Source organism: Trichocoleus sp. DQ-A2 (assembly GCF_039961915.1).
Taxonomy (GTDB): Bacteria; Cyanobacteriota; Cyanobacteriia; order Cyanobacteriales; family FACHB-T130; genus FACHB-T130.
This window is the reverse complement of sequence record NZ_JAMPKD010000007.1, coordinates 115,344-230,686: the sequence shown is the minus strand read 5'-3', so window position 1 is coordinate 230,686 and position 115,343 is coordinate 115,344. Positions and strand designations below refer to the sequence as shown.

106 protein-coding genes, 1 tRNA gene and 1 pseudogene (2 of these 108 cut by a window edge) are annotated in these 115,343 nt (G+C 47.3%); 56 read left to right on the top strand and 52 right to left on the bottom strand.

From position 1 onward, the window contains the following. From NC997_RS09265 to mnmA, 6 genes are all read right to left on the bottom strand, one after another. On the bottom strand, positions 1–328 hold the beginning of the coding sequence (locus NC997_RS09265; protein WP_190527509.1) for a phytanoyl-CoA dioxygenase family protein. 476 nt of this gene lie to the left of the window's left edge; the window shows 328 of its 804 coding nt (coding positions 1–328); the start codon lies at positions 326–328; its stop codon lies off the left edge, out of view. 171 nt (positions 329–499) lie between these two features. Further along, positions 500–1,522 (bottom strand): hypothetical protein, encoded by a 1,023-nt coding sequence (locus NC997_RS09260; RefSeq protein WP_190412960.1) that lies wholly within the window; start codon positions 1,520–1,522, stop codon positions 500–502. Positions 1,523–1,822: 300 nt separating this feature from the next. Then, complete coding sequence (locus NC997_RS09255) at positions 1,823–4,300, bottom strand: caspase family protein (RefSeq protein WP_199306186.1); 2,478 nt, start codon at positions 4,298–4,300, stop codon at positions 1,823–1,825. Positions 4,301–4,402: 102 nt separating this feature from the next. Next, a complete protein-coding gene (gene sat / locus NC997_RS09250) occupies positions 4,403–5,617 on the bottom strand; it encodes a sulfate adenylyltransferase (protein WP_190527506.1) in 1,215 nt (404 codons plus the stop codon). A gap of 133 nt (positions 5,618–5,750) precedes the next feature. Continuing rightward, complete coding sequence (locus NC997_RS09245) at positions 5,751–6,326, bottom strand: hypothetical protein (RefSeq protein ID WP_190527504.1); 576 nt, start codon at positions 6,324–6,326, stop codon at positions 5,751–5,753. A 412-nt stretch (positions 6,327–6,738) separates the two neighbouring features. Beyond that, on the bottom strand, positions 6,739–7,794 hold the full coding sequence (gene mnmA, locus NC997_RS09240) for a tRNA 2-thiouridine(34) synthase MnmA (RefSeq protein WP_190428671.1): 1,056 nt from the start codon (positions 7,792–7,794) through the stop codon (positions 6,739–6,741). 246 nt (positions 7,795–8,040) lie between these two features. Here mnmA and NC997_RS09235 point away from each other — a divergent pair, with 246 nt between their 5' ends. Beyond that, complete coding sequence (locus NC997_RS09235) at positions 8,041–8,877, top strand: hypothetical protein (protein ID WP_190527502.1); 837 nt, start codon at positions 8,041–8,043, stop codon at positions 8,875–8,877. Positions 8,878–8,974: 97 nt separating this feature from the next. Further along, positions 8,975–10,582, top strand: coding sequence for an NAD(P)H-hydrate dehydratase (locus NC997_RS09230; protein WP_190527500.1), 1,608 nt, complete (start codon positions 8,975–8,977; stop codon positions 10,580–10,582). 211 nt (positions 10,583–10,793) lie between these two features. On the opposite strand, the gene NC997_RS09225 is transcribed toward NC997_RS09230, so the two are convergent. Both NC997_RS09225 and NC997_RS09220 read right to left on the bottom strand, forming a co-directional pair. After that, on the bottom strand, positions 10,794–11,162 hold the full coding sequence (locus NC997_RS09225) for an aspartyl protease (protein WP_190527498.1): 369 nt from the start codon (positions 11,160–11,162) through the stop codon (positions 10,794–10,796). After that, positions 11,159–11,479, bottom strand: coding sequence for a hypothetical protein (locus tag NC997_RS09220; RefSeq protein WP_190527496.1), 321 nt, complete (start codon positions 11,477–11,479; stop codon positions 11,159–11,161). Before NC997_RS09220 ends, NC997_RS09225 begins: the two co-directional genes overlap by 4 nt. A gap of 158 nt (positions 11,480–11,637) precedes the next feature. Between NC997_RS09220 and NC997_RS09215 the strand changes: the two genes are divergently transcribed. Then, positions 11,638–12,123, top strand: a complete 486-nt coding sequence (locus NC997_RS09215) for a gluconokinase, GntK/IdnK-type (RefSeq protein WP_190527495.1) — start codon at positions 11,638–11,640, stop codon at positions 12,121–12,123. 51 nt (positions 12,124–12,174) lie between these two features. Here NC997_RS09215 and NC997_RS09210 read toward each other — a convergent pair whose 3' ends face one another. Both NC997_RS09210 and NC997_RS09205 read right to left on the bottom strand, forming a co-directional pair. After that, complete coding sequence (locus tag NC997_RS09210) at positions 12,175–12,777, bottom strand: hypothetical protein (RefSeq protein WP_242028977.1); 603 nt, start codon at positions 12,775–12,777, stop codon at positions 12,175–12,177. 189 nt (positions 12,778–12,966) lie between these two features. Next, positions 12,967–13,794 carry a fasciclin domain-containing protein gene (locus tag NC997_RS09205; protein WP_190527492.1) on the bottom strand — a complete coding sequence of 276 codons (828 nt, stop codon included), beginning with the start codon at positions 13,792–13,794 and terminating at the stop codon, positions 12,967–12,969. Between the two features lie 698 nt (positions 13,795–14,492). On the opposite strand from NC997_RS09205, the gene NC997_RS09200 reads away from it, so the two are divergent. The 5 genes from NC997_RS09200 to NC997_RS09180 all read left to right on the top strand — a co-directional run bounded on the left by NC997_RS09200 (position 14,493) and on the right by NC997_RS09180 (position 20,440). Beyond that, entirely contained in the window at positions 14,493–14,762 is a 270-nt protein-coding gene (locus tag NC997_RS09200) for a GlsB/YeaQ/YmgE family stress response membrane protein (protein WP_190412970.1), read from the top strand. A gap of 351 nt (positions 14,763–15,113) precedes the next feature. Next, positions 15,114–15,914 (top strand): glutathione S-transferase family protein, encoded by an 801-nt coding sequence (locus NC997_RS09195; protein WP_190527490.1) that lies wholly within the window; start codon positions 15,114–15,116, stop codon positions 15,912–15,914. 144 nt (positions 15,915–16,058) lie between these two features. Further along, positions 16,059–17,798 (top strand): ATP-binding protein, encoded by a 1,740-nt coding sequence (locus tag NC997_RS09190; protein WP_190527488.1) that lies wholly within the window; start codon positions 16,059–16,061, stop codon positions 17,796–17,798. A 563-nt stretch (positions 17,799–18,361) separates the two neighbouring features. Next, positions 18,362–19,351 (top strand): RNA polymerase sigma factor, RpoD/SigA family, encoded by a 990-nt coding sequence (locus NC997_RS09185; RefSeq protein WP_190412973.1) that lies wholly within the window; start codon positions 18,362–18,364, stop codon positions 19,349–19,351. 618 nt (positions 19,352–19,969) lie between these two features. Further along, on the top strand, positions 19,970–20,440 hold the full coding sequence (locus NC997_RS09180; protein ID WP_190428678.1) for a hypothetical protein: 471 nt from the start codon (positions 19,970–19,972) through the stop codon (positions 20,438–20,440). Positions 20,441–20,583: 143 nt separating this feature from the next. On the opposite strand, the gene cobO is transcribed toward NC997_RS09180, so the two are convergent. Further along, a complete protein-coding gene (gene cobO, locus NC997_RS09175; protein WP_190412975.1) occupies positions 20,584–21,258 on the bottom strand; it encodes a cob(I)yrinic acid a,c-diamide adenosyltransferase in 675 nt (224 codons plus the stop codon). Between the two features lie 207 nt (positions 21,259–21,465). Between cobO and NC997_RS09170 the strand changes: the two genes are divergently transcribed. Continuing rightward, positions 21,466–23,070 carry an ATP-binding protein gene (locus NC997_RS09170; protein WP_190412976.1) on the top strand — a complete coding sequence of 535 codons (1,605 nt, stop codon included), beginning with the start codon at positions 21,466–21,468 and terminating at the stop codon, positions 23,068–23,070. Positions 23,071–23,282: 212 nt separating this feature from the next. Next, positions 23,283–24,374 (top strand): response regulator, encoded by a 1,092-nt coding sequence (locus NC997_RS09165; RefSeq protein WP_190527486.1) that lies wholly within the window; start codon positions 23,283–23,285, stop codon positions 24,372–24,374. Positions 24,375–24,574: 200 nt separating this feature from the next. On the opposite strand, the gene NC997_RS09160 is transcribed toward NC997_RS09165, so the two are convergent. Further along, a complete protein-coding gene (locus tag NC997_RS09160; protein ID WP_348257781.1) occupies positions 24,575–25,015 on the bottom strand; it encodes a hypothetical protein in 441 nt (146 codons plus the stop codon). 68 nt (positions 25,016–25,083) lie between these two features. Here NC997_RS09160 and NC997_RS09155 point away from each other — a divergent pair, with 68 nt between their 5' ends. Next, positions 25,084–25,602 carry an O-acetyl-ADP-ribose deacetylase gene (locus NC997_RS09155; RefSeq protein WP_190527482.1) on the top strand — a complete coding sequence of 173 codons (519 nt, stop codon included), beginning with the start codon at positions 25,084–25,086 and terminating at the stop codon, positions 25,600–25,602. 95 nt (positions 25,603–25,697) lie between these two features. On the opposite strand, the gene NC997_RS09150 is transcribed toward NC997_RS09155, so the two are convergent. Continuing rightward, on the bottom strand, positions 25,698–25,847 hold the full coding sequence (locus tag NC997_RS09150) for a hypothetical protein (protein ID WP_190412980.1): 150 nt from the start codon (positions 25,845–25,847) through the stop codon (positions 25,698–25,700). A gap of 27 nt (positions 25,848–25,874) precedes the next feature. On the opposite strand from NC997_RS09150, the gene speY reads away from it, so the two are divergent. From speY to NC997_RS09115, 7 genes are all read left to right on the top strand, one after another. Further along, positions 25,875–27,068: a deoxyhypusine synthase gene (speY, locus tag NC997_RS09145; RefSeq protein WP_190412981.1), complete on the top strand. Its 1,194-nt coding sequence runs from the start codon at positions 25,875–25,877 to the stop codon at positions 27,066–27,068. A 355-nt stretch (positions 27,069–27,423) separates the two neighbouring features. Then, entirely contained in the window at positions 27,424–28,641 is a 1,218-nt protein-coding gene (locus NC997_RS09140) for a response regulator (protein WP_190412982.1), read from the top strand. Positions 28,642–28,670: 29 nt separating this feature from the next. Next, complete coding sequence (locus NC997_RS09135) at positions 28,671–29,036, top strand: response regulator (RefSeq protein WP_190412983.1); 366 nt, start codon at positions 28,671–28,673, stop codon at positions 29,034–29,036. A 35-nt stretch (positions 29,037–29,071) separates the two neighbouring features. After that, a complete protein-coding gene (locus NC997_RS09130) occupies positions 29,072–29,659 on the top strand; it encodes a chemotaxis protein CheW (RefSeq protein ID WP_190527480.1) in 588 nt (195 codons plus the stop codon). A 122-nt stretch (positions 29,660–29,781) separates the two neighbouring features. Continuing rightward, positions 29,782–35,205 (top strand): GAF domain-containing protein, encoded by a 5,424-nt coding sequence (locus NC997_RS09125; protein ID WP_190527478.1) that lies wholly within the window; start codon positions 29,782–29,784, stop codon positions 35,203–35,205. A 211-nt stretch (positions 35,206–35,416) separates the two neighbouring features. After that, the gene (locus NC997_RS09120; protein WP_190527476.1) at positions 35,417–39,247 is read left to right on the top strand and encodes a response regulator; all 3,831 of its coding nucleotides are present in this window, start codon (positions 35,417–35,419) and stop codon (positions 39,245–39,247) included. 111 nt (positions 39,248–39,358) lie between these two features. Then, a complete protein-coding gene (locus NC997_RS09115) occupies positions 39,359–39,916 on the top strand; it encodes a chemotaxis protein CheW (RefSeq protein ID WP_190527474.1) in 558 nt (185 codons plus the stop codon). A gap of 180 nt (positions 39,917–40,096) precedes the next feature. On the opposite strand, the gene NC997_RS09110 is transcribed toward NC997_RS09115, so the two are convergent. The 7 genes from NC997_RS09110 to NC997_RS09080 form a co-directional block, all read right to left on the bottom strand. Next, on the bottom strand, positions 40,097–43,369 hold the full coding sequence (locus NC997_RS09110; RefSeq protein WP_190527472.1) for a CHAT domain-containing protein: 3,273 nt from the start codon (positions 43,367–43,369) through the stop codon (positions 40,097–40,099). 32 nt (positions 43,370–43,401) lie between these two features. Beyond that, a complete protein-coding gene (locus NC997_RS09105; protein WP_190527470.1) occupies positions 43,402–43,956 on the bottom strand; it encodes a hypothetical protein in 555 nt (184 codons plus the stop codon). Positions 43,957–44,046: 90 nt separating this feature from the next. Further along, complete coding sequence (locus NC997_RS09100) at positions 44,047–44,760, bottom strand: helix-turn-helix domain-containing protein (RefSeq protein WP_190527468.1); 714 nt, start codon at positions 44,758–44,760, stop codon at positions 44,047–44,049. Further along, positions 44,757–45,164 carry a type II toxin-antitoxin system RelE/ParE family toxin gene (locus tag NC997_RS09095; RefSeq protein WP_190527466.1) on the bottom strand — a complete coding sequence of 136 codons (408 nt, stop codon included), beginning with the start codon at positions 45,162–45,164 and terminating at the stop codon, positions 44,757–44,759. Before NC997_RS09095 ends, NC997_RS09100 begins: the two co-directional genes overlap by 4 nt. A 276-nt stretch (positions 45,165–45,440) precedes the next feature. Then, a complete protein-coding gene (locus tag NC997_RS09090; protein WP_190428687.1) occupies positions 45,441–46,082 on the bottom strand; it encodes a hypothetical protein in 642 nt (213 codons plus the stop codon). A gap of 54 nt (positions 46,083–46,136) precedes the next feature. After that, positions 46,137–46,541, bottom strand: coding sequence for a hypothetical protein (locus NC997_RS09085; RefSeq protein WP_190527464.1), 405 nt, complete (start codon positions 46,539–46,541; stop codon positions 46,137–46,139). Between the two features lie 15 nt (positions 46,542–46,556). Further along, the gene (locus NC997_RS09080; protein ID WP_190527463.1) at positions 46,557–47,951 is read right to left on the bottom strand and encodes a hypothetical protein; all 1,395 of its coding nucleotides are present in this window, start codon (positions 47,949–47,951) and stop codon (positions 46,557–46,559) included. Positions 47,952–48,235: 284 nt separating this feature from the next. Here NC997_RS09080 and NC997_RS09075 point away from each other — a divergent pair, with 284 nt between their 5' ends. Together NC997_RS09075 and NC997_RS09070 are read left to right on the top strand one after the other, a co-directional pair. Further along, a complete protein-coding gene (locus tag NC997_RS09075; RefSeq protein WP_190527461.1) occupies positions 48,236–49,585 on the top strand; it encodes an inorganic phosphate transporter in 1,350 nt (449 codons plus the stop codon). Between the two features lie 640 nt (positions 49,586–50,225). Further along, positions 50,226–51,983, top strand: coding sequence for an EamA family transporter (locus NC997_RS09070; protein ID WP_190527459.1), 1,758 nt, complete (start codon positions 50,226–50,228; stop codon positions 51,981–51,983). A gap of 304 nt (positions 51,984–52,287) precedes the next feature. Here the strand turns inward: NC997_RS09070 and NC997_RS09065 are convergent. Further along, a tRNA-Ser gene (locus NC997_RS09065) sits at positions 52,288–52,372 on the bottom strand. 63 nt (positions 52,373–52,435) lie between these two features. Here NC997_RS09065 and NC997_RS09060 point away from each other — a divergent pair. From NC997_RS09060 to NC997_RS09015, 10 genes are all read left to right on the top strand, one after another. Further along, on the top strand, positions 52,436–52,804 hold the full coding sequence (locus NC997_RS09060; RefSeq protein WP_190414758.1) for a 2Fe-2S iron-sulfur cluster-binding protein: 369 nt from the start codon (positions 52,436–52,438) through the stop codon (positions 52,802–52,804). A 52-nt stretch (positions 52,805–52,856) separates the two neighbouring features. Continuing rightward, positions 52,857–53,351 (top strand): thermonuclease family protein, encoded by a 495-nt coding sequence (locus NC997_RS09055; RefSeq protein ID WP_242033038.1) that lies wholly within the window; start codon positions 52,857–52,859, stop codon positions 53,349–53,351. A gap of 60 nt (positions 53,352–53,411) precedes the next feature. Next, entirely contained in the window at positions 53,412–54,236 is an 825-nt protein-coding gene (locus NC997_RS09050; RefSeq protein ID WP_190527454.1) for an inositol monophosphatase family protein, read from the top strand. A 113-nt stretch (positions 54,237–54,349) separates the two neighbouring features. Then, complete coding sequence (locus NC997_RS09045; RefSeq protein WP_190437476.1) at positions 54,350–55,324, top strand: J domain-containing protein; 975 nt, start codon at positions 54,350–54,352, stop codon at positions 55,322–55,324. Positions 55,325–55,464: 140 nt separating this feature from the next. Continuing rightward, entirely contained in the window at positions 55,465–56,688 is a 1,224-nt protein-coding gene (locus NC997_RS09040) for an ATP phosphoribosyltransferase regulatory subunit (protein WP_190527453.1), read from the top strand. A 178-nt stretch (positions 56,689–56,866) separates the two neighbouring features. Continuing rightward, the gene (locus NC997_RS09035) at positions 56,867–57,091 is read left to right on the top strand and encodes a 4Fe-4S dicluster domain-containing protein (RefSeq protein ID WP_190527451.1); all 225 of its coding nucleotides are present in this window, start codon (positions 56,867–56,869) and stop codon (positions 57,089–57,091) included. Between the two features lie 90 nt (positions 57,092–57,181). Further along, positions 57,182–57,910, top strand: a complete 729-nt coding sequence (locus NC997_RS09030) for an ABC transporter ATP-binding protein (RefSeq protein WP_190414752.1) — start codon at positions 57,182–57,184, stop codon at positions 57,908–57,910. A gap of 375 nt (positions 57,911–58,285) precedes the next feature. Continuing rightward, positions 58,286–58,771, top strand: a complete 486-nt coding sequence (locus NC997_RS09025; protein WP_190527578.1) for a Mov34/MPN/PAD-1 family protein — start codon at positions 58,286–58,288, stop codon at positions 58,769–58,771. A 98-nt stretch (positions 58,772–58,869) separates the two neighbouring features. Further along, positions 58,870–60,042: a molybdopterin-synthase adenylyltransferase MoeB gene (gene moeB, locus NC997_RS09020; RefSeq protein ID WP_190414751.1), complete on the top strand. Its 1,173-nt coding sequence runs from the start codon at positions 58,870–58,872 to the stop codon at positions 60,040–60,042. 270 nt (positions 60,043–60,312) lie between these two features. Continuing rightward, positions 60,313–60,960, top strand: coding sequence for a hypothetical protein (locus NC997_RS09015; protein ID WP_190527449.1), 648 nt, complete (start codon positions 60,313–60,315; stop codon positions 60,958–60,960). A 70-nt stretch (positions 60,961–61,030) separates the two neighbouring features. Here the strand turns inward: NC997_RS09015 and NC997_RS09010 are convergent, their stop codons facing one another. Both NC997_RS09010 and NC997_RS09005 read right to left on the bottom strand, forming a co-directional pair. After that, positions 61,031–61,675: a molybdenum cofactor guanylyltransferase gene (locus NC997_RS09010; protein WP_190527447.1), complete on the bottom strand. Its 645-nt coding sequence runs from the start codon at positions 61,673–61,675 to the stop codon at positions 61,031–61,033. A 144-nt stretch (positions 61,676–61,819) separates the two neighbouring features. Continuing rightward, positions 61,820–62,650, bottom strand: coding sequence for an N-acetylmuramoyl-L-alanine amidase (locus NC997_RS09005; RefSeq protein ID WP_190527445.1), 831 nt, complete (start codon positions 62,648–62,650; stop codon positions 61,820–61,822). Between the two features lie 157 nt (positions 62,651–62,807). On the opposite strand from NC997_RS09005, the gene NC997_RS09000 reads away from it, so the two are divergent. Next, complete coding sequence (locus NC997_RS09000; RefSeq protein WP_190437462.1) at positions 62,808–64,016, top strand: NupC/NupG family nucleoside CNT transporter; 1,209 nt, start codon at positions 62,808–62,810, stop codon at positions 64,014–64,016. 201 nt (positions 64,017–64,217) lie between these two features. Continuing rightward, the gene (locus NC997_RS08995; protein WP_190527443.1) at positions 64,218–64,619 is read left to right on the top strand and encodes a DoxX family protein; all 402 of its coding nucleotides are present in this window, start codon (positions 64,218–64,220) and stop codon (positions 64,617–64,619) included. A gap of 103 nt (positions 64,620–64,722) precedes the next feature. Here NC997_RS08995 and NC997_RS08990 read toward each other — a convergent pair whose 3' ends face one another. The 4 genes from NC997_RS08990 to NC997_RS08975 all read right to left on the bottom strand — a co-directional run bounded on the left by NC997_RS08990 (position 64,723) and on the right by NC997_RS08975 (position 66,630). After that, positions 64,723–65,154 carry a hypothetical protein gene (locus NC997_RS08990; protein ID WP_190527441.1) on the bottom strand — a complete coding sequence of 144 codons (432 nt, stop codon included), beginning with the start codon at positions 65,152–65,154 and terminating at the stop codon, positions 64,723–64,725. 131 nt (positions 65,155–65,285) lie between these two features. Beyond that, a complete protein-coding gene (locus NC997_RS08985) occupies positions 65,286–65,765 on the bottom strand; it encodes a hypothetical protein (RefSeq protein ID WP_190414745.1) in 480 nt (159 codons plus the stop codon). 170 nt (positions 65,766–65,935) lie between these two features. Beyond that, a complete protein-coding gene (locus NC997_RS08980; protein WP_348257780.1) occupies positions 65,936–66,082 on the bottom strand; it encodes a hypothetical protein in 147 nt (48 codons plus the stop codon). A gap of 50 nt (positions 66,083–66,132) precedes the next feature. Continuing rightward, positions 66,133–66,630 (bottom strand): 2TM domain-containing protein, encoded by a 498-nt coding sequence (locus NC997_RS08975; RefSeq protein ID WP_190527438.1) that lies wholly within the window; start codon positions 66,628–66,630, stop codon positions 66,133–66,135. Positions 66,631–66,901: 271 nt separating this feature from the next. Between NC997_RS08975 and NC997_RS08970 the strand changes: the two genes are divergently transcribed. Then, complete coding sequence (locus tag NC997_RS08970; RefSeq protein WP_190527436.1) at positions 66,902–68,023, top strand: site-2 protease family protein; 1,122 nt, start codon at positions 66,902–66,904, stop codon at positions 68,021–68,023. 305 nt (positions 68,024–68,328) lie between these two features. Here NC997_RS08970 and NC997_RS08965 read toward each other — a convergent pair whose 3' ends face one another. Continuing rightward, positions 68,329–68,988, bottom strand: coding sequence for a hypothetical protein (locus NC997_RS08965; protein ID WP_190527434.1), 660 nt, complete (start codon positions 68,986–68,988; stop codon positions 68,329–68,331). Positions 68,989–68,993: 5 nt separating this feature from the next. Further along, entirely contained in the window at positions 68,994–69,626 is a 633-nt protein-coding gene (locus NC997_RS08960) for an AAA family ATPase (RefSeq protein ID WP_190527576.1), read from the bottom strand. Between the two features lie 228 nt (positions 69,627–69,854). Between NC997_RS08960 and NC997_RS08955 the strand changes: the two genes are divergently transcribed. Then, on the top strand, positions 69,855–71,237 hold the full coding sequence (locus tag NC997_RS08955) for a cytochrome P450 (protein WP_190527432.1): 1,383 nt from the start codon (positions 69,855–69,857) through the stop codon (positions 71,235–71,237). A gap of 196 nt (positions 71,238–71,433) precedes the next feature. Here the strand turns inward: NC997_RS08955 and NC997_RS08950 are convergent, their stop codons facing one another. After that, positions 71,434–71,631 carry a hypothetical protein gene (locus NC997_RS08950; RefSeq protein WP_190527430.1) on the bottom strand — a complete coding sequence of 66 codons (198 nt, stop codon included), beginning with the start codon at positions 71,629–71,631 and terminating at the stop codon, positions 71,434–71,436. A 279-nt stretch (positions 71,632–71,910) separates the two neighbouring features. On the opposite strand from NC997_RS08950, the gene NC997_RS08945 reads away from it, so the two are divergent. Beyond that, positions 71,911–72,951 (top strand): SGNH/GDSL hydrolase family protein, encoded by a 1,041-nt coding sequence (locus tag NC997_RS08945; protein ID WP_242031364.1) that lies wholly within the window; start codon positions 71,911–71,913, stop codon positions 72,949–72,951. Positions 72,952–73,146: 195 nt separating this feature from the next. On the opposite strand, the gene NC997_RS08940 is transcribed toward NC997_RS08945, so the two are convergent. The 3 genes from NC997_RS08940 to NC997_RS08930 all read right to left on the bottom strand — a co-directional run bounded on the left by NC997_RS08940 (position 73,147) and on the right by NC997_RS08930 (position 76,073). Continuing rightward, entirely contained in the window at positions 73,147–74,238 is a 1,092-nt protein-coding gene (locus NC997_RS08940) for a DUF3616 domain-containing protein (RefSeq protein ID WP_190429801.1), read from the bottom strand. A 173-nt stretch (positions 74,239–74,411) separates the two neighbouring features. Further along, positions 74,412–75,080: an SOS response-associated peptidase gene (locus NC997_RS08935; RefSeq protein ID WP_190527425.1), complete on the bottom strand. Its 669-nt coding sequence runs from the start codon at positions 75,078–75,080 to the stop codon at positions 74,412–74,414. 159 nt (positions 75,081–75,239) lie between these two features. Next, positions 75,240–76,073 (bottom strand): DNA adenine methylase, encoded by an 834-nt coding sequence (locus tag NC997_RS08930; protein ID WP_190527423.1) that lies wholly within the window; start codon positions 76,071–76,073, stop codon positions 75,240–75,242. Between the two features lie 106 nt (positions 76,074–76,179). Between NC997_RS08930 and NC997_RS08925 the strand changes: the two genes are divergently transcribed. From NC997_RS08925 to NC997_RS08905, 5 genes are all read left to right on the top strand, one after another. Continuing rightward, entirely contained in the window at positions 76,180–76,314 is a 135-nt protein-coding gene (locus NC997_RS08925; protein ID WP_277879659.1) for a hypothetical protein, read from the top strand. Between the two features lie 121 nt (positions 76,315–76,435). Next, positions 76,436–76,642: a DUF751 family protein gene (locus NC997_RS08920; RefSeq protein WP_190414768.1), complete on the top strand. Its 207-nt coding sequence runs from the start codon at positions 76,436–76,438 to the stop codon at positions 76,640–76,642. 51 nt (positions 76,643–76,693) lie between these two features. After that, complete coding sequence (rbfA, locus tag NC997_RS08915) at positions 76,694–77,095, top strand: 30S ribosome-binding factor RbfA (protein ID WP_190414734.1); 402 nt, start codon at positions 76,694–76,696, stop codon at positions 77,093–77,095. A 5-nt stretch (positions 77,096–77,100) separates the two neighbouring features. Next, entirely contained in the window at positions 77,101–78,765 is a 1,665-nt protein-coding gene (locus NC997_RS08910) for a glycoside hydrolase family 3 N-terminal domain-containing protein (protein WP_190527574.1), read from the top strand. Positions 78,766–79,060: 295 nt separating this feature from the next. Beyond that, entirely contained in the window at positions 79,061–79,303 is a 243-nt protein-coding gene (locus NC997_RS08905) for a DUF4327 family protein (protein WP_190414732.1), read from the top strand. 421 nt (positions 79,304–79,724) lie between these two features. Here NC997_RS08905 and NC997_RS08900 read toward each other — a convergent pair whose 3' ends face one another. Both NC997_RS08900 and NC997_RS08895 read right to left on the bottom strand, forming a co-directional pair. Next, entirely contained in the window at positions 79,725–80,117 is a 393-nt protein-coding gene (locus tag NC997_RS08900) for a hypothetical protein (RefSeq protein ID WP_190414731.1), read from the bottom strand. A gap of 247 nt (positions 80,118–80,364) precedes the next feature. After that, the gene (locus tag NC997_RS08895) at positions 80,365–80,706 is read right to left on the bottom strand and encodes a hypothetical protein (RefSeq protein ID WP_190414730.1); all 342 of its coding nucleotides are present in this window, start codon (positions 80,704–80,706) and stop codon (positions 80,365–80,367) included. Between the two features lie 145 nt (positions 80,707–80,851). On the opposite strand from NC997_RS08895, the gene NC997_RS08890 reads away from it, so the two are divergent. After that, complete coding sequence (locus tag NC997_RS08890) at positions 80,852–81,784, top strand: cation diffusion facilitator family transporter (protein ID WP_190437619.1); 933 nt, start codon at positions 80,852–80,854, stop codon at positions 81,782–81,784. Between the two features lie 200 nt (positions 81,785–81,984). Here NC997_RS08890 and guaA read toward each other — a convergent pair whose 3' ends face one another. Together guaA and cbiD are read right to left on the bottom strand one after the other, a co-directional pair. Then, entirely contained in the window at positions 81,985–83,532 is a 1,548-nt protein-coding gene (guaA, locus tag NC997_RS08885; protein ID WP_199292247.1) for a glutamine-hydrolyzing GMP synthase, read from the bottom strand. Between the two features lie 238 nt (positions 83,533–83,770). After that, positions 83,771–84,931, bottom strand: coding sequence for a cobalt-precorrin-5B (C(1))-methyltransferase CbiD (gene cbiD / locus NC997_RS08880; RefSeq protein ID WP_190414728.1), 1,161 nt, complete (start codon positions 84,929–84,931; stop codon positions 83,771–83,773). A gap of 124 nt (positions 84,932–85,055) precedes the next feature. Here cbiD and NC997_RS08875 point away from each other — a divergent pair, with 124 nt between their 5' ends. From NC997_RS08875 to NC997_RS08865, 3 genes are all read left to right on the top strand, one after another. Next, complete coding sequence (locus tag NC997_RS08875; protein WP_206753361.1) at positions 85,056–85,388, top strand: hypothetical protein; 333 nt, start codon at positions 85,056–85,058, stop codon at positions 85,386–85,388. Positions 85,389–85,886: 498 nt separating this feature from the next. Next, positions 85,887–87,383: a DUF4157 domain-containing protein gene (locus NC997_RS08870; protein WP_242031376.1), complete on the top strand. Its 1,497-nt coding sequence runs from the start codon at positions 85,887–85,889 to the stop codon at positions 87,381–87,383. Positions 87,384–87,477: 94 nt separating this feature from the next. Next, complete coding sequence (locus NC997_RS08865) at positions 87,478–87,699, top strand: hypothetical protein (protein ID WP_190527419.1); 222 nt, start codon at positions 87,478–87,480, stop codon at positions 87,697–87,699. 97 nt (positions 87,700–87,796) lie between these two features. On the opposite strand, the gene NC997_RS08860 is transcribed toward NC997_RS08865, so the two are convergent. Both NC997_RS08860 and NC997_RS08855 read right to left on the bottom strand, forming a co-directional pair. Next, positions 87,797–89,011 carry a pentapeptide repeat-containing protein gene (locus tag NC997_RS08860; protein ID WP_190527417.1) on the bottom strand — a complete coding sequence of 405 codons (1,215 nt, stop codon included), beginning with the start codon at positions 89,009–89,011 and terminating at the stop codon, positions 87,797–87,799. Between the two features lie 821 nt (positions 89,012–89,832). Further along, entirely contained in the window at positions 89,833–91,047 is a 1,215-nt protein-coding gene (locus NC997_RS08855; protein ID WP_190527415.1) for a pentapeptide repeat-containing protein, read from the bottom strand. A 793-nt stretch (positions 91,048–91,840) separates the two neighbouring features. Between NC997_RS08855 and NC997_RS08850 the strand changes: the two genes are divergently transcribed. Next, positions 91,841–93,268 carry an MFS transporter gene (locus NC997_RS08850; protein ID WP_347276109.1) on the top strand — a complete coding sequence of 476 codons (1,428 nt, stop codon included), beginning with the start codon at positions 91,841–91,843 and terminating at the stop codon, positions 93,266–93,268. 44 nt (positions 93,269–93,312) lie between these two features. After that, a complete protein-coding gene (gene moaA / locus NC997_RS08845; protein ID WP_190527411.1) occupies positions 93,313–94,299 on the top strand; it encodes a GTP 3',8-cyclase MoaA in 987 nt (328 codons plus the stop codon). Between the two features lie 61 nt (positions 94,300–94,360). Here the strand turns inward: moaA and rpsD are convergent, their stop codons facing one another. The 3 genes from rpsD to NC997_RS08830 all read right to left on the bottom strand — a co-directional run bounded on the left by rpsD (position 94,361) and on the right by NC997_RS08830 (position 99,056). After that, on the bottom strand, positions 94,361–94,969 hold the full coding sequence (rpsD, locus tag NC997_RS08840) for a 30S ribosomal protein S4 (protein ID WP_190414721.1): 609 nt from the start codon (positions 94,967–94,969) through the stop codon (positions 94,361–94,363). A gap of 107 nt (positions 94,970–95,076) precedes the next feature. Further along, the gene (locus tag NC997_RS08835; RefSeq protein WP_339380773.1) at positions 95,077–95,517 is read right to left on the bottom strand and encodes a response regulator; all 441 of its coding nucleotides are present in this window, start codon (positions 95,515–95,517) and stop codon (positions 95,077–95,079) included. Beyond that, on the bottom strand, positions 95,514–99,056 hold the full coding sequence (locus NC997_RS08830; RefSeq protein ID WP_190527409.1) for a PAS domain S-box protein: 3,543 nt from the start codon (positions 99,054–99,056) through the stop codon (positions 95,514–95,516). The genes NC997_RS08835 and NC997_RS08830 overlap by 4 nt, the downstream gene beginning before the upstream one ends. A 124-nt stretch (positions 99,057–99,180) precedes the next feature. Here NC997_RS08830 and NC997_RS08825 point away from each other — a divergent pair, with 124 nt between their 5' ends. Further along, positions 99,181–100,125: an ABC transporter substrate-binding protein gene (locus NC997_RS08825; protein ID WP_190527407.1), complete on the top strand. Its 945-nt coding sequence runs from the start codon at positions 99,181–99,183 to the stop codon at positions 100,123–100,125. A gap of 254 nt (positions 100,126–100,379) precedes the next feature. Next, a complete protein-coding gene (locus NC997_RS08820) occupies positions 100,380–101,534 on the top strand; it encodes an acyltransferase (protein ID WP_190527405.1) in 1,155 nt (384 codons plus the stop codon). A 206-nt stretch (positions 101,535–101,740) separates the two neighbouring features. Here the strand turns inward: NC997_RS08820 and NC997_RS08815 are convergent, their stop codons facing one another. Further along, positions 101,741–102,445, bottom strand: coding sequence for a class I SAM-dependent methyltransferase (locus tag NC997_RS08815; RefSeq protein WP_190527403.1), 705 nt, complete (start codon positions 102,443–102,445; stop codon positions 101,741–101,743). A 78-nt stretch (positions 102,446–102,523) separates the two neighbouring features. Here NC997_RS08815 and NC997_RS08810 point away from each other — a divergent pair, with 78 nt between their 5' ends. After that, positions 102,524–103,150, top strand: a complete 627-nt coding sequence (locus NC997_RS08810; RefSeq protein ID WP_190527401.1) for a class I SAM-dependent methyltransferase — start codon at positions 102,524–102,526, stop codon at positions 103,148–103,150. A gap of 101 nt (positions 103,151–103,251) precedes the next feature. After that, positions 103,252–103,929, top strand: coding sequence for an SDR family oxidoreductase (locus NC997_RS08805; RefSeq protein ID WP_190430646.1), 678 nt, complete (start codon positions 103,252–103,254; stop codon positions 103,927–103,929). Here NC997_RS08805 and NC997_RS08800 read toward each other — a convergent pair. Next, complete coding sequence (locus tag NC997_RS08800) at positions 103,916–104,359, bottom strand: hypothetical protein (protein WP_190414713.1); 444 nt, start codon at positions 104,357–104,359, stop codon at positions 103,916–103,918. The genes NC997_RS08805 and NC997_RS08800 overlap by 14 nt on opposite strands. A 149-nt stretch (positions 104,360–104,508) precedes the next feature. On the opposite strand from NC997_RS08800, the gene petN reads away from it, so the two are divergent. Continuing rightward, the gene (gene petN, locus NC997_RS08795; RefSeq protein WP_190430645.1) at positions 104,509–104,598 is read left to right on the top strand and encodes a cytochrome b6-f complex subunit PetN; all 90 of its coding nucleotides are present in this window, start codon (positions 104,509–104,511) and stop codon (positions 104,596–104,598) included. A 7-nt stretch (positions 104,599–104,605) separates the two neighbouring features. Continuing rightward, the gene (locus NC997_RS08790; RefSeq protein WP_190430644.1) at positions 104,606–104,773 is read left to right on the top strand and encodes a hypothetical protein; all 168 of its coding nucleotides are present in this window, start codon (positions 104,606–104,608) and stop codon (positions 104,771–104,773) included. On the opposite strand, the gene NC997_RS08785 is transcribed toward NC997_RS08790, so the two are convergent. From NC997_RS08785 to NC997_RS08775, 3 genes are all read right to left on the bottom strand, one after another. Then, the gene (locus tag NC997_RS08785) at positions 104,763–104,948 is read right to left on the bottom strand and encodes a hypothetical protein (RefSeq protein WP_190527399.1); all 186 of its coding nucleotides are present in this window, start codon (positions 104,946–104,948) and stop codon (positions 104,763–104,765) included. The two genes, NC997_RS08790 and NC997_RS08785, sit on opposite strands and share 11 nt — an antisense overlap. Before the next feature lie 96 nt (positions 104,949–105,044). Beyond that, the gene (locus NC997_RS08780; RefSeq protein WP_190527397.1) at positions 105,045–105,587 is read right to left on the bottom strand and encodes a GNAT family N-acetyltransferase; all 543 of its coding nucleotides are present in this window, start codon (positions 105,585–105,587) and stop codon (positions 105,045–105,047) included. Positions 105,588–105,666: 79 nt separating this feature from the next. Further along, positions 105,667–107,124, bottom strand: coding sequence for an ATP-dependent DNA helicase RecQ (locus tag NC997_RS08775; RefSeq protein WP_190527570.1), 1,458 nt, complete (start codon positions 107,122–107,124; stop codon positions 105,667–105,669). A gap of 385 nt (positions 107,125–107,509) precedes the next feature. On the opposite strand from NC997_RS08775, the gene NC997_RS08770 reads away from it, so the two are divergent. Next, positions 107,510–107,641 (top strand): Ycf66 family protein, encoded by a 132-nt coding sequence (locus tag NC997_RS08770; protein WP_242028904.1) that lies wholly within the window; start codon positions 107,510–107,512, stop codon positions 107,639–107,641. A gap of 132 nt (positions 107,642–107,773) precedes the next feature. Continuing rightward, positions 107,774–107,974 carry a Ycf66 family protein gene (locus NC997_RS08765; RefSeq protein ID WP_199306177.1) on the top strand — a complete coding sequence of 67 codons (201 nt, stop codon included), beginning with the start codon at positions 107,774–107,776 and terminating at the stop codon, positions 107,972–107,974. A gap of 266 nt (positions 107,975–108,240) precedes the next feature. Here NC997_RS08765 and NC997_RS08760 read toward each other — a convergent pair whose 3' ends face one another. Then, complete coding sequence (locus NC997_RS08760) at positions 108,241–110,052, bottom strand: serine hydrolase (RefSeq protein ID WP_347276105.1); 1,812 nt, start codon at positions 110,050–110,052, stop codon at positions 108,241–108,243. A gap of 199 nt (positions 110,053–110,251) precedes the next feature. Beyond that, positions 110,252–111,085 carry an RNA methyltransferase gene (locus tag NC997_RS08755; RefSeq protein ID WP_190527395.1) on the bottom strand — a complete coding sequence of 278 codons (834 nt, stop codon included), beginning with the start codon at positions 111,083–111,085 and terminating at the stop codon, positions 110,252–110,254. Positions 111,086–111,198: 113 nt separating this feature from the next. Between NC997_RS08755 and NC997_RS08750 the strand changes: the two genes are divergently transcribed. Together NC997_RS08750 and NC997_RS08745 are read left to right on the top strand one after the other, a co-directional pair. Continuing rightward, positions 111,199–111,360: a DUF2256 domain-containing protein gene (locus NC997_RS08750; RefSeq protein ID WP_190414705.1), complete on the top strand. Its 162-nt coding sequence runs from the start codon at positions 111,199–111,201 to the stop codon at positions 111,358–111,360. A gap of 106 nt (positions 111,361–111,466) precedes the next feature. Beyond that, positions 111,467–112,426, top strand: a complete 960-nt coding sequence (locus tag NC997_RS08745) for an isoaspartyl peptidase/L-asparaginase (RefSeq protein ID WP_190414704.1) — start codon at positions 111,467–111,469, stop codon at positions 112,424–112,426. Between the two features lie 52 nt (positions 112,427–112,478). Here the strand turns inward: NC997_RS08745 and NC997_RS08740 are convergent. From NC997_RS08740 to NC997_RS08730, 3 genes and pseudogenes are all read right to left on the bottom strand, one after another. After that, positions 112,479–112,808 (bottom strand): annotated as a pseudogene (locus NC997_RS08740) (YnfA family protein). Positions 112,809–112,814: 6 nt separating this feature from the next. Further along, positions 112,815–114,194 carry a bifunctional UDP-N-acetylglucosamine diphosphorylase/glucosamine-1-phosphate N-acetyltransferase GlmU gene (gene glmU / locus NC997_RS08735; protein ID WP_190426984.1) on the bottom strand — a complete coding sequence of 460 codons (1,380 nt, stop codon included), beginning with the start codon at positions 114,192–114,194 and terminating at the stop codon, positions 112,815–112,817. Positions 114,195–114,346: 152 nt separating this feature from the next. Beyond that, a protein-coding gene (locus tag NC997_RS08730; RefSeq protein ID WP_190414701.1) for a two-component system response regulator crosses the window boundary here: on the bottom strand, positions 114,347–115,343 show its 3' portion. Its footprint extends 47 nt past the window's final position; 997 of the gene's 1,044 nt are visible here — the last part of the coding sequence; its start codon lies off the right edge, out of view — the gene reads right to left on this strand; the stop codon is at positions 114,347–114,349.

Genomic DNA, 115,343 nt, shown 5'->3' with positions numbered 1-115,343 from the left:
CCAGCAAAGGTGTGTCAGTTGCTAGTTGGCACATCACTGCATCTTTGCCTACTAATAACTCTACAAGTGCCAGAATATCGTCATCTTCGTAAATACTAGGATCGGCAAAAGGAGCCGTGAAAGGAAGGGTTACATAATAGCGGGCTGAACCGCGATTGCGAAGCTTGCCTTCGCGGACAATATGATCTTCTAGCAAAGGCGTGAAAGCTTCACGCCAAGAATTAAGTGTTACCGGAGAAAAGTGATTGGGCAACACACAATAGCCATCGTTCAGAACCGCTTGGGCGAACGATTCGATTTGTTGGTGGTTATAGCGCTTTGTCATCATCTTTTGATTTTAGCGATTGAGTATAGCGAATGGCTGTAGTTTAAAGTTTTATTTATGATAATTAATAATCAATAATTAGGCGCTTTAAAACCTTGCACATGGAGGTGCAGCGTATCTTTTTATAAAATTAAGTTTTTTATGAATAAACCTATCAATAGAAATTAGAAAAATCTACTCATCTACTATTTTTCTAAACATCTCTTCTCCTCGAATTGCGCTAAAAGCTTCATCGGTTTTAGCAATCTCTTTATACATAGGCTCAATATCAATTGCCCATTGTAAGTTTCCGACTGCTAGATTGAGGCGGTATTGCATTGCATAGCAGCGAGCATTGTTATATCGAGCTTCCGAAAAGTTTGGTTCAATTTTAACCGCTAAGTTGTAAGATTGATTTGCCTCTAAATATCGACCTTCAGAAAAGCAAGAGTTGCCTAAAATCAAGTAATCATTGGCATTTAAATCAAGATTTTGATTGACAGATTCTGTTTCTGTCACTCTTTGCTCAGACACTGCATCGTTTGTTTGGGCTACAGGCTCCGATAGGGTATCGGAAAGCAGTTCATGATTGTGATAAGAATGCTCAAAGTTAGAGGTTTCAATTTCTCTATCTATAACGGTCGGAATTTTAACAGCTTGTGCGTACCTAAATTTTGCAATTTCTTGTTGTACACTTTCTTTCTGTTCTTTTAAGTCTTCTAATATAATCTGAGCTTGGGTTAAAATTGTATTTAATTGACTTAAAGTATCCGTTTCCAAAAAATTAGCTTCTTGCGGTAAAGCAGATTGTTCTAATTTTAAATTAGCCTTAGCGGTCTCTTCTATTTGTCTAATAAGTTGTTCTTGTAGCTGCGTGAATTCCTTTTGAGCATCTGAAATTATTTGATTTGTCATACTGCGACGAAGCAGAACCACACTAACAGCGATCGCAATCGGAAACAGCGTCAGAACAAGTACCAAAGTATTGAGCAGCGTGGTGATGCGGCTAAAGGCTCGGTCAACTTCAGCTTGGACGCGATCGCGTATTTCTTTCTCTTGCCGCAGTCGTTCTAGTTCCTCTCGTTCTTGATTTGACAAGGTTGGAGGTGAATTAGGCTGGGGTTGGGCAGTGGTAGCAACGGCAGATACTAGCAGGGAAGAAAGCGCCAGTGCAGGAAGCGCAAGCTTTGCGATCGCAACCAGATTGGGAATTTTCATTTTTCATCCTGTTAGCTTTCAGTCTTAGTATTCCCAATCCGAGCCAAAACTATCAGCCGATGTGCATTTAAATTGTAGATTAGTCGCAGAGGGTTGGAAATGGGGAATGGGTAAAGACTTTTTGAGTGATAACCCTTGGCTTCGCTCAATGCCAGGGGTTTGAATTTTGAATTAAAGAATGCTCTTATCACTCAAAACTCAGACGCGATTTATCGCGTCTCTACAACTCAAAACGCTAATTTCCCCTTCCCAGTCCCAACCCATCGCCACATCTGAAATGTAAAGGTAGGACGATCGCTTTTAAACCACCTGATAAATAAAGCTGAGTGTTGCCCAGCTTCGCACATCTAGGGCGTAGGAGTCAGAAGAGACAGCAATCGTTTCGGTAGAGACTGAAGCGAGCGCTTCGGTTTCCCCTTCATGCCGCTTCCCTAACGTACTCGCCTGATGCAAGTCTTGCAGCACCGCCTGCGCCACATTCAGCGGCTTAAACAACTCGCCCACTCCCTCTCCCTTCAACCCGCGAATTGATGCTACAGCCGCCATCGTCTGGGTAAAGGGTGCCGAGGAGCAAATTAGAAGAGTTTCTTCTAACCCACTAGGACCGTGAATCGTCAATTCAAAAGAGCCAGAAGGTTGTGGCACGATCAGGGTAGCACCCGCCTCGACGACCAGCTCTTTGATCGTTGGTTTCGCATCCGGACTGTCCCCGATTTGGGGAAATTGCAACGGATAGAGAGCAACACCAGCACCGCCGCTATCAACGCCGATAAGCATCAAATAGATCGGGCGATCGCTATAATTTTGAACTCGGTACTGGATGCGGCTACCGATGGGGATGGCGGGGATGCCTCCCTCAGAAGTAATTTTTGAGTTGTCGAGACGCGATGACTCGCTTCTGGAATTAGAATCCACAACGGCGTCCCCTGTCATCCGCAGCGTTTCTCGGTTTAGCAGCACCTTTTGGTTGGGATAAATCATCTCCAACGTTGCTCTCACTCCCAAGCGGGAAGACCCTTCATTGATCGTCAGACGCAATAATTTCGCTGTCAGCAACATTTTCAGTTTGGGCACTAACCGATTCACAGCCGCCTTCACCGCCTCACCCGATTCCCCAACGGTATTGGGAATCAAATCCCGACCGAGAGAAAATAACCCATATCCCCCCTGATAATCGGGTGTCTGCGCCTTGCCAAACAAATAATCGGCGGGTTGCTCTCCTGCCGTTACCACGGATGATACAGAGCGAACGCTGGCAAAAGCACTGGTAGCATCCACCCGTTCAATTCGCTCCAGTCCGGCATCTAAGGCAATTGTCAAACCTATATTTTTGGGCAACACCCGGACGGATTCGTGAACCAGTTGCCCCACTTGGAGGCTAGAGAGGCTAGAAGTGTCTGTGCTGCCGATAACTCGCGCCTTGGCGGTGAGACCCTCCTTGGAACGAATGTGTAGTTGCAGTTGGGTCGGAACTGATGAAACTTCACCTGTCACGTTGCTGTCTGGAGTCTGAGCTTCCGAGATGGGTAGGGAAGCACTCAGCTGAGAATTCACTCCGTAGTATTCCAAAACGGGTGCAGGTAATCCTGCTAGCCACAGATGTACCGTTTTACCGCCCTCTTCCACCGCTGTAACGACGCCATCCGCACCGATACTAATTTCCGGCTGATAGGGTAACAAGGAAGGCTGGTTACTTTTTTGACCGCTCAACTGGGGTTGTTGCTCTTTCCCCGCCAGCTGCTCGACGACCCCAGCTGCTCGACTGAAAGTGACTTGAACCGTAGTGGGAGGAGTCGCCTGCCAGAGATGTTGCGTCAGGGCATAGGTGAACAATCCAGCGCTGAAACCGCCCCAAGGAGCCTCTGCCGCCAGTTGACTGGGGCCAGCCGCTGCCAGCACGATTCCTGGCATTTGACCGGGTTGGTGCTGCTTATTGAGCTGTTCCCGCGAAGATTTGAGACGCCGCAGGAGTTGTTCCTGAAAAGCGAGTTCTTGGTCGCTCGCTTGCTCTGCTAGCGATTTTAGGGCAGAACGAATCCGCAAGTTCCCTTGGAGGGCTGTATCGGCGTCAGTATAGCTGGTATCCAGTACTGTTGTGACTTGGTCTGTGGGAAGCGATCGCAACAGCAACAGCAGTGTCTCTTCCAACAAATCATTCGCCGGTGCCCCTTTCGTCAGCAGCACTCCATCTACTGGCACTAAACTGTTTTGAGTGTTGATTTGAGTGTTCAAGACGGTAGGCGCTAGCTGTGCAGCCGCAACGCTTTCCCCTTCCTCAAGGGTAGACTCAGGACTGAGCGAGGATTCATCAGCACCCAAAGTCCTCAGTCCATTCTCCTCAGCCCTAGTTCTGACACGGCTACCGCAGCCGCTGAAGTGGAACAAGACAACATCTCCCGCCGCCGCCTGCTCTGTGAGATGCTCCAGAAAAGCAGTTTCAATATTCTGCCGCGTTGCTTGGCTATCTGTCAGCGTCAGAATATCGCTAGGGTGAAAACCAAAGCGATGAATCAAAAGTTCCCGTTGCAGTTCTACATCTGTGACACAACCTTGGAGAGACGGAAGCGATCGCGTCTCTGTCCCACGCGGGTACTGATTAATTCCTACCAGTAGCGCTAACTTCCGCCCACTCGGTTGTGCCAGCGCCTGATAATAGCGATCTAGCAGAGGCACCGCAAAGCTTCGATTTCCCAGTAGAGATAGGGCCGTTTCGCTTACGCCCAGCGCCGCTAGCGCCAACCCCGCCCGTTGCAGAAAACTTCGCCGATTCAATCCCATATCAGCCATTAGCCATTAGCCAGTACTCGATCAGCCTATCAGGGGCTAGGCTTGAGAGAATAGAAAGAATGGCAAATTTTCAAATTTAAGTTGCCTCCCCTCTCAAATTTCAAATTTGAAACTTGCAATCTTAAATTTGCTTGCTTCCTCCGGCACCTGCATCGCCCTTGCCAATTCTGCCGCAACTTCTGGACGAGAAAACTCTGGTGGTGGCAATTCACCCCGACGTAGCATTTCTCGCACCTTCGTTCCCGATAGATGAATGCGTTCAGCGGGAGTGCTGGGACTCGTCTTTGTCGTCGCCATTGTCTGCGTGCGCGTGCAGTAGAAGGCGTGTTCAAACTTCATCGGCGTGATGCCCAATTCACCCGGCTCAAACTCATCAAAAATGTGCTGAGCATCGTAAGTTCCATAATAATCGCCGACACCCGCATGGTCGCGTCCAACGATGAAGTGCGTACAGCCGTAATTCTTGCGAAGCAGGGCATGGAAAATTGCCTCTCTAGGGCCAGCGTAGCGCATCGCAGCGGGATTAATTGCCAAAATTACCCGGTCTTGGGGGTAGTAGTGTTCCAGCATAATCTCGTAGCAGCGCATCCGAATCTCTGCCGAGATGTCATCATCTTTAGTGACTCCCACTAAGGGATGCAAGAACAAGCCATCTACGGTTTCTAAAGCGCACTTTTGGATATATTCATGCGCCCGGTGGATGGGGTTGCGAGTTTGGAAGCCGACAATCGTTTTCCATCCCCTTTCTTTGAACATGGCGCGAGATTGAGCGGGATCGATCTGGTAATTTGGGAATAAAGGATGAGAGTCGCGTTGCAACAGCCAAACTGAACCCGCGAGATTAATTTCCCCTTGCTTGTAGACAACCTTAACGCCTGGGTGCTTTTCATCATGGGTACGATAAACATTCACCGCCTCGCGGGTTTTGTCGTAGCGATACTTTTGTGTGAGTTCCATGACACCCACAAATCTACCAGTCGGGTCATCCAGACGCACCAAACCGCCTTCTTTGAGATTCGCCGCAATCGACTCATCCACCGAAAGCGTGACGGGAATTGCCCACGGTAGCCCATTGGCAAGCCGCATTTCAGTCACTACACGATCGTAGTCTGCTTGTTCCATAAAGCCAGTCAGCGGGCTAAATCCACCAATGGCAATCAGTTCTAGATCCGATGTTGCCCGTTCGTCGAGTTGCACTCTGGGCAGAAAGTCGGCTTTATCGAGAAATACTTGTCGTTGTTCTGGTGTAGCGATGCGATTAATTAGCTGACCGCCGTGAGGTGCTATGCCGTCTGGACGCTGACTCATATCGAATTGTTAATTTTAGCTGCAAAAAACATCGTACCAATATATAGAACCGGACGGTGAAAAACCTAACCCCCCAGTTCCCTTCTCTTGGGGTTGAAGAGGAGCGATTTTTCAACTAATGTGTTTGCGCTCATTATGCGATCGCTTCCCATTCATCCCAGGTAACTTGAAACTCTTTATAGACTTGTTCCATCGCTAACTCCTCTGTTTCAAAGTAACCTTCTTCGGAAGCTCCCCACTCCTGCGATATTTGAAAGAGATAGAAACCAGAGTCAGGTATGTATTGCACAATTCTAATTTCTTGAGGTGGAGATAGCTCTATTTTTTCCCCATTTACATAGCGATACCGACGCACGACTCTGGTAGATGTATGTTGCGAACTTAGAAACACACGATGCTTTAAGATGGGCAATCGTTGTTTGAATAATTCGAGTAGCTCAAAAAAAACATCTAGAGCTTTGGCTTCGTCTCCAACTTCTTGCAAAATAATGTTATTCCATCCTGCTGTTGATGATTCCCAATTGTAATATCTAGCAATCCAATCATGAAATTGTCCAAACGGAGGAATTTCTTCTAAAATAGCAACATTATTTGTTTGCCTAGCAAAATAGTACCCGGAAATAAATGCCTTTAATAAGGTAATAGACTTCTTTCCCAAGTACATACCAGGTCTAGGTTTTATTCTTTCCAAAAGCTCATAGATAAGCATTTTTGAAGGGATATAAAGGTACCAGACAGTATCTTGCTTTACCTAGAAACAGGACAGAAATTTGAATTCAACCGTTTTCAAGAGTCGATGCAGGAAATGTATAACATTACGGCACGGATAGGATAATATAATTAGCTTCTATTCTGCGGCTGCAAGAGATGCCTCGGATAACTTTTTGGTGCTGTTTGAATAGTTTTAGAATCTGTAATGGCTTCACTTATCCAGTTTTAATCAGAAAAAAGTCTAAATTAAATTCATGATTTTCCCACAAAATTACCTCTGTAGCTAATTAAATATGGATAAAAAAGAGGCAAAAGACTTTACCTTTGCCTCTAAATAAATTATCTATTTCTTGCGGAGGACGCTAAGTATAATTCCCTTTGCGTATCTTGGCGAGCCTTTGAGTTTCTAATTACTCAAACCTGTCGATGATGCCACCGCCGAGTACAATGTCTCCATCGTACAAAACCGCAGCTTGTCCAGGGGTAATCCCGAACTGAGGTTCATCGAAGACAAGCTTGATTCGCGAATCTTCCAGGGGAATTACGGTGACTGGTACTGCCTTTGAACGATAGCGGACTTGCACTTCGGCACGGATTGGACTGGTGGGTTCTGGGATAGAAACCCAGTTTAACCGCGCTGCGGTGCATTCAGGCTTATGAGTGCTAGCGCGATCGCCTACAATCACTCGATTCCGTACCGCATCCAACGCCACCACATACAGCGGTTCCGCCGCCGCAACACCAATTCCCTTCCGCTGTCCAATGGTGTAGTGATGGATACCCGTATGCTGACCTAAGACCTTCCCGGACTGGTCAACAATGTCACCCGTTTGCTGAGAAATGTACTTGTCTAGAAACGTTTGCATGGAACCGTGGGATTCAACCAAACACAAATCCATACTTTCTGGCTTATCAGCGGTTTTTAAGCCGAATTCTGCGGCGATACGCCGAGTTTCTGTCTTGTGTAGTTCTCCCAACGGAAACATCGATCCCGCTAGCATTTCTTGGCTCAAATCGTACAAAAAGTACGACTGATCCTTAGATAAATCTACAGCCCGACGCAGCTGATAACGTCCGGTTTCTGCGTCATACCCGATCCGCGCATAATGACCCGTGGCAATTTTATCAATCCCCAACTCTTCAGAGGCATAGCGCAGCATCGGGCCAAATTTCACCGCCTTATTACACTGAGAACAAGGCAACGGAGTAATCCCCGATTCGTATCCCGCAACTAGGTAATCGACAATATTTTCCTGAAAAACATCCCGGCTATCAACAATGTGATGGGGAATGCTCAACTGTTCGCAAAGAGAAGCCGCATCGACCATTCCCTCAGAACAGCATTGACCTTTACCCTTCATTAGCCAGAGGGTAAGACCAACAACTTCATATCCTTGATGATGGAGGGTGGCAGCTGCGACGGAACTATCAACTCCACCGGAGAGGCCGACGACGACTTTATTCATAGAACGAAAAAGTGAATTACTGAATTATCAGTTTTTTCTTTTCTAGACTAACACTTTGATAATCGTCATTCGTCTAGAGTGATTAGTCCTTTGTCTGTAGGCGTTATCAAGTTAGAACGTTCCAACCTGACAATATTCCAACGTTTTAATCACTAATGATGAAGGACTGATGACTAATTATGCTAGATTGACTACAAATTTTGTCCGCACAATTCCTGGAAGATCGCCGAGGAGAGCTGATTTTAAATGAGGAGCAATCAGCAGCGTTTACTCACTCATGGCAACAGAGAAAGAAAAACCTGTTGGCTGTTGTCCCTTGCCTCGTGCTTGTTCTGGGGTGGATATTTGCTCATTCCACACCCGATTCCAGCAGCAGCCAGACCTCTCCCTACACCACCTGATGTGCTTCCTGGCTTACCTACATCACCAAATACTCCGCCAGCGTTTCCTCAAGATACTTTGCCCTCGATTTCACCGAATCCTTCGGGCAGGCGTGAGATTGAATTTCAGGCACCACCACCAATTACACCTAGCAAAAGGACACCTAGCAGAAGTAGAGATGAGAATTCTCCCCCGGTGCGTCGGAATTCTCGTCTCTTTGGGGTTTTTATTAATGGGGATAGCCCTCTGTTGTTAGCCCAAGTCCGAAAAATAGAACCCGAAGCTTTTGTGCGGTACGGCGGGGGTGTAATCCAAGCGGGAGTATTTGCTGATGAAGTTAAAGCCCAGCAGCGGATTCGGGATTTGGAAGAATGGGGCATTCGGGCGAAAATTAGCGCTTATTCTGAGGAGAATTTTGATGCTGATGCAGAGAATTTCGATTCTCGTCCAGTCACTCGTAGGGATGAAGTGGAGGAAGTTACCTATTTCGTTGTGATTCCAGGGAGTCAGGAGTATTTACCTGACATTGCTGCCCACATGATCCGGCTGGGGTTCCCCAAGGATGAGGTGTTTCAAAGAGAAGTACCACGCGGACCCCACGTTGCGGTCGGCCCTTTTGAGAATCAGTCACAAGCAGAACGCTGGAGTCGCTTTCTTCGCTCTAATGGTATGGATGCGCGGGTGGTTTATTTTGGTCAATAGCGTGCCCCTGCTGTAGGGGCGGGGAGACTTTGCCCATGCTCATGCTGAGTAAGATAAAACTTAGAACTCACAGGAATCAGCACTGAAATTGGCACAGATGCAACAAAGGCAGGAAAAGATTCAGCAAATGGTGGTGACTGCCCAGCAGATGCGCGAGATTGAAGGGCGTATCTTTACTGCTGGAATGCCGGTGGCGGCTTTGATGGAAAAGGTGGGGGGACTGATTGCTAGTCGAGTTCAAGCGCTTTATCCTTGTTTCCCCCCCTCATTCCCCCCATTGACGGGGGGAGGTAAGAAGGGACTGCGTGTAGGCGTTTTGGTAGGGCCAGGTCACAATGGGGGCGATGGGTTGGTGGTCGCCCGTGAGTTGCATTTTCAGGGTTATGAAGTTGTTATCTATCGTCCAATTGCCAAGCTGAAAGAATTAACTTCGCAACACGCCCAGTATGCTGAGAGTTTGGGCATTCCCTGTTTTGAGGAGATTGAGCCGCTACAAGAATGCGATCTCATTATTGATGGTTTGTTTGGGTTTGGGTTGGAAAGAGCGATCGCAGAACCGATATTTTCTGCGATTCATCAACTTAATCAGTGGTCTAAGCCAGTCATTAGTATCGATTTGCCTTCCGGTTTGCACACCGATACTGGGGAAGTTCTGGGAACGGCGGTTCGTGCAACTTACACGTTTTGCTTGGGCTTGTGGAAATTAGCATTTCTGCAAGATCGAGCCTTGGAATCTGTTGGAAAAGCCGAACTGATTGATTTTGGTATCCCGGTGGCGGATATCTCGGCGGTACTGGGTGAGACGCCCGACATTCAGCGGGTGACACCGGAAGTTGCGATCGCGCATCTTCCGATTCCTCGCGCCGCCGTGACTCACAAGTATAAACAAGGACATCTGCTGTTAATTTGCGGTTCTCGCAAGTATGCTGGAGGCGCGATTTTAACGGGACTGGGAGCGAGAGCCAGTGGCGTCGGGATGCTCTCAATTGCGGTGCCAGAATCGCTGAAACCTTTGCTGGTGGCTCAGTTGCCAGAAGCGCTGATTATCGGTTGTCCGGAGACAGAGACAGGTGCGATCGCATCTTTGCCAGAAGAAATTGATTTGAGTTCCTATAATGCGATCGCTTGTGGTCCCGGTTTGACAAAAGATGCCACGTCAGTCGTGGAAAAAGTATTAGAAAGCGATTTGCCGATTGTTTTAGACGCTGATGGCTTGAATATCCTCGCCCAATTAAACCCGATACCGACTCTCTCTAAACGACAAGCACCCACTGTTCTCACCCCTCATACAGGTGAGTTTAAGCGTTTGTTTCCAGATGCACCCGATGCCACGAAAGACCGGGTAAGTGCCGTTCGGGAAGCATCCCAGCAGAGTGGGGCAGTGGTACTCCTGAAGGGGGCAAGGACTGCGATCTGCCATCCTGGCGGCTCAGTATGGATTGTTCCCGAAAGCACTCCCGCTTTAGCCCGTGGCGGTAGTGGAGATGTGCTAACGGGGCTAATGGGTGGATTGGTCGCAACGGCATCTCAGCAAGAGTTACCCATCGCAGAGATGGTGCAAAGTGCGGCTTGGTGGCACGCTCAAGCCGGAATTTTGGCAGCCGAGGAGCGGACTGAGTTAGGAGTTGATGCGTATACTTTGACTCAGTATTTGATGGCAGTTGTGCATAGAGCTTACGGCACTGCGATCGCCACGGCGTTCTAGTATTCTTGGCAACAGAAGGAAACAGCCCGAAATTTAGCCGTATCGCAACGGTATTGCTTTTAGCAAATGGCTTGTTGTCACTGCAATTCTTCTCTGTTATCAGCCGAATTTAGTTGAAAATATTGTCGGGTGGTTGTGGGAAATGATGATGGAAGATTAGAGAAATCGCCGTTGTTTTTTATGAAGCGCTTGGAAGGCGATCGCTTTCTCCTTACTCTTCTCCTAACGTCAGCAAACCTGCTTTTCTATCTACTACTAACCGCCGATTTTCTAGCCAGGGTAAACCCAGTAAAACCTCGGTAATTTCTTCACCCCCTAAAACGGGAATAGTAAACTCTTTACCCTCCATAACAACAGTTCCTCGATAAAGATTAAACGTTGCCTCTCCCCTTGCTGTCTGCATTTGCTCTTTCTTGACAAATGACCATCCCAAACTCTCTACATCTTGGATATTCATTACCAACCAGTCAGTGAATCCGGTGTCTAGCAACGCATTCACTGTAACTAATGAACCATCATCCGCGATTAAGTCAATCTCAAAAAATAGCTCGCCCTTCTCGCCAAAATAGCCTTGGATCATATTCTGCCGCAAGTCCCGGTTTCATTCAGGCGCATTGCCATCAGCACTGCTGTAGGGTGCTTCTGCTGGGCTTTTTGGAAACTGACTTCTTCATCGGGGTCAATGAAATAGTCTCCGCTTTCTGGCTCAATATGTATGAACCAGTCGTAATGCTCCGCGACTAATTCCGGGTAAACTTGGTTAAAAATTTCCCGACATCGCTTACCAAATGCTTCATCCTCAGCCTTGCGTTTTGCTATCTCTTCTGGAGAAAGCGGGGGGCGATCGGGAAAAATTCGGCTGCCACGCGGTACTCGTCTGTGGGTTTTCTGGGTCATGATTACCGTTCCGTAGTCGTGTAACTATTTAATAGTATATCTTTATGTAGGTGTGGCGATTTAATGGGCGCGATCGCTTAATTTCAATTATTTAAAATCGACAAGATTATGGAAGCGATCGCATTTTAAAATAACTGAAACGGATTAGTAATAAAAAAGTGATTATTCTCGTCATGGGCGTATCTGGTAGCGGCAAATCTACCGTCGCCCAGCTACTCGCACAAGAACTAAACTGGGGCTTCAGCGACGCCGACTGCTTCCACTCAACCGCTAATATTGAAAAGATGAGCCGAGGCATTCCCCTGACCGATGCCGACCGAATGCCGTGGCTGCAAGCAATGCAACACGCCATCGACCAATGGCTACAGGAAGGCAAGAATCGGGTACTAGCGTGTTCTGCCTTAAAAGAATCCTATCGTCAGATGCTGTGGCGAGATCCACAACAGATGCGCCTCGTTTATCTCAAAGGGAGTTTTGAGGCGATCGCGCAGCGGCTGGAGGAGCGTCAAAGTCACTTTATGACCAAAACACTCCTGCAAAGCCAGTTTGACACCCTTGAGGAACCACAGAATGCCCTCTGGGTGGACGTTTCCGAGCCGCTGGACGTAATTGTGCAGCAGATTCGCAGGCGTCTAGAAATCTAAAGCGAGCGATCGCAAATGATTCCAACTCCGCTGTCTTGTCACAGGCAATCCCTAAAATCTCAAACCCACACCACCCTGGACTGAAACAGCAGTACCGCCGCCATCGCGGTAGGCATCAAAAGCAATAATCGCATTGCCAAACAGAACAGCATTGCTGTTGGGAACGACGTAATCAATCCCCGGTTGGATCGCAAAACTGGTTTTATCCCCCACCGGCGAAGGCGTCCGATTCCCACTGCCAAAAGCAACGCCTGCACCCACATAGACATCTGTTTGCCAGTTGAGGGGGATATCATAGGAAATCGTTGGCACAACCGCGGGACTCGCCCCAATTAGCGCTTGTGCCCTTAAGGAAAGGGGAGCTTGCAGGAGTTTGTAGCGTACAGCAACCACCCCACCGATTTGGCGACCTTCTCCAAAATCATTATCATTAATCCCCACCGTAGCACCAACACCCACATAGCTGCCGTATGCTGCTTGAGCCGATGCTGGCTGACAAAAAGCAAACCCTATCTTACCGGAAGCCGAATCGGTTACGGGAAGCAAAAAGTAAAACGCAAAAAATAAAAAGTAAAAAAGGCTTTTTTTTACCTTTTTCCTGTCACCTTCTAAGGCGACTCCTTCTTGCAGAAATAAATCCTTGAAACGCTCCATTTCCCCACTCCTCAGCGCCCATGAAGCAAAATGCTCCATGTTTGTGTCGATTGTATTCTAATTTATCCTGAATTTCCTCAGTACCAAATTATTCATAGCCAGAGATAAAAAACACCGCCCCAAGCTTTCTCGGAACGGTGTTTATTCTTTTGAAACGTTAGCGTTACAAACGATGACTCTGTTTCACATCTACTTGGTCGGCATCGGTGGCATAATCACCTTGTCAATCACATGAATGATGCCATTAGTGGCTTCAATGTTAGCCTGAGAGACATTGGCGTTGCCCACCATCACGCCATCGTTTCCAACCTTAACGGTGACTGGGCTGCCTTCAACTGTCGTCACTTCTCCAGATTTCAACTGGGAAGAACTCACTTTGCCGGGAATGACGTGGTAGGTCAAAATCTGAACCAGCATCGCTTTATTTTCTGGTTGCAGTAACTTTTCGACAGTGCCTTCGGGTAAAGCTGCAAATGCTGCATCAGTCGGTGCAAAAACCGTGAACGGTCCTTGTTGTTCCAGGGTTTCGGTCAAACCTGCGGCTTCCAAAGCAGCAGTCAGAATTTTGAATGAACCATTTTGGGCAGCAAGCGCAACCAAGTTGCTACTTGAAGGCATCGTCCCTTGTGTAGCAGCCGGGTCAGGACCTTCGCCGGGGGCTGGCATCATCCCTTCTGTGGCAGGGGGCTGAGTGCTGTTGCTGGGGGATTGCATCATCCCTTCTGTAGCAGGGGGCTGAGTGCTGTTGCTGGGGGATTGTATCATCCGGTCGGTAGAAGACGGCTTCGGCTGAGCGCCTTGGCTAGGGATAGCGGTAGGGGATGGTACAGTTCTTGGGGTTGACTGAGCGCTGCGATCGCGATTGTAGGGCGGCTTGCTGAAAACGTCTGATTGAAGAATTTCAGGGTTGGGATTCACCTGGGCACCAGCTGGCAGACCCATAAGGGTACTAGCACCGATAACTCCCATCAGGCTAGCCAGTTGTTTAATCAAACTGTTGCGTTTTTGATTGGTCATTGCTAAGGGTTTCCCTAAAAACTTAGACTTAGTTAAGTTCACATTTTGTTACATATGTTTACCTCTGCCTAAAGTGTGAGTTCCTCTGCCAACCGATGGGGAAACCGGGACAACACAGGGGGATTGAACAATCTAAGTAGCTAAATAGGCGAAAAGGTGCAACTTATTTCTTATTAAGAATGTCAGGGTTAGCTTTCTTCGTGGCGGCTTGTTAAGAGCTAGGGGTTACAAGGCGGCTGGTATGCTCTTCAGACTAAAAGGAGAATTTTGTTGCGATCGCGCCTACGTTTACCTACGCTCATCTAGGCAGAAACCATTCCTGTCTCGGAGCGATTCCGACTTTTCTCCCTCCTGCCTACTTTCTGTTAGGGGAGTAAAAAGTTCGCGCGTCTGACTAAATAAAGCTTTGTTCTCCGCTTTGCTGAGGCTAGCACCGCCCTCTCCACTGGGCGAGTTGAGTCATGATTGCCGTTTTTGGCTTCAACCGCCCTCAGTCAGCCAAAATTTATTGCAATCCGGTTAATTAACTGGAAATACTACTTCTTTATATATAAACAAACTTAAGCAATAGCTTCATTATCTATGCCTTTTGATTATACCCTCTGATAGAGGTGGACAATTAAGCCAGCTTGTTATTCTAATAACAACAAAAAGATAACAACATCAACAAAAAACATTAATAAGAACGGAGCAAAAAAATGGGAATTATTGCTTGGATTGTTTTAGGTCTGATTGCAGGTGCGATTGCTAAAGCCATTTATCCCGGTCATCAAGGCGGCGGTATTCTCGCCACAATGGTATTAGGTATTTTAGGTGCCCTGGTTGGTGGTTATTTAGGACAAGTTTTACTGGGGTCATCGGGAGGCGCAGCCTACGGAGCGTTGACAGTACCGAGTATTGCTTTTGCTGTTCTAGGTGCAATGGTTCTGCTATTCCTGTGGGGCTTGTTAACTCGCCAGAGAGCTTAATTAAGGGTTCCCTTTTATTACCATCTAGCATTTAGAAAGCACCCCAGCTTAGCCTGGGGTATTTTTATTGGGTCTATTTTGTGTTATAGCCGTCGTTATTTGGCTGCATTTAATAAAGCCGATTCGCTCATTTTTTATTAAAAAAATAAAGCCATTTGAACTCAACTTTTAATTTTGCAAAGTTGTAATTTTTCAAGCTGTATTTTTTATAAGCAAAAATAAGTAATTTAATAAGTACATCTGCCCAAAAACAATAATTTTTGCTTTTAGTTCCACCGATGCAAATAATAACAATAGTAGGCTAAAAGCGTTAGATTAACAGTGTTACTTAAAAATAGAAGGAGATAAAAAATGCTGGAGTTGTACCAATTTGAGCTATCCCACTACGCCGAAAAAGTGCGACTGCTGCTGGATTATAAAGGTCTGCCCTACCGCAAAATTGAGGTAACGCCAGGAGTGGGACAGGTAGAATTGTTCCGCATGTCTGGTCAACGACAGGTACCTGTCCTGAAGGATGGCAATACAGTAATTGCTGATTCGACAGCGATCGCTAAGTACCTCGACAAGCAATATCCCGACCGACCCCTAATCCCCGTTGACCCGAAACAAAAGGGACTGTGCTTACTGATTGAAGCCTGGGCAGATGAATCTATCGGTCTCAAAAGTCGTAAGGTGTTGTTTGGGGCACTCAGCCAAAATCAGAGCTTCCGCACCTCGATTTTACCCAGCAACACGCCAGATGCTCTCAAGACTCTCGTGGGGGCACTGCCTGGTGAAGTGCTGAATCTCCTGGGTCTTGGCGTCGGATACGGCCCCGATGCCGTACAAGCGGCGACAGAGGATCTTCAGCAAGACCTAGAGAGCCTATCCCTGCTACTATTGGAAAGCCCTTACTTAGTCGGCGACTATCCAACCTTGGCAGATTTTGCCGTCGCTGGGCTGAGTATGCTGATTAAATTTCCCTCTGGCCCCTATCTTGACCTTCCCGAAACCCTTAGAGGCAAAGGAATCCCTGGATTGGCTGACCGTAGCGCTTACGAGACATTTTTCAACTGGCGCGATCGCCTTTATGCCGATTATCGCAAACCCCTAAGTGCCAACACAACCGCCGGAGCCACAGGCTCAACGCCAACATCAATTGAGATAGATTAGGCAATCCATTTTAGATTTTAGATTTTGGATTGGTTGAAAAATCCAAAATCTAAGATTGAGCGAATAGTTAGGCTCCGAGAATTAGGGTAAACTTTGGATGCCTAAGTGTTCTGAAGCAACACTAAAAAGACTCCAGAAGCGATTATGGAAATGCCATTAGGGTCGGTAATTCAAGGCTCCCTCAGTCAGGGACTAGAAGTAAGACTACATCCCGATATTTCTGTAGAGGATATGCGGGTTGGCAAATTTCTGGTAGTCAAAGGTGCCCGTTCAGATTTCTTCTGTATGCTCACAGACGTTTCGCTGGGCACCTCCAGTCAGCGAATTGTTGCCAACCCTCCCAGTCCAGAGGACACTTTTTTGCAAGCGGTTCTAGCAGGGAGTGGCACCTATGGCACCATCAATCTGACGCCGATGTTAATGCTGACACGAGAAGCAACAAAGTCAGTAGGCGCTTATGTGGTGGGTGCCGAAAATCCTAACTCCAACGGCAAATCCAACGGTGCAACTCTGGGATCGTTTCAACTACAAAGCAGTGCTGATACTGAGATGGAGTTGATGCCCGTTAAGACAATTCCCAGTCATTTCAGCCAGGTTTATGATGCGACGGAACGCGATTTCCGCGCCGTCTTCGGTTGGGAAGATGACCCCACTCGGTGCAACTTCGCCATCGGTCAACCTTTGGATATGGATGTGCCCGTATGTCTGGATTTACACCGATTCGTGGAACGCAGCAACGGCGTTTTCGGGAAATCTGGCACCGGCAAATCCTTTCTCACCCGCTTACTCTTATCTGGCATCATCCGCAGGCAGGCAGCGGTCAATTTAATTTTTGATATGCACTCGGAATATGGCTGGGAAGCTGTCCGCGAAGGCAAACACTTCAGCACTGTCAAAGGCTTGCGGCAGCTATTCCCAGGACAGGTGCAAATTTACACCCTTGACCCCCAATCTACCAAGCGGCGCGGGGTGCGTGACTCTCAGGAACTGTACCTCAGCTACGACCAAATCGAAGTCCAAGACATCATGCTTGTGCGGAATGAGTTAGGTCTTTCCGAAGCAGCTTTGGACAATGCCAATATTCTGCACGCCGAGTTTGGCAACTCCTGGATTGTCCAACTGTTGAATATGACCAACGAGGAAATCCAGATGTTCTGCGAGGAGAAGAAGGGTCATAAGGGTTCAATTATGGCGTTGCAGCGTAAGCTGATGCGCCTGGAAAATCTTAAATATCTACGTACTGCCTGTCCCCACAACTACGTCAATCAAATTTTGCAATGCCTCGATGCAGGTCAGCACGTGGTGATTGAGTTTGGTTCTCAGTCAGATATGCTCTCCTATATGCTGGTGACGAATATGATCACCCGCCGCATTCACAAAGCTTATGTAAGTAAGTCTGAATTGTTTTTGCAGACCAAAAACCCCATCGATCGTCCTCAGCAGCTAGTCATTACGATAGAAGAAGCCCACCGCTTCCTTGACTCCGCCATCGTGCAAAGTACCATTTTCGGTACGATTGCCCGCGAGATGCGAAAATACTTTGTCACCCTTCTGGTGGTAGATCAGCGTCCCTCTGGAATTGATAATGAGGTGATGTCCCAGATTGGCACCCGCATCACTGCTTTGCTAAACGATGACAAAGACATCGACGCCATTTTTACTGGCGTCTCTGGCGGCATGAGTCTGCGTTCCGTTCTAGCAAAATTGGATTCCAAGCAACAAGCTTTAATTTTGGGTCACGCGGTTCCAATGCCTGTGGTGGTGCGGACTCGTCCTTACGATGAAACGTTCTACAGAGAAATTGGCGATACTTGCTGGGAAGAGATGCCAGACGATGAAGTGTTCGCTGCGGCTGAAGCCGCTAAAGCTGATATTGGTTTTTGATCGTGGTTTTTAATCCGTAGTCAATAGTCCAATGATTATTGACTACGGACTTCTAGGCAAAAATAGTTCGGTTATCCCACAACGACTAGAGTACCCGTTGAAGGGTTTTCCGTGGATGATTATATATATAGGACACAGATAGGACGCTTTTAGCTAATGATTTTCCGGGTGGTACTCAAGGGTTAACGGGAATTTGCCAGAGCAGCAAGTTTAACCCAATCGGATGAACCTTTCAACCTGGAGCGTCGTCTATCATTAGTGATACGATAGAAATGTAAAACAAACTCATACCGACTTTGACTTTTTAGCCTTGATTACTTATCAGGAGTGGCTAAATGGGGGTCGATACCAGCTCTTTAAGGCATCCCCCAGCCGAAAGGTTTGACGATTAGCTTTTTGTGTGTTATGTTTGCCTATTCAATTGGGTAGGCGATCTTTACAACTTTTGCAGGATGTGTTCCACTAATTGACCTAGCTACTCTCATTGTAAGAGCTGGCAATCTCCCGCTAAGGTCAACCCCTGCTACAGAATTGTTGCTTGTTTACGGAGTCACCACTCACTCATGCCCACTGCCAACACCCTAAAAAAGACGACTAAACAACCCACGTTTACGGCTGATATGGTTCGCACCTATCTGCATGAGATTGGGCGCGTGCCCCTGCTGACCCACGAACAAGAGATTGTCTTCGGCAAGCAGGTGCAGCAAATGATGGCGCTGCTGGAGGCGAAGGAGACCTTGGCTGAGACATTGCAGCGAGAACCAACTCATCAAGAGTGGGCAGACCATGTTAGCTTGAGTGAACCCGAACTCGACCGGATAATCAAACTGGGAACGCGGGCAAAGCGCAAGATGATAGAGGCTAACTTGCGTCTAGTGGTCGCGATCGCGAAGAAGTACCAGAAGCGTAACATGGAATTCCTGGATTTGATTCAGGAAGGTACTCTCGGCTTGGAACGCGGCGTCGAGAAATTTGACCCGATGCGCGGTTACAAGTTTTCGACCTACGCCTACTGGTGGATTCGCCAAGCGATTACTCGCGCGATCGCTCAACAAGCCCGTGCGATTCGTTTGCCCATCCACATCACCGAAAAGCTTAATAAAATTAAGCGGGTGCAACGGGAACTAGCTCAGACGCTTGGTCGCAGTGCTACCCCCGGTGAAATCGCTAAGGCGCTGGATTTAGAACCCGCGTTGATCCGCGAGTACTTGAATATCGCCCGTCAACCGATTTCTCTGGATGTGCGCGTTGGCGATAACCAGGATACCGAACTGCAAGACCTTCTGGAAGACGAAGGCCCAACCCCTGACCATTATATGACCCAGGAGTCGCTGCGGCAAGACCTGGACGATCTTCTGGCAGAACTAACCCCACAGCAGCGGGAAGTGCTAACTCTGCGCTTTGGCTTGGAAGATGGTAACGAGCTATCTCTAGCAAAAGTCGGCGAACGCCTAAGCCTCAGCCGCGAACGGGTACGCCAGCTAGAACACCAAGCCCTCGCCCATCTGCGCCGTCGTCAGGCGAATGTCCGCGAGTATATCGCTGCTAGTTAATTGTAGAGGCGGGATCGACCCGCTATGCTCCTGCCTCCCACATCATCCTATAGCGATCGCTCCTAAAACCCGTCCTTACAGCTAAGTAAGGGCGGGTTTTTCAGTCATTTTAATCCCCGCTTTTAGCCCCTGTCGAGTAGATGTGTCTACCTGTTGAAGTTTTTTGTAGACATCTAAAATCTGTTACTGCTCTTTTTTTATATTTTTGTAAAGTTTCGTAAAGCAGTTCGGGAACTCGAACGGGTGCCAGTGAAGTCATCCACAGTTAAAGAACAAGTACTACAGACAAGCCCACACTGACCCGATTTGGGAAAGCTCATAAAACGGGTGAATAAAGTGAGTATAAATACGCATTTTGATTTTAGAAGGCAATTTAATAACCGGGAATCAAAGATGAATGCGTTGCTTGTCTTAACAAAAAAAACTCCTTTCGGATGACCTACGGTTCATTCAAATGGGTGAAGCTTTACACCTAAGGAATTAGGTACTTTGTAATTAGATGCTTGAGGGTGTCTGCTCGTAATTGCTAGGGGGGAAAAAACGGTGCTTAACAAGTTTTATCAGCAATTTATGTCTCGGCTTCCGCTTGAAGTACCTGCCCTAGGATTACTTCTAACGATGAGCTTCGCAACCAGCACAGTTGCATTGCAAGCACCAACATCCTTCAGTAAGACGGGAATCGTTGGCACAAATTCCGTTTCCCTTGCACAAATGCCAGCATCAGACACTTCAGTGGCTGACGGTATTTATTTGTATGGTAGCTCCCAAAAGACAGAAGAGATTGGTCAAGAATATATAGTATTTGAGGCGCGTCAGGGAAAGGTAAGGGGTGCGTTTTATATGCCTTCCTCAGAATATAGTTGTTTTTCCGGCAAGGTTGGGGCACAGCAAATCAATCTAACCGTTCAAGATCCCTACGACAGTACAACATATTCTCACTCAATTGCCCTCAGCGAAGCCCCCCCAGTCGCCTCTGCCGATAGTCGGTTGCCCATTGAAGATAGTTTACGGCTCCAGGGCTATCACCCAATTAACAAAATTAGCGCTAACGACCAGCAAATCTTGAACGCTTGTAAAGTTAACTTCTAACTAGAAGTAAGCTTTGGCGGTGCAAATCAAGGTAGTTGTCAGTAGTTTGTTGCTACTAACCCATGGCTAATCACCAGAAAAACAATTAGCTCCTCCAAAAACCCGTTTTCTTCAAGAAAACGGGTTTCTTGATTTTTTGAACTTCAAAACTCGATTCCTGGCTGCGCCTTGACGCCCTGTTCCCGGAACGGATGCTTAACGAGGGTCATTTCCGTTACCAAGTCGGCTCGTTCAATTAGGGCTGCTGGGGCACCTCTGCCGGTGAGAATAACGTGAGAATCCGCAGGCTTTTCCTCCAACCCAGCTAGCACTTCCTCAACGCTCAAATAGCCGAGTTTTAAAGCTACGTTGATTTCATCCAACAGCACTAGCTTAAATTCAGGATTGCGGATAAAGCTGAGTCCAGTTTCCCAAGCCTGATGCGCTTTCTGGATATCTCGCTGTTGGTCTTGAGTTTCCCAAGTGAAGCCTTCTCCCATCGCGTGGAACTCTAGCTGACCTTCCCAGCGACCGAGGACAGCTTTCTCAGCGGGTTCCCAGGCTCCTTTAATGAATTGTACGATCCCGACTCGATAGCCGTGACCAAGCGATCGCATTACCATTCCCAAAGCAGCAGTGGTTTTTCCCTTGCCATTGCCTGTATTAACAATAATTAAGCCTTTCTCCTGAGATGCCTTTGCCACCCGCTGCTCTTGAACTTCCTTGCGCCGCTGCATCTTGCGCTGGTATTGTTCTGGAGTTAGTGATGATGTTTCTGTCTCCAGTAAGTCAGCAGATTCTAAATTTTTATTTAAATCAGTCGGGGTAGGAGTTGTCATCAAGTCTGCCTAGAAAAAACTTTCACACCTATTAAAATAGCCCCAAAGGGATATGCATCAGGATAAGCCATCGGCAATTCCTTATAATTGCAGGGAATCGCTCCCAGTCATCACTTCAAGACAGAGGGCATAACCCCCCTTCCATTTTGCCTATAGATTCAGCAACACTGATTTCAGTATAAATTTACTTACCTTCTTTTAAGATTTATGTCTTTAACCTTATCAATCTCTTCTGAACAAGGTGCAGAGCAACTTAATCTGAATTTGGAGTCTACATTGCAGGGATTAACCCTGTATGAGGCTTGCATTGAATACAACCACACAGCCGCAGAGGTTCTCAGGCTTTTCGAGGAAAAACCGCTACTACCGGGTTTAATCCTCATGGATAAAAACCAACTAGTCGGGATGATCAGTCGCAGGCGTTTTTTTGAATATCTGAGCCGTCGTTACAGCTTGGAGTTACTGTCGAAACGAAGTTTGCGATCGCTCTATCAATTTAACCATACCGAAATTCTAGTTTTTCCCAGTTATACTTCCATTACCGCAGCGGTGCGGGAGTCTTTGAAGCGCTCGCCTGAATTGATCTATGAACCAATCATCGTACAAACAGCACCCGGAATTTATAAATTGTTAGACGTGCATCAACTTCTGCTGGCTCAGTCAGAGGTGCATGAAATTACAATGGCAGCCTATAAGCAAATGGGATTGGCGCTGCAACAGGCAAAAAACCAACTTTTAGCCGTCTTAGATGCCGTGCCTGGATTTGTCTCCTGGATTAGCTCGGATTTACAATACCTGGGCGTCAACCAGCATTTAGCTGCATCCTTTAACTTGTCTTCAGAGGAATTTGTCGGTCAGGAACTTAGCTGTTTTGACAGTAGCCCCAACTTTAGTGAATTTGTGGAGCAATTCTTTGCTTCCCCGACGAAAACAACCTCTCAGGAAGTGACCGCAGAAGTTGACGGCAATATCAAAAATTATCTTATGGTGGCGCAGAAATACAACCAAGATCAAGCGGCTGTCACAGTAGGAATTGATATTACCAAACGAAAGCAATTAGAAGAAGAACTGCGAGCATCGCTTGAGCGAGAAAAAGAACTCGGCGACCTAAAATCCCGCTTTATCTCCATGACTTCCCACGAATTCCGCACTCCCCTGAGTACGATCCTCTCTTCTGCCGAATTATTGGAACATTACAGTAACAATTGGTCTGAAGAGAAAAAACTCATCCACCTGCATCGCATTCAAATCGCTGTTAAGCACATGATTGGACTGCTTGATGATGTATTAATCATTGGTAAAGCCGAAGCCGGACAGTCGGACTTCAAACCTGAACCGCTGCATCTAGAAGAATTTTGTATTGAATTAGTGAAAGAATTGCAACTGAATGAGGGCAATTCCCGTGCAATCAACTTGATTAATCATTGCAAATCTACCTCCTTTAGTCTAGATGAAAAATTGCTGCGACATATTCTTAGCAATCTCCTTTCAAACGCGATAAAATATTCACCTGAAGGGAGTCCAGTCAGATTTGAAATTACCCAACAAAAAGATGCAATCGTCTTCCAAATTGAAGACAAAGGAATTGGGATTCCTCTGCAAGAGCGTCAGTGCTTATTTGAAGCATTTCATCGATCCGCGAATGTCGGCAACATCCCTGGAACTGGTTTAGGATTAGCAATCGTTAAGAAGTGTGTGGATCTTCACGGGGGTGAGATTACCGTTAAGAGTAAAGTGGGTGTGGGCACTAAATTTAAAGTAAGACTACCCCTGAAGAGTGCTGTAGAGGCAAGGTCTACCCGCCCGTGCTAAGGTAAGCTTTCTTGCAAGATAAAGTCTAAAGTCTTTATTTAAAAGGAAAGTTTGGGTGTATAGAAGAAAGTGCCCCGAACATACTCAAACCTTATTAAAGCTGCTCGGTTGTTGTGCATTGAATTTGGACAATCCTAGCGAACATCTTGTTTGCAGTCCTGGGAGCTGACATTTTTAATTTTTAATTGCTTACCTGCTAGGCGATCGCTGATATGGCAAAGATTCTGGTAATTGAAGATGAAATATCTATCAGAGAGAACATTCTGGAGTTGTTAGAAGCAGAAGGATTTGACGCTATTGCAGCCGAAAATGGTCAAATAGGGTTGCAGTTAGCTCAAGCAGAAATCCCCGATTTAATTCTCTCCGATGCGCTAATGCCGGAACTCGACGGTTATGGCGTTCTGAAGGCACTTCGCTCTAACCCTGTCACGGCAACGATTCCCTTTATCTTTCTCACTGCCAAAGCAGCGAAAACCGATTGGCGTCAAGGGATGGAATTGGGTGCAGACGACTACCTCACCAAGCCATTTACGAGAGCGGAATTACTGGGGGCGATCGCAGCGAGGATGGAAAAACAGGCGGCGATTGAGCGACATTCGCAAAAAAAACTCGATGATTTACGCAGCAATATCTCTTTCTCCCTCCCTCACGAACTCCATACTCCCCTCAATGGCATTTTGTGTTGTTCGCAAATGTTAATTGATGAAGCCGACTCCCTAGAACCGCAAGAAATTCTAGAAATGGCAGTCGATATTCGTACCTCTGCGGAACGTTTATCTAAGTTAGTCCAGAATTTTTTACTCTTCGCTCAATTAGAGCTAATCGGAACCGATCCGCTTCAGATAGCGGATCTTAGACAAAACAGCCGAACTGATTCAGCGAAGAGCGCGATCGCAGAAGCGGCGATTAAAAAAGCCAAGCAAGTTTGTCGGGAAATGGATTTGGAATTAGACCTCCAAGAAGCTACCGTCTTAATTTCAGAGCCAAAATTGCGAAAAATTGTGGAAGAACTAATCGATAATGCCTGTAAATTTTCGTCTCCCAACACCGCAATTCGCGTTGCCACTCGATGTAAAAATAGCACTTTTGTACTGTCCGTGAGCAACTTCGGACAGGGGATGACACCAGAGCAAATTGCGACAATTGGAGCCTATATGCGATTTGAGCGCAAACTCGCTTCACAGCAAGGCTCTGGTTTGGGCTTGCTCATTGCTAAACGCCTAGCCGAACTACACGCTGGCGAATTATCAATTGAGAGTATTCCCACTCAAAAAACCATTGTGCGTGTTGCCCTGCCCATGTGAATGAATTTAAAACTATGTGCAATTTGTAGCACAACTGTTATCAGTAAATAGATATAAATAAACTGCTAAATTAAATCTCTCCCCTTGCTGAGGAAAAATCAAAGTTTTGATTTTACATCTCTAATTGAGAGCCGATCGCTAATCGCCCATAACTATTAACAATTAGCCACGAGCGATTAGCCATTAGCGATTATCTGGTCTTAATTCAACCACGGAAACTGGCTGGAAGTAGCATCGGGTTCTTCAACTAAATGAGCCATATCGCCCTGGTAGTTCTCGTTAATGAAAACCGCTTTACTCTTCAAATGTTCGGGTACATAGCGGAGGTTGACAGGGATACCATGCGCCAGCAGAAATTCTGCCAGATGCTCGGGATGAATGTACAAACCTTCTGCATGAAGCCGTTGCAACATTTCCTCAAAATTAGACCAATGATTATGGTGCTGGCTTTGAGATGCTGATTGAACTCTAACGGGATTGCGAGAGGAAAGATTGCTTGCCATCTTGTCATATTGACTGGACTGAGACAAAATCCTTCTCTGGATTAAAGCCATGAGAATGACCTTTTTCCAGTTTACAAAAATTTGAGATTTATCGAATTGTGGCGATCGCTTTTGCGATCCCCGCAGGGAGCTTTGCAACACCCCTATGATGGCAATTATGACTCAGCCGGTCTTGGTCAGTTTTTTGTGCTAAGGAAAAAAATCCCATGATTTTAGGCAAAATTGCAATCGTTCAAGGTGATATAACTCAGCAAAAGGTAGATGCGATCGTCAACGCAGCGAATACCTCCTTACTCGGTGGTGGCGGCGTCGATGGGGCAATTCACCGCGCCGCTGGACCAGAATTGTTGTCAGAATGTCGCCAGTTGAAGGGCTGTGCCACGGGTGAAGCAAAGATTACAAAAGGTTACAATCTCCCCGCCGAGTGGATAATCCACACAGTTGGCCCAATTTGGCGAGGGGGCGATCGCCAGGAAGATGAGCTGCTAGCTAGATGTTATCGCAATTCTCTGGCTTTGGCGGAGCAATACGAGATACGCAGCATTGCCTTCCCAGCTATTAGCACGGGTGTCTATGGGTTCCCGATAGAACGCGCCACTAGAATTGCTGTAACTGAAGTGAAGAAGTTTTTGGAGCGCACTACCTCGATAGAGCAGGCGATTTTCATTTGCTTTGGGGATACTGCCTATAATTCTTACTCGGCTGCGATAAAAGAAATTATTTAAGACAAGGTAGCGCTCGCCTGAAAAAATCCTAAGTGCTGTAAGGGCAAAAAGACCCCACCGATACTGAGTAGAATTCAATCAGATAAGGGATGGCGCTAGAGCGATCGCTGCTTACCCGACAAAATTATCTGCGTGAGGATGCAACGAGTGCGATCGCTCTCGCTCTCATTTATCTTTTCCCCACACTTATATTTTTCCTGCTCCAGTTGGGTTTCTGACTCGCTTTTGCTGGTTATAGTTGACAATGCGGTTCATTCTTTTAAAAGTAAAAAATGTCACAACTGCCCGGTAACAAAATCGCACCCGCCCCCATGCCGACAGCAATTAATGTTGTCGATCTAATTGATGGTTACTTCAGCGCCTACAACTCAGCGCGTCTGCGGGAAATGTGTCACTTGCTCAGCCGAGAGGTCATGCGTGAGGGCGTCACCGTCGGAGTCAGTCTATCAGGCGCGATGACCCCCGCTGGGATGGGTGTGGGAATTTTGGCTCCCCTGATTCGCCACGGTTTTATTGACTGGATGATCAGCACGGGTGCCAATCTTTACCACGATATGCATTTCGGGCTGGGTTTCGACCTTTACGCAGGGAATCCGTTTGCAGATGATGTGAAACTGCGCGAAGAAGGCACCATTCGCATTTATGACATTATCTTTGGCTACGATGTGCTGCTGGAAACTGATGCCTTCATCCGAAAGATTTTGCAAGCAGAACCGTTCCAAAAGCGGATGGGAACTGCTGAATTTCACTACCTGCTTGGAAAGTATGTTCGGGAAGTGGAAAAGCAGTTAGGAGTGAAAAATTCCTGCTTATTGGCGACAGCTTATGAATGTGGTGTGCCTATTTATACTTCTTCGCCGGGGGATAGTTCGATTGGGATGAACGTAGCAGCATTGTCCTTGGAAGGCTCAAACTTAGTGCTAGATCCAGCCATTGATGTGAATGAGACAGCTGCGATCGCCTACTGCGCTCGTGAAACCGGCAACCCAGACGTAGAAGGCAAAAGCGCCGCCGTGATTATTGGCGGTGGTAGTCCCAAAAACTTCCTGCTGCAAACTCAACCGCAACTTCACGAAGTGTTGGGATTAGAGGAGCGAGGTCACGATTACTTCGTACAAGTCACCGATGCGCGTCCTGATACCGGCGGACTCTCTGGTGCAACACCCAGCGAAGCCGTTAGCTGGGGCAAGATTGACCCCGAAGAGTTACCTAGCACCATTGTCTGTTACACCGACAGCACAATTGCCCTACCTCTCATCGCCGCCTACGTGATGAACCAATGTCAGCCCCGCCCCCTGAAGCGCTTGTACGATCGTCGAGAAGAGATGTTCTCAAAATTGCGGACGGACTATCAAGCAGCAAAAACCCAGCCTTCCGATGAAATTCCTGCCGCTGTTGTCGAAAATGCTTCTGAACAACCTGTAGCAACTTATCCCTGCGGCAGGCTAATTCCTAATACCCAATAGCAGGCTGCTTTTGGATCAAATCCCCCAAGTTGCATCAACCTGGGGGATTTTTTATTCCGTTTTATGCTCAATAAACTATCTTAATTGTTTACTCAACTAAGACTCAGTTTACTATTATCAAAGCGAAATCAAATTGTTTGCTCGTATCTTAATAAAAATTATTAAAATAGGGGGTTTTCGTAAATTTACGGAACGCCTAAAATTCTAAAAATATTTCAGTAAAATTACTGAGACTTGTTATTTCTATATAGTGCTATTAATTAAATTAATAGGCTTTTTTATCAGAAATATTTATAAATGTAAACTCTGGTTTTCGCTAAAGTCAAGCGAACTTTGCAAGAAGGAATCAAGAATTATGACCGCCCAACCTATGACGATTACTGCTTTTGCTAGCAAGCTGACTACTTTGAAGGAAGCTCGCTTTAGTGGGCGGCTGTTCCTGAAAGGTACTTTGGGGCGAGAGTGGATTCTTTACTTCTACCTGGGTCGGATTTTGTACGCAACTGGAGGAACTCATCCAGTTAGAAGGTGGCAAAGACATTTAGGAATAAATTGTTCTAATGTTAGTCCGAATCAACTTAGTTTACAAACTGATATTTCTGAAACTTCTTCCGATCTTAGCAAAAACTGTCGAGAATATTATTTGTTATGTTTGTGGCTGAAGCAGCAAAAAATTACCCGTGAACAAGTTGTAAAAATAATTCAAGGCATTGTTCTTGAATTATTGTTTGACATCACTCAAGAAGTACCAAAAGCATTACAAATTAAGCAAGAAAATGCCTTAGCCCCCCAGTTGTTATTGATTGATGCCGAACAAGCGATCGCGAAAACTCAAGAAATTTGGCAAGCCTGGAAAATCGCTAAAATTTCTGATGTGCTTCCCAATCGAGCGCCATCGATCAAGCAACCAGAACAACTCCAACAAAAAACATCGCCTACCGTTTATAAATCTCTGACATTGTTATTAGATGGGCAAAGAACCTTACGAGATATTGCGGTTCAAACTAAGCGCAATGTTGCGGAAGTAACCCGATCTCTATTGCCTTACCTTGAAACTGGATTAGTAGAGTTAAATGATATTCCTGATTTAGCAAATCCGGTTTCCCCGACTTCTTCAGAATTAACTGCTAAAAATCCTCCGACTTCTTCAGGCAAAACACCCGCTCAAGCGGCGACTCGAAAACCACTCATTGCTTGTGTGGATGATAGCCCGTTGGTTTGCAAAAATATGGAAAAGATTCTTACGTCAGCCGGGTATCAATTTTTGGCAGTACCAGATTCGATGCGAGCGATCGCTACTTTATTAAACCGCAAACCTCATATCATCTTTTTAGACTTGGTAATGCCCAATACGAACGGCTATGAAATTTGTACCCAATTGCGTAAAGTTTCTGCTTTCCGAGATACCCCAATTATTATTTTGACAGGAAATGACGGTATCATTGACCGAGTCCGAGCTAAGGTTGTCGGAGCTTCAGATTTCATGGGGAAACCAGTCGATGCAGAAAAGGTGCTAGCGATAACCAACAAGTACCTCAAGCACCTCAAAAACAGTTCCCTCGTGGTCAGTTGATTTTTGTTTTTCCTAGGAGCCTTAATACAATGCATACTGCTTTAATCGTTGAAGATACCCTAACGGAAAGGGAAACTTTTGCTAGCTGCTTGCGACGAGGTGGGTTAAATGTTTTAACAGCCAATACTGGAGAAGAAGCCTTAGAAAAAATCAGTAGCCATAAACCTGATGTGATCATTTTAGACGTTGTATTGCCCGGTCGTAGCGGCTTTGAGCTCTGCCGCGAACTCAAAGCAGATGCAGAAACCAGCAAAATTCCAGTCGTGATGTGTTCCACCAAAAGCACTGATATGGATAAATTTTGGGGCATGAAACAAGGAGCAGATGCCTACATTCCAAAACCAGTCGATCAAGAGGAACTACTGCGTACTGTTAATCAATTAATTAAAGGTTAGGAAAAATCTTCGTCAGCACCGTCAAGAGACAAGCAATGGAATCTGAATTTTTGTCTGGAAACAAAGCTTTAATTCAACAATTTGAAATCCCAACCGCAGAACATAAAGCAGTCGTGGGAGAGCAATTTTTGCGGTTTCATCTTTTTCCGGACATTACCGCACTATTCCCCATGCACCAAATGACAGAGGTGCTGACAATTCCAGTTGGTCAGATTGTCCCCATTCCTCATATGCCACCTTGGGTGATGGGAGTTTATAACTGGCGTGGTGAGATTTTATGGATTGCGGATCTCGGTCATTTGGTAGGGCTGACTCCCTTATACTTACAGGCAATTAACCGATCAACTTACACAGTCATTGTGATTCATGGGGAACAGCAAATCCTTGGTAAACAGCGAACTGGTAGCCAAATCATAGGAAAAAAGATGCTGGGATTGGTAGTGAATCGAGTCGAAGACATCGAAAGCTGCGATCCAGATTTAATTCAATCTCCTCCACAATCATCTGTCACCCCGGAATTGGTGCCATTTTTACGGGGATATTGGCTGAAATCAAATGGTGAAATACTGGTGGTTCTAGAGGGAGAATCCATCATGGCTGGAATGCCTAAGCCAGAAGTTTGAATGGCTGTTTGAATATCCAGATGTCTTTCTTTGGGTCTGGAATTTCAATTTTTTAACTTCTATCTATATCCCTTAATCAACTCAACTCGCCACACTCATCTACCTTTAGCAAAGTTTAAACTATGAAGACGCCTTCCGATCCTCAATCAGATACAACAAAAGCCAATATTAAGCGTCGTCTCCGGGGTCGCAAGACAGGTGTTAGCCATCAACCCCCTCCTCTTAAGCTCATTCCGAACCAACAAGATTTAAACGGATCTCAAAATCTTGAACAAAAGGTAGAGAACAAGGGAAAAGAGCAGCTAGAGCAAACAGAGCAAGACCAGCTTAACCCGCCGTCTCCACAATTGAATCTATCTAAAAGTCCCACGCTCCGCAGCCAATTGTTGAGGACAATCTTACCTGTGGTACTAGCACCGCTAGCGATCGCAGGTATTGTGAGCTGGGGGATGACGAATTATCAAGCATCTGGGCGCACCGAGACGAAATTATGGAATGACGCGATGCTTTCCTCCAACTTGGCTGGCGTAAAGGTCAAGGATGCTTTGATTTCGTCGTCTTTGGCAGAAAATTCCTTAACTATTGATGTTGCGCGTGCTGCTAACTTTGACGAACTAGCGGTGCCGTTGGAGCATGTAGGACTGAGTAACACTGAAAAAATTCAGATTTTGGCTCCGGCAAGCAAAGCCGTTATTAGTACCATTACATCTAATGGCGCGATCGCGCAGAAAGAAGTGTTGGGTGGCGATGCGGTTTTACAAACAGCCACCGCTCTGTTAGCCGAACTAGAAGTACAAAAGGCTAATTTTGGGGAAAACGCCACCCTAGGGAAAAAACCAAGCTACGTTGCCACTACAGGTCAACTCCAGGGACTTACCATTGTCCCTTACGTTCGCCAAGAGGGACAATTAGTTCTGAGTACTTCATTCGATCGGGACGGCAGAAAGTATAGCCTTGCCGCAGTTCCTGGCATCGATTTGGTCAGTGTCACCTCAATTGAACTTTCGGAAATTGCTGCCGCAGGAAATGAGCATGGGCTAATTTTTGTCCTAATTTTTCTTTCCTTGGGAGCCGTAGGTGCAGGCATTGTGGTGAGTTTAGCACGCCGCTGGTCTGCTCCTTTGAAAGAATTGACGGGTACATCAGAGCAGGTTGCTGCCGGAAATTTGGATGCCTACGTTGAACCTCGCGGGACTACTGAAACCCAAACTCTAGCTGTCAGCTTCAATAACTTAGTGGCACGAGTTAAAGACTTATTAAGCAAGCAAGAAGTTGAAGGCAAGCGATTACAACTATGTGCCGATATTGCTACCAGTGCCAGAGAATCTCTCGATATCCATGAAGTCTTCAAGAAAGCAGTTCAAGGCACGCAACAAATCCTGAATGCAGAACGAGTATTTATCTATCGCTTCAATCCAGACTGGAGTGGCTATGTTGTTGCCGAAGCGGTAGCGCCCGGATTGCCGACCTGCATGAAAATCAAGGTAGCTGATACCTACTTCACCTCTTCCAAGGTGGGAGTAGAACTCTATCGGAAGGGCCGCGTTTTTGTCATTGATGACATCTATAAAGCCAATCTCACACCTTGCCACATTGAGTTGTACGAGCGATTAAAAATCAAAGCCAATGTAATTACCCCGCTGATTAGCGGCGACAAACTACTCGGCTTGATGTGTACGCAGCAGTGTTCTAATCCTCGGACTTGGCAGCAGTCTGAAGTCGATTTCTGTACCCAGGTGTCCACTCAATTAGGGCTAGCCATAGATCGGATTGGCTATTTGCAAAAGCGGGAAGTTGAAGCTAAACAACAAGAAGTTGAAGCCAAGCGATTACAGTTGTGTGCCGATATTGCCACCAGCGCTAGAGAATCGTTAGATGTCAAAGAAATTTTCGAGAAAGCCGTTCAAGGAACTCAACAAATCCTCAAAGCAGAACGGGTGTTTTTGTATCGCTTCAATCCAGACTGGAGTGGAGATATCGTCGCGGAATCTATTGCTCCAGGTTGGCCTTCCTGCTTAAAAATGACCGTCACGGATACCTACTTCACCGACTCTCCAGCGGGGGTAGAACGATACCGCAATGGTCGCGTGTTTGTCATCAATGACATCTACAAAGCCAATCTTACGGGTTGCCACATTGAGTTGTATGAGCGATTAAAAATCAAAGCCAATGTGATTACCCCGATTGTCAGCGGTGATAAACTATTAGGTTTGCTGTGTACGCAGCAGTGTTCAAATGCTCGGAATTGGCAGCAGTATGAAGTCGATTTTTGTTCGCAGTTGTCTACTCAAGTCGGCTTAGCTCTGGACCGAATCAGTTTCTTAGAACAGAAGGAAGCTGAAGCAAAACAGCAAGAAGTTGAAGCTAAGCGCATTCAACTGTGTGCCGATATTGCTACTAGCGCTCGTGAATCTCTCGATGTCAAGGAAGTATTTGAAAAAGCCGTTGTTGGCGCTCAACAAATCCTGAATGCGGAACGGGTGTTTTTATATCGCTTCAACCCAGATTGGAGTGGGGATGTAGTTGCTGAATCAGTAATGCCGGGTTGGCCTTCCTGTCTGAAAATGACTGTTACCGATACTTACTTCACCGACTCGAATGTGGGGGTAGAAAGATATCGCAATGGTCGCGTATTTGTCATTAATGATATTTATCAATCTGGTTTGACTTATTGCCACGTTGAGTTGTATGAGCGATTAAGAATTAGAGCCAATGTGATTACCCCGATTGTCAGCGGTGATAAACTATTAGGCTTGCTGTGTACGCAACAGTGTTCAAATCCTCGGAATTGGCAGCAGTATGAAGTAGACTTTTGCTCGCAGTTATCTACTCAAGTCGGCTTAGCTCTAGACCGAATCAGTTTCCTAGAACAGAAAGAAACTGAAGCAAAACAGCAAGAAGTTGAAGCTAAGCGCATTCAACTGTGTGCTGATATTGCTACTAGCGCTCGTGAGTTGCTAGATGTCAAGGAAGTATTTGAAAAAGCCGTTGTTGGCGCTCAACAAATCCTGAATGCAGAACGAGTGTTTTTGTATCGCTTTAACTCGGATTGGAGTGGAGATGTTGTTGCGGAAGCGGTGACAACTGGCTTACCTTCGTGCCTGAAAATGACCGTGACCGATACTTACTTCACCGACTCGAATGTGGGTGTAGAAAAGTATCGCAAGGGTCGCGTATTTGTCATTAATGACATCTATCAAGCCAATCTTACAGGTTGTCACATTGAGCTGTACGAGCGATTAAAAATCAAAGCCAATGTAATCACCCCAATTGTCAGCGGTGACAAACTATTAGGCTTGATGTGTACGCAGCAGTGTTCTACTCCTCGGACTTGGCAGCAGTATGAAGTAGATTTTTGCTCGCAGTTATCTACTCAAATCGGCTTAGCTTTAGACCGAATCAGTTTCCTCAAACAGAAGGAAGCGGAAGCCAAACAGCGAGAAGTCGAAGCCAATTTGACACAATTGTTTGCAGATATTGCCAACAGCGCTCGTGAATCTCTCGATGTCAAAGAGGTTTTCGAGAAAGCAGTAATTGGCGCTCAACAAATCCTGAATGCGGAACGGGTGTTTTTGTATCGCTTTAACCCGGACTGGAGTGGGAATGTAGTTGCGGAAGCGGTGACGCCCGGATTACCGACCTGCATGAACATGAAAGTAGCAGATACCTATTTCACCGACTCAGAGGCGGGGGTAGAGTTGTACCGCAAAGGTCGCGTGTTTGTTATCGATGACATTTATCAAGCGAATCTCGCCCCTTGTCACGTTGAGTTGTACGAGCGATTAAAAATCAAAGCCAATGTGATCACCCCGATTGTTAGCGGTGACAAACTACTGGGCTTAATGTGTACCCAGCAGTGTTCAACCCCTCGGACTTGGCAGCAGTCTGAAGTCGCTATCTGCACGCAGTTGTCCACTCAAGTTGGTTTGGCGATAGACCGCATCAGCTATCTGGAACAGAAAGAAGCTCAAGCCACGCGATCGCAACTTTTGTCGATGATTACTCTCCGCATTCGGGAATCTCTGAAGCTGGAAGACATTCTGAATACAGCGGTCGAAGAGGTGCGACGCGCATTTAAAACAGATCGCTTAATCGTCTATCGCTTCGATGCGAACTGGGATGGGACGGTAATTGCAGAATCTGTAGCGACGGGTTGGATGCCCACTCAAGGAGTCAAAGTTGAAGATACCTGCTTGAAAGAGACGCAGGGGGGAAGCTACAACAAAGGGCGCATTCGTGCGATTGAGGATATTTATCAAGCGGGTCTGAACGAGTGTCACATTAAAATGTTGGAGCGCTTTCAAGTCAAAGCCAACTTGGTCGTGCCCATCGTAGTAGATAACGAGCTATTCGGCTTGATGATTGCTCATCAATGTTCGGGGACTCGCATTTGGCAGAAGGGTGAAATCGATTTGTTCACCCAGTTGACAACTCAAGTGGGTATTGCCCTCAACCAAGCGACGCTGCTGGAACAGATTCAAACTTTGCTGGCGGCGCAAGAGGAAGCGACCCGCCAACAATCTGCAAATGCCGAACAGCAAAGGTCAGCCAAGGAAGCCCTGCAAAAACGAGCGCTGGAACTGCTGCTGGAAGTCGATCCTGTCAGTAAAGGAGACCTCACCATTCGGGCGCAGGTGACTGAGGATGAAATTGGCACGATTGCTGACTCCTACAATGCCACGATCGGTAGCTTACGGAAAATTGTTAGCCAGGTGCAAACCGCCGCCAAACAAGTGGCAGCAACCACCAGCAGCAATGAAGTCTCTGTTCAAGAGCTATCGGCAGAAGCTTTACGGCAATCAGAGGAAATTTTAGCTGCTCTGGATCGAATTCAGGAAATGTCCACCTCGATTCGAGCGGTTGCTGCCAATGCCGAACAAGCGGAAGCTGCGGTTCAACAAGCGACGCAGATTGTGAAGGAGGGTGACGCTGCCATGAACCGCACGGTGGACGGGATTCTAGCGATTCGGGAAACTGTCGCAGAAACCTCTAAAAAAGTCAAGCGTTTGGGCGAATCTTCGCAAAAGATTTCCAAAGTGGTGAACCTAATTGGCACCTTTGCCGCTCAAACGAACTTGTTGGCGCTCAATGCTTCAATTGAGGCGGCACGCGCTGGGGAAGAGGGTCGAGGCTTCGCCGTCGTTGCGGATGAAGTGCGATCGCTAGCGCGGCAATCGGCGGCAGCAACGGCGGAAATCGAAAAGCTGGTTGCAGGCATTCAAGCAGAAACTAATGAGGTGGTAGCGGCGATGGAAGCGGGCACCGAGCAGGTCGTTACAGGGACGAAACTGGTGGATGAAACCCGCCAAAGCCTGAACAAAATTACAACTGCCAGCGCCCAGATCAGCGCCTTGGTGGAAGCGATCGCCCAAGCGGCTGTCGTGCAATCCAAAGCTTCCGATGCAGTCACCAAAACCATGACCGATGTGGCAGCGATCGCCACTAAAACCTCAACGGGAGCCACCGATGTATCGGCATCCTTTAAGGAATTGCTAGCGTTGGCGCAAGAACTGCAAGCAAACGTGGGTCGATTTAAAGTTAGCTAATGGGTAATTGGTAATGGGTAATTGGTAATGGGTAATTGGTAATGGGTAATTGGTAATGGGTAATTGGTAATGGGTAATTGGTAGGGGGAAGAATCCAGCCAATTATTAATTACTAAACCCCTTTTCCCCAATTATCAATTACCAATTCCCAATTCCCATACGCCTATTCCCCAATTACCAATTACTAATTACCAATTACCAATTCAGTATTATGGCGCTCGACTCTGATATCCGCGACCAAGCCTATCAGTTCTTCATTCAAGAAGCTCCAGAGCTGTTGCAGGTCATCGAATCGGAACTGCTGACGCTCAAGACAGAGCGGACTACTGCTAAAATTCACAGTCTCATGCGTGCGGCTCACTCGATTAAAGGGGGATCTGCTTGCGTGGGACTCGAAACAATCAAAACGATAGCTCACCGCCTTGAAGACATCTTTAAGGCGCTCCACAACAAAGAGTTAGAGATTGATGCCGAACTAGAAAGCTTATTGCTGCAAGCCTATGATTGTCTCCGCCTCCCTTTAACGGAGCAGATTCTGGCGGGTCATTTCAACGCAGAACAGGCGATCGCGATCGCCGAACCCGTGTTTGCCAAAATTGAGGCGCAATTAGGAGATTTCCTCACCGGAGAGGAAGTTTTACCCAATGCGGTGGAATTGGGAATTGATATCACCTTATCGATATTTGAAGTGGACGTGGCGCAAGAACTAGAGCGCCTCACTCATGTTTTAGCCCATCCTGAGAGCAATCAAGTAGCCGGAGAATTGCGGGCACTCGCTGATGTATTTACCGGCATCGCAGAATTATTAAGTTTGCCAGGATTTGGAGCGATCGCGCAAACTACTTTGGCGGCGCTCGATGCTCATCCCGAACAAGCCTTGCAGATTGCTCAACTGGCATTAGCTGATTTTCTAGCAGCTAGAGAAGGCGTACTCGCAGGCGATCGCTTGCTTGGCGGTTCTCCCTCTACCGCTTTAACAAAACTTGCTGCTACTTCTCCTGTTCAAACTTCGCCCGTAGCAACGGTTACAGGCGTCCAACTGGCTCCCGAATTAGAGCTACTGACACTGACTGAAGATGAAGAGGAATCAGCGCTCTCCTTTTCCTTTTCTTCTATTGAAGATATTTTTGGTAGCTCTGTCCTCCCTTCTGAAATCAATGAAGATTTCCTAGACGTTTCGGCACTATTCACATCTGAAGAAATTTCCGAAACCGAGTTAGGCATTCCAGGGGAAACGCTAACTTCTATCGCTGCTTTCGACGAAATTCTTGATTTCTCAGATTCCAGCCTATCAACTCAAAATCAACTCCCTCTTCTCAAAGTTGATGAACTTGAGCATCTAACCTTAACTACAGATGAGGAAAGTCTCAAACCAAACTTAGACGAGCGAAAACAGAAACAAACTTCAGATAAAATTTTTAAGGATTCAAAATTAACAGCAGAAATTACAGATTTTTATAATAATTCATCTTTCGACGGGCTGAAACTTCCGGCGCTACCAGCAGCTAATCTAAATCAAGAATTTGAGTTAATCGCTCAAGAAGAAATCCTCGCTTCCCCTCCTTCTCTAGATGAAGTTTTTGGTAGTTTTGCCTCAAATTTACCAGAGATAGAAATTGAAAACTCATCTTCTTATGAAGTAGCTGAGCCGATGGCGCTGATTGAGGAAATTCCTGAATTAGAGCTAGCTGTTGAAGAAACTAACCTAGTTACTATTTCTCCCCCAGCTCCAGAACTACACTCAGAATTAATTGCAACAAAATCCTCAACGAATATTCAAGCAGTTGTTCAGGAAATCGAGCAATTATTTGATAGTTTGCCTTCCGTAACCGAGCTTCCGGTCAATCTAGTCAACACAGAAAATTCGCCTCAGATAATTCAGTCTGAAATCGACAAAGCAGCGCCTAAAACTTCTAGACCCGCTAAATTGCCTGCTGCCAAAGACAAGAAGAAAGAAACCATTGTCCCTACCAATTCTACTCCCCAACTTTCTGTTCGAGTTGACTTAGATCGACTGGAACGAATGAATAACTTGGTGGGTGAACTTGCCATTAACCGAAACGGTCTTTTCCTCCAAAACGAACAACTGCAAGCAACGGTACAAGAACTGCTGCGGCGGTTTACTAAATTTCAGGAAATCGCCAATCATCTGCGCGATTTATCAGACCAGATGATAGTGGCTCCAGAACGCCATTCTATTGCGTCAGACCAGCAAATCGCATCTCGAAAAGCAGAAAAGCCGGATGTAAAAACGCGATTTCCTGCGTCTGAAACCGAGGAAAATATAGAGCAAAATCTCCTGTCTTCTAGCACCTCTACACCCCTAACTTCTTCGTTTGACTCCCTAGAGATGGACAGCTATGGAGCATTGCACTCAATGGTGCAAGAGAGCCTCGAAGAGATGGTGCAACTCGAAGAAATCGTCGGGGATGTGGCACACTTAGCTGGACAGTCAAGCCAAACTTTAGAAAGTCAACGTCAAATGATCGCCCACTTGCGGGATGATTTGATGTGGGCGCGGATGCTTCCCCTGCGCGAAGTGTTGAGCCGCTTTCCTAGAGTTTTGCGCGACCTTTCCACAAAATACAAAAAGCCAGTCGAGCTGAAATTAAGCGGGACGGGAGTTTTAGTTGATAAAGCCGCTTTAGAAAAACTCAACGATCCTTTACTGCACTTGCTCCGCAATGCCTTCGATCACGGGATTGAGCCACCAGAAGTACGCCGTCAGCAAGGGAAACCGGAGCGGGGTCAGATTGAAATTCAGGCTTATCATCAGGGGAGTCACACGATTATTGAAGTACGGGATGACGGTCAAGGAGTCAACCTAGAACGCATCCGTTTGAAAGCACTAGAGTTGGGGTTGCTTTCACCAGAACAAGTGGTTACAACTTCAACCACTCGACTTTTAGATTTACTATTTGAGCCAGGATTTTCCACTGCGGCTCAAGTCAGCGAACTGTCGGGTCGAGGTGTGGGATTAGATGTGGCGCGATCGCAACTGCGATCGCTCAAAGGCACCATCACCGTCACGACCACGCCTGGAAAAGGTACCACCTTTACCTTACGCATCCCGCTGACGCTGACGATTGCCAAATTACTCGTCTGCTTGGTTGGTTCCACTGCTTACGCCTTCCCCGCTGACAGCATTGAAGAGATCGTCATTCCGAAAACTGACCAGATGAAGCACTCTGGAAAACAGAGATTCTTGCACTGGCGCAAGCGAATCGTTCCTGTCTATCACTTATCAGAATTACTGGACTATAGTTGTCCGTTGCCTGAATCAATTCCCAGCCAAGCTTTAGTCGCCGTTCCCACTCCCGAAGCTTGGGCCCCACCGATGCTGCTAATCCGCCGAGACAACCAAATTCTTGCCTTAGAAATCGATCGCTTGGTCACAGAGCAAGAATTGGTGATTAAACCCTTTGGTGCAGCGATCGCGCCTCCAAGTTATATTTACGGTTGCACGATTTTAGGAGATGGGAGCCTGATTCCGGTAATTGATGGGGCAACGCTTCTCACCCAGATGGTTGGGCAAAGTAAGAACGCGATCGCTACGACTACTTTCACCGATCTGCCAACTGCTTCCCCCATCCAAACTGCATCAATTGACAAAACTAAAGTATCCGTAAACACAGCTAAATCGCCTTTGATATTAATCGTAGATGACTCCATTACCCTGAGACAAACTTTAGCTTTAACACTCCAAAAAGCAGGATACCGCGTCTTACAAGCAAGAGATGGACGGGAAGCCATCGAACAGTTACAGCAAAATTCCAACATTCAAATGGTAGTTTGCGATGTAGAAATGCCGAATCTAAATGGCTTTGAATTTCTTAACCATCGTCGTCAAGATCCGCAGCTATCAAAAATACCCGTAGCGATGCTGACTTCCCGTAGTAGTGAAAAACATCGACAATTAGCAACTCACTTGGGAGCCAGTGCTTACTTTAGCAAACCTTACTTAGAGCAAGAATTCTTAGCAGCCCTCAAAGCCCTTTTTGAAAAAAGTGGATCTTTAGGAGCTGCCGTTCGTAGCTCATAATAATGAGAGCATCTCAATGTTTTTAAAAACATCAATTACAGTCCAGAAACCCACCCCAACCCTCTGGGTGAATCGGGAGGGATGAATCCTACTTTCCCCTGAAAAAAAGGCATGAATAGCACTTTAATCAACTCAAACCCCCCAGATTTCGATCGGTTAGATGTTTCCGCGTCTGTACCCGCTATTAAAGTGCTTGTGTTTAGCATTGGTAGCTTAAACTTGGGTTTGCGGATTGAGTCTATCTACAAAGTGCTGAATTCTACCCAAATTTTTGGCAGCGAACTGAATGGAGTCGGTATTGCTCATGTAGGCGATCGCGAAGTGACCGTTTTGGATTTACAGCAGCGGTTATTTTCATCCAACTCAACCCACGAAACCCTTCAGGGAGCCTACCTGATCGTTCTTCAAAATACCGAAAGCGAGTTGTATGGTATCCCGGTTGAAACCGTTCCCGCTTTGATAGATGTTCCCTTATCCACCATCCGAGTCTTACCCGAATCCTTTCGTCACGCTAATACCCTAGGGATAGCCAGTCACGTTGCTGTCATTTCTCAACCAGAAACTTCTCTAACCTTATTTCTGTTAGATATTGATACAACAACGAAACTTTCTTGGGGCAATTTCGCTCTGCCACCTGCTACGGACGAGGAGACACGGCAGCCTCAATAATGCTATGTTTATTACCCTATAAAGGCGATCGCTAGCTCATCTGGATCGCTTTGGGAATTTAGCTCTATATATCTACTCATCAATTAGAAGATGAGAGCGATTGCGCCTTTCAAACCCCATCATATTGAAAGGTGAACTGAAAGAGATCGTGCCTATTCCTCACTGTTATATAGAGTACAATCATCGCAAGCCTTGGCAGGTGAAAGCAGCCCAGTAGCGATGATGTGAGAAGGCATATTCATCTAAAGAATTTTTGTGTGGGTTAAGCTGTCCTATGACTACACCGTAGATCTGATGTTTACGATTACACTCCACATAGTCAGATGAACCAGGCTGATATTGATCTCGCTTGCTTTTTGTTTCTTTCCATGCGACGAGTGTCTGACTCGATATTTTTTTAATATCATCTTTGTTCAGTTCACGCAGTTTGATTTGAGCTTGTTGCAGAGATTCGGGGCGGCTTTTATCTTGTTGTCGATGCTGATAGTAAAAAATGGAAAATAATGCTGTGGCTAAGTCATCGACTGACCAAAGTGTACTGACAACACTTCTGGCACCAGCACATAAAAAACCTGTGGAAAGGGTGAGAATATCATCCGTTATTTCCGGCACGCCCAAACCAGTTTCGCAACAAGAGAGAAACACATCAGAAAGATTAGGCAGCCGCCAGCCTGGAGTCATCAACTGCCCCAAGGTGATATTACCATCAGCCAATTTCAACTGGGAGTTAAGAGGATTATCGAGGCAGGATTCAGCATGATGGCTGGAGTGAAGCACCTGAACTCGTGAAGCCATCTGACGATAGTTGCTTGTCGTAGCTTGGCTGCGACCTCTTAAGCGATCGCTTTCAGGAATATTGTAAATTTTCGCAATTTGTTCACCCTCAAAATTCGCAACGGGTAGGTCTTCGGTAGCATCTTCCACGGTGCCGTAGGTGAGATTTCCTTCTACTTCGCCCCGTTGTTGGCAAAATTCCAAAACTTGGCAACTGGGGGTATAGCGAATGAGAAACTTATCTCCCAAATATTGACCTTCTCCAAGGGGCAAAGCAGCAAAGGGAATCTGATGCAGCGCCAAGTGAGGCACTAAAATCAGTTCGGTAATGTCCTGTAGGTGCTGAGAAATAAGGTCATTGATTTGCAAGCGTTGAGCCAGTTCGACTAAGAAATTACTAATTTGGGACTTCCAAGTGTTTCCATCTTCGACGTAGAGTTTTAACCAGTTCTGCAAAATCCAAGATTGCAGTGTTGCCATGCCTTCTCCAGTACAAGTGTGGCAGGCGATCTGGTTTTTCCGCAGTACAAATATATGAGTATCGTTACTGGTGCTATAGAAGCTGAGGATAGCAGTAGTAGGTTGGTCGATGAGCTTCTGCATCGCCGAAAAGTCAGGAGCTATAACTTGAATCTCACCAGCTAGTACGGGGTCTAGGCGTCTGAGTTGTTCCCAGATTTGCTGTTTCTCAGCTTCTAAAGATGCGATCGCTTGTGTTTTGGCTTGGAAGGAAGCGCGATCGCCTTTGCTAATTTCTCCGCTCTTATTGTCAGAATTGTATTTAAACCGTTCTTGGTCAATTCGCTGTTGCAAGCCATCAAACTGCTGCAATAACGCTTTGACTTCTGGGGGAATTTCGCCGCCTTGGTAGAGGTCATTACTAGCCATCAAATCTACGAGGCGCTTGGAACGCGATCGCTCAACAGTCTCAATGGCTTTTTCCAGTTGACCATTATTGATGCAGGCTTGCACCATGTTTTCGTAGATGCCAATGGACTCTGCCAGAATCTCTTGACGGCGTGATTCAGAAGTTGTCCAAGTGCGGCTTTGTTCTATAGCATCAATAGCAGCAGCATAGCCTTGGGTAGCTTCTGTCCATAGCGTAGCGGCAAAGGCGGCGTTGCCCAGGTTACGTCCAGTTTTGAGGCACTCTACTGGGTCAGTAGTAGGAGAGTGGATTGCCAACGCCAATCGAAATACCTGTAATGCCTCTGGAATGTTTTGCAGCTTGCAATAGTAAAGTCCCAGATTGTTTTGAATTCCTGCCCAGTTCCTCGGAAAGCCTTCACGGGTATAGACTTGTAGTGCCATTTCATAGCACTGAACAGCTGACTTCAGATTTGATGCCGAGTCTATTATTGAGCGAACAAATAGTTCACCCATTGTTCTCTGAGAGTCCGCCGACTCTAAACTGGACACACCGTCTCCTAATATGCGATCGCGGTAGGCATTACCCAGATTAGTTTGAGTATCTGCCCATTGGTAGGGAAAGTCCTCAAAGGTATAGATTTGCAAAGCTCGCTTGTAGCATTTAATTGCTAACTCTAGACTCGATTCTTTATCTCCTAAGATGCGATCGCAGTAGACAACACCTAAATTACTCTGAATTGCTGCCCATGCTTGGGGAAATGCCTCACAGGTATAAACTTGTAATGCTGCTTCTAAGCACTGAATCGCTAACTCCAAATTCGACCATTGGTCGCCTGAGATGCGGTCTCTATAAGCAAGTCCCAGGTGGTTTTGGGTTCTTGCCCATTCCTGGGGAAACGCCTCACGAGTGCAAACTTGCAAAGCTGCTTCTAAGCACTGAATCGCTAAATCCAAATTCGACTTGCGATCTCCTAAAATGCGACTGTGGTAAGCATTGCCCAAATTGTTTTGAGTTCCTCCCCATTCCTGGGGAAACGCCTCACGAGTGTAGACTTGCAATGCTTGGTTGTAGCATTCAATTGCTAACTCCAGGTTCGATGCTTTGTCGCCTATGATGCGGTTTCCATAGGCAGTACCCAAATTGTTTTGAGTTCCTGCCCAGTTTTGAGGAAATGCTTCACGAGTGTAGACTTGCAGTGCTTGGTTGTAGCATTCAATTGCTAACTCCAGGTTCGATGCTTTGTCGCCTATGATGCGGTTTCCATAGGCAGTACCCAGATTACTTTGTATTCTTGCCCAGTATTCAGGAAAAGCATGATTGGTGTAGACTTGCAACGCTCGGTCATAACACTGAATCGCTAGCTCTAGATTTGAGACTCGCTTGTCCAAGATGCGCTCACGGTAGGCGTTGCCCAGGTTATATTGAGCCATAGCCCAATTTTCTGGGGATGCTTCACGGGTAAAGATAGTGGTAACGACCTCATAGCCTGTAATCGCAATCTCCAGGTTGTTCGCCTTTATGCCTAGCGAAAACTGTCGCATCAGGCTACTGAAATGTATGAGAGCGACTCCAATACCCTGTACTAGATTTTGTTCCGATTCAAACCTAGGAGCCGTTATCCTACTTCGCAGCAAAGCCGCAAATTGATCATCAAGTTTGTCCAAATTCGCTTCCAGCAGTGGATAAACCACTTGTGGATCACCATTGCTTTCTGCGATTACCTGCAATACCTCAAGTAAGAAATTTACATAGGATTTTTGATATTGTTTACTCTTTTTTGGCTTTCCAGTACCGAATCCTTTTGCCATATCGTTCACTTAACCTTAAAATCTTAGTCATCTCAGGCACTTTGACGGGAGTGCCACCCCAATACTGGCTGCCACCCAACAGTTACTAACTCTTGGGTGGGGCGCGAAATGCCTCTACTGAAGTCAATTCCCACCGCTTCTAACTGCTCAAATCCATTTTTGTAGAACGGATGGCGAGGGCTGGTGACTTGATTCCTCATCCACAAATAGGGATTATTCCGACTACGACCTTCCCAGTCATTAGAAGCAGGCCATTTGCCGCAATCCAGGGGACTGACCCAGCCGTTGAATTCCAAGGCTAACAGACACCAAGCTCTCGCTCCCCATTCATCAGGTGTCGGGTCATCTGGCTTAACAACCCCATTACTGTTAAACCAATTCATTTGAGGAACTCCCAGCCCCCCATGCTGCCGCCACAGGGCGATGTAACCATCTGGCTTGACCGCAAAATGACCAATTTCATGCAGAACATTCCACCACTTCTCATACCCAGGCGTGATAGTAATTCCGCTGACACCAATGCTGTGACTAAATGCCTGAACATCAGCAACGGTGGGGATAATCAGATTACCCTTGTCTCGCGTCATATTCTTTCCTTGTGATGCTTTTTATCTAAAGGTTAGAATTCAAAAAACATAGCTTTATAAACAGAGAGTTAGCAGATTTTGCTCTTAAGATTATTGCAAAACATCGGCTAATTTCTCTAGCAAGCTTTCTGCTAAATCTAGGAGTTCGATTTCATCATTATCATCGCTTGAATTGCGGTTAGTGCCGACAGCAGCAACGCTACCAGCTAAGAGATTCTTGACAGCACAGAGTCGGTCATCTTCTTCTGGGATGGTCAGGCATTTTTCCAACTCGGCGGCAATTTCAGAAAGCGATCGCGCTCCCAATCTCTCCCGTACCCGTACAGCCACCGAGTCATCACTCTCCAGAAACGCCGTCACAGACTTGATGACTGAGACACCTTTGTGCGAGAAGTGCCGAACCGCCGCCTGCACATACTCCCGGAGACTCATCCCCTCTGCCTCAGCTAGCTGGACAACTTCCGCGCCTAAGTCTACCAGCACCACCTCTTCGTTATCGCTTACCTGATAGAGTTCGTCTCCCTGCTTGACAGCCACCAATAAATCCGCACCCAAAGTATGTAGGTAGTGCAGCACCGACTCCAACTCATGATCCTTCAGTGCCGACTCCAGCTTAGACACTGCCGCTTGCTTCACTCCCAACTTTTCGGCTAACTGTGCCTGAGTTAGTCCCGCCTGAGTCCGCAACTCGCGCATAGCATCAGTCAAGTACAACCGCAGGTATTCCAACTTACCCGCCAGAATTACCTCTGGGTCATCGCTAATTTTCGCGTTGAGCCATTCTTGAAAGTCGTACTTTTTCATCGCCCTTCCCTACTTTTCAACTCACGCAGTCTAATCCTTGCTGGTTCCTTGTCTCTGTCACGGATGCCACCGTCGTATTTCTTCATAAAAGCGTGCAGCACCACAAAACGCTGCGGAGTCGCAGGAGTCAGAACGAACCGGGGATTATGTTCGCTCTTGGTCATGCGAAACTCATACAGGTCATCCTCTAACTTCTCGAAGATGTCGCTAGTCAGAGACAACAAGCCTTTGTTGCACAAGCGGACAAGATTAACTTGCAGCCTCTTGGTTTCTGACAGAGTTAGCACTGGCACAGGCGGATCGGAGGGCAACTCATCTGGCGGCATGAGTCCGACAAAGAAAGCCAGCAGATCCTTTGGGATCTCTCCACTCCCGTCCTGATACAGTTCCCAAGTCCAAGCCATTTGCTACCTCTCAGTCTAATATTCCTTTGGAGGAATGTCAACGATAATATTCTCTCAAAGGAATACTGATTTGCCAAACAATCTCTATTCTGTTTGAGTGTAAGTGGCTGGGATAACTGGGAGCGATCGCGAAGCGCTGACTTGTCAGTTCGCATCCTCATCTCTTTTCAGCGCGATCGCTCTCGTTAATTGATATTGACTTACAACCAAATCCCCCAAATTTACCTCCTCTTTTGAAGGGAGTAAATTTGGGGGATCAAAATAATGAAATTGCGATTAGCGGATTGGTGGGCAGGGAACGGGTGGAAAACCTCCCGCCTCAATCACGAAGTCATCGAAATCCTCATCTTTTCCTGGTTGGGGTAGCCCTGTATCATCCCAGGCGATGCGAACGCCAGTAATTTCTTCGTTCGTGCCACCATCTAAACTGCCATTAAACGCAGCTGCCAAGTTAGTGGTGGATCTGACACTGCGGCGAGTTTGACCTGTAGGGCTAACAGATTCCAGGTAGAAAGCATACCGGGTATTCGCTTTAAAAGTATATTCGCTGAGTCGATTTTCTACAGCTCCCCCATCAACTGTCCCCAGAAAATCGATTGCCGTGCCAATATTATTTTGACCGGGCGAGGAAGGCTGAGGCTGTTCGCTTCCGAAGCCGTCATAGGGTTTGACTTCCTGAAACAGCACCGTCTCTTCACCCGTATCTAAATTGACAACGCCAAGCGTTGATCGATAAGCTCCGTGGGACTCTTTGAATTCAAATTCAATCGTCGTATCCACCGGGAACTGGACAGCTTCATTGCCAAACAAATCTTCAGCGTGAACGGGCGTTGCTACACCCATAAACCCAGCCGCGATCGCTCCCAGTAGCCACTTGAACCCGGTGGTTCTACCGTTTTTACGCTTCATCTGCCTCATCGTATTCTTGCTCCTGCTCACACTAGAATGACTGTGCAACTGACAACCGAACCGCTACCAAGTCCGCAAACCGGAGTTGGCTCTGGAAAGGTCTTTTTGCTGCAAAGTCGTTCTCAAGTTTTCTACTTCTGTCCTTAACTCCTCTAGACGCTGACACGCCTGCGGAACAGGGGGTGGTGTTTGAGGCTGTCGAGTAAACCGGCGGGTACCAGGAGTTTGTTCCGTCAGAGCAGCCCCGCAGGCTTGAAAGGCTGTTTCTGACTCTTGGTTAAGCCGGGTAATATTTGCGGTTAGTTCCGGATCTAACTTGTCATCAGTATCAAAAACGGGTGCCGTATTGTTCCAGATATTCGTTCCCGTGATATCAGAATAACTACGATCGGCTCTCGCAGGCGCAGCCATACCCAGCGCCACAATTGATAAGCCAACAACCCAACCCAGAGATTTTATGGTGTGCATTTGGGGTACTCCTCCTTAAAACTTCAATGCTGTCCCAACACCTAATACAAATCGAGAGCCATCACCCGCACCCGCAACGTCGCGCAAGGCTGGAGTAATCACAAAAGGAAAGTTTTTGAAGGGAGCGATGGAAAGACCCAATGCTAAGTCCTGTCCTGTCCATTCCGCAATCAAACTAACAGGTCGAACAACGCGAACTGCCAAATTTCCAAATACATTGATATTGTTTTCACCCGCATCAACCGCACCGTTGGAACGGAACTGTCCATCACCAACACCAACCGTAAAAGCAACGCGGCTGAAAGCATCATTGAGAGATTCTCGCGTTCGGAATACTTTGGTAACAACTCCATATTTGGATTGTTCAAAGTCGTTGTGACCAATATTTAAAAAGCCATTCCAGCCTAATGCTGCTGATACATCTCCCCCAAATCGACGATGCAGCTTGCCATTAAAACCACCTTCGCCGAAGCTGTCATTTGTCGCTAAAGCGTAGGATAGTTCTACCCCGACGGCTTTATCAGCATTGCCTAAGCCGATGCCGATCCCCGCAGCCCCGACAGAACCACTATCTTCTCGCACGTTGGGTTGATAGGTGCCGCTGATAAAGGCGGTGTTTCTATCGGCACCATAGCCAACTGGGATATAAATGCTCAGGGCGGGCGAAGCTTCAAATTCCTCGATGGGTGCTGGCAACGCTAGCGGCGCAACAGGTTCCGGACCCGGACAGCGTTCTGTAGCCGGTGTGCTTACTTCTTGAGCAACTTGATAAGTTGCATTATCTAAGGATTTAACGTTCTTGATGCTTTGGGAGGCACAGGTATTCCCGGCTTTCGGTTCCGTTGCCATTGACTGGCTGGTTTGTACCGTTGACGAGTTAGCGATCGCTCGATCTGGACGGAGTGCTTCAGCCTTGGATGTAAATGCACTTCCACCGGGTATCGTTCGTTCATTGACAGCCGCTTCGTTGACGGTTTCCCCGTTTCGGAAGGAAGCTAAGTCAGAAGCTTTCCTCCCGGATTCCTCAGATGCAGACTGGTTAATATCAGAAGCTGTTGATAACTGGGAGAGGACGTTATTTGAGGGAAGCGCCGCAGTTTCAGGGATTTCTGGCAAATCAGTTTGGGGGGCAGCTGTCAATGCCGGAAGTTGCCTTACAGCGAATCCTGGGGCCTTCTGAGAAGGCGGCGCAAATTCCTGCCTGGATGCCAATCGTGGTTCTGGTTGGATTTCTGGGGCAGCGATCGCTGTCATACTTCTAGGAGTCACCATCGGGGTGGCAACACTCCCCTCATCGGTCACGGCTGCCTGGGGAGAACCTTCGGAACTCGGACTTTCACTTGCTTGGGCTGTCATCCCTCCAGCCACAAAAGCAGCTAAAGTACAAACAGCAACATGAGGAAAACGCATAAATTAGCCCTACTAAACTCACACCGCTCCAATTGAGAAGTCGGTCTTCCCAAATCGTTGAATAGATACTTATACAGAGTTGGGCGCGTGTATCCGCAGTGATAATCGCGCAAATTTTGCCTCGATTTGAGTAAAAATCATCGCTTCAAATCCCGATCGCCGCTTCCTCTCCCTTCAGCGCGATCGCGTTAGAGAAGCGAGGCGTTAGCCGCACGCTGAGTTCTCAGTTCGCTCCCCTATCCCTCACCGGATAAACTAGCTGTGTCGATATCTATATTTACGGCATGATTGTTTTTGTTGCCCTGCTAGCTTTCTACGTTGCCTGGAATCTGGGCGCAAACGACGTTGCTAACTCGATGGGAACGTCGGTGGGATCGAAGGCTGTCACCCTACGGCAGGCATTGGTGATTGCCGGAGTGTTGGAATTTACAGGTGCCGTGCTGTTTGGTCGTTCCGTATCGGAGACGCTGGCAACCGGGGTTGTCAATCCAGAACTGTTCGCTGCCGTACCTCAGATGCTACTGATTGGCATGGTTTCGGTATTGATAGCCTGTGGCGTCTGGCTGCAAATTGCCACCAGTCTGGGCTTGCCAGTCGCATCATCTCATGCGGTAGTCGGTGCGATCGCCGGTTTTAGCTGGGTGGCGGCGGGTGTCGGTGCCATTGATTGGTCATTAATTGGTCTAATCAGCTTCGCCTGGGTGATAACGCCGATCATCAGTGGCACGATTGCCGCGTTATTCTACAGCGTTGTCAAGCGTTGGATTCTCGATCAACCCAACCCACTTTTTCAACTGCGCGAATGGATCCCCTGGTTGAGCGTGACGTTGCTGGGCGTCTTTGGGGTGATTGTTCTACCCTCTGTGAGTCAACCCATCGATACCTGGCTGACAAATCGTTTCGGCATCAACCTTCCTGCCCACGATATCCCTCTGTTGATTGGCGCGATCTCATCAGTTGGCCTTACCCGGTTCATCTGGCGACAATTAGCCCGCGAGGAAGCAGAGCAGCTTGTAGACACAAGAGTTATCGCGGGAGCCAATGAGACGGACAACCGCGAAATCCCAAACTCCCAATCTAAAATTCTCAATCCCATTGAGCGCCAGCTAGCACGGTTTCAGCTATTAAGTGCCTGCTTCGTCGCCTTTGCCCACGGTTCCAATGATGTTGGCAACGCGATCGCTCCCTTAGCGGCGATCGTTTATATCAATCGCACAGGTTCCGTTCCTATCACTGGCTTTAGCATTCCCCTCTGGATTCTAGTATTGGGCGGTGCCGGTATCGTTGCCGGTCTTGCCGTCTGGGGCAAAAAAGTCATTGCGACAATTGGAGAAGGCATTATTGCCCTCCAGCCGAGCGGTGGCTTCTGCGCCGAACTCGCAACCGCTACGACCATCTTGCTTGCTTCCCGGCTCGGCTTGCCCGTCTCCACCTCCCACGCCCTTGTCGGTGCTGTGGTTGGCATTGGTGCAGTCAAAGACTGGAAATCCATCCGCTTCCAAACGCTGCAATCGATTGGACTCGCTTGGCTAATTACCCTTCCCATTAGTGCGGGTTTGGGGGCAATTATCTTTCTAGTTATCCGTCAGATAGGGGGACAATTCGGAATTTTCCACTTGATGGATTCAATTTAAAACTTTACATCCCCTCTCCGGTTGCCCGATTGGGATACACTCTTTCTGGAAGGAGTTTCTAGGCGGCGGCGGCTACCCTGTTGGGGAAAATGCGTCCGCGTCCAAAAACTCGATCCTAAATGCCAGCGATCAATTGGCTTTCAGGCAGGGAGACACGGCGCTGTTTCATCCGCGTATTACAAAGCTCAAACCTCTGCTTCTAAACGTGGCGCGAACTTTCTTCCCCCTTTTATTGGGGCTTTAGGGATCAAAATATTAGACTTCTTGCAAAAGTTGTCTGAACCCTCCAAAAGTCTCTCGCTCGCGGGAAGAAGAAACTCCCTCTTTGTTCTTCAATATGTCGAGGGAGGATAGTGTCTAAGTAGTTTTTCTTGCAGTCACTGCAAGATTCAACAGTCTAGAAAAAAATTAAATTCACCAGAAAAATCTCTTAAAAATCACCAGAATTTTGGAGTAATCTGTCAGGATTGATGACAAAACATCAAACACTTTCCTTCATCAGAGAAACAACACCTAGTTGAGCAAAATCACATCCATCAGAAAGTGTATCTGCCAAAATATCAGAAATACTAACAAGACTTAAGTAAACTAAGTTAAAACTACACTTCGTTATAGCCAATCGTACCGAGGTTATACGCTAATGGGGCAACTGGACAATCTACCGGAAAATCACAACACCGGAAATGCTACGGCAACAGAGGCTCTTTTGAGGGCGATGACGCAGGAACTTGAGAACCTGAAGCAAAATCTCATCGTCCAGTTGAATCAAGACGTTGAGCGACTCCAGGCTGAGAAATCCCGGTTGGTCGATGAGATCAATCATCTACAAGCTCAGCGTCAGCAATTACCCTCGTCCCAAAGCTCTCTGCCTCAAGAACAAATTGATCAGGATCAGCAGCAATATTTAGTTGGGCAACTCACCCAAGCGATCGCAGAACACCTGCAAGATCTGCTGATGCAACGGCTGTCCCAGCAACCAGGCAGCTCCTATCACCCGCTGGGTGGCACTAGCAGCGCCAATTTGCCGCCCTCGGCAAATGACTACAACGACAGTGCCTACCGAATCCTCTCTTCCTTGGATACAACCCTAAGAACGACTTTTAAAACACTGCAACAAGACATCAGCAGCTATCAAAGTTCGTTCTCCCAGCAGCTGTCGCGGATGCACGGCTTGGAGCAACAAGGAGAAGCAATTTTAGAAACTCTCGTCAATCGCCTGCACGAACAACTGCAAGCAGAAAGCGATGCGCTGCCATTAGTACCATCAGAGTCAGAGGTGGGAGGGCAAGCTTATAGCGATCGCAAACAGCCTCCAGAAGCGAATGCGATTCCGTTCTCGGTTCCGGCTGCCCCGTTACCACCGCCACACCAACCTAAACCAAGCTCCCAAGGTCAGTTAGGGTTATTGTTGATTTTAATTTCTACCGTGGCGCTGTCGGTTCATAACGTGGTTGTCCAAATCATTGGCAGAGAAAGTCAAATTTTTAACTTGTTTTCCTTGGGAGGATTCATCAAGCTAGGTTTGGGCAACTCGCTGTTAATTTTGTGGTTCCGGATGATGGTGGTGCTGCCTTTAATGGCTTTACTTGCCATCGTTCTCTATCCCAACGTGTGGAGGGATATTAAGAAGTTTTTATTAGATCCAGACCGGCGCGGACTTTTAACGGTAGTCGGGAGTGGCTTCTTCCTGTTTTTGTCGCAAGTGCTGATTTATATCGCCATCCCCCAAATTGGCCCAGGGGTTGCAGTGACAATTCTGTTTATGTATCCAATTATTACAGTCCCGCTGGCGTGGCTGTTTTTTGGCGATCGTCCCACCTTCCTGCGCGTTGGAGTGATGTGTACGATTTCCTTGGGTGTTATCCTCGCAGCTTGGCCTAAAATCTTCCCGGCGGTTAATAGTGGGGTGGCAAGCATTTCTGGGGTGGGAGTTGGCACCGCCGCCGCCTCAGGAATCGCCTTTGCCTTCTACCTGATTTTTATGCAGCTTGGCTTTCAAAAGCTTCACCCCGTCCCCGTCAGCTTGGTTCAGTTTACAACCATCTTTGTCCTGGCTAGCATCAGTCTGATGTTGCCATTACCAGAAAATTTGGCTGTTCAGGTTATCCCGGATAAGCGCCTGGGTTTGATTATCGGCGGCGTTGTCTTGGGGATATTAACTCTAGCGGGCTATTTGTTAAATAACTTTGGCGTTCGCTTCTTGGGTGCCGCACGAGCCTCGATTATCGCTTCTAGTGGCCCTGTGTTAACAGCAGTTTTGGCATTTTTGATTATTCCGAGCGCTCAGAATGCTTTACAGCCGATATCAATTTTCGGCATCGTACTGGTGACGCTGGGAGTGTTTGCCCTAAGTTTTGAGCGGCTGCTGGTTCAAAACAAGGCGCAACCCGCAAAATAAACGATGCTGTTGGTTAATTGATTCGTCTTAGGGTGGGCAATGCTCACCCTTTTTTTATTGTTTGTTATTGGGCACTTCTAATTTATTCAAAAGGCGCGATCGCGTCTTTCTCTCTAGTCAAATTTGAATCCGATCGCTCTTACCCCACCAACGTCAACACTCCTGCTGCAAAATCAAATACCAATCGCTTTTTCTGCTGGGGATTCACGCGCTGATACTGAAGCGCTCCCCAAAAATAAATATCGCCCCAGAGGATACTTCTAGGGCGATAAGCCTCTCAGCAATGCTGAGTTTTGATTTTCAACGGAGAGGGTGGGATTCGAACCCACGTTAAGTTGCCCTAAACAGCATTTCCAGTGCTGCGCCTTCAACCACTCGGCCACCTCTCCAGAGGTTTATTTATTTTGAAATGTGCAACTCAAAGCTGCGATTTTTAATAATACACTAAAACTATGACGAATTACCACACCATTCGGATACGCAATCGCCAAACCGGCACTCACCATGACCTTCAGGTGCCAGAAGATCGCTATATCCTATCTAGCGTCGAGCATCAGAGCGTCGAGTTGCCTTTTTCCTGTCGCAATGGCGCTTGTACCACCTGTGCCGTGCGCGTCCTCTCAGGGGAAATCCATCAGCCAGAAGCAATGGGGCTTTCTCCGCAACTGCGCGACAAAGGCTATGCTCTACTCTGCGTAAGTTATCCTCGCTCCGACTTGGAAGTAGAAACTCAGGATGAGGATGAAGTTTACGAACTCCAGTTCGGTCGCTATTTTGGCAAGGGCAAAGTCCGTTTCGGTTTACCGCTGGATGAAGAATAACCAAAGGCGATCGCGAAAAACAAAAAGGCAAAAGAATTTTCTCTTTTGCCTTTTGGCTTTTGGCTTTTGGTTTTTCTTGGTCGGTTGCCAAGCGAAAGAAGTTCCGACAGGCGTCACCGTGAAGGTGGAGCGGGTTGTCACCGGACAAACCCTGGAAGTGCTGGATACCAGCAAGCAATCCGCTTTGGTAGAGCGAGTGCGGCTGCTGGGAATCGAGGCACCCGACATGAAACAGCAGCCTTGGGGATCGGCGGCTCAAGAGCGGCTCAAGCAGTTGATTGGCGGACAATCCGTTTTGTTAGAGTCGGATGGATCGAGCAAAGACCAGTTTGAGCGCCGGTTAGCTTATGTGTGGAAAGATGGGGTATTGCTGAACGAGCAGATGGTGGTAGAAGGGTATGTGTTTGTACCGCGATCGCTCAACAACAAATATGACCAACGGCTCACCACCGCTCAAGAATATGCTCGAATTATGGGCAAGGGCATTTGGAACCCAGAAAAACCCATGCGCTGGACTCCAGCAGAGTTTCGGCGTCAAAATCGCTAACGGCTCATTGCGAATGGCTAATTATTCATTGTTCAATGCCATTAGCTATTAGCCACAAATATGACACACCATACCCCTGACCAACTGCAAATTTTTCTAGATATTGCCACCGAGGCGGCGCTAGCTGCTGGTGCCGTCTTGCAAAGCTACTGGGGCAAATTAGAAGCCGTTGAAGAAAAAGGACGTCCAGGCGACCTCGTAACCGAAGCAGATAAAGCCGCCGAAGCCACCATTCTTTCAGTCATCAATCGCCATTTTCCCCACCATCAAATCCTGGCAGAAGAATCCGGGCAACTGGGAGATACAAAAAGCGAATACCTCTGGGCAATCGATCCCCTAGATGGCACCACAAATTATGCTCATCAGTATCCCTTTTTCTCCGCCTCAATCGGGTTACTGATTGACGGAGTTCCCCAAGTCGGTGTCGTTTACGATCCATTTCATCAGGAGTTGTATCGCGCTGCCAAAGGCTTAGGAGCCACTTGCAACCGGAGGAGCATCCGAGTTTCCAAAACAGCCGAGTTGAGCAAAAGCTTGCTTGTCACCGGCTTTGCTTACGATCGACGCGAAACAGCAGACAATAACTACGCTGAATTTTGTCACCTTACGCATCTCACTCAGGGTGTCAGGCGCAGCGGTTCCGCATCCATCGATCTCGTTCATGTTGCCTGCGGACGCCTGGATGGCTACTGGGAAAGGGGTTTACAGCCTTGGGATCTGGCAGCCGGAGTGGTAATCGTGGAGGAAGCCGGGGGCAAAGTCAGCTCCTACGATGGGAGTCCTTTAGCGATTCATTCCGGTCGGATTTTGGCAACAAATGGTTATCTACACCCACAGCTCAGTCAAGAACTGTTGCAAATTACACCTCTAAGTAGATGGCAATAAGTAGATGGCAAAGTGCTAAAAATCAGGCTTCTCTGTAAGCAAGGTCACACATAGGTTTCGCAAGGGAAGTATATTAGAAAGAATATTCGGCTCTGACGGTGGGACAGCGGGCTATGTCATTTCGGATCGACCGTGGACTGTTCAAGTTTGATTTCACAGACCACCACGCAATTTTAGGGGTGCCAGTAGATGCAGGCGTCAATGACATCCGCAAACGGTATCTCAAAATTGCCCGGAGATTGCATCCGGATAGTTGCAAGGCTGAAAACGAAGCAGAAAAACAGCGTGCCAGCCAGATGTTGTCAAAATTGGTAAATCCTGCCTACGAGCAACTGTCTCAGGATCGCACGCGGGCAGAATACGTCGTTATGGTCGGGCGAATGGGTAAGCGCTTGGCTGGGGAAGGGGCGAACGCTCAACCCCAAGGTGAAACCGCGAAACAGTTAGCTCAGGCGGGGGGCGATTTAGAGCATTCCTATAAAACGGCACTGCAAAAGCTAGCACAAACGCAATATGAATCTTTGAGCCAAGTCCTAGAAGTGACGGCTCAAATCAGCGAACTGAATATGGTTTATCTGAGGCGGAAGGGGGGTTCTGGGGTAGCAACGCCGATGATGTCAGATAAACGTCCTGTCACGGGGGCTGCTGGCGGAAATGCATCGCCGCCCCCAGCGCCGCCCCCACCGCCACCAACACCAACACCATCATCAGTGGCGGAACCCTATTTCCGTCGTGCTGATGAGTTGATAACGAAGAACCAGTTTGCGAAGGCGGAGATAGAGTTGCGGGAAGCCCTGAAAATGGAGCCGAACAATAGCCGTTGCCATAGCTTATTAGGGATGGTTTATTTGAAGCAAACTCCGCCTAAGGTGACAATGGCGAAGGTACATATCACCCAAGCTTTGAAATTAAACCCTCAAGATCCGATTGGGATAGAGGGCAAACAGGCACTAGACAAGCTGGCACAAAAAGTGGCGGGTGGCAAGACAACGACGCCGCCTAAGCCAGGGCAGGGCAAGCCAGGGCAGGGCAAGCCGGAGGATAAGTCTGGAGGCGGTTTATTTGGTATGTTTGGTAAGAAGAAATAAGAAAGCGATTTCTTCGATTAGCAACTCGGCTATTAGATGTTTGAAAGTTTTCGGTGAGAACTAGAGTCAAACCGTCAACTGGCTAATCGCGAATATTTCGCTTGAAAATCGCTTGTCAACTAACAAAAAACAACGACTGAATGGTTTATCAACCCCCGGCAGGCGCGAGGGATTTGCTGCCTCTCGATGTCGCTCAAAAAAGCTGGATTGAAGATCGGTTGCAGCAGGTGTATCACCGCTGGGGCTATCACCGGATTATCACCTCCACTCTAGAGCGGTTGGATACTTTGATGGCAGGCGGAGCCATCCAGCGCTCGACAGTGATTCAAATACAGGATGCTGAGGAGGGGACGCTCGGACTGCGCCCAGAACTGACGGCTTCGATCGCCCGTGCATCTGTGACGCGGATGGCTGGTGTTACTTATCCGCAACGCCTCTACTACAACGCAAATGTATTCCGCCGTCCGCAGGGCAGCAATTACGGACGTCAGCAGGAATTTTACCAGGCAGGGGTAGAGCTGTTGGGTGCGGGGGGTGTCTTGGCAGATGCAGAAGTGCTGTTGTTGCTGGGAGACTGCTTGAAGTGTCTGGGGTTAAGCCAGTGGCAGGTAATTTTGGGAGAAGCGGGGTTAACGCGATCGCTTTTTTCTCCGTTTCCAGTTCATCTGCAAGAAAAAGTGCGACGGGCGATCGCGCATCTCGATCGAATCGCACTGGAAACTCTGCCCCTTTCCCCCGAATTGCGAGAACGAGCTTTATTTCTATTTGAGCTGCGGGGACATCCTGCTGATGTGCTGCAACAAGTTTCCACCCTAGATTTAGCAGAATCTGAGCGGCAAACAGTCAATACTCTGAAATCCCTGATCGATCTTCTCAATGAAGGCTGTTCCCATCAGCAAAGCTTCCCCGTAACTCTGGATCTCAGCTTGATCCAAACCTTTAACTATTACACCGGCATTGTGTTTGAAGTCGTTAGCGATACAGACACTCAAGCACGGGTTTTAGCCCAGGGTGGACGCTATGACCAACTGCTGGGACTCTATCATCCCCAGGGGCAAACTTACCCCAGTATTGGCTTTGCGCTGAATATTGAAGACTTATATCAAGTCTTGCTCTCGAAGGCTGGTATGCCCCGCGAAACGCCCGCGAGTGATTGGTTAGTCGTTCCTTCATCTCCCCAAGCCTATCTGGCAGCGTTCGCCTACGCCCAAACCCTGAGAGATTCGATTCATCTGGTACGAGTGGAAATGGATTTAGGGGAGCGATCGCCTGAAGATGTGCGAGAATATGCCCGTAGCCGTCACATCCGTCGCATTGCCTGGGTGGAAGCTGAGGGTGCTACTAAAATTGAGACGCTGAGTTAGATTTTTTAACGCAAAGGTACGCGCAGAGGTACGCAAAGGGGAGGCGATTTTTCTTGCAAAATTTCACCTTTATTTGCATACTTTTGCATTTAAAAAGTCTCGTTTCAGCTATCAGCTTTCAAAAGACTTTGGTAGGCTATAGAAGCAGCCGTCTGCCAATCCCAAGAGAGAGAACACTGTGCCGCATACGATTGTTACTAATACCTGCGAAGGCGTCGCTGATTGTGTCGATGCCTGCCCTGTTGCCTGTATTCACGAAGGACCTGGCAAAAACACGAAGGGGACTGACTGGTACTGGATTGATTTTGCCACTTGCATTGACTGCGGCATCTGCCTACAAGTCTGCCCCGTGGAAGGCGCAATTGTCCCCGAAGAACGCCCCGATTTGCAAAAAACACCCTAATTGTTGATTATTCATGGTTCATGGTTGATGCAGGAATTGCAATACATCATGAACCATAAAAAATAAATATTAAATAATAAATAAGAACGAATGACTAATGAACCTTTATTAGAAGTTGAAGATGTTTGGGCGGGATATGTCAAAGATTTGGATATCCTTCAAGGGGTGAATTTCAAGATATATCCAGGTGAATTAGTTGCCGTAATTGGCCCTAATGGTGCCGGAAAATCAACATTAGCAAAGACTATCTTTGGACTTTTAAACCCTCATAAAGGCAAAATTACTTTCAAAGGCGAAAATATTGCTGGCTTAAAGTCGGATCAAATTGTTCGGCGGGGAATGTGCTACGTGCCGCAAATCTCGAATGTGTTCCCATCGCTGACGGTGGAAGAGAATCTGGAGATGGGCGCGTTTATTCGCAACGTCCCTTTGAAACCACTTAAGGATCATATCTTTACCACTTTTCCCGTTCTGGCTCAACGGCGGCATCAGCGTGCTGGAACTCTTTCAGGGGGAGAACGGCAGATGCTGGCGATGGGAAAAGCTTTGATGTTGGAACCCACTCTGTTGCTGCTGGATGAACCTTCGGCGGCGCTGTCTCCCTTATTGGTCAATAACGTTTTTGAGCAGATTCAAGCGATTAATCAAACGGGCAAAGCAATTGTCCTGGTGGAACAAAATGCCCGGAAAGCTTTAGGCATGGCACACCGGGGTTATGTGTTGGATACAGGACGCGATCGCTTCACAGGTCCCGGCTCCGAACTCTTGAACGATCCGAAGGTAGGAGAACTGTATCTGGGCGCAGGTAAAGCTCACTGACGCATTGAGCGATCGCTGCTAAAAATTAAAGAAATTGGCACTATACAAATAGTGTTCGCTTTGGTACTATATTTTTTATAATTGGAATCCATGCGCCCATATATATTGCTGAAATTTAGAACAATACAATTAACTTCTGGAATTTTACAGCAACCCTCCGGAAATTAAAAATATTTTTGATTGAATTCCCGATAAAATTTGTCGTTTCAATCTCAACGAATTGATAGACAAGGCAGCAGCGAGAAGAGAGAAGATTTTCTTCAAAATTCCTATAGAAGCAAGGCTGTTGTGAAAGAAAAGCAGATAGTCAGACAATCAAAACGAGAGACATCTGTGGCATACAATAGTTCCACGTCTCGCGCAGGATGATTTGGCATCTTGGCAGTATTAAAACTCCACCCTCAGCATTTGCAAGCCATCCGCACCCATGCCGAAAGCACCTATCCCGAAGAGTGCTGCGGTTTGCTGCTGGGTAAACTGGCGGAAGATGGCAAAACCGTAGTGGAAGTCATGCCAACCGAGAATCGCTGGAATGCAGAAGCAGTAGAAGTATTTCAAGAAATTGAAGGTTCCGCCAAACTGGGTTCAGATAAGCGAGACAGATACGCGATCGCTCCCGAAGATATGCTAAAAGTACAAAAGCTGGGACGCGATCGCCAACTTGATATCATTGGGATTTACCACTCCCATCCCGACCATTCAGCAATTCCTTCGGAATTCGATCGGGCATGTGCGTGGTCAGTGTACTCGTATATTATTGTCTCTGTTCAACAAGGTAAAGCTGGCGATCTCCGCAACTGGAGTCTCGACGACGCCCACCAGTTCCAGCCTGAAGAAATGATAATTGTTGAAACAACCTAGATTAATAACTTAATTTTAAAAACGATTAAGACCCAAGGATACAAAGACTATTGTATTTTTGATAGGCTGTTAACTCTGTCTGCCCTCACTAAAAGGCCATGCTCAATCCCAATCTGGATGAAATCCAGCTTTCCAAAGAAGAATACGAACGCTACTCTCGCCACCTAATCCTGCCCAAAGTTGGACTGGAAGGACAAAAACGCCTCAAAGCCGCCAGTGTCCTGTGTGTTGGTACAGGTGGACTGGGTTCGCCCCTGCTGCTGTATCTCGCAGCTGCTGGTATCGGACGCATCGGCATTGTCGATTTTGATGTCGTTGATAGTTCCAACTTACAACGGCAAGTCATTCACGGCACCTCTTGGGTAGGGAAACCCAAAATTGAATCGGCAAAAAACCGGATTTTAGAAATTAATCCTGATTGCCAAGTTGATTTGTACGAAACCCGCCTGAGTTCAGAGAACGCCCTGCAAATCCTTGAACCCTACGATGTTGTCGTAGATGGCACCGATAACTTCCCCACACGTTATCTTGTTAATGATGCTTGTGTGCTGTTAAACAAGCCCAACGTCTACGCCTCTATCCTCTTTTTTGAAGGTCAAGCAACGGTATTTAACTACGAAGGGGGTCCCAATTACCGCGACCTCTATCCGGAACCGCCACCACCCGGATTAGTTCCTTCTTGTGCTGAAGGAGGCGTTCTCGGCGTTCTGTGCGGCGTGATTGGCACCATCCAGGCAACTGAAGCGATCAAAATCATCTTAGGTCAGGGGAATACCCTGAGTGGGCGGTTGTTGCTGTATGACGCCTTGCAAATGAAGTTCCGGGAACTGAAACTGCGTCCGAACCCGGAAAGACCAGTCATTGACAAATTAATTGATTACGAAGAATTCTGCGGTATTCCACAAGCAAAAGCGGAAGAGGCAAAACAGCAGATGGAAATGTCAGAAATGACGGTTCGGGAATTGAAGGAATTGCTCGATAGCGGTGCAAATGATTTTGTCCTGCTTGATGTTCGCAATCCTAACGAGTACGAAATTGCTAAAATTCCGGGTTCCGTTTTGGTTCCGTTACCAGATATTGAAAATGGTGCGGGTGTCGCCCAAGTGAAGGAATTGCTCAACGGTCATCGCTTGATTGCCCACTGTAAAATGGGTGGACGTTCGGCGAAGGCGCTGGGTATTTTGAAACAAGCTGGAATAGAAGGCACCAACGTCAAAGGCGGAATTACCGCTTGGAGTCGAGAAATTGACCCTTCGGTGCCTGAATACTAAAAAGGTTTAAGGTTACAGCTTTGAATTTAGTAACCTTTAATAGAGGCGTTCTGTGAGAACGTCTCTATTTTTCTAGATTTGATTCTAGATTTTAACTTGCTAACTTCTTGGGTACAGATGTGGGGTTCGATTGTTATTCGCTTTTGGAGGGAGATCGCTTCCCCAATCGCATTTTTAGTTGCAGCCGATAACATTAGACTGAGTGCAAAGGTGCAAACTGCTACCAATGTCCAAGTAGGATAGCTTGTGACCTACTTATGTAGAACTATCATGCAAAACAAAAGTAGCGAACGTGCCTTGTCTCGTTCCCGACGATTATCTTCTACTGGGCTAGCCCTGACCGCAGGATTATTTTCGATCGCTGTTGAGACCGTTCCTGCCACCGCCACCCATTTCAGCCCCTTTCAATACTGCGCTGCCGAATTAAGGGCGGTTGGTATCTCTACAGAACTCTCTGCCTCTAGCTGTTCGGATGCCCTCAAACCGACAGATTTATCCGCTTGCGTGTTTAATATTAACCGAGAAGCTCAGATTGCCTCACAAGATGCTCTGGCTGCCTGTCTCCGGGTGCGACGTCCCATCGAGTTAGGCAGGTGCGTGATTAATATTTCCCAAGATACCAAAAACCCGCCGTTGCTGGAGGTACTCGAATCCTGCCGTCGTAGCCTCCTACCAATCCGCTTTGCTGAATGCGTTGTCGGTTTGAATCGCCAGTTGGAGATTTCTGCCACCAAAGCGCTGGATACTTGCATTTCAGCAGATAATTTGCCCCGCAACTTATCCCCCACTTTTGCGCCGCCGCCACCCCGAAAGCCGACGCCTGACTTTACGCCGCCGGCGGAACCTCTACCTCAGTTGGCACCTTTGCCAAATTTGGACGCAGAACCCGTTGTTCCTGCTGCGCCGGTTAATCCTTAAATGGTAAGGGTAATGGCTAATGGGTTCAACGTTTGAAGTCTCTACAACTCAGACGCGATTTATCGAGTCTTTACAACTCAAACCGCTTATTACCAATTACCTGTTCCAAGTCAGCCGGTGTGTTGCAATTAAATAAGAGCGATCGCTCAGTTAGGGGCAGTTCTTGTACGGGATGTTGAGACAACCATTGCTGAAAGGATCTGCCCCCTTTATTAATGAATTCAGTCAAGCTAGGCAAACAGCGACGGCGATAAAAACCGCATAACGGTTCCCAGCCTTTGGGATGTCGGGGGAGGAAGGCAATACAATCTTCTGGTACCTCTGGTAAATGCTGTACCCAATTCTGCAAAACTTCCTCTTTCAAATTGGGTAAATCGCAGGCAAGTAACAGCACCCATTCTGTTTGCACTGGCGCGAGTCCTTGAGCAAAGCCAATCAGTGGCCCCTGGGGTTTCTCATCGTTAGAAAAAGAGTGTGGTTCTCCTGTCCCGACTTCTCGAATTAATTTACAGGTGCTGGGTACAATATCTTGATATCGTTCGATCCACAGCGTTACCACATACACTTTTGAAGCACACGCTTGGGCAACTTCACAAACCCGCCGAATCAGGGGAACGCCCTTAACAGAAATTAGGGCTTTATCCCGCCCCATACGAGAACTTTTTCCACCTGCCAAAACAATTGCTGTCAGCGATACAGCCGAGGATGGGTTCATTGAATATTCATTAAACAATCGGGGAATCGGGAATCGGTAATTTTTGAGCGATCGCGCATAAGCGGTGAGTCATGAGTGATTTATTCAAAACTCAAAAATTTAACCGATTATAAATTACCCATGACCCAATAAATTGAAAGCAAATTAATAGGTTGTTAAAACGACTGTGCGGGTTGGATTGTCCCATTTAACGGATACTTTAAATGGCTGCAAATCTACCGCTTTGATATATTCGAGATTCCGGTGAGTAGTGGTGCGGAAGTCTGCGACTTTACTCGGATCGATTCCTAAAGACTTTAGGAAAACAACCGGAATACAAGCATTCCCATTCACCAAAATTCCTTGATTTTGATATAGCTGGGCGTTGATTTTGACACTAATAACGGGGTAGCTAGGAGGAGGGGGAGGCGTTAAGCCCTGCCTCTGAGCTTCCTTCCGACTCCATGCTTCTAGACCGTCCGCCAATCCACGGGCGAAGTCTGGACGCTTCGTTTGAAATAAAGAGCGATCGCTTGGATTGGTAATAAACCCCAACTCCATCAGCACAGAGGGAATATCCACTTGACGGCAGAAACCCAAACTCCCGACACCTGTGGCGATATCCGATTTAACCCCACGAGATGGCAAACTGGGAACTGCCTTCAGTAAGGATTGCAGCAGTAACTGGGCATCGCCTTCGCGTTGCTCGTTGCCGTCAGTATAGAAGACGCTGGCACCCCGGATATTAGTGTTGCCGACGGAATCGGCGTGAATTTCTAAAGCGACGTCGCCACGGCGGGAGTAGGCGTTGATCCAAGTAATCGTTTCCTTCAAACTCAGGGAATCGGGAACCGAGGAAACCTCTAAACCGCGCGATCGCATTTCCTTAACCGCAGCATCGCGGGTAAGCCGCATTTCTCTGTCTTCTGTAGTGCCTCCAGATTGTGCGCCCGGATCGCCAGCACCATGTCCAGCGGAAAGAAAAATTCGTACCATTTTACGATCTCTCCAAAATTTTAATCGCCTTGAATGTTGTCGTAATTCATTCCGATCCATCCCCACAAAGATAGAATCCGCAGGCTCAGCTGATACTTTCTTGCCCACACATCCAGGCTATGATACGCCGTATTGTAACTTAGCCCTGAGAGAGTCGATGGAGCGGTTGATTTCAGCACTGGGGTTGGCTGTTTTTGTGGGATTATCTTATGCCTTCTCAGTGAACCGGCGTGCTGTGCGTTGGCGTCCGGTATTTTGGGGGCTTGGGTTAGAGTTTATTTTTGCACTGCTGATTCTGAAAACTCCCGGCGGTTTAGCTGTATTTAAGTTTCTCGGCGATGTCGTTAGCCGCTTTTTAGAATTCTCTGATGTGGGTGCCAAATTTGTCTTTGGAGATAACTTTGTCGAACACTTTTTTGCTTTTAAAGTGCTGCCGACGATTATCTTTTTTTCTTCCTTCATCACGGTGCTATACCACTACGGCATTGTGCAGCGAGTGGTGAATGGGATGGCGTGGGTCATGATGAAGACGATGGGAACATCAGGGGCTGAGTCTTTATCGTGTGCGGGGAACGTCTTTTTAGGGCCAACTGAGTCACCGTTACTGGTGAAGCCTTATGTGGCGACGATGACGCAATCAGAACTTCATGCAGTAATGACCGCGGGCTTTGGGACAATTGCGGGTGGCGTATTAGGGGCATATCTCTCCTTTGGGATTCCACCGGCACATCTGATTGCCGCTTTCTTCATGACTGCCCCGACTTCGCTGGTTGCCTCAAAATTGCTTTATCCAGAAACGGAAGTCCCCAAGACGGTTGGCAAGGCAGGGATAGAGGTGGAGAGTACCTTTGTGAATGCGATTGACGCAGCAGCTGGGGGAGCAATTGACGGGACAAAACTGGCAGTGAATGTCGCGGCGATGATTATTGCCTTTTTGGGGTTACTGGCTTTCGTCAATGCGCTCCTGGGATGGTTGGGGGGGCTTCTTGGCGTGCCTTTGCTGTCGTTGGAGTGGATGTTGTCTTTTGTAATGGCTCCCGTTGCGTGGCTGCTCGGAGTGCCTTGGGCTGACTGCGCTCAGGTGGGGGTGTTGTTAGGAAAAAAGACAATTTTGAATGATTTTATCGCCTATCTGGATCTGAAGACGCTGATTGAGCAGAAGGCGATATCCGAACGGGCGGTAATTATCTCAACCTACGCTTTGTGCAACTTTGCCAATATTGGCTCGATTGGAATCACAATTGGTGGAATTGGCGGGATGGCACCGAATCGTCAGAAAGATTTAGCGAGAATGGGTGTCAGGGCGATGATTGGCGGTTTGTTCGCGGGTTTTATGACCGCTGCGATCGCGGGAATATTATTGTGAGCAAGGCATTCAGTTGAAGAATTCTCTAGAAGCACTAATTCTCTAGAAGCACTATTGTTATGTTAATTCGCTATAGCTAGAGGTTCGGGTAGTCGCAGCAAAGGATATCATCGGCGGTGGTGAAGGCGATCGCTTATCCCGTTACTTTGCTTCCCGCCCGGATGTTGTTGTAAGTTAAAGGCAAAGCGATCGCAGGTCAATATGGAAAAATACATTCCCCTCATAGCACGAGCTTTCTTAGCCGCCATTTTTTTGAAATCCGGCTTTGATAAGATTACGGGCTTTAGTGGCACACAACAGTTTATGGCTAAAAACGGCATCCCGTTAGCGCTAACGGGACTGTTGCTAGTTGCGGCAATTATTCTTGAATTGGCTGGCGGATTATCAGTAGTGCTAGGTTACAAAGCGCGTTGGGGAGCGATCGCGCTAATTATCTTTATGATTCCAGCTACGCTAATTTTTCACACCGATTTTGACGACCGAATGCAGGTGATTGCGTTCATGAAAAACTTAGCAATTATCGGGGGATTGCTCATGGTCTACTATATTGGCTCTGGGCCAATTAGTTTGGACGAGCAGATGGCATCTAAGCGTTCTGATTAACTCACTAGCTGAGTTGATGAAAGATGCGATCGCGTTTCCCCTCACTAGCAAGCGTGCGAGCAACACTAAGAATACATACGCTGACGCGATCGCTTTTTAGGATTTAACCTTGTATCTGCTCGTCCATCTGCTGCTCCAATCGCTCTAGCAATGTATTAACATCTGCGGCGACTTTCTCAAAGCAAACGGGAGGTGGAGGTTCTGGTTGAAACTGAACCAGCTTTATTTGCCCCTCGCCAATTCCAATGATCAGAACCTCCACTTCAGGGTTATGAGCCTCCACAACTCCTACCATCTCCTGAAGCTGGTTTTCGACTTTATTATTGAGTGTTTCTATCGCCTCTTTTGGACAATAGACGAAATGCGGCTTTGGTTGCACATCGATCCCTAGATAACCTTGAGTGTCTCCATTTTCTAACCACAAACCCCAAGATAATGCTGCCAATTCTTGCTGATTAGCTTTGACAAACTGAGCCAGCTGGTTTCGCCAGCTTTTTTCTCCGGAATCAGAAGGAGTTTTACCAAATTGAATCATTGCTTATCTTCTTGGGTGGTTACAGATGCATTTGGCGCTGCGAATGAGAGAAAAACTCAACAGCGCGATCGCTGCTCAAGTCTGAATTCTCGCTGACGCGATCGCGCAGCGGATGCGCCTAAGCAGAGAAATTAACTTTCAGGAGATTTTAAAGCTTGATCTAACACGCTCCGAGCTTGCTCTGCTTTCGAGCGAGCCTCGTGGTAGCGCAGATTCACTTGAGCAAAGGTTTTGAGAACCTTAAAACCGTCCTTGAGTTGCGCGATTTCCTCTTCACTCACCGACTTTTCTGAAAACAGGATATCTACTTGAGCGCGAACCTTCAGCGCCTCGGCGCGTGATTCCTGCACCTTCAGCTTCAGTGTGGCAAGGTTGCTCAAAACTTGTACAGCTTGGGTTACGGCGTCTTCATCGCTAGTCCCATCCGCTTCTAGCTCTTTGACTTCAATCAGTTGTTCCGGACTAAATCCATCTTCAAGATCGGTGGGTAGCTTGTCTGCATCCATGAGTTCCATGAGCTGCTCCATCGCTTTCTCACGGGCTTTTTTTGAATCTTTGCCTGAAACAGTCAGGATGACTTCTGGGCTTTGTGCGAGAGTGTACTGAACCATATCTAATGCAGGGGGAATGCAGAGAGAACTTGTCTAGCCGTAACTTGTCTAGCCGTAAAAGTCTGGTTAGTTTAACCAAGCCGACAGGATTATTTTAAGGCAAACGAAAGCTGTTCCTGTAGGAGATATGCTGACTGGGGGAAAATGAGAACTGACAAGTCAGCGCGAGGCTAATCCCTCGCTTCGCTGTTTTCATGCCCAAAGGGCTGTACGCGATCGCGCCTTTGGCATATCTGCCAAGCATGAATTACCGAATCCCAACAGGTTGCATACAACGTCTCTAGACAAAATTCTCGCTCATAAAGACTGATTTTCAACCCCCTTCCTTTGCGTAGCCGCAAATTTCTCTTCGCTAGGGGAATATGCTTTAAGTCTGCCAAGCTTTGAGAACCTTATCCCAAACAGTGGTCAGTGATTGTTTCAATTGGTACTGACGATACCATTTCTGAAAGGCTTTTTCGTAATCTTCGCCTCCCGATTGAAAGGTATTCAAAGCATTAAGCCCTAGAGCTAATCCCCAGAATAAGGCGATATATAAAGACCAAGAAAGCTGACCGGCATTTACTAAATTCAGCAGCATCAAAAACGAATTGATCACTGTATATTTGCCAGCTTGTTTTTGTAATTTGGTGCGTCGGTAGAGATTAAAATCCTGCCGCTTTTGGATTTCTCCCTGTTTGGCTTGCCACTGCTGTTCTGCCACCTGAAGACACTCTGGAGAGATTTCTAATTCAGAGGCGATTTCCAGTAGCTGTTCGCGGGTAAATTCTGTGTCGTCAGTTTGACGCGCGATCGCAATCTGGAGAATTTGCTGAATCTCTTCTTGATTGTAAGAGCGGGTGATTTGAGTTTCGGAGACGGGCATAGGGAAACACCTGCGGTCGTCGAGGTTGGGAGAGTTTTTCTGCCCCAAGGACGTGATGCAGAAGTCAGCCTTTCAAGAGCAGTACTGATTCTATTATGCCGAGGCAAAAGTAAGAATGCCTCACACTAGGCTATTACAAAACCGAACCTTAACGGACGGATAGTACGGTAGCTGAAAGATTAAAATCCTCGTTACATATCGTTACGATAAAGAGGTGCAAGAAAGAGAGGTTCAATTTAAGCCTCTCAGATGTTAAAGCAGAGGTGGCGTAATGAACGGCACGATTCGCGTCGGCAATTTATTCGGAATTCCCTTCAACGTACATCCAACCTGGTTCTTTGTCCTGGCTTGGGTGACGGTGAGTTATGGCAGTGGACTAGCGGCTCAATTTCCCGGACTCGGCGGGGGATTACCCTGGCTACTGGGATTAATTGCGGCGCTGCTGTTGTTTGCATCCGTCTTGGCGCACGAACTGGGACACAGTTTTGTGGCTATCAAGCAGGGAATTGAAGTTAAATCTATCAACTTATTTCTGTTTGGTGGTCTCGCCAGCTTAGAAAAAGAATCAAAGACCCCAGCAGGAGCATTCTGGCTGGCAATCGCAGGGCCTTTAGTCAGTTTGGCGCTGTTTGGTCTAATTAGCGCGATTGGCTTTACCACGAGCATTTCCGGGCCGTTTGGAGCAATCCTCGGAGTGCTGGCTTACGTCAACTTAGTGCTGGCGCTGTTTAACCTGATTCCTGGCTTGCCCCTGGATGGTGGGAATATCCTCAAGGCGTTGGTTTGGAAGATCACCGGCAATCCTTATAAAGGTGTCGTGTTTGCGGGTCGCGCCGGTCAAGTCATTGGTTGGATAGCGATCGCTTCTGGTCTGGTTCCGCTACTATTAGGCGGCGGTCTTAACTTCTGGAACTTGTTAATCGGTTGGTTCTTGCTGCAAAACGCGGGTCGAGTAACCCAGGCTGCTAGAGTGCAGGAACAACTAGCCGCTTTGACCGCAGAAGACGCAGTTATGAGTGATAGCCCAATTGTATCTGAGTCGCTTTCCCTGAGAGAGTTTGTTAACGAGTACATCATTGGCAAAAACGAAGCGTCGCGGTTCTTAGTTACCAATGAGGAAGGACAATTAGTGGGAGCGATCGCAGTTGACGATCTCAAAGCTGTCCCAACCTCCCAGTGGACTGAAATATCAGTCGCACAGCTAACAAAACCCGTCGAATTCTCCACAACCGTCAAATCCGATCAATCTTTACTAGAAGTGGTGACACTACTAGAACAAGAAAAACTCACTCAACTACCCGTGATTCGTGAAAACGGCGTGCTAGTAGGACTTCTGGAAAAAGCTTCGATTCTCAACTTACTCCAGAGAAGAGCGCAAGCAAATCCTGCTTAATCAATTTCGGATTTTGAATTCAGCTAAATAACAAGTGCGCTTAGATGTAGGGGCGGGTTAATAACCCGCCCCTACTGCTATACATCCCAATCTTGCAAATATACCTTGCGATTAGAAATCGCGGCTACGCCAACCCCCTTACCCCCCTTCAAGAAGACGGGGGGCAGAAGTTGCTTCGCTTCTATTCAACAAAATCCGCCTATGCGCTAAGGCACACGCTACGCTAACGCGGACTTTTGAAACCCGCATAGGTGGGTTTAGTCTGTATAGATGCGAATTCTATTCGCCCTCTTTACTAAGAGTATTTACAGCAACCAACTTTTTGAGGCAAAATCAGCAGGCTCATCGGTTGGAGGTTCAGAGAAGATGTTAGATACCCGCTCAGATGTTTTGTGCTTCTGTGGTTGAGCAGCTTGCGGCGCTTTGTGTAGAGCATTGGCTTCTTCAATTAGCTTAGAGTTCGCTTCTGCAAGTTGCATCGCTGCTTTTTTGGCTTGCTCCAGCTCTGCTTTCAACTGTTTGGCTTGCTCTTGAGCTTTTTGATGCTTGTTTAGCAATTTTTTTTGCTCATCCAAATCCGCCTGCAAATTGGCAATTTGCTGGTGTAAAGAAGCTTCCACTTTACGGGTTTCCTTCACAACACCTTTTAAGTCAGCCATCAGAGATTTTTGCTCATCCAAATTGGATTGCAAATTGGTAATTTGCTGTTGTAGAGCTTCTTCCCTTTCGCGTGCTTGATCCAGAGCTGTTTTTAACTCTGTCACACTTGCTTCTAAGTCAGCCTTCGTTGGATTTGAGTTTTTAGCAGGAGTTTTATCAGGCGTATCTGTTGATGAATCCTCTATTATTTCCGCCTCCACTTCTATAACTTCCTCAACGGTCGCCTCTAGAACAGGTTCAGTTTCTGAATCTGGGGATTTTTGTGCTTCTTCGTGTAGTAAGTCTGAGATACGTTTTTTAGCCATTATTTTTAGTTTCTCCAATCACGCTGTATTTCATTAGCCACGCGGCGATAGTCTGCTTCCGCCTCCCGCGCCTTTTTCCCCGCCCATTGATGAATCGGCACCCCCTCAAGAGCCGCTCGTTCGTGGGCTTTGTAGGCACGGACAAAGCTATAGCAAGCAGGAATTCCTAGCTCTTGAAGTGTGTTTTGAGCCTCCAGTGCTTCCCCCAAACTTCGCGCATCCACCTTTGTCAGAAGTACCCGATGGGCGATTCCAACTGGCATGACGGTTTCCCTTACTGTCTCAATGAGTACAGCCAGATCCATCGGCGCACAAGGCGTGGGTAAAACCAGATAATCAGCGATCGCTACTACCGCCGCTAATGCTTCCGATCGCAATGCTGGAGGCGTATCCACTACTACTAAATCGTAGCCTTCTATCTTACGTAAACGACCTAAAAGTTTTGGATCTGTCTCTTGAGCGAGATCGAAGCCCATTCCTTTCTCGCTACGCTCAACCCACCAAGTCGCCGAACCCTGAATATCTGCATCGACCAGAAGAACCCGTTTTTCTTCCGAGAAGGTTGCAGCCAGATTGACTGCTGTAGTGGTTTTACCGACTCCTCCCTTACCGTTGAGAATCGCAATTATTCTTGGCACTGCTCGCTTGTGATGCTGACTCCACCGAATATACCGCTTAATGGGATCGAGGGGAGTTTTTTGTGCATTAGGACAGCGATTGACTGGCACAACCTTTGTCAATCGCTTGTCAATCGCTAGGATGAGAAGCAAGCGATCGCCCTCTGAGGACATCGGGTTGAAAGCCAACACTCCACCCTCTAAACTCGCCACAATAGAATCGAATAGCTCTCAACACGAAACGCCTCAATGGAACTCACCAACAGCCTCCCTAAAGGGCCAAACACTCCGCGATCGCTGCGGTTAATGAAATTTATTTTTCAGCCCATCAAGTACCTGGATGATTATGCAAAAGCTTATGGTGACACCTTCACCATCCAGGGAAGCCAGGGGACTCCGATTGTCTATTTCAGCCAACCACAAGCACTGCAAACGATTTTCACTGCTGATTCTAGTCAGTTAGACGCTGGGAGGGGGAACAGCGGTTTAGAGTTTTTAATGGGAGAAAATTCTCTGCTACTGCTGGATGGCGATCGCCATCAGCGCCAACGACAACTGTTAACCCCTCCTTTTCACGGCGAACGGATGCGGGCTTACGGTCAGATTATCTCTGAAATCGCCGAGCAGGTGATGAATCAATGGACGGTTGGCAAACCCTTCAACATCCGTGCGTCGATGCAAGAAATTACCCTGCGCGTCATCTTACGGGTGGTGTTTGGACTAGATGAAGGGTCGCGTTTGGAACAACTACGCAGCTTAGTCGCTTCAACGCTGGACTTGATGACTTCCCGCTTCAACTCCAGCGCCTTCTTTTTTGAGTTTCTTAAACAAGATTTAGGCGATTGGAGTCCTTGGGGTCGGATGCTGCGCCAAATAAAACAAATTGACGAACTGATTTACGCTCAGATTGCGGAACGTCGAGCGGAAGCTAACCCGAATCGGCAAGATATCCTCAGCTTAATGATGTCTGCTCGTGATGAAGCGGGTCAACCGATGACGGATATAGAGTTACGCGATGAGTTAATGACTCTGCTAGTCGCCGGACATGAAACCACCGCTTCTGCACTGACTTGGGCTTTGTACTGGGTTGACCAATTACCGCAGGTGCGCGAAAAACTGCTCGCCGAGTTGGACTCTGTTGACGCTGACTCCGATCCAAGCGTTATCACTAAACTACCCTACCTAACGGCGGTTTGCTCTGAAACGCTTCGCATCTACCCAATTGCTGCGAATACCTTTGTTCGGGTTGTGCGATCGCCCATCGAGATCGGCGGCTACAAATTGCCTCCAGGGGCGGTAATCATCCCCAGTATCTATTTAGCCCACCACCGGGAGGAAACTTTCCCACAGCCCAAGCGATTCAAGCCAGAGCGCTTTTTAGAACGGCAATTTTCTCAATACGAGTATTTGCCCTTTGGCGGCGGGAATCGTCGCTGTATCGGGATGGCATTTGCTATGTATGAAATGAAATTGGTTCTAGCAACCATTGTGTCGCGTTTTCAAGTGTCGCTCGTTAATAAGCGTCCGGTGATTCCAGTGCGTCGGGGTTTGACTTTAGCCGCACCGGAAGGCATGAAAATGGTTGCAACTCCTCGGCTAAAGAAGCCCGCAAATACTCCAGTCTCAGTGTAATTAGGTTTTTGAAAACGTAAAATTAAACTCCCTCGGATTAGCCGGGGGAGTTTTTATCGATTTATTGCCAATGTACATGGATTAAATAACTTACGCTCATTCGCAATCTGTAAGGGCATGGCTATGCCCTAAACAGGAAATTGAGGGTTAAGAAACCCCTGCTCTTAAGCACCCAATGCGTGTCAATAGATGTAACTTAATAGCTGTCTCCGCCGGCAACTTGGTCGCTATCAGTAGGCACGTATAAGTCTTGATCTAGGGATGCATCGCGGATGGCTAACCACTGACAAATGAGTTCAGTCCCGCTGATCTCGCTAGTTATGTATTGCTCAACGGCTTGTTCCAATTCTTGTGGGGTTTTGGGAACGGGAACAGTACAGATAAGTTCTGGCATAAGACAACCTCTGCTGATAGAACGGGTGCGGGGTAAGACCGTATAAGTCACATTTTAATGACATTTTCAGTAAAAAGTAGCTAAAGTTACATTTTTGAAACATGAGTTGGGGTAGAAGCTTGAAATTCCCTGAGCGAGTAGAGATCGCGCTCATGCATCGGTTGCAGATGACAAGCACAGTCTCTAAACGATCGCTACTCGCTCAGCCATCTTCCAGAAACTTTGCTACAAGGAGAAAGCGGCTGGTGATAACTCTAATCGGATCTTCTGGGGATGTTCATGAAAAAGTTGTGCATGGCGAGTGCCAAAGCAGCGATCGCAATGCCTCGGCGCGTCCTTGCGCTTCTCACGCTCTTCAGCGTTTTGGGAGTTCCGAATCCGGGTTCGGCACAGACTTTTAATCAGATTTATGTTTTTGGAGATAGCCTCTCCGATGTTGGCAATGTATTAAAGGCTACCAACGGGCAATATCCTCCAAATCCACCCTACTTTCAAGGACGCTATTCCAATGGCCCTGTTTGGGCAGATTATCTCGCCTCTAAGCTGAAATTAAAATCTAGTACAGAGACGAACTTCGCCTACGGAGGTGCTACCACAGGCAATTCTAGGCAGATTCCCCCCGGATTGCTGGCACAAATCGAGAGCTTTAAGGCAACCCATTCCTCTGCTAACCCGAAGGCTCTGTATGTTGTCTGGGCTGGTGCGAATGATTATCTAAGAGGCGCTACCGACTCTACCGTGCCAATCAACAATTTAGCGATCGCGGTGAAGTCCCTCTCGGTAGCTGGAGCCAAAAATATCGTAGTCGTTAACTTACCAGATTTAGGAAAGCTTCCTGGCACGCGCACAACTCAACGTTCCGAGTCTCTCAACGTTTTAACGAAGAAGCATAATTCTGGATTAGCCGCATCCCTCAACGGTTTGCGTCAGCAACTCAACTCTGATATCAAAATCACCTATCTTGATGTCAATTCTCTTTACAATCAAGTCACCAACAATCCAAAAAAATTCGGTTTCACGAATGTAACCAACGCCTGTATCAGCAGAGCCAAAATATGTAACAATCCAAACGAATATTTATTTTGGGACAGCATTCATCCCACGACTGCCGCCCATAAGTTATTTGTAGAGTTAGCATTCCCAGCGCTAAAATCTACGCTCGAATCTCGCGCAGTTTCTAGCTCTCAAACCACTGTCTCTCCAACCCCTGTCTCTGGAACCTCTGTTGAACCTACTATTGCAATAGGCGGGATTATATTGGGGGCTGTCGGTGGTGGGTTAATCGTGACGCGCATTCATAGGATGAAAAACAAATCCTAAGAAGCGATTTCCCCTTTCCTAAGTGGCTGGTATGCGAAGGAAGCGATCGCGTTAGCATCGCTAACTTGTCAGTTTGCATTTTTCTCTTTTGCTAAGGGCTAATAATCTCCAACACATTTAGCGATTAGTGAGGTTCTCAATGAACGTGCAATACATATTGTTTGTAAGGACACGGCAATGCCGTGTCCCTGAGAGTTAACAAGGTAGAGACTTCAAACTGAAGACATCTGCAAAAATACCATTCGGCTTCACGACTCTATTCTCATCCGGAGAATCATAAACCACCATTAGAGAATTTGGTTGTCCTAAACAGGGAAACAGTGCCAACCCTTCCGCATGATCGGAACCAAATCTGAAAGGCAGATCAAACAACACTTCCAAATCTCCCTCTTTCTGCCAAGAGATGCTGTTTTCATCACGTTGTAAGGCATTTTTCAGGCGGAAGACTCTCAGCGCACCTTCTAAATCCATCGTGGGTCCCGCTAGAACGATCAAGTCTTCACCATCCAGACATAGTTCCCGGACACCTAACCCATTCAACTCTACAAAATGTTTTTTGTATTGCTTCCCATCTTTGCCAATTTTCTTCAGCGTTAAAATTCCTGGCTCGGTTTCTGCAACTTCAACCTCTAAAATAATTGCCCACCCTCTCAGTACAGGGCCTCGCAAGCCGATAAAAATCCTATCTCCCCGAATCGCTAAGCCTTCGATATCAAATCCATTTTCTTTAGAGGGGATAGAAGTTGTTAGAAATGCCCCTAGGTGCCGATCCTGTTTGAGTGCTTCTATCAGAACGTTACTATTTCCTATTTTTTGCAGACAGGCTGCTGTCAGTTTTTTATCTGGCTGTTCTGGGTGAGAGACTGATTTAACTAATTCACCTTTTACTACAGGAATCCGGGCAAGTAAATAACGGTTTGGTTCAAACTTTATGGTTGCTAGTTTATCAAGATCCTTCTCAAGGTCTTTGCCCTTTATTTTTTTACGCTTTGTACTGTGGGAACCGATGAACCAAAGATAATGGTTTGTATAATCCATTCCCTCGATATCGATTTCGCCTTCCGGATCGGCTAAATCGATGAAATCTTTTACAAAAAATTGCTGATGTTTGCTGAAGATATATGGCTCGACAGGGGATAAGCGCTCAATCGTTCTCGTTTCATCAGAACCTACCCACAAGCTGCCATCAGGTGTCAAAGCAGCCGCTGATAAATCTTGGCTAAGAGGTTCATCAGCTTTGCCGTTGAAGCGAATTAGTACGCGGCTGAGCAAGAAACTTTCTGGCATAACGGCTGCTTTCCTAAAACGGTTTGGACTCGATAGAAATCACTGCCAGCATAGCTCACGCTTAACTGGTTTTTACCCTCTACCGGAAGACAGAAGTTTTGGAAGTATTTGAGGAGGCAAACTGGAAGGTAAGGCGATCGATGCTCACCCGACTATCTTGAGAGTGCGATCGCTTAAAGGCTATTGATCAACTCCGCCGTATCATTCATTGGTTTATTTACCTTTGTGCTGACTGGATAAGTTGCCATTTCTTCTGCTGAATATGGACGCAACAAAGGCTGTAATAACTCCGGCTTTTGCACCTGTGAATCCAACCACAAATCATAATCTTTTGGATCGAGAATGACTGGCATTCGGTTGTGAATCGGGCGCATTACCTCATTGGGTTCTGTTGTCAAAATTGTGCAAGAATCTATTTCCTCACCGTCCTCTCCTTCCCAATGCTCCCACAAACCAGCAAAGCCGAAAGGTTGTCCATCATTGACGCGACAATAAAATGGCTGCTTTTTCCCGTCTTGCTGCTTCCACTCATAAAAACCATCCGCTACTACTAAGCAACGTCGTTGTTTAAAAGCTGCCCGAAAAGCCGGTTTTTCGGCTACCGTTTCCGCCCGTGCATTAATCAGTTTTGCTCCCATTTTTGTATCTTTTGCCCAACGAGGAATCAGCCCCCAATGCAGCATTTTGAACTGTCGTTGAGACTGTTCTGGATTTTGTAAAATTGTCTGTACTGACTGGGTGGGCGCAATATTATAACGAGGCATCAGGAGTGGAACATCATTTACCTGGAATGCTTGGGCGATTGTCTCAGCGGACTTACTTTGGGTAAATCTTCCACACATACTTCTATCCCATGTGGTAAATTACAAATTTGCAAGCTTATTTCAATCGAGCAATTAACACTCTAACGGTCGAATAATATATACATCCTATTATAACAAATCCCAATAATTAAGGAAAATTGTACGGCAAATACTTTACGTTATTTTATGGACAAACAGTTATCTTGCATAAGATGTGATTAATAATTCAGATATTTTACCCCGTTTTCTAGCGTTGGAATTAATCATTCTGGAAGCTGATATCTCATAAATATTAAAATTGCTGTAAATTTCTCGGATAAACAGACAGTCAGAATTAGAAAGCATCACTTTGACACCACGCTTCGCCAGTTCTACAAAGACATCCCTGAGCCGAATTTGGTCAGCTTCATTAAAAGAATTACGGCTATAGGCGGTAAAGTTACTGGTAGAGCTTAGAGGATAATAAGGCGGGTCAAAGAAAACAAAATCTTCAGCGTTTTCCGCAGATTGCAGGACAGCTTCAAAAGGTTTAACATCAATCAGGGCACTCTGAAGTGCAGCGGAAACTGCCCTAAGTAAAGCTGAATTACAAATTTTTGGATTTTTGTATTTCCCAATCGGAACATTAAATTGCCCTTTTGAGTTTTCTCGATATAATCCGTTAAAGCAGGTTTTGTTGAGGTAAATAAATCGAGCAGCTCTTTCTAGAGGGGTGTTAGGTTGCATCAATCGCACGCAGTAATAATACTCCTTACTATGATTCATTTGATGCTGGTGCAAAAATTCAATTAGCGGTTCTACTTCATCCCTTACACATCGGAAAACATTGACTAACTCGCCATTAATATCCGTCAAAATAGATACTTTCGGCAATAAATGAAAGAAAAGAGCGCCGCCACCCAAAAATGGCTCATAGTAAGTTGTAAATTTTGGGGGAAAATAGGGAATATATTGCTGAATTAGCTGGCTTTTCCCACCAGCCCATTTTAGAAAGGGACGCGCTATTTCTTGTTGTGTCGCCTGAGTTGACATTGCTTCTAGCTATCTAAAAAAATTAAAGCGTTTGTAACAGTTGTTGTGGAAGTGGGGGGATATGATTTAATTTAGAATACCTAGCGGGTTCGACAGGAGGAAAAAAATGACTATCACCGCGACCAAAACACGCGATCGCTCTTATGAGTCCGTGTGTTATCGGGCAATGTGTTATGAGTCAATATGTCGCGGTTGCACAAATATAGTGGGTAGTAACCTGCTACCACCGGACGCTTGGTGAACCATCTCTCGACGAAACCCCATTTAGGGGCGATGCCGAGCTTGTCGAACTCGCAGACAAATGTTACCAGTTAAGATGCAGTGACTTATCGCCGCTTTTTGTGTCGGCTACTTTAAATAATATGTTTGATGGCTTTTGGGAAAATATCTCTCGCTACCCCCGCTACTTTGTCACCATTATCCTAGGGGTATTCTTTTATACCTTTGGGTGGTTGAAACCGCTACTCCAAAATCGAACCAGCGCGATCGCTTTGATGGGCTTTCTGGTGGCAGCCTTAACTTTTATTACCCTAACCCTACGGGCGATGCTGGGAGTGAGTCCGATTTAGGTAGGATGAGTAAAAGCATTGCTCACACTGTCTTAAAGGCAGCAGATGATTATGGCTACAAGTCGCCGCGTTTCTCGCGTTGCCGCATTGATTAAACGCGAAATCAGCCAAATGCTGCTAACCGAAATCAAAGATGATCGCGTGGGTGCTGGCATGGTCAGCGTCACCGATGTGGATGTGTCAGGCGACCTACAACACGCTAAAATCTTCGTCAGCATCTATGGCACCGAGGAAGCAAAGGTAGAAACGATGGCTGGGTTAAGAGCAGCAACTGGCTTTGTCCGCAGCGAACTCGGTCAACGGTTGCGGCTGCGTCGGACACCAGAGTTACTGTTTCAGGAAGATCGTTCTCTGGAAAGGGGCGATCGCATTTTGTCTTTGTTGAATCAGCTTAATCAAGACCGTCCGGCTGCGAGAGTGGAAGAAGAAGACATCGTTGAGGCAGAAGATTGAAATCTGTGGCATTGCTGCCGGAGTGGGAATCGCTCTCTCTAGCAGAACAGGTAGCGCAAATGGTCGTGGTACGGGCGTCAGGCTACCTGTTCGACCACCAAATTCAGTATCCAGATTGGGAACCACCGGCGGCAGTTCTGCAACACTGGGTGCAGGATTTGGGCGTCGGGGGGGTCATTTTGTTGGGAGGCAGTGCTGGAGAATTAGCACTGCGATCGCAACAACTCCAAGACTGGGCAAAAACCCCCTTGCTGATCGCGGCTGATATTGAAGAAGGCGTCGGACAACGCTTTTCTGGGGCAACTTGGTTTCCGCCACCGATGGCAATCGGGGCAGTATTCCGGAAAGATGCCTCTCTTGCCTTGAAATACGCCGAACAAATGGGAGGCATCATCGCCTCAGAAGCCCTAGCAATTGGCATCAACTGGGTGCTTGCGCCGGTTGTGGATGTGAATAACAATCCTAATAATCCAGTGATTAACGTCCGGGCGTTTGGCGAAAACCCAGAGGAAGTGACTCAACTAGCGTCTGCTTTCATCCGGGGGGCGAAAGCTTATCCGGTGTTAACGACTGCTAAGCATTTTCCCGGACATGGCGATACGGCGGTGGATTCCCATCTAGATTTGCCCGTCTTGCCCCATTCCCCGGCACGACTGGCTGAGATTGAGTTACTGCCGTTTCAAGAAGCAATCGGTACAGGTACAGCCTCCGGTGTAGATGCCGTAATGAGTGCCCATCTCCTGATCCCGGCTTGGGATGCCGAACGCCCTGCCACCCTTTCCCAACCGATTTTGACTCAACTGCTGCGGCAACAGCTGGGATTTGAAGGATTAATTGTTACCGATGCATTGGTGATGGGAGCGATCGCCAACCGCTATGGAGCAAATGAAGCTCCAGTCTTAGCTGTCGAAGCCGGCGCAGATATTTTGCTGATGCCAGTCGATCCTGCGGGTGCTATCCAAGCGGTGTGCGACGCGGTAGCACAGGGACGCATTTCAGAGGCGCGAATTCGTGCGTCTGTTGAGCGTATCTGGACAGCCAAGCGCCGAGTCCAACAAGGCACAGCACAACCGCCTGTAGAGGCGATCGCGCCTGAAGTCCAACCAGCGCCTTCACCATTCCCTCCCCATCTCCTCCAACTAGCTCAACCACACGCCCTCGCCACATCTGCCAACATCGTGCGAGAGGCGCTCGTCGTTCATGGCGAAATTCCTTTACTTCCCAGTCAGGGCAACTTACGCAACTTAATCGTGGTGGATGACACCCTGAATTGTGATTTTCTCGATAAACAAGCACCGGCTGTGGCTCTGCCCAAACAGCACGGCTATCAACTCCAACTACTCGATCCCCACACCACCTTAATTCCTGGCTGGGTGTTTTATCATAAATCGGGTTTAAACGCCCAACCAACCCTACTCCAGCTGTTCATCCGTGGGAATCCTTTCCGAGGCAGTGCTGGCTTGACACCGTTGGCTCAGGACTTGTTTAAAAAACTCTTAGGAAATGCCGAACTCCAAGCGTTAGTGATTTACGGCAGTCCTTATCTTCTGGAACAGTTTCTTCCACACCTGCCCCCGCATATCCCTTGTGTGTTTTCTTACGGGCAGATGCCAGCAGCTCAGGCGATCGCCCTTGAAGTTTTGTTCGGTGCCCCAGCTCTAAGCATTTAGCAACTGTGCAGCACATTGATTAATTTTGTTAATCAATGTCATAACCGTTATCACCGATTATTTACAGTGTCTTCAATTTGAAAATACAGGCTTAATTATAAATAGACCCGTTCTTCAACAATTTCATCAGCATAAGGATATATTTTTATGTCAAAGTTCCCTGACTTTTGAAATCCTTATTAAACGAATAAATTCATTTGTAACTTGATATACTGTTCAAAAATTATTTCCGCGCTAAGCAGTATTGGATTATATTAAGTTATAGTCGTAGCTCGTTAGTTTCGAGGCTGAGACCATGACTGCTGATATAATGCCGCCTAAATCATCTGTGCAATACTCCATCGACGTTCTTCAAGAAGAAGCCCGTCAATTGGTGGAGAAAGGAATTGTGACTCGTCAGCAACCCATCTACGTTCTGTGCCAGTACATCCCTGCACGGGAGTGGGTTTGTGTTGAGTGTGAATTAGAAAGATGCAATATCTTACTCCGCGATCGCATCGGCGATCTGATGGGGCAAGAACAATGGGACAACGATTGATATTTTTTTACCTTTAAGACAATCCTACAGTTCCACTGGAAACAGTGAAACTCAGGACAAGCTTGATTCCACGCTTGTCTCAACTTAAGGAAAGACTGCTTTTATTCTTTCACCTGTTGATTCTTAATTAGCCTGGTTTGGAGAATATTCTGATTCTTTCTAGTGCGAATAATTAAGTTCGCTTCTTAGACCTATCCAAAAAGTGAAGATGCCATTCTGAGCAAAACGTTGTGGAGCGTTGGCGTAACGTTGTCATCAACAATCGCGCTGCGATCGCGCAAATCTCTTTGCAGGATCTCTGCTCAAACCGAGATGCGTGACAACACTTCAACTCCTTCGTTTTGCTCAGCACAAACCTTCGGATAGGCTACTAGGAGCAAGCCTAATAAATGCTTTGATAAAGCTGCTAGCAATCCCCGACCTAAATCCCTGAGTTGGGGTCGCGCAGCTTTTCTAACTCAGTTCGCATTGCAGCAATTTGTGCAGTTAGCTCCTCTAGCTCCAATTGCGTATCTGGCTGGGCAACCGTTGTCACCGGCGTTGTCGCAGGGCGGCTCGGAGTTCCAGAAGATTGTGTGCTAGCTGCATCATTGGCTTGCGCCATTAGAGAATTCAGGAAAGTGCGGGCTTCAAGCTCCGTAATCTCTCCTTTTTCTGCTAGTTGTTGAACCACCAGATTGACGTCTGACTTTAACAGCTCAAGATTTTGCTCTCGCTTTTGAGTGTCTTGTACGCTCTCAACTAGAGAAGCGGTTGCACCCAAAGTAACGCGAAATCCTTTTTGTACTAACTCCAGCAGATTATTAGAGTTCATTAGATAAATCAGTCAGATTGAATGAAGGTTAGACAGCCCTTAGCGATCGCTTTCGATAAATAACCGCTCGGCACCACTCACTTTTAAGTTTCTAGCTTTCGGCTTTCCGCCAAGCGAGTAAACAAACGCAGGATCTGGCGTCTTAATGCTACCATTTAGTACACACAAAGGGACATTTTGCTGACTTCTTAGGGGAGTAGCATCCGTCCTAAGAAAGAATCTAAAGAAACCATTTGCCCGCCCAGTTTTAGCCCATCTGTTCTAAATACTGATTAACATCCTCAATTAAGCGAGTGAGTTCTGCCTCCGTAGTCAGGCGAATGCGGTCATCTCGGAGGGAGATCAAAACTTTAGCGGCAAAGGGAGTCGGCCAGATATTAGGATTGCAGAAAATCTCTAGAAAGACATCCCCCGTGTATCGATATTCCATTGGTTTTTGGGGATTGGTTTTGCCGCCGCCACCTGCAATGACTTTGAGACTCTGCATCAACTGAGCGATCGCGCCTTGTAAATCTTGGGCTGCCTGGGGCGTAAAGCTGAAGGAAACAGAACCTTCAACTAAGTTGAGGATGAGTTTTGAAGAAGACATGAGCAATCAAGAGTTTTGAATTGTGAATCAACTTATCACTCATAACTTAGAACAGACAGCATTTACAAGAGGATAGATGCAAGGTGAAGCCACAAGCTTTAGACTGAATGCCATAGAACTCTAAATGGCGAGTGAGGAAAATTCTGTGGTAGCAGATAACCGCTCGGCAGTGCGTAAGGTTTTAATCATTACCCTACTGCTCAACCTGTTCGTAATGACGTTGAAGGCAGTGCTGGGGTCGTGGACGGGTTCTCTCAGCTTGCTAGCGGATGCCTTGCATAGCGTTACCGATAGCGCCAACAACATTTTGGGATTAATTGCCAGCCGATTTTCTTCACCTCAACCCGATCGGGATCATCCTTACGGACACCAGAAATTTGAAGGTGTGGGAGCGTTAGGAATTGCTGCCTTCTTAGGAATTGCCTGCTTTGAAATTCTGCAAGGGGCAATTGAACGAATTCTCAGCGGTGGTGGTAAACCCGTCATCATTTCCCCCTCTGAGCTGTGGTTACTGCTGATTGTGCTGGGCGTGAATATTTTTGTCACGTTCTACGAACGCCATGTTGGGCAGCAGGTAGGCAGCCCCATTTTAATTGCAGATGCCCAGCACACCATGAGCGATGTCTGGGTGACAATTGCTGTTTTGGGTGGGTTGATTGGCGTCTGGCAAGGACAGGTATTGAATCTGCCGCAACTTCAGTGGTTGGATATTATTCTCTCCTTTCCCGTTGCCTTGTTAGTGTTTCGCAGTGGTTGGAACGTGATTAAAGATAATTTGCCCTGGCTAGTCGATGAGATGGCGATCGCGCCCGAAGCCATTCATGGGATCGTCATCCAAGTTCCAGGAGTGATTAATTGTCACGAAATTGCTTCTAGAGGCGTTGTTGGGCGTCAGGTATTCATCGAAATGCACTTGATTGTAGACGTCACCGATGTAGAAACTGCCCACCAAATTACAGAAGAAGTCGAGAACCGCCTAAAAGAAAGATTTAGCCCCGTCCGAATTTTGATTCACATCGAGCCACCTGCTTACCAATCCGATCAAATTACCTACGAAGCAGAATCAAAATCTAGGTAGTTTTCCACAGATGAGGGGACTTTTCCACAGAATTTTACGAGTTTTCCACAAAAGTTAAAGAAAACATAATTTATTTCAAAATCCAGTTGAACCGCTCTTTCAAGCCAAAAAGAGACAGAGCTTTCACTCCGTCTCTTAAACTTTGCGTACCTTGGCGCTAACCTTTGGGTACCTTTGCGTTAAAAATTCTTACTACTTTATTATTCCCACTCGATAGTTCCAGGTGGCTTAGAAGTAATATCGTAAACCACTCGATTCACACCCCGAACTTCATTCACAATTCGGGTGGAAATCGTTTCCAACAAATCGTAGGGAACACGCGCCCAGTCTGCCGTCATGCCATCTTCGCTAGAAACAAAGCGCAAGACAATCGGGTAAGCGTAGGTGCGCTGATCGCCCATTACGCCTACGCTGCGGATCGGCAGCAACACGGCAAAAGCTTGCCAGAAGTCGTGGTACATCCCCTGGCGATTAATTTCCTGACGAACAATTAAGTCAGCATCCCGCAGGATATTTAACCGTTCTGCCGTCACTTCGCCTAAAATGCGAATCGCCAGTCCGGGACCAGGGAAGGGTTGCCGTTGTACAATTTCCTCTGGCAATCCAATCGAGCGACCGACTTTTCGCACTTCATCTTTGAACAATTTTCGTAAAGGTTCGATCAACTTGAAGCGCAAGTCTTTGGGCAAGCCGCCGACGTTGTGATGACTCTTAATTTTCACTGCCACCCGTTCGCCACTTTTGGGATCGACGTTCGTGTCGGCTGATTCAATCACGTCCGGGTAGAGAGTACCTTGGGCAAGGTAGTCAAAGGGGCCAAGGCGTCGAGATTCTTCTTCAAATACGCGGATAAATTCGTGCCCGATGCGGCGACGCTTTTCTTCAGGATCGCTAATTCCTTCAATTTGATTGAGGAAGCGATCGCGTGCTTGCACATACTCGACAGAAATGTGAAATTGCTCGTGGAACAGCTTCACCAACCGTTCTGGTTCATACTTACGCATGAAGCCTTGGTCGATAAATACGCACGTCAGTTGGTCGCCAATTGCCTTGTGCAGCAAAAAGGCAAGCGTGGAAGAATCAACGCCGCCAGAAAGTGCTAGCAACACCCGCTTATCGCCGACTTTTGCCCGAATCTCTCGAATCGACTCCTCAACAAACGCCGCTGTTGTCCAAGTCGGTTCGCAGTCGCAGATGTGATAGACAAAGTTACGGATTAAGGCAATTCCCCCAATTGAATGGACGACTTCGGGGTGGAATTGAACTCCGTAGAGCTTTTTCTCGTGATGAGCGATCGCTGCGGCTGGCGTATTTATCGTGTGTGCCAGCACTTCAAACCCCGATGGCATCTTGGTTACAGAGTCCCCGTGGCTCATCCACATGGTCGTGCCATCTTCCACATTGGTGAGCAAATCTGTGGGATCGTCAATCAATAGCGACGCCTTGCCATACTCACCCCGGTCAGCTTTGGTGACTTCCCCACCTAATTGCTGCACCATTATCTGCATCCCGTAACAGACTCCCAGGACGGGAATCCCCAGGTTCCATATTTCCGGATCGCAATGGGGGGCACCCGTGTCATACACTGAACTTGGGCCACCAGAGAAGATAATCCCCTTGGGATTTAGCTGTCGTAGCTGTTCGGCAGTGGTGCGATAGGAAAGAACTTCCGAGTAAACTTGTGTTTCCCGAATCCGACGGGCAATCAGTTCAGAATACTGAGAGCCGAAGTCAAGAATCACAATCATTTGGCGATTTAGTTGCCCCAAATACTCGATTTGAGGCGGTGTTTCAGTCTGGAGAGTCACCGGCTTATCCTGAGTAGGTAGAGTACAGATGTACAGATAGTCTTTAATGGATTAAAAACTGGCTAATTGTTTATTGCTATTAGCCAGTCTTCCATGATTCGATTACGCCACTGACAATAGCGGCAGATAAAAAACTTCTTTATTGCTATTTATTAAGTTGATGTGTATTCATATAAAACTAACACACTTGATACAGTAACGAGGTACCTGTTTTACTTTTAACGATAATTTGGCGATCGCGGTCAAACAGGACGGAACCGACCGTAACGAGTTGTTCGCTGTGAGTGCGGATGTAATCGTGCGATCGCTTGTCAATGCTTTGAGCGATCGCGCCATAAACTTGCCCCACCCAATCGGTACTACCTGCTGCATCCAATTGGCGCAGGTATTTCAAGGCGTCTTCAGCAGTGGCACTCTTCAAAACTGCCTGCAATACCGGCGTTGGTAAACCGAGATTCGCACAATGAGCGGTCAAAATTTCCTGACGTCCATCTGCCAAGTGATGATGGGTGTGAAAAATCCCACCCGCAAGTTTCATCAATTTTCCGTGGTAGCCAAATAATAAGATATTCTTGACTTTTTGCACTCCTGATGATGCTAGCAATGGTCCCAGCCAATTCGCTGTCTTAATCATTCTTTCTGGATTGATTCCCAACCGCTGGGCTAAATCTAAGCCATTTTCCCCGATACAAAACACCAAACAATCAAAACAGTTAGCCTTCTGTTGCAGTTCCTCTCGGAAAGCCTCCAGTTGTCCGGGGGCACTCAGCGGTTGGGAAATGCCGCTTGTTCCGAGTAAGGAGAGTCCTTCCACAACCCCAAAGGCTTCATTTGAGGTGCGTTGAGCGAGTTTACGCCCTTCTGGCAAAATAATCGTCACCTGGATTTTCTCGTCAGGTTCCAGCATCCGCTCCAAATTCTCTCGGATCAGCCGCTGAGCATAACGATAAATAGCAGGTTGATCGTCAGCACTCACCAAACGCCCGATCCCTTCACCGCCTTTGATCGTGACTGAGGGCGGAGGATCTAAAAACTCTTTTTGTTCATTATTAATTTTTAATCCTTGATTTTTAATTTCTACCAGCGCCCAGACTGGCGTGTTGCGGGTAAGGTCAAGGTTATCGCCAGGATCGCTACGAGCGATCGCTAACGCCATCCCTTCACCGATACCGGCAACCTGCTCAATCGGAATCAACACCGTTTCGGCGGGTTCAATTAAATCCACTGGCACGGCGTCCAACGGTGACGCTCCTTGCTGCAACCAGCGCAAGGCGGCAACAGCAGCGGCACAGGCAAACACGGGCAATGTATATCCAGACCGGGGTTGGGGACAGATCATTGTTTAATAGCGATCGCAAACACTGACAAGCGTGACATTTGACATCAGAACCTTCGGGATTTTAGTGGAATGTGTTTGTAGATAGGTTGTGTTCTTTGATTGACGACACGTTTTAGAAAATCCCATGAAAGCCATTATGAACTCAGTCACCAAGCCCCGCGCTCAAGTTAGCTGCCAGGAAATTCGCCCTAGCACAGTGGTGCTAAGACCCAGCGGTTGTCTAGATAGTGTTACCAGCCCCGCTTTCAGCAAGTCTCTAGAGAAAGCCTTGGAGTTGGCAACTGACACTGTTGTAGTGGATCTGCTGTCAGTTAACGCCGTGAAAAGGGACGGAGTCAAGTGCTTACTAGCTGGAATGAAGCGAGCCGTAGCACTAGGCAAGAATCTTTCGATTGAATTTCTGGATGTGGCGACGCAAACCGTTCTGGAATCGGCTCAGAACAACTTTGCGTTATAGCCGTTGTCAATGAGCGTTCAGTACATCGGGAGGTTAACACAGAGCTAGCTGTGTTAACCTCCCGATGTATTAAATACAAGTGAGAACCGCTCAATCATCCCAGTTGTGAGCCAAGATAGAGAAGCATATTTTTTTGGAGCGGACAAAGTTAACGCCTCACCTTACTGCTTTGTCCGGTTCAGGAGTCACTTCATCAGTACACGTGAATTCAGCAATGGCAGTCTTTTCAGAATCCATTCGCTTGTTATTGGTCATTAAAGCGATCGCCTTAACGAATTGACTAGGAAAAACGGTTCTCAACTCAACATTTGGGTGGTATAGATTTCTTCTCCAACAGTCGATTTATTACATTGTGTTGCTATATCTAACTCTCCGAAATTAGAAAACCCGTAAATATACTCTACTGATCCCGTGAGTTCTCGCTTAGGTTCTATCTATGAGCCTGATGGCTCTCAATTATTCCTTAACTGAACTAAATAGAAGAAGTTATTTGTGACTATGGCAACGCGATCGCACGACCCCCAAAAAGCTCCGCAAAATTCTACTTTCGTACCAGTTAACAGCCAGTTTAAGCCGCGCCCTTTCCCGGTTCAGGAGAAACCCCAAACTCACGAAACACCAGATATACAGGCACAGATGGAAAGTGCCCAGCGCTTTGGTCACAATTTTGCAAATATCTCTATATCTGCTCCTAACAGCTCAACACCGCCACCGATTCAACCGAAACTCACGATTGGAGAGCCAGGAGATAAATACGAACAGGAAGCAGACAAGACAGCAGCAGAAGTGGTGCAGCGGCTTCATGCACCCATGCCGAGTTATGGAAGGGATCTTAGCCAGCCCGAAAGTCAGTTGGCTCAAACCATAAAAGCTGGCATGGTGCAAAGCTCCAACGCGATGCATCAACAGGGAATCCCGAATCATCAAAACAAATTGATGAGAAAGTTGGATGTACCCACCCTGCAACGCGAGGTGATGCCAGAAGAGGAAGAAGAAAAAGAACTCCAGATGAAGCCGATGATACAGTGTCAGTCTAGTGAGGATGGCAAACCCGCCTCACCGGATCTTGAAGCAAGCATCCAACAGGCACGAGGAAGCGGACAGCCACTGGCACAGAGCATCCTGGAACCGATGGAGCAGGCATTTGGGGCTGACTTCAGTGGGGTGAAGATTCATACGGATGCTCAATCTAACCAGCTGAATCGCTCAATCCAGGCAAAGGCATTTACGACTGGGCAAGATATTTTCTTCCGGGAGGGAGCGTATGAACCGGGAAGCCGGGGTGGGCAGGAGTTGATTGCCCATGAACTGACTCATGTTGTTCAGCAGAATGGCAGTGCAGTGCAGCGATCGCTGCAACCGCAGCAAAAGTCCGTTATTCAGCGCCAAGGCGATCAAAGTCCTGCACAGTCAACAGCAGGATTTAGTGGAGATGTGGCAGGAGATTTAGACAAACTCTACAAACAAGCAGAAGAAGCTCAACCGGAACTGTACGAAAAAGTCACTCAAATTGCCAGTGAGACATCTGGAGTAGCAAAGCTACCTCAAGCCTTAAAAGGGCGAGAACGAGCAATGGAGAAAACAATGGCTGATTACAAGGGGGATGTTTCTAAATTAGTAGATATTGCACGCGGTTCTATAGTTTACAAGTCATTTCCTGACTTAATGGGTGGGCTAGATGTCTGCAATAGAAATTTAACGCTGGTGCGAGAAAAGAATCGCTTTGCACAACCTACCCCAGCTGGCTATCGCGATATTCTTCTAAACGTTCAGCTATCAAATGGTCATATTGCGGAATTGCAACTCCATCTAACCCAAATTCTAGAGGTTAAGTCAGGTGCAGGGCATAAAATATACGAAGAGGTTCGGAAAATAGAGGCAGCAGCTCAAACAGCCGATCGGGCTTTAAGCTCAGAAGAAAAAGCAAAAATTGATCAGCTTAATGCAGAAGCAAAAGCACTTTACGATCAGGCTTTAGCTAACGCGGGTGGATGATTGACATTGACTGGATAACTCAAAGTAATGTCGGTATGCACTCAATAGAATCGGTACAAGCAGCGAATCAAGTTAACTAGCGGATCATCATATTATGGACTTACCACTCTACTGCATTGTAGGAGATCGACCCGTTAAGGCAATCGAGACCGAAGACGGGGGCATGGATGTTCTTGCCTATGAGTGGGATACTGGCGAGTTTAAGCGTGCAATGCAGTATCTTTCAAAGATTACTTTGGGAGACGGGGAAATAGATTATGTTTCTGAGCAAGAGTTTGAGCAGTATGTCGAAAAACTGCGTAAACAAGCATCATAGGCAGTAAAACCCCTGCAATCATCGTGCAGGGGTAAGGTATCAGGTAGAAGATAACGATCGATCAATGATTGTTATCGCAAGTTGCCACCGATCTCAATCAACCGCCTAATAAAGCCCTTGCCTTCGCTTCAGCAGGGACAATGACTTTGTTCTTAAAAGAGGCGATCGCTTCCTCAAAAGCGTTATACCAATATGTTTCCAATACCCAAGGATAGCGTTGGAAATCTTCAAACATCGCGTATTCTTTCTGGGCTGAAGTATGTAGTAATGGCTGCACTGGCACCGATTGCAGATTGGGAATAATGGCGTGCAATTCTTGAGGAATACTTCTAGGATCGGTGAGATCGGCAATGATGAACCGCGAAATTTGAGCCAGCGTCGAGATGGTTTCCGTCAGGTCTTTATCTGTCGATGTCTCGCAGTCTATAACCACTGGCAAATAGTTATATTTGCGAAGTGCATCCAAGATGGGCTTGCGCTCCTGGGTGCAGCGACCTAGAACCAGTATGACTTTAGAAGAGATAGTGTTATTGAAATCGGGGATTTTTTGAGTGTTGAGCAGCCGACTGATAAACTCGGCAACTTCCAGATTGTCCACTGCGATCGCGGGTTCACTGCCAGAAGTGATGGCTAGACTCAACTGCTTGGCTCCCTTCAGTTTTAATCCCAAAGTGGAAATTCCACAAATTGAACACTCCTCAAGGTTGGCTCCCTCTAAATTTGTCCGCACCACTTGAGCCTCACTCAAGTTTGCCCATCTCAGGTCTGTCTTGCGGAAGTCTGCCACGCTGACAACTGCTCGTCTCAGGTTTGCCCATCTCAGGTCTGCCCCACTGAAGTTGGCTTCACTGATTTCTGAATTGCTCAAGTTGCTTCCGCTCAGGACTGTCCCTTTTAAGTTGGTTTTGTTGAATTTTGCCTTGCTGAGATTGGCAGCACTTAGGAGTGCGCCATTGAGGTCTGTCCCATCTAGGAGTGCGCCGCTGAGGTCTGCCCATCTCAAGTCTGCCCCGCTGAGGTTGGCTCTACTGAGGTTGGCTCCGCTCAGGTTAGCCGAGGTCAGATTAGCCCCGCTGAAGTTGACTAAGGAGAGGTCTGCCCCACTGAGATTGGCTGTGCTGAGGTTGGCTCGTTTAAGGTTAGCCATCTTTAGGTCTGCTCGGATTTGAGGATTCTGTTGTCTTTCCTCATTCCAGGCTTTCACTCCTTGTTTGAGCAGATCCAATTGTTGCTTATTTGTCCGATTTTTCAACCGGGTTTCAATCTCAATTCCTGTCGGGTTTGTTTTAAAATCTATGTTGTTTTTTGCCATATAGCTTTCCATAAATCCTCTCTAAATTCACAAACATTCAATACTTGAACTCAGATATCCAAACATACTTCAAGTGATTGCGACCAGCGACTTTACGCTTTTGCTGGCAGCTAATTTTTGTAATTTTGGATTTAACAAATTAAGTAACTACGTAATTACACGTAAATGGTTTAATTTGATGATCTATATCTTAAGGAATACGCCTTGAGTCTGACTACCATTAAGAGTACATATTTACACAATCTTTAAACAAGTAGTATATTTACTGAGCTTAAAGATAAAACTTGCCATAAATGTTACTAAGTATACAGACAAGAATGACATAATATGTAGAACAACAAAAAAGGCTTTTGTTTTGAACTAGGTGAGATTACGGGGGCACACCAGAAGAAGAGGGGAAAAGCGATCGCATTTAGCGATACTGCCAAGGGTTTTATTTAGACTAAAAAGCATACTGTGATTGCTTTATAGCCGTTCTTGGATAAGGTGAAAAACATTTGTCAGTTTAATCGCTTTGTTATCGGCTTCGCGATCGCTCATCCGCTCGGTACGCAATTCTAGAAAAACTACTCGGTAAAATTAAAACTCAGTTTCCGCCGAAGTAAGCAGAGCTTTGTCAAGAGCCTTGCCAGTTTTTTTTCGACACGCGCCCGCAAATTCCGGAAAAACTTACCAGATGTGCCATGCCAATAGAGACGGGAGTTTGTAGTTTTAGCTACGAACCCCGTTTCCGTAGTTACGGAAGACATTCTAAGCAAGATGGCGATTTCAGCAAACAATCAATCAGCGTCAGCCATCGTAGAGGTAAGGGATTGGCATCCCTAACGTCCGCTCAGTAAATCATTCGCCTTTGCCTCAGCAGGGGCAATAATTTTTTCTTCTACAGAAGCGATCGCATCTTCAAGATTCTGATACTGGTAAATGGGTTGAGCGTAAGGATATTCCTGAAACTCCTTCAACACAGCTACCTCTTTGCTATCCACGCTATCCACTTGCACTAACGGTTGCACCGGCACCAAAGGGATACCCTGGAGAATTTTCAGTAATTCTTGGGGGATGCTGCTAGCGTCCGTGAAATCCACAATCATAAACTTCGCCATCCCAACTACGGTGGAGATTGCTTCTGCAAGTTCCGGCGTCGCTGCTTTTTCCAACTCCACCGACAAAGGCAAATAGTCATGTTGGCGAAGGGCATTGCGAAGCCCCTCCAGAAAATCTTTCCGCCCATCTGCTTTGAAACTGCCCAAGATCGGCACGATATTGGAGGCTATTGAGGGAAAAACCTCGCGGATTTTCTGGTGATTCAGCAACAAGTACATAAATGTCGCCACTTCCAGATTATCCAGTGCGATCGCTGGATAATCTGGCGGAGTAATCACCAAATTTGACTGGTTGGCTCCTTCCAACTTTAACCCCCAAGACGAAATCCCATAAACTAAACAACCCTCTAGGTTTGCATTCTCAAAGTTAGTCTTGAGCAACCTTGCCCCCATTAAGTTAGCCTCACCCAAATTCGTCCCGCGCAGATCGGCTCCTTGTAAATCCGCCCCAATTAGATTCGCTTTAAACAAATCCGCCTCGCGGAGGTTCGCCCCGATTAGATTGGCTCCCCGCATATCTACCTCTCTAAGGTTCGCCCCAACCAAATTCGCCCCAGACAAATCAGCTTTACCCAGGTAGACCCAGTGCATATCTGCACCTTCAAGGTTTACTCGGCTCAGGTTCGCCTCAAAGAGGTAGGCTTCGCTGAGATTAGCTTCAGTGATATCTGCCTCTGACAAGTCCGCTTTACTCAGGGATGCTCCCCTCAAATCCGCACCCCGAAGGTCTGTTCGATGCAGAGATGCCTGCATCAGATTGGCTCCACTCAGGTCAGCACTGCACAGAGACGCCCCCGCCAGGTTAACTCCACCCAAATCTTCCTGGCGTAAATCGACTCCAATTAAATTTGGCGGGATTCCCGGACTCAATTTACGCCACTTATTCCAAGCTTCTACTCCTTGCTTGAGTAAAGCTCGCTGTTGCTTGTTTGCCATGCACTTCAGCTCCCCTCTCTTTTGGCAGATGCGATGATTTTTGGTTAGGCACCCCTAAAGGGTACCAACGATGTCTTGGCGGTTTAAATCGGTTCTCCTGCGCCCTGATATAGAGATGATACTGGTTACAAATTCTCAAAAGACTACTGAAATCGCCGTTTTCTGAAAGAAAAGGCTTTGGACAATGGCAGTTCGAGCAATTCATTAACCGGCTTGTAGATATTCACTGAGGTTTCTTGGGAACCCTAGAAGAGGCAGCGACTCTACTCTGACGAAGAGAACCGAGATTTCAAGTGCTGTTACTCGCCAGTCCGTCTTTGGGTAGAAAAAGTGGGAAAGGGATGTTTAAGGGAGAAAAGTTTGGCGCTCAATTTTTCCTCCACTCAGACAAATCTAACCCCTGAATCCTTCCTTACAAGGCCAGGGGAAACCACGAAATCAGCGTTTTCTAGGGGAAAGGTTAAGTGAAGATGTATTGGTTTTACGTCCACTGGTCTGATACACAATTGCTACCATTTATTAACTAGCGGCAGAGAGATTTAATTATTTTGAATGTTTGTTTCAAAGGATTGAGAAAGTTATCTGACTGCGGGAAGCTGCCCAACCTAGAATTCTCAGTCTATCCTTCTAAAACGTCCATCTTCGAGCCAAGACAGACAAGGCTGTCGTCCGTGCTGTCGGCAAGAGGGTTCTTTAATAGAGACAAAGTCAGTGGTTCCCTATTCCAGCCTATCTAAACCAGTCGAGGAGTTTACCGTTGCAAGTCCCAGCTGAAACCGTATCTCTTCCAGCTTTGGAGGTTTTAGAAACTCCCGCCGCTTCCCCGCTGGTAGTTTCTTCCAATTCACCTTCCAAACTTTCCAAACAGGTAATTCGGTCTAGCCTAAAAGCGTCTACTTGGGATGCTGTCTTTGCTGTCGTGTTTGGCGGCATTACCGGCGGCGTCCTGCTCAGTAATTTCTTACTCCAATTAGGTGCAAGCCCAATGGAGATTGGGATGTTGTCGTCCGTCCCCATGCTGGTGAATTTGCTGCAACCACTGGGAGCGTATCTGTCAGAACGAACCATCAGTCGCCACTGGTTTAATGTCTGGATCTACGGCCCGTCGCGGCTGCTGTGGCTAATTTTAGTGGCGGGAATTGGTTGGAGTTGCTGGCACCCAACGAATTCGCCCAACCTGGTCAGCTGGACATTAGCAATCGTCTTGGCAACCAATATCATTGGCAGCTTGGGCAGTGCTAACTGGCTCAGCTGGATGGCGGCGTTGGTTCCGGAACAGTTGCGGGGGCGATATTTTGGCTTTCGCAACAGTGCTATCAGCTTGACCACTCTGCTCTCCGTACCCCTGCTCGGTCTAGCCGTGTCGGTTTGGCCTGGCGGGCCGCTTCAGGGATACGGTGTGGTCTTGTTCTTGGGAGTCATCATTGGGTTAATTAGTTTGGGCTGTCAGTTTTTCATGGTGGATGTGAATCCCCAGACGCAGCACGGCACTGCTGACGAGGCAGGGGAAACTGAGCGTTGGGGAACTGCGATCGCTCTGCTCAAAAATGGCAATTTTGTCAGGTTTCTGCTTTACTTTAGCTTTTGGGCATTTGCGGTTAATATCTGCACTCCTTTCTTCGGTCTCTACCTGCTGGACAACCTGAATATCGATGTCAGCTGGGTAACGCTCTATAGCAGCTTAACGGCGGCGGCTACCTTGGTAATGATGGTGGTATGGGGGAAGCTGGCAGACCGAATTGGGAATCGTCCACTTCTGGTATTTGTGGGGGTGTTGGCAGCACTGACACCTTTACTCTGGCTGGGGCTGGGAGCTGACCCAGTTTCGGTTTGGGTTTGGTTCCCGCTTTTACACCTGTTCATGGGTGGCACCTGGGCAGCGATTGACTTGTGTACCAACAATTTGCAAATGGCTGTGGCAGCAGGACGCCATCAATCTGCTTACTTTGCGATCGCTGCGGCGGTTGCGGGTGTCAGTGGCGCACTGGGAACGACTGTCGGGGGATTTCTGGCTGAGTTGGACAATTTCGGTGGCTTGCCAACCGTGTTTGCTCTGTCTGCTGTTTTACGACTTGTGGCTATCCTGCCTTTAGTCTTTGTCAAGGAGCATCGCAGTCATCCGATTCGGAAGGTTTGGCGATCGCTCATTTCGCCGAAACTGCAACTTGTGCCGCTTCGGGCCCCAATTACTGTAGATCCACTGACAAATGGATCAGAATAAAGGTAGAGGTTAGGGGTTGGTGTTCTCATCAACCCCAAAAAAACATGAATCAGGTAGACTACCTTCGGATTAGCTTAATTGACCGCTGCAATTTCCGGTGTCAGTACTGTATGCCGGAGGGTGCTGAGCTTGACTACATTTTGCAGCAACAGCTGTTAACTGATGAAGAATTGCTCACCCTGATCGAAGAGGTATTTATCCCGGTAGGATTTACTCGATTTCGTCTAACTGGGGGCGAACCGCTACTGCGTCCGCGGGTGGTGGAGTTGGTGGAGGCGATCGCGTCCCTGCCGGAAACGCAAGACCTCTCAATGACCACCAACGGGTTTTTACTCGCCCCAATCGCCCAACAACTCTACGACGCCGGGTTGCGACGCCTGAATATCAGTCTGGATTCGCTCAATCCCGAAACCTTTGACAAAATTATCGGCAATCGCGGTCGTTCTCAGTGGCAGAAAGTTTGGGACGGAATTCAAGCCGCCCATCGCGTCGGGTTCGATCCTCTGAAGCTGAATGTGGTGGTCATTCCCGGTGTGAACGACCAAGAAGTGCTGGATCTGGCTGCGTTGACAATTGACCGGCATTGGCACGTCCGGTTTATTGAGTTTATGCCAATTGGCAACGATCGGTTATTTGTCGGAAATGGTTGGGTGGCATCCGCCGATTTGCGCCAACGCATCCGCGACATCTTTGGATTGACAGAATCTTTTGTTCGGGGTAACGGTCCCGCCGATGTCTTCCAGATTCCCGGAGCCAAAGGCACGCTAGGATTTATTAGTCAGATGTCCGAGTGTTTTTGCGATCGCTGTAACCGGATGCGTCTATCTGCGGATGGCTGGTTGCGTCCCTGTCTGCTGAATGAGACGGGTCAAATTGACCTAAAAACCGCCCTCCGCGCCGGTGTTAATACAGCCGAACTCCGCAATCAAGTGCAGCAATTGCTGTTAATGAAACCAGAGATTAACTATAAGCAGAGAGATGCTGGCACGACTGGTGCGTATAGCCGCACCATGTCGCAAATTGGGGGCTAAAAAATAATTTTGAGTTTTGAATGAGTCCTGAATTATTCAAAACTCAAAACTCAAAACTATCTTAAGCTTGGCGTGAGTAGTACTCAACCACCAGCAGTTCGTTGATTTGCAGCGCGATCCATTCGCGCTCAATCACGCCGTTGACTCTGCCAGTCATCTTGGTTTTGTCAAACTCTAGATGGCTGGGCATATTTGCCAAACCTGGATATTCCAGGTTCTGTTGCACTAACCGGCGAGATCCTTCCTTATCTCGGACACTGATGACCTCTCCCGGACGGCACTGATAGCTGGGAATATTCACCGCACGACCATTCACCAACACATGACCGTGATTGACTAGCTGACGCGCCCCAGGAATCGTGGGAGCCATCCCCATCCGGAAAACGGTGTTATCCAGACGCATTTCTAACAGTTGCAGCAATGCTTGACCCGTGGAACCCGTGGCGCGACGTGCTTTCCGCACGTAACGCAGCAGCTGCTTTTCACTTAAGCCATAATTGAAGCGGAGTTTCTGCTTTTCCTCTAGGCGGACAGCATACTCTGAGCGCTTCTTGCGGGCTTGACCATGCTGTCCTGGTGGATATGCACGGCGGGCTGATTTGCGAGTTAAACCGGGCAGATCGCCCAGACGACGCACAATTCTGAGGCGTGGGCCTCGATATCGGGACATATAGCTTCCTCTTGTGTACCCTTCAGACTTTAACCAAAACTATCATTGTAAGCCCAATCTAGGAGAAATTAAAAGTGAGCAGAAAAATATTTTTTGGTTCGCTTTTTCTATTCTGGGGGGAGTTTGACGATAGTGAGCCAGAAGTCCTCGATTGACTGCACCACCCGCAGGAACCGATCTAGGTCAATCGGCTTACTGATGAAACAGTTGGCATGTAAATCGTAGCTGCTGAGAATATCTGGTTCGGCTTGGGAGGAGGTCAGAACGATGACGGGAATCCTTTTAAGCTGGTCATCCTGCTTGATTTCTGCCAACACTTCAATACCGTTGCGCTTCGGTAAATTGAGGTCAAGGAGGATAATATCGGGACGAACGGCATTGGCATACTTTTCTTCTCTTTTGAGGAAGGCGATCGCTTCAACACCATCCCGCACAACATTCAGGTGATTCCCAACCTGACTGTCTCTAAATGCTTCTTGGGTGAGACGAATATCCCCTTCATTGTCTTCAACTAGCAAGATTTCTACGGGTCTATTACCCAAATTCACCTTGGGTTCTCTCCTGTTCTGGGAATTGTAAAGTAGAATACACTTCCCTGTCCCCATTCAGAATCCACCCAGATCCGCCCACCGTGTCGATCGACGATTTTTTTGCAGATAGCTAAACCCATTCCGTTACCAGGATAGGTTTCGCGTGCGTGCAAACGTTGAAAGATGACAAAAATTCGTGCTTGATGAGCCGGGGCAATCCCAATACCGTTATCGCGGACTGAGAAGACCCATTCATTTTCGCTTGTTTGAGCGGAAACGTGAACCTGGGGGGGGGCATCTTTACGAAACTTGATTCCATTCCCAATTAAGTTCTGTAACAGCTGTCCTAGTTGAGTGGCATCCCCCCGCACCGATGGTAGGGGATCGTGGGTAACGGTAGCATTACTTTCGGCGATCGCAATTTGCAGATTTGCGATCGCTTCCTCAAAAGAGCGATCGCAATCCACCATCTCAAATTCCCGACTTCGCGTTCCCAGGCGCGAATACTCCAACAAATCTTGAATCAGCCGTTGCATCCGGTTCGCACCATCGACGGCAAAATCAATAAAATCGTCGGCGTCCTCATCCAGTCTCCCTTTGTAGCGCCGAGACAGAAGCTGGGTGTAGCTGGCAACCATTCGCAGCGGTTCCTGCAAGTCATGGGAAGCTACATAAGCGAATTGTTCCAGTTCCGCATTAGAACGAGCGAGTTCCTGTGCTTGTTTGAAGAGAGCCTCCTCCATCCGCTTACGCTCAGTGATGTCAATGACAAAGCACACACCTTTATCTTGAGATCCTTCCAGCACAGCACCGCCGAGCAAAACAGGGATGCGACTGCCATCTTTACGAATATATTCCTTCTCAAAGGGGCTACAAATCCCCGTCGCGGCTAGCTCCTGGATGCCCTTTTCATCGAGATAGTTATATTCCACAGGAGTCATCTTTTTCCAATGCACTTTCCCTAAAAGCAGATCCTCCCGCGTGTACCCAACCATCTCTAAGAAGGCGTTGTTGGCTTCTGTAACGTTACCTGACACATCCCAGAAGAGAATCCCAATCATGTTGGATTCAACGATGCGCCTAAACCGAGCTTCGCTTTCTTGTAATGCCTCCTCGGCTCGTTTGCGTTTGGTGATGTCGGTGGAGATGCCGCAAACTCCATAAGGAACTCCAGCCGCGTCGCACAGGGGAAACTTAGTCGAAATGTACGTGTGTAGTCCGTCATCTTGAGGCACAACTTCTTCCCACTCCACAGCAGTTCTGGCTTCAAGTACCTTTCGATCGTTCGCCCGAAATACATCCGCCATTTCTTTGGGGAAGAGATCGTAATCAGTCTTGCTTTTAACCTTTTCTCCATCAATATGAAAAAGAATTTCAAACTGGTGATTAATAAAAATAAACTTGCCCTCAGTGTCTTTGAGGTAGATAACTGCCGGAATGTTATCTAGAATCGCCTGCAACCGCGCCTCGCTTTCTCGCAGCGCCTCCGCCGTATGTTTCTGGTCGTCGATGTCTGTGCAGGTGCCGAACCACTTAACGATTCGTCCGGTAGGATCTTTCATCGGCACTGCGCGAGTTAGGTGCCAGCGATATTGTCCGTCCGCAGCCCGTTTGAAGCGATTTTCGATTTCGTAACTCTCGCCCGCCTCCGCAGATTGATGGCACCGCTGTATCGACACCAGCCGATCGTCCGGATGTAGGACAGAGAACCATCCGTCACCCTGGCTTTGTGAGAGGGTTAATCCGCTGTAATCAACCCAGCGCTGATTGACGTAATCGAAATCACTATCTGAGTCTACAGTCCAGACTATCTGCGGGATGGATTCAGCGAGAAAGCGATAGCGCTGTTCGCTTGCTTCGGCTAATTCACGAGCTTCCTGTTCGCGGAGCAAGAGTTGGGCGCGTTCTTCTTCTGCCCGCTGACGCTCGCTGATTTCACTTTGCAATGCTTGGTTGATCAGCCTTAGCTCTGCTGTCCGCTCGTTCACTCGCTCCTCAAGATCGGCGTTCAGGGTGCGAATGTGTTCCTCTATCTGCTTGCGTTCGGTGATGTCGGTGGAAATTCCACAAACGGCATAAACAACGCCACTAGCGTCATAAAGGGGAAACTTGATTGAAATGTAGGTGTGTAACTCATCGTCGTGAGGGGCGACTTCTTCAATTTCTATCGGAATTTGGGCTGCGAGTACCTTTTGGTTATTCTTGACAAAGGCATCGGCGATCGCATTCGACCAGATATCGTACAAGCTTTTACCAATCGTCTGCTCTTTATTCAGGTCAAACAAATCTTCACACCTGCGGTTGATCAGCAGAATTCTGTGTTGAGTATCCGTTAGATAAATCAGCGCTGTGGAATTATCTACGATCGCCTGTAGCCGTTCCTCGCTTTCTCGCAGTGCCTCCTCTACTCGTTTGCGCTCAGTGATATCGTGCATGGCAACAACCGCACCCAGCTTTGTTCCCTGCGAATCAAAGAATGCCTGTCCGCTCGCTAGTAAGGTGCGAAATTTGCCTGAATTTGGGGCGATGACCATTTCTACATCGCGGACATGCTCCCCTTGTAACGCTCGAAACAGCGGGATATCTTCCCGCTTCATAGGCGTTTTGCCGTCGGACAGATATAAATCGTAGTATTCTGCCCACTGCTCAGCCGGAAGCGGTTGTTCTGGCAAGCCATGAAATGCTCGTGAAGCCTGATTAAACAGAGTTAGGACACCATTGGCATCACAAGCAACGATTCCGGCTTCTACGTTATCTAGCAATACTTTTAAGAATTCTCGTTCTTTTTGGAGAGCTGCCTCGGCGCGTTTGAGATCGCTGATGTCGCGGCTCACAACCAAGGCAGTTTCGATTTCACCTTGCTGGTTGAACTCCGGAACCACACGCGATTGAAAGTTGCGGAATCCGTTTACCGTGACAGTCTGGAATTCAATCGCTTGTTCTTGACCTGTTTCAAAAACCATCCGCAGGGTATCTTCCCAAAGCTGGCACAACTCTTTGGGTGAGCCAGCTTCTTCAGGAGTCTTGCCGATGAATGCCAGCGCTGGCATTGCCGTGCTCCGCTCGACAAATGAATTGACATATACATAACGCATTTGTCTGTCAAGACGCATTATCGCATCGGGCGCATTTTCAAGCACGGCTTTGGATTCCTGCTGGCGGTGGGAGAGTGTCTCCTCTGCTTGCTTGCGTTCGGCAATTTCGCTTGCCAATTGTTCGTTGGCTTGCCTCAATTGTGCTGTACTCTGCTCGATTCGCACCTCCAGTTCTGCATTGAGTTGGCGCAGTTCTTCTTCTGCTTGTTGCCGTTGGGAGTCTATGGTTTTTAATGCTTTATCATTCCACCAAACCAGGATGCCAAAAACCACCGCGTTCATCACTCCAAGGATTGCCAGCCCGATGTCGCTGTGGGAGTGCTGTGGAAATACATTCTTGAGGAAAGGAAGCTCGAACAGCCAATCGAGCATCACCAAACACCCAAGTGGAAACGCGATCGCGATCGCAGCTGGAGACGCGATTTGCAGGAAAGAAAGTAGACGAGAATGAGATTGAGGCATATTCGTGGTTTAGCCCTAACCAAAGGAGCTGTTTTCTTTAACGGCGTCAGCGCCATCCTGGAACTGTTTGATAGCAAGAATTGATGATGAGTTCTCGATCGAGGCTGCTAAAGGAGTTGGAAAAGTGACTCATTCAAACCTAAAAATTGTCTCTCTGATTCCCAGCGCTACGGAAATTTTAGCGATCTTGGGGCTAACTCAGGCGATTGTCGGGCGATCGCATGAATGCGACTATCCGCCAGAAATCCAAAATTTGCCCGTCTGCACCCAGCCCAAATTTAACCCCGAAGGCACCAGTCCGGAAATTCACGATCGCGTTACAGATTTGTTGCAATCTGCGTTGAGCGTTTACCAAGTCAAAACCGACGTTCTGGAACAGCTGCAACCCACCCATATTTTGACTCAAGCTCAGTGTGAAGTCTGTGCTGTCAGCCTCTCAGAAGTCGAGCAAGCGGTTGCTACGCTCACGCACTCTCAGCCGCAGATTATTTCCTTACAGCCTAATTTTTTAAGCGATGTCTGGGCAGATATTCAACGAGTCGCTGATGCCTTGGGTATCGCTGCGCCACCCGTGCTAGCTGGGTTACAGTCTCGCATCGACGCTTGCGTGCAAAAGACGCAAGCACTTCCTGACAGCGCCCGTCCTACAGTTGCCTGTATCGAGTGGATCGATCCCCTGATGGCAGCGGGAAATTGGATTCCTGAATTAGTCAAAATGGCTGGAGGTCAATCTCTGTTCGGTGTTGAGGGTGAACATTCGCCGTGGTTGAAGTGGGAAGCGATCGCCATCTCTGACCCCACTGCGATCATCTTCATGCCCTGTGGTTTCGATTTAAACCGCACTCGCGCTGAGGCAATGCCGCTACTCCAACGTCCTGAATGGCAAAGCTTACAAGCGGTACAAACCGGCAGAGTTTACATCACCGATGGTAACGCCTACTTCAACCGTCCTGGTCCCCGTTTGGTAGATTCTCTGGAAATCTTAGCCGAAATTCTGCATCCCGAAAGCTTCCATTTTGGATACGAGGGTACTGGCTGGGAGTGCTTATTAAATCATTCTCCGGTATAGACTACATACTTTCTTCACAAAAAAATCTATCTTAGGGCTGACCTCTCTCTACTATCCAGATGAAGATAGTAGTTTAGAAGTGCTGTTACCTGAAGGTGTGTCTGCCCGGATCTAGCTGAGGGTTGATTTTTTCGTCTGACTCGCTGCGGAACTTGCAAAGAAGTTGCACGTAGCATGACAACGGAAATATCGGATTTCTGTAGTCTTTACGGAAGCTATATCCTTGACTTTATAAAACAGGCATTGCTGGTTCCATGAATTATGCAGCACTGCAATTAAGGGGAACTACCAAGATTATGAAGCCTGTCGAAGAATTACAAATTTTACCAAGCAAGCCGGAACCGTTATCATGCACTAGACTTGACTGGATTGATTATGCCAAAGGCATTGGCATCATTTTAGTTGTCTATGTCCATGTTTTGACCAATTTAAAAAATGCTGGAATGGGAATGCATGATTTATTTCATGATTACTCTTTTAATTTTATTTCTAGCTTTCATATGCCACTTTTCTTTTTTCTTTCCGGTTTATTTGTAGAAAAAAGCTTATTGAAGGGTAACAAGAAATTCTGGGGGGATAAATTCAATACAATTGTGTATCCCTACTTACTTTGGTCTGTTATCCAAGGTAGTATTTTGGTTTTGATGTCAACCTACACGAATAATCCCATTAAATTGCAGTTTAAAGATTTACCATTTTACATGGCTTTTAACCCCATTCCTTTAATTACTCTTTGGTTCTTATATGTTTTATTTGCGTCTTATTTAGTCTTTGCGATCGCTCGAAAATTTATCAATCTATATATATTGCTTTCTTTCTCTATTTTAATTTACTTGCTGAATCCCTATGCGCCTAGCGAAATTCTGACTAAATTCATGAGTATGTTTGTGTTTTTCGTCGTTGGGGTAACTGTGGCACGCTGGTTGCACAACGACTTGAGAAATATTCCGAGTACCTTGTATAAATTGAACAAGCAGCAAATTGGCGCGATCGCGCTGATATTTGTCATCTTTCAAATGACACTTTTACAATTTGGTTTAAGCGAACAACCAGGAACTAGATTTTTTATGGCATCTGGAGGAATCATAGTTACCCTAGGCATATCTTTCTACTTGGCAGAAACCAAAAAATTAGATATTATTCGCTACCTGGGTTTTTTATCGATGCCCATTTATTTAGCTCATATGTTAGCAATGGGAGCGACTCGAATATTCCTCCAAAAAGGTCTTCACATCAATCATGTGGTTTTACATATCATTCTGGTAACTATTTTTAGTCTAATATTACCAATCCTGTTGTACGAGCTAACAAAAAAGATAAAATTTCCTTACCTATTTTCTTTAAGTAAGCGTTCAGCCTTATCCTCAGCAATTTTGGCAAAGAAAGGTACTCAAGCATTACAGCAGTAAGATTGGGATTACTACCGCCCTCAAGGTGTCAGTTGAAAGACGAGGGTTTTCTTCGCGTGCTTTGTGTCTTCGTAGTTCAAAAATTGTTTTTTAAACCACGAAGACGCGAAGATAAAATTCTGCCGAATTGGCATGATTTACCAGATTTTTTTCTCACATTGACAGAGTTAGATAAGGATTTCCAACCATAAATTGGGGTTAAAAGCTTATCCTACAAAGCCGCCAAATACGGCTAAACCGTAATATTTCCAAGGAATAGCCACTGTAGTAAACCCAGAATTTGTCAGCATTTCTAAGTGGGAGGTTAGAGTCGCTAATTGATCTTGACTAGAGTAACCTTGAGGATTGCTCTTACCAATTTTGTCGCGAATTTCTGCCAGCGTTGTTCCTTGCTGCAATGTCCATTCTTCCCGCGCCGTTTGGTAAATTTCCTGCATCACTGGTGATTCCGGCAGGATGGGATCTGCGTTCCAAAAGACGCCGCCTGGATTGAGGCTTTCACCAATCCGCTGAAATAATTTCAACTTCATTTCATCGCTGAGATGGTGAATTGCCAAGGATGAGACACAGGCATCAAAGCTTTCTCCCAGTTCCAACGCATGATTCGCCCAATCTCCGAAGTCGGCTTCAATTCCCGTCCACCTGTCTGCATAGCCTGCTGCGTGGATTTTCTTTTTTGCAAACTGGATCATCCGAGGAGAGTAATCTACAGCAACCAGTTGGGCATCAGGACAGCGGTTGAGGATTTTTAAACTGAGTTCGCCGGTGCCGCAGCCGAGTTCTAGGATAGCTTTGGTGCTAGAGGGTAGACAGAGGGCAATCGCATCCAGCATTTCGTCATAGCGTGGCAACAGATGGCGAATCCCAGTGTCAAAATCAGCGGTGTTGGCGAATACTTCTCCAGGAAACATAATTTAAACCACAGAGGTACAGAGAATACGAGGAAATAGAGAATAGTAAGATTCTATTAGGTTTGAGCAAGGCGAAGGATGCAGGAACACGAGCAACTGACAATTGCGGAGTACCAAGCGACAGCAGAATCGTTTCGGGAGGGAACTTGGGCTCACGATGTTTCCCAAAATCGTGATGCCTTGGTAGCGGCGATGCCTAAAAATCCGGGTAAAATCCTCGATCTAGGCTGTGGTCCCGGACGAGATTTGCTGGCATTCAAACGCCAAGGGCATACTGTGATTGGCTTGGATGCAACGCCTGCGTTTGTGGAAATGGCACGACAGGCTGTGGATTGTGAGGTTTGGCAGCAGTCGTTTTTCAATCTCGATCTGCCGCCAGAAACCTTTGATGGGATTTTTGCGAATGCATCGCTACTTCACGTTCCTCATTCCCAAATGGTGAAAGTGCTGAAGGATTTGCATCAAGCGCTGGTTCCTGGCGGTGCAATTATTATTTCTATTTGTCGTGGAGATAGCGAAGGCTATAGCGTTCGTCCAACCGGCTATCGCTTTGTTTCTGGGTGGGAATATGAAACTTTGGCACCCTGTCTAGAACAAGCTGATTTTGAGATTCTCCACCACTACTATCGTCCCCCAGGATTGCCCTGTGAAGCTCAATCTTGGCTGGTGATGGTGGCAAGGAGAAGATTAAAAATTAAAAATTAAAAATGCAAAATTGAAGAATAGGTTTGGGAATTTTACATTTTTTCTTCGCCCTAATTACGGCAAAATATGAAATATCAAGTTAGGACAGTAAGAAATTTAAGATGACAAGTGAATCCTATATTTTTCTAGCGGGTGCCAGTCGGGGCGTTGGTCGAGAAATTGCCAACTACTTAATACAGGAAAACCAGAAGGTGAAGGCATTGTTGCGATCGCCAGCATCTGCTGCCGAATTGGAAGCGATGGGAATTAAAGGGGTGATGGGAGACGCTTTAAATGTTGCCGAGGTTGAGCAGGCAATCTTAGGAGACGAACCGATTCATGCTGCGATTAGCACCATCGGCGGTTTACCCAAAGACGGCGAAAGAGCTGATTTTTTGGGGAACAAAAATCTTATTGACGCTGCTGTGAAAGCAGGGGTAAAAAAGTTTATTCTCATTTCTTCGATTGGAAGTGGAGATAGTGTCGGGGCTATCCCTCCACAAGCTTTAGAAACGCTGAAGCCAGTGTTAATTGAAAAGGAGAAAGCCGAGAAGTATCTGATTGACAGCGGACTGACTTACACTATTATCCGCCCCGGCGGATTGAAGTCTGAACCAGCAACTGGCAATGGCGTTTTGACGGAAGATCCGCGAGTTGCGGGGACGATTCATCGCGCGGATGTCGCGCAGTTGACTTGCCAGTGTCTTAATTCTGATGCTGCGAACCAGAAAATCCTCTCAGCGGTTGACCGAAATATGATGTATGGGCAACCAGAGTTTGCGGAATTTAGCTTGACTTAAACGGTTTTACCCAGCCTAGCTGAATTGTCCAGTCGAGGAGGAGACGAGCGATCGCAAATAGCAAAATACTTTCTCCTCCTAGAATCCCAAACGACCAGAAGGCATCGGGGAAATTTAACCCAGCCTCCACTTGCCCTAATCCCCGCACCAACCCAAAGGCAAACACTGCGCCAGTCCTGAGGTGTGGATTGGGGTCTTCTCGAATAATATAGCGGTAGGTGACGCCAAACAGAAAACCGCTCAAAAGAGCGATCGCCATACTCACTAGAAAGTGAACGCCATTCGTGACTTTCAGATTGGCGAGTGTCTCAAACTGCTCCGACAGCACGAGAATATTGCTCAGGGTAGCAATGCCATAACCCAGGAAAAAAGACAAAGCAGCAACAGTTCCTGCCTTGATAGATTCTATTCGCTCAAGCCGATCAACCATCTCGTGCAATATCCTGTGAAAATCGCTCCTAGTTCAGTTAAAGGTTTTTTTGGCGACCTCGTCATTCGCCGAGGTCTGCCATAGATGCCTCAAATTGAATTATGATAGGCGCTGGAGTGATTATTGGGCACTTATCTTTACATACAACTATGGATATTTTGAGTCTCGGTTGGGTTTCAGTTTTGGTTTTGTTTACTTGGTCGATTTCAATGGTCATTTGGGGTCGTAACGGCTTCTAAAAGCATTGTGGAAACTTCTGTTCTGACTGTTCTGGCTTTTTCTACCTTCGCCCTGTTAACGGTGGTTTCTGGGGGCATTATCTATCTGACGCTGATAGAATGGCGCGATCGCCGTCGCCAAGATCGGGAGAGGCGAGAGAATAAGCCCTCTCGTCGTCGCTCAACTAAAGTCTAGGGTCTATAAAAGGCAAAAGTAAATTTTTACTTTTGCCTTTTGCCTTTTGAGCGAAAAAGTCTTCAGGACTGAGGAGTGAGGACTGAGGACTGAGGGCTGAGGACTGAGGACTGAGGAGTGAGGAGTGAGGACTGAGGAGTGAGGACTGAGGACTCAGTAAAAAAGAAGTTGGCATCCTCAGCAGACAGGGTTTCAAGCCCTTGGCTCTAGCCATGAAGAAGAAAGAAAAGACTTTTGCCTCAAGAAGTTTAACTTAGTCCGTGTTCCGGTGTTATTCAACCATCGCCTCCCATTCCTGCTTCAAGATGCCGTATACGAGCGTGTCATGCCACCGTCCCCGGATGCTGACATTCTCTCGCAAGCGACCTTCTTCGGTCATCCCAAGCTTCTGCGCCAATGACACCGCCCCTCTATTCTCAGCGATACAGCGTGCATAAATGCGATGCAGTCCAAGTTCTGTAAAGCCAAATTGCAGTAGCGGACGACTCATTTCAACAGGATAATTTCGCCCCCAGTGTTCGGGAGCCAATTCACACCCAATTTCTGCTTCTGAGGCATCGCGATCGCTTTTGCGAATACCGCAATTACCAATCAGTCCGTCCTGTCTCCGGACGACTGCCCATTGATACCTCCATCGGGGCGTTTCCTGCTGCCACCGGAGGAAGCGATTAACGAAGGCGCGAGCGTCTGCCTCAGTGCGCCCGACCTCTGGATAAAAGCGTTGATATGCTGGCGTGGATTGATAGGCTAAAATGGCAGACCAGTCGGCTTCCGTAAATTCCCGCAGCAGCAGACGATGAGTTTGAATAAACATGACTCAATTCCGAAGTGAAAACCTACTTCATCTTCTACGCTGCTCGCAGCGGGTTAACAACTGATACAGACTCCGAAGATTAGCGTCGAGCGCAATTATCGCAGTGTCTGCATCGCCAGCCAGCTGCCTCTTGGGTGAAGCCAAAAGCCTGTAACAAAAACTGCCAACGGCACTGTCGCGTGTTTAGGTATTGCGCCATCTGGGACTGAACTTGCTGCTGCTGGCTACTGAGTTCCCCAAAAGAGCGAGATTTTCCAACCGAACGCCGAACATAATTGAAGGGATCTTGCCACTCCAATTGTCCAGCACTATGGAGGAGAGCAAGCGCTATAGCACCGTCTCGAAACTGTTTGGTTACGGCGGTTACTTCCCCTTTTGGTGGGAGTTTGGATGCGAGTTGCTGAGCTTCTTGATATTGCGATCGCATCTTTCCCGCAAAAAATTCCCGTCTTTGCTTATCCTCCGGGTTCAGCCACCCCGTCGGTTCGCTCACCAAGGTTAGCGCTTCAGATAATTTACCATCTCGTCCAGCTCTCCCGACTTCCTGCACGTACTCGGAAAGCAGCAAAGGCGAATGAAAATGAACAACCCACCTGACATTCGGTTTGTTAATCCCCATACCGAAGGCGCAGGTACACACGACAAAAGGCATTTCATCACTCAGCCAGCTCGCTTCAATGGAGCGGCGTTCCTCTGGACTCAGCCCCGCGTGATAAGCTGCTGTCGCATAACCGCGATCGCTAAGTAACTGAGTTAATTCTTCGCTATCTCGCCTGGTGCGGACGTAGACTAACCCTGCTTGTTTGGGTCTTTCCTGAATAAACTTCAATAACCCTTGGCGGCGTCCTCTAGGTGTCCAAATGGTTTGCACTTTCAGGTGTAGATTTTGCCGATAGGGGCTATTTTTGAAAACCGCTGGCTGTTGGAGTTGTAAGACTTGTTGGATGGTTTGCTGCGCTGCGGGATCGGCAGTGGCAGTGAAAGCAGCGATCGCGATTTTAGTCCCAGCTGGCTTTAATTTTAGCAGCGCCGGTCGCACCGCTCCCAGTCGTCGATAAGTTGGTCGAAATGTCTCTCCCCACTGCACTAAGCAATGCGCTTCATCGAGAATTAAGCCGTTAATTTTTAGTTTTGGTTGACACAACTTTTCCCAAACTTGGGCACTCAGCAGCGTTTCTGGGGATAAGTACAATAATCTCAAATGTTCGAGAGTTTGCAGCGTTTGCCGTCGTTGGGGAGTTGGCACTTCGCTATGCAACAAGGCAGCGGGTAAATTGCGATCGCGCAATTCCTGCACTTGATTTTCCATTAGCGCTACCAAGGGCGAAATCACTAACGTTAGTCCCGTTTGCAGAAGCGCCGGGAGTTGAAAACAAATCGACTTTCCCCCGCCCGTTGGCATCACAATTAGGGCATCTTGCTTTTGCAACAAGCTGCGAATAATTTCTCCTTGTGGAGGTCGAAAATCATCATATCCCCAGATTTTTTTGAAGGCGATGCGGACTTCTTCCCAGGATTTTGTTTCGGAATTATTCATCATTCGTATGTAGATGCGATCGCTTCTATAGCAATCCTAAATGATTCGTGAATAAGAGATCCCCGACTTCGAGAAAGAAGTCGGGGATCTGAAGGGCTAGCATCTACAGCTCAAATCGGATTGCTTCTAGTGTCTGCTCTTAGCAATAAGATATATTAAGTTTTAGGAAAATCTGACGTAGTTTATTTTAGCTTTTTCTTAAAAAGGAGTGCGCTTAATGGTTAACTACGGTTTAAATTTAGCCTCGTTACTTGGTTTAATGTATTGGATTATCGGTTGAATTTATCCGATAATAGCTATTATTTTAATAATTAAACGTTCAAGACAAACGAGTGTTTTGTCCCTAATTATTTATGTTATTCAAATCGTATTTTTACCAGTAATAATGTTCTCGTGTGGCTTTATTTTATTTTCTCAAGGTTGGCGTTTAGACCCAATCCTTCAGTTTGTACAATTTCTTTTAACAGGGGTCATTATTTGCATAATTATCAAAGATATTTATAGTGATTTTATTTAAAATTAGAAAGGAGTTAATGAAATGATAAATTTTGGTTTAAATTCAGCATCGATTTTAGGGATAATATATATTATTCTGGTTATAACCTATCTAAGTTTAATTAAAGGTGCAGCATCCGGATGAAGAAATAACTTGAGTGCCTCAATTTTAAAATTAGATAAATTTGTATCTGCAATTATAAGAAGTTTGCTGCTAATTTCCGGGATAATTTTATTTTTGCAAGGTTGGCGTTTAGATCCAGTTTTACAATTTGGGCAATTTCTTTTATTTTTATTAATCCTTTATATGATACTGAAAGATATTGTACTTGAGCGGATAGAGCGACGTAGATAAATTAAGAAGAGTGTCCGGTGAAAAAGCGGTAATTCTTCAGAGCGATCGCTCTTTTATCTCTCCCTACGAAACCTAGTTAAACATGACTACATTTTTTATATAAAAAAGGCAATTAAGACTTTGAGGGAAGCACAGTTTGTTGTGCTTCCCTCAAAGTCGGTGGTCAGTTGCAATTAATCGCTAACTATTGACAATTTCCGATTATCAATTACCCATTACCAGCCCCTACAAATTCAGTTTATTTTCACCACTGTGCTTAACTTCAGCTAATTAATAAAACTGGTAGGATTTCCCGCCGTAATCGGCTTGGGAATTGGGCTAGAAATGCCTGAAGGCGCTTCCGTCGAACTGGGTGGTGTCGCCGGTTGGTTGAAGTGTTGATAAGCGGTACGAGATATCTGGCGAATCAACTCTGAGGCCTTAGCGTCATTGTGGGGGCGTTGCACCATCACAGCGGCAATGTAGCGCTTGCCAGTGGGCATATCAATCAAGCCAACGTCCGCGATCAAGGAGCCGATATCGCCAGTTTTGTGGGCGATGTTAGCGCCTTTCCCCAGTCCCCGTGGCAGCAACGAATCTGTCACCGTTTGTTGCATGATATGCAAGATGCGATCGCGCGATGGCACCGAGACCACATTGCCTTGATTGACCATTGCCATCACCGTCGCCAACTCCTTAGGACTCGTAGTGTTCGTTCCTTCCAAGTCCGGTAGGGCGTTGTGGATAACAGTTGACGTCAATCCCCAAGATTGGAACCGCTGATTCAGCGCCTCAGCACCGCCCAAACGCTGAATCAGCATATTGGTAGCGGTGTTGTCACTAATCGCAATCATCTTCGTTGCCACCTCTAGGGCGGTGTACTTTGTCCCTGGCTTTTTGTACTGCAAATCGCCGGAACCAGAACCCATCAGATTTTTCTCTAACGTTAACGGTTCATCCAGACGAATTTTTCCAGCATCCACATCTTGGAAAAAGGCGACGAGAATTGGCACTTTAATGGTGCTAGCAGCTGGGAAGATTTCGCTACCCGAAAAGTCGAGATAGGCACCCGTCTCCAACTCTACTAAAAAGACGCCTGGATTTAATTTGGAATTTTGCGTCACCAGCGCCTGTACGTGTGCTTTCAGCGCTGGGATTTCTTGATTCAGCGTCAGAACAGAAGTACCCGCCGCCGTACCCATCGCCGCGTCAGCTTGAGCTGGTGATTTTTGTCCCGGCGCTTGACCAATCGCCCCGACTGCTGACTGCTGATGGAGGGCGGAATCCTTGTTAGCAGCGCCTGCTAGCTGGCGGGTTGCCGGGTCCCAAGCAGATAAAACAGTTCCCGCGATCGCACCAATTCCCACTCCCAAGATGAGCAGACGGGCACCGTACAGCCAGGGAGAAACCGGGCGTCCGGGAGATCGCGTCCGGCGCTGAGGTAAAGTTCCCCCGCTCTTATGCGTGCCTGTGGGCTGGGCTGGCTGGGCAGGAGGGCGTTTCTGGAAGCGCCTCACATTCCCCTGTGACGGGACGGGGTAAGGGCGCACTGCCTCGCGCAGACTTTGATTGGGGATTGAACCGCCTTGACGCGAGCGATCGCGGCGGCTTGTTTGGGGTGCAGGTGCTTCTATCCCCTGCCTTCCCCGATTCACATCGGAAGCGAATCGCGAGAGTGATTTCCTCATTGGCGTGGTGGATCTTAAGGAACGATTGGGAGCAGAATTTGACTGCACCTGTCGCAGTGATAGACTGGCGCGGGAGGAGTTTCGAGTACGTAGGGACGGGGAAGATTTTTTTTGTTCTGTGTCTAGGGGCGCATTTTTCAAACCGAAACCCATCCTTGCTGAACTTTGATTCTTTCCTCGCGGCGTCGCAGCCACTTCACGGCTCACGCTCAAGGGTGTAGTTTTGAGTGCGTCGCGTCGATTCCGCGACGCGGGTTGTGTTTTTTGTTGCTCTCGCCGACGTTCGCGGATGTCAGAACGATTGTGTTGGTTCGGTGAGGATGAACTATTTGGGCTTTGCCCATTATCTTTAAACGTACTTCCTCCTGATACCGCTGACACAACTGACTGAGTTTCAGACTGCTGAGTCACTCCTAACTCCTCCACCACTATGGTTATTGTTAATTGTTAGCTGTTAAAAAGAGTGACTAACCACTGTACCGGCTAAGCCTTGGCTTTACTTTTCCAGGGTCTATCACTTGCATCAGGGAACGAATGCTTTTGCGTATCGCAACACCGCTAACGGACAAAAGAGCGTTAACGTTAACGTTCCTAGCAACTTTTGCTTATTTTATGGTGCGTCTTGCTGTTCTGGTTCATTAGCAACAGAATGTGGCAAAAATTGTAGCGCCCAGTCCATCTGGCTGAAAATGCCTCGGAGCATTGCCACTTCTGCTTTGCTGGGATTGGCTCGATTGAACAGACGCCGGAATTTTTCCATACGGCTGCTGGCGGTGTGGGGATAGAGATAACCCATTTTTAATAACACGGCTTCCATCTGTTGATAATACCCCTCCAAAACTTCTAATGAGGCAGGGTCAATGGTCAGTTGTGGGTTTTCAGTTGGGAGAGGCAAGGTACTGCCATGCCCGTACTGTTGATTGTCAGTAGTTTGCGACTGACTGCTGAGTGCTGACCAATTTTGGTAAAGCTCGTAACAACAAATCCCAACTGCTTGAGCCAGATTTAATGAAGGATACTCCGGATTCGTGGTAATGCGTACAAATCGCTGAGCATAGTTTAATTCCACATTACTTAACCCGCGATCTTCTGGGCCAAAGAGCAAGGCTGATGGCAGCGGTTCTTCCAGCAACCAAGGTAAAGCGATTCTGGGATTTTCTAGCGGCGTGTCTAACGTTCGGGAGCGGGTAGTGGTGGCGATCGCTTTCACGCACCCTTGTAATGCCTCTGGGATCGTCGCGACTACCTGAGCCGATTCCAGGACGTCTATGGCATGAACTGCCATATCCGTTGCTTCTTTCGAGAGGCGATCGCATTGGGGATTCACCAGTACCAACTGCCGCAACCCCATATTTTTCATCGCGCGAGCCACAGAACCTACGTTCAGCGGGCCTGCTGGCTCTACCAATACAATCCGCACCTTAGCTAATCTAGTCTCATCCATAAGTAAAAAGAATAAAATAGTCTAAAAGCGCATCTCTCTATGGGCGGACATAATTACCTGACTTCCGATCTATTTCGTAAAATTGAATATTGGTAATGTACCGTCAAATTAACATGAAGCGCGTTCGATCCAAGTCCGACTTACCCAGCAAAATTTGCCCGGTATGTCAGCGTCCCTTTACCTGGCGCAAAAAATGGGCTGATTGTTGGGATGATGTGAAATACTGTTCGGAGCGCTGTCGCCGCCGCCGCAACCAAGCCAATGAGTCCGCGTAAAAGCCCAAGTTTAGATTTTCGATACTGGATTGAAAACATCACAAATCTAAAATCTGAAATCAAGGCTGAGTCTTGGTATTTATTAAAAATTACAAAGGATTGAAATATGTCACTCAATCAGGTGCAACCCAAGGTGATTATTCACGGTGGTGCCGGTAGCGCCCTCAAAAGTCAAGAGGGGGCTGACGCAGTCCGCAAATCACTCTACAAAGTCGTGGAAGAAGTTTATACCCTGCTTTTGGCAGGAGCAACTGCCCAAGCAGCAGTGGTACATGGTTGCCACTTGATGGAGGACGATCCCCGCTTTAATGCGGGAACAGGTTCGGTACTGCAATCAGATGGTCAAATTCGCATGAGTGCCTCCCTGATGGATGGGGCATTTCAGCGCTTGAGTGGCGTGATTAATGTATCCCGCATTCAACATCCCATCGATCTGGCGCAAGCTTTACAAGCTTCACCCGATCGCGTGCTATCAGATTACGGGTCGGCAGAACTCGTGCGGGAATTGCAGGTTCCGATTTACAATCCGATGATCGAGATTCGCTTGCAAGAGTGGCTGCAAGAGCGGAGCGAGAATTTTATTAAAGAAGCCGCTGGGGTGGTAGCGGAAAAAGAGCTGGTGGATGACCCAGAGGCTGGACGCGGCACGATTGGAGTCGTAGTTCTGGACGGTCAGGGAAATTTAGCCGCAGGCACTTCGACGGGAGGCAAGGGTTTCGAGCGGATTGGTCGAGTCAGCGATTCCGCAATGCCTGCGGGGAACTACGCCACCGCTCAAGCGGCAATTAGCTGTACGGGAATTGGAGAAGACATTATTGATGAATGTCTGGCAGCGCGGATTGTGGTGCGGGTGACGGATGGTTTGTCTCTTGCAGATGCCTTCGAGCGCTCCTTTACGGAAGCGCGTGGGCGTCAGCGAGATTTTGGGGCAATTGGGATTGATGCAACTGGAGCGATCGCATTTGGGAAAACGAGCGAAGTCCTCCTCGCTGCTTTTCACACTGGCGAACAGATGGGCGATACCTTGGAATGGACGGGTGACACCCTATCCGGCTTCATTTCTTAAGTGCAAGTAGGGTGGCAGGTTGCAGCCTGCTTGCAGTTAGGGTGTAAAAATATTAACCCCTAGGCGCATACATAACGACCAGCGTGCCAAGCAGAGCAATCCAACCTCCTAACAAGTCAAATTTGTCTGGAGCTATCTTATCTACCTGCCATCCCCAAAGAATAGAAAGAACGATGAAGACACCTCCATAAGCTGCATAAACTCTCGCAAAATTGGCAGGTTGCAGCGTCGCAATGATTCTCTACGGAATCATTGCGATCGCTCCTAAGAAAGCAAACCAAATACTCTTATTTTCCCGCAGCCAAAGCCATATCAGATATCCTCCACCTATTTCGCATAACCCGGCTAAGACGAAATAGAATACAGACTTGATAATTGGCATCTTGATTTACTCCTGCTGGGGTTTTAAGCGCCAGCCTTTTCTGACGACTTGACGGGCACGGGCAATTACCAAAGAATCATCTAGAACGTCTTTCGTGACCACAGACCCGGCGGCAACGGTTACGTCTTCTCCCAGTGTCACTGGCGCAACCAGAACGCTGTTGGAGCCGGTTTTCGTGCGGTCGCCGATTTTGGTACGATGCTTCTTCACGCCGTCATAATTAGCAGTAATTGTCCCCGCCCCGATGTTCACTTTATTTCCTAAAGTGGCATCGCCTAAATAGGACAGGTGGGCCGCATTGGTGCGATCGCCCAAGGTGCTATTTTTCAGTTCCACAAAATTTCCAATGCGGCAAGATTCCCCGACTTCTACATGACCGCGCAAATGGGCGTAGGGGCCAATCCGGGTGCCCTTTTTAACCACACTGTCCGTCACCACAGAATAAACCACCGTCACATTTTCCCCAATCTGGCTATTTTCAATCAAGCTACCAGGGCCAATGCGACTCCCAGATGCGATCGTGGTATTTCCCCGCAGATGAGTTTGCGGTTCGATCGCTACATCCGGTTGCAACTCTACCGTGTCATCAATGGTGATCGTGTCTGGACTCACGAGAGTCACACCCGCCGCCATCCAGGCATCCTTGACTCGCTCTTGTAAAATTTCGTAAGCATTACTCAGTTGTTTGCGGTCGTTAATTCCCAGAATTTCCTGGTAATCCTCCACATCCACAGCCATCACCGGCTCCATGAATTTAACCGCATCGGTTAGATAGTATTCCTGCTGGTCATTGTTGGGTACCAGTTGCGGCAATACTTTTTCCAGTTGAGGCCAATTGAAGCAGTAAACCCCTGCGTTAATCCGGCGATTTTGCTTTTGAGCAGGCGAGCAGTCCCGGTCTTCTACAATCTCTTTGACCAGATTTTGACCATTACAAAAAACCCGCCCATAGCCTTTGGGGTTTGGCATTTGGGCGGTAAGGAGGGTGGCGGCGTTCTGATGCTCTTGGTGAGTTTGCAGCAGATTTTTGAGCGTTTGCGATCGCAACAAAGGGACATCCCCATTTAAAACCAGCAAATCGCCGGTGAAGCCTTCCAGATGGGGGAGTAATTGCTGGACGGCATGACCCGTGCCCAACTGCTGGGTTTGTTCAACAAACTCCAGATTGGGAAGTGGGGGCAATCGATCGATGACTTCTACCAAGGCATCTTTGATGCGATCGCCTTGATACCCAACGATGACGAGGCACCGCGATGGTTCGACTTCAGACAAACTATGGAGAACCCGTTCGACGAGCGATCGCCCTCCCAAGGAATGTAGGACCTTGGGCAGATCCGATTTCATCCGCGTCCCACGTCCCGCTGCAAGAATTGCTACTGCTACCATATTCAGCTTTTCGCGTTATCAGACCAGCTAAAAGAATAAAGGATGAAGCATGAACCATGAAAGAGCGTTCGTGGTTCTTTCCGGGTGAAACATTGGCTCAGTCAGCCGACGCCAGCATCCGACTAAATTTTTGAGTCAATCCGAGCTTGCCCCTACACGGCTTCTGGCATCGCCTCAGCAACGCGAGCTGATTGAATAAACTCAGTAAACTTCTCTACTAATTGAGGATTTCTCCAACCTTTTGCCGTTTCTTCTGCAAAAATTTCTAAGGCTTGTGCTGATGTAAACGCGCGTTTGTAGGGACGTTCGCTTGTCAGGGCATCGTAAATATCAATAATTTGAAAAACCTGCGCCAAAAAGGGAATCTCCTCATTAGCTAAACCATCGGGATAACCCGTTCCATCCCAGCGTTCGTGGTGATTGCGAATAATTGGAATGACGCCCCGCATGGTTCGCAGCGGCTGACAAATTTTCTCACCAATCAGGACGTGCTGCTTCATAATTACCCATTCTTCGTCGTTGAGTTTCCCTGTTTTGAGCAGCACGGCGTCGGGAATGCCCACTTTACCGATGTCATGGAGATAACCGCCCCACATCAAATCCCGAACTTCGTTGCGAGAAAGATTCAGAAATTCACCAAAAGCTTTACCCATTTCCACCAGCCGTTCGCAGTGATCGCCTGTCGCCGGATCGCGGCTTTCAACACTACGGGCGATCGAGAACAGGACTTGTTCGGCGTGATCCAGGTCTTCATTCAAACGCTTTTGCTGGACAAGAGACCGGACTCTGGCAGAGAGTTCTAAGCGATCGAAGGGTTTGGTCAGAAAATCATCTCCACCTGCTTCAATGCCCAGAATGCGCGATCGCCTATCATTTAGCGCCGTGATAAAAACGACCGGGATCAGGCGGGTTTGTTCGTCTTGTTTTAACTTCCGACATACCTCAAACCCATCCATCCCCGGCATCATTACATCCAGCAGAATTAAATCTGGGTTGCACTCGACTACACGCTTCAATGCATCTGGCCCACTTTCTGCCTCCAAAACTTCGTAGCCTTCCACCGATAGCAGTGCTACCGCCGTCATCCGACTGGAGGGATGATCGTCAACCACCAGAATTTTGGGCAACTCCGAACCTAGAAAGCTCACT

What these genes read in the sequence shown, in the direction of transcription:
- NC997_RS08865 (WP_190527419.1), top strand. Translation starts at nt 87,478, where the DNA reads ATGGACTTACCACTCTACTGCATTGTAGGAGATCGACCCGTTAAGGCA.
- NC997_RS08940 (WP_190429801.1), bottom strand. Translation starts at nt 74,238, where the DNA reads ATGCCAGAAAGTTTCTTGCTCAGCCGCGTACTAATTCGCTTCAACGGC.
- NC997_RS08920 (WP_190414768.1), top strand. Translation starts at nt 76,436, where the DNA reads ATGTTTGATGGCTTTTGGGAAAATATCTCTCGCTACCCCCGCTACTTT.
- NC997_RS09075 (WP_190527461.1), top strand. Translation starts at nt 48,236, where the DNA reads ATGATTGTTTTTGTTGCCCTGCTAGCTTTCTACGTTGCCTGGAATCTG.
- NC997_RS08970 (WP_190527436.1), top strand. Translation starts at nt 66,902, where the DNA reads ATGAACGGCACGATTCGCGTCGGCAATTTATTCGGAATTCCCTTCAAC.
- NC997_RS08895 (WP_190414730.1), bottom strand. Translation starts at nt 80,706, where the DNA reads ATGTCTTCTTCAAAACTCATCCTCAACTTAGTTGAAGGTTCTGTTTCC.
- NC997_RS08750 (WP_190414705.1), top strand. Translation starts at nt 111,199, where the DNA reads ATGAAGCGCGTTCGATCCAAGTCCGACTTACCCAGCAAAATTTGCCCG.
- NC997_RS09095 (WP_190527466.1), bottom strand. Translation starts at nt 45,164, where the DNA reads ATGGCTTGGACTTGGGAACTGTATCAGGACGGGAGTGGAGAGATCCCA.
- NC997_RS08950 (WP_190527430.1), bottom strand. Translation starts at nt 71,631, where the DNA reads ATGCCAGAACTTATCTGTACTGTTCCCGTTCCCAAAACCCCACAAGAA.
- NC997_RS09010 (WP_190527447.1), bottom strand. Translation starts at nt 61,675, where the DNA reads ATGAACCCATCCTCGGCTGTATCGCTGACAGCAATTGTTTTGGCAGGT.
- cbiD (WP_190414728.1), bottom strand. Translation starts at nt 84,931, where the DNA reads ATGATCTGTCCCCAACCCCGGTCTGGATATACATTGCCCGTGTTTGCC.
- NC997_RS09090 (WP_190428687.1), bottom strand. Translation starts at nt 46,082, where the DNA reads ATGAGGCAGATGAAGCGTAAAAACGGTAGAACCACCGGGTTCAAGTGG.
- NC997_RS08780 (WP_190527397.1), bottom strand. Translation starts at nt 105,587, where the DNA reads ATGTTTATTCAAACTCATCGTCTGCTGCTGCGGGAATTTACGGAAGCC.
- NC997_RS09005 (WP_190527445.1), bottom strand. Translation starts at nt 62,650, where the DNA reads ATGGTACGAATTTTTCTTTCCGCTGGACATGGTGCTGGCGATCCGGGC.
- NC997_RS08870 (WP_242031376.1), top strand. Translation starts at nt 85,887, where the DNA reads ATGGCAACGCGATCGCACGACCCCCAAAAAGCTCCGCAAAATTCTACT.
- NC997_RS08875 (WP_206753361.1), top strand. Translation starts at nt 85,056, where the DNA reads ATGAAAGCCATTATGAACTCAGTCACCAAGCCCCGCGCTCAAGTTAGC.
- NC997_RS08975 (WP_190527438.1), bottom strand. Translation starts at nt 66,630, where the DNA reads ATGCCCGTCTCCGAAACTCAAATCACCCGCTCTTACAATCAAGAAGAG.
- sat (WP_190527506.1), bottom strand. Translation starts at nt 5,617, where the DNA reads ATGAGTCAGCGTCCAGACGGCATAGCACCTCACGGCGGTCAGCTAATT.
- NC997_RS09195 (WP_190527490.1), top strand. Translation starts at nt 15,114, where the DNA reads ATGCTGGAGTTGTACCAATTTGAGCTATCCCACTACGCCGAAAAAGTG.
- NC997_RS09100 (WP_190527468.1), bottom strand. Translation starts at nt 44,760, where the DNA reads ATGAAAAAGTACGACTTTCAAGAATGGCTCAACGCGAAAATTAGCGAT.
- NC997_RS09040 (WP_190527453.1), top strand. Translation starts at nt 55,465, where the DNA reads ATGGTTTATCAACCCCCGGCAGGCGCGAGGGATTTGCTGCCTCTCGAT.
- NC997_RS09245 (WP_190527504.1), bottom strand. Translation starts at nt 6,326, where the DNA reads ATGCTTATCTATGAGCTTTTGGAAAGAATAAAACCTAGACCTGGTATG.
- NC997_RS09180 (WP_190428678.1), top strand. Translation starts at nt 19,970, where the DNA reads ATGAGCTTCGCAACCAGCACAGTTGCATTGCAAGCACCAACATCCTTC.
- NC997_RS09105 (WP_190527470.1), bottom strand. Translation starts at nt 43,956, where the DNA reads ATGACGCGAGACAAGGGTAATCTGATTATCCCCACCGTTGCTGATGTT.
- NC997_RS09080 (WP_190527463.1), bottom strand. Translation starts at nt 47,951, where the DNA reads ATGCGTTTTCCTCATGTTGCTGTTTGTACTTTAGCTGCTTTTGTGGCT.
- NC997_RS08815 (WP_190527403.1), bottom strand. Translation starts at nt 102,445, where the DNA reads ATGTTTCCTGGAGAAGTATTCGCCAACACCGCTGATTTTGACACTGGG.
- NC997_RS09085 (WP_190527464.1), bottom strand. Translation starts at nt 46,541, where the DNA reads ATGCACACCATAAAATCTCTGGGTTGGGTTGTTGGCTTATCAATTGTG.
- moaA (WP_190527411.1), top strand. Translation starts at nt 93,313, where the DNA reads ATGAATCAGGTAGACTACCTTCGGATTAGCTTAATTGACCGCTGCAAT.
- NC997_RS08830 (WP_190527409.1), bottom strand. Translation starts at nt 99,056, where the DNA reads ATGCCTCAATCTCATTCTCGTCTACTTTCTTTCCTGCAAATCGCGTCT.
- NC997_RS08995 (WP_190527443.1), top strand. Translation starts at nt 64,218, where the DNA reads ATGGAAAAATACATTCCCCTCATAGCACGAGCTTTCTTAGCCGCCATT.
- NC997_RS09225 (WP_190527498.1), bottom strand. Translation starts at nt 11,162, where the DNA reads ATGATCCAAGGCTATTTTGGCGAGAAGGGCGAGCTATTTTTTGAGATT.
- NC997_RS08820 (WP_190527405.1), top strand. Translation starts at nt 100,380, where the DNA reads ATGAATTATGCAGCACTGCAATTAAGGGGAACTACCAAGATTATGAAG.
- rpsD (WP_190414721.1), bottom strand. Translation starts at nt 94,969, where the DNA reads ATGTCCCGATATCGAGGCCCACGCCTCAGAATTGTGCGTCGTCTGGGC.
- NC997_RS08755 (WP_190527395.1), bottom strand. Translation starts at nt 111,085, where the DNA reads ATGGATGAGACTAGATTAGCTAAGGTGCGGATTGTATTGGTAGAGCCA.
- NC997_RS08860 (WP_190527417.1), bottom strand. Translation starts at nt 89,011, where the DNA reads ATGGCAAAAAACAACATAGATTTTAAAACAAACCCGACAGGAATTGAG.
- NC997_RS08785 (WP_190527399.1), bottom strand. Translation starts at nt 104,948, where the DNA reads ATGCCAACTTCTTTTTTACTGAGTCCTCAGTCCTCACTCCTCAGTCCT.
- NC997_RS09030 (WP_190414752.1), top strand. Translation starts at nt 57,182, where the DNA reads ATGACTAATGAACCTTTATTAGAAGTTGAAGATGTTTGGGCGGGATAT.
- NC997_RS09130 (WP_190527480.1), top strand. Translation starts at nt 29,072, where the DNA reads ATGGAATCTGAATTTTTGTCTGGAAACAAAGCTTTAATTCAACAATTT.
- NC997_RS09015 (WP_190527449.1), top strand. Translation starts at nt 60,313, where the DNA reads ATGCAAAACAAAAGTAGCGAACGTGCCTTGTCTCGTTCCCGACGATTA.
- moeB (WP_190414751.1), top strand. Translation starts at nt 58,870, where the DNA reads ATGCTCAATCCCAATCTGGATGAAATCCAGCTTTCCAAAGAAGAATAC.
- NC997_RS08810 (WP_190527401.1), top strand. Translation starts at nt 102,524, where the DNA reads ATGCAGGAACACGAGCAACTGACAATTGCGGAGTACCAAGCGACAGCA.
- NC997_RS08955 (WP_190527432.1), top strand. Translation starts at nt 69,855, where the DNA reads ATGGAACTCACCAACAGCCTCCCTAAAGGGCCAAACACTCCGCGATCG.
- NC997_RS09220 (WP_190527496.1), bottom strand. Translation starts at nt 11,479, where the DNA reads ATGACCCAGAAAACCCACAGACGAGTACCGCGTGGCAGCCGAATTTTT.
- NC997_RS08945 (WP_242031364.1), top strand. Translation starts at nt 71,911, where the DNA reads ATGAAAAAGTTGTGCATGGCGAGTGCCAAAGCAGCGATCGCAATGCCT.
- NC997_RS09205 (WP_190527492.1), bottom strand. Translation starts at nt 13,794, where the DNA reads ATGACCAATCAAAAACGCAACAGTTTGATTAAACAACTGGCTAGCCTG.
- NC997_RS08965 (WP_190527434.1), bottom strand. Translation starts at nt 68,988, where the DNA reads ATGGCTAAAAAACGTATCTCAGACTTACTACACGAAGAAGCACAAAAA.
- NC997_RS08935 (WP_190527425.1), bottom strand. Translation starts at nt 75,080, where the DNA reads ATGTGTGGAAGATTTACCCAAAGTAAGTCCGCTGAGACAATCGCCCAA.
- NC997_RS08855 (WP_190527415.1), bottom strand. Translation starts at nt 91,047, where the DNA reads ATGGCAAACAAGCAACAGCGAGCTTTACTCAAGCAAGGAGTAGAAGCT.
- NC997_RS08745 (WP_190414704.1), top strand. Translation starts at nt 111,467, where the DNA reads ATGTCACTCAATCAGGTGCAACCCAAGGTGATTATTCACGGTGGTGCC.
- rbfA (WP_190414734.1), top strand. Translation starts at nt 76,694, where the DNA reads ATGGCTACAAGTCGCCGCGTTTCTCGCGTTGCCGCATTGATTAAACGC.
- NC997_RS09200 (WP_190412970.1), top strand. Translation starts at nt 14,493, where the DNA reads ATGGGAATTATTGCTTGGATTGTTTTAGGTCTGATTGCAGGTGCGATT.
- NC997_RS08930 (WP_190527423.1), bottom strand. Translation starts at nt 76,073, where the DNA reads ATGTCAACTCAGGCGACACAACAAGAAATAGCGCGTCCCTTTCTAAAA.
- NC997_RS09110 (WP_190527472.1), bottom strand. Translation starts at nt 43,369, where the DNA reads ATGGCAAAAGGATTCGGTACTGGAAAGCCAAAAAAGAGTAAACAATAT.
- NC997_RS09125 (WP_190527478.1), top strand. Translation starts at nt 29,782, where the DNA reads ATGAAGACGCCTTCCGATCCTCAATCAGATACAACAAAAGCCAATATT.
- NC997_RS09190 (WP_190527488.1), top strand. Translation starts at nt 16,059, where the DNA reads ATGGAAATGCCATTAGGGTCGGTAATTCAAGGCTCCCTCAGTCAGGGA.
- NC997_RS08800 (WP_190414713.1), bottom strand. Translation starts at nt 104,359, where the DNA reads ATGGTTGATCGGCTTGAGCGAATAGAATCTATCAAGGCAGGAACTGTT.
- NC997_RS09165 (WP_190527486.1), top strand. Translation starts at nt 23,283, where the DNA reads ATGGCAAAGATTCTGGTAATTGAAGATGAAATATCTATCAGAGAGAAC.
- NC997_RS09255 (WP_199306186.1), bottom strand. Translation starts at nt 4,300, where the DNA reads ATGGGATTGAATCGGCGAAGTTTTCTGCAACGGGCGGGGTTGGCGCTA.
- glmU (WP_190426984.1), bottom strand. Translation starts at nt 114,194, where the DNA reads ATGGTAGCAGTAGCAATTCTTGCAGCGGGACGTGGGACGCGGATGAAA.
- speY (WP_190412981.1), top strand. Translation starts at nt 25,875, where the DNA reads ATGTCACAACTGCCCGGTAACAAAATCGCACCCGCCCCCATGCCGACA.
- NC997_RS08775 (WP_190527570.1), bottom strand. Translation starts at nt 107,124, where the DNA reads ATGAATAATTCCGAAACAAAATCCTGGGAAGAAGTCCGCATCGCCTTC.
- NC997_RS08905 (WP_190414732.1), top strand. Translation starts at nt 79,061, where the DNA reads ATGACTGCTGATATAATGCCGCCTAAATCATCTGTGCAATACTCCATC.
- mnmA (WP_190428671.1), bottom strand. Translation starts at nt 7,794, where the DNA reads ATGAATAAAGTCGTCGTCGGCCTCTCCGGTGGAGTTGATAGTTCCGTC.
- NC997_RS09050 (WP_190527454.1), top strand. Translation starts at nt 53,412, where the DNA reads ATGACACACCATACCCCTGACCAACTGCAAATTTTTCTAGATATTGCC.
- NC997_RS09045 (WP_190437476.1), top strand. Translation starts at nt 54,350, where the DNA reads ATGTCATTTCGGATCGACCGTGGACTGTTCAAGTTTGATTTCACAGAC.
- NC997_RS09140 (WP_190412982.1), top strand. Translation starts at nt 27,424, where the DNA reads ATGACCGCCCAACCTATGACGATTACTGCTTTTGCTAGCAAGCTGACT.
- NC997_RS09230 (WP_190527500.1), top strand. Translation starts at nt 8,975, where the DNA reads ATGCAACAAAGGCAGGAAAAGATTCAGCAAATGGTGGTGACTGCCCAG.
- NC997_RS09070 (WP_190527459.1), top strand. Translation starts at nt 50,226, where the DNA reads ATGGGGCAACTGGACAATCTACCGGAAAATCACAACACCGGAAATGCT.
- NC997_RS08990 (WP_190527441.1), bottom strand. Translation starts at nt 65,154, where the DNA reads ATGATTCAATTTGGTAAAACTCCTTCTGATTCCGGAGAAAAAAGCTGG.
- petN (WP_190430645.1), top strand. Translation starts at nt 104,509, where the DNA reads ATGGATATTTTGAGTCTCGGTTGGGTTTCAGTTTTGGTTTTGTTTACT.
- NC997_RS09260 (WP_190412960.1), bottom strand. Translation starts at nt 1,522, where the DNA reads ATGAAAATTCCCAATCTGGTTGCGATCGCAAAGCTTGCGCTTCCTGCA.
- NC997_RS09000 (WP_190437462.1), top strand. Translation starts at nt 62,808, where the DNA reads ATGGAGCGGTTGATTTCAGCACTGGGGTTGGCTGTTTTTGTGGGATTA.
- NC997_RS08805 (WP_190430646.1), top strand. Translation starts at nt 103,252, where the DNA reads ATGACAAGTGAATCCTATATTTTTCTAGCGGGTGCCAGTCGGGGCGTT.
- NC997_RS09185 (WP_190412973.1), top strand. Translation starts at nt 18,362, where the DNA reads ATGCCCACTGCCAACACCCTAAAAAAGACGACTAAACAACCCACGTTT.
- NC997_RS08770 (WP_242028904.1), top strand. Translation starts at nt 107,510, where the DNA reads ATGTTCTCGTGTGGCTTTATTTTATTTTCTCAAGGTTGGCGTTTAGAC.
- NC997_RS08925 (WP_277879659.1), top strand. Translation starts at nt 76,180, where the DNA reads ATGACTATCACCGCGACCAAAACACGCGATCGCTCTTATGAGTCCGTG.
- NC997_RS09060 (WP_190414758.1), top strand. Translation starts at nt 52,436, where the DNA reads ATGACGAATTACCACACCATTCGGATACGCAATCGCCAAACCGGCACT.
- NC997_RS09120 (WP_190527476.1), top strand. Translation starts at nt 35,417, where the DNA reads ATGGCGCTCGACTCTGATATCCGCGACCAAGCCTATCAGTTCTTCATT.
- NC997_RS09115 (WP_190527474.1), top strand. Translation starts at nt 39,359, where the DNA reads ATGAATAGCACTTTAATCAACTCAAACCCCCCAGATTTCGATCGGTTA.
- NC997_RS09210 (WP_242028977.1), bottom strand. Translation starts at nt 12,777, where the DNA reads ATGGAGCGTTTCAAGGATTTATTTCTGCAAGAAGGAGTCGCCTTAGAA.
- NC997_RS08985 (WP_190414745.1), bottom strand. Translation starts at nt 65,765, where the DNA reads ATGGTTCAGTACACTCTCGCACAAAGCCCAGAAGTCATCCTGACTGTT.
- NC997_RS08900 (WP_190414731.1), bottom strand. Translation starts at nt 80,117, where the DNA reads ATGAACTCTAATAATCTGCTGGAGTTAGTACAAAAAGGATTTCGCGTT.
- NC997_RS09135 (WP_190412983.1), top strand. Translation starts at nt 28,671, where the DNA reads ATGCATACTGCTTTAATCGTTGAAGATACCCTAACGGAAAGGGAAACT.
- NC997_RS09155 (WP_190527482.1), top strand. Translation starts at nt 25,084, where the DNA reads ATGATTTTAGGCAAAATTGCAATCGTTCAAGGTGATATAACTCAGCAA.
- guaA (WP_199292247.1), bottom strand. Translation starts at nt 83,532, where the DNA reads ATGATTGTGATTCTTGACTTCGGCTCTCAGTATTCTGAACTGATTGCC.
- NC997_RS09170 (WP_190412976.1), top strand. Translation starts at nt 21,466, where the DNA reads ATGTCTTTAACCTTATCAATCTCTTCTGAACAAGGTGCAGAGCAACTT.
- cobO (WP_190412975.1), bottom strand. Translation starts at nt 21,258, where the DNA reads ATGACAACTCCTACCCCGACTGATTTAAATAAAAATTTAGAATCTGCT.
- NC997_RS09235 (WP_190527502.1), top strand. Translation starts at nt 8,041, where the DNA reads ATGAGGAGCAATCAGCAGCGTTTACTCACTCATGGCAACAGAGAAAGA.